The sequence below is a fragment of the Duganella sp. GW822-FHT06D06 genome, from assembly GCF_058799615.1.
Genome location: NZ_JBXALQ010000010.1, coordinates 1 through 115343 on the forward strand (window position 1 = coordinate 1; position 115343 = coordinate 115343).

The 115343-nt window shown below is 66.1% G+C and carries 90 protein-coding genes (1 of these 90 running past the window's edge); 43 read left to right on the plus strand and 47 right to left on the minus strand.

Annotated elements, in window-relative coordinates; translation table 11 throughout:
* Both AC1RMD_RS18760 and pdxR read right to left on the minus strand, forming a co-directional pair.
* A partial coding sequence (locus AC1RMD_RS18760) for an amino acid adenylation domain-containing protein (RefSeq protein WP_492928203.1) occupies positions 1-4784 on the minus strand: 4784 nt, incomplete at its 3' end.
* A 251-nt stretch (positions 4785-5035) separates the two neighbouring features.
* Positions 5036-6520 carry a MocR-like pyridoxine biosynthesis transcription factor PdxR gene (gene pdxR / locus AC1RMD_RS18765; protein WP_492928205.1) on the minus strand — a complete coding sequence of 495 codons (1485 nt, stop codon included), beginning with the start codon at positions 6518-6520 and terminating at the stop codon, positions 5036-5038.
* Between the two features lie 118 nt (positions 6521-6638).
* On the opposite strand from pdxR, the gene gabT reads away from it, so the two are divergent.
* Together gabT and AC1RMD_RS18775 are read left to right on the plus strand one after the other, a co-directional pair.
* Entirely contained in the window at positions 6639-7907 is a 1269-nt protein-coding gene (gene gabT, locus AC1RMD_RS18770) for a 4-aminobutyrate--2-oxoglutarate transaminase (protein ID WP_492928207.1), read from the plus strand.
* A 10-nt stretch (positions 7908-7917) separates the two neighbouring features.
* Positions 7918-9375, plus strand: coding sequence for an NAD-dependent succinate-semialdehyde dehydrogenase (locus AC1RMD_RS18775; RefSeq protein ID WP_492928209.1), 1458 nt, complete (start codon positions 7918-7920; stop codon positions 9373-9375).
* On the opposite strand, the gene AC1RMD_RS18780 is transcribed toward AC1RMD_RS18775, so the two are convergent.
* Positions 9372-10298: a LysR family transcriptional regulator gene (locus tag AC1RMD_RS18780; RefSeq protein ID WP_492928210.1), complete on the minus strand. Its 927-nt coding sequence runs from the start codon at positions 10296-10298 to the stop codon at positions 9372-9374. The two genes, AC1RMD_RS18775 and AC1RMD_RS18780, sit on opposite strands and share 4 nt — an antisense overlap.
* Positions 10299-10393: 95 nt before the next feature.
* Between AC1RMD_RS18780 and aptA the strand changes: the two genes are divergently transcribed.
* The 18 genes from aptA (at position 10394) to AC1RMD_RS18870 (ending at position 34680) form a co-directional block, all read left to right on the plus strand.
* Positions 10394-11725 carry an omega-aminotransferase AptA gene (aptA, locus tag AC1RMD_RS18785; protein ID WP_492928212.1) on the plus strand — a complete coding sequence of 444 codons (1332 nt, stop codon included), beginning with the start codon at positions 10394-10396 and terminating at the stop codon, positions 11723-11725.
* 25 nt (positions 11726-11750) lie between these two features.
* Positions 11751-13259, plus strand: coding sequence for a CoA-acylating methylmalonate-semialdehyde dehydrogenase (locus AC1RMD_RS18790; RefSeq protein WP_492928214.1), 1509 nt, complete (start codon positions 11751-11753; stop codon positions 13257-13259).
* Positions 13260-13322: 63 nt separating this feature from the next.
* Positions 13323-13685 (plus strand): hypothetical protein, encoded by a 363-nt coding sequence (locus AC1RMD_RS18795; protein ID WP_492928216.1) that lies wholly within the window; start codon positions 13323-13325, stop codon positions 13683-13685.
* A gap of 225 nt (positions 13686-13910) precedes the next feature.
* A complete protein-coding gene (locus AC1RMD_RS18800) occupies positions 13911-15116 on the plus strand; it encodes a saccharopine dehydrogenase family protein (RefSeq protein WP_492928218.1) in 1206 nt (401 codons plus the stop codon).
* A gap of 17 nt (positions 15117-15133) precedes the next feature.
* Positions 15134-16627 (plus strand): aldehyde dehydrogenase family protein, encoded by a 1494-nt coding sequence (locus tag AC1RMD_RS18805; protein ID WP_492928517.1) that lies wholly within the window; start codon positions 15134-15136, stop codon positions 16625-16627.
* 95 nt (positions 16628-16722) lie between these two features.
* Positions 16723-18117 (plus strand): DUF1329 domain-containing protein, encoded by a 1395-nt coding sequence (locus AC1RMD_RS18810; protein WP_492928220.1) that lies wholly within the window; start codon positions 16723-16725, stop codon positions 18115-18117.
* Positions 18118-18144: 27 nt separating this feature from the next.
* Positions 18145-19773 (plus strand): DUF1302 domain-containing protein, encoded by a 1629-nt coding sequence (locus AC1RMD_RS18815; RefSeq protein WP_492928222.1) that lies wholly within the window; start codon positions 18145-18147, stop codon positions 19771-19773.
* A 13-nt stretch (positions 19774-19786) separates the two neighbouring features.
* Positions 19787-22204: an efflux RND transporter permease subunit gene (locus AC1RMD_RS18820; protein WP_492928223.1), complete on the plus strand. Its 2418-nt coding sequence runs from the start codon at positions 19787-19789 to the stop codon at positions 22202-22204.
* A 15-nt stretch (positions 22205-22219) separates the two neighbouring features.
* Positions 22220-23209 carry a WD40/YVTN/BNR-like repeat-containing protein gene (locus AC1RMD_RS18825; protein ID WP_492928225.1) on the plus strand — a complete coding sequence of 330 codons (990 nt, stop codon included), beginning with the start codon at positions 22220-22222 and terminating at the stop codon, positions 23207-23209.
* A gap of 25 nt (positions 23210-23234) precedes the next feature.
* On the plus strand, positions 23235-24671 hold the full coding sequence (locus AC1RMD_RS18830; RefSeq protein WP_492928226.1) for an amidase: 1437 nt from the start codon (positions 23235-23237) through the stop codon (positions 24669-24671).
* Between the two features lies 1 nt (position 24672).
* Positions 24673-26016, plus strand: a complete 1344-nt coding sequence (locus AC1RMD_RS18835) for an APC family permease (protein WP_492928228.1) — start codon at positions 24673-24675, stop codon at positions 26014-26016.
* An 18-nt stretch (positions 26017-26034) separates the two neighbouring features.
* Positions 26035-27591, plus strand: coding sequence for a flavin monoamine oxidase family protein (locus AC1RMD_RS18840; protein WP_492928229.1), 1557 nt, complete (start codon positions 26035-26037; stop codon positions 27589-27591).
* A 21-nt stretch (positions 27592-27612) separates the two neighbouring features.
* Positions 27613-29145: an aldehyde dehydrogenase family protein gene (locus AC1RMD_RS18845; protein WP_492928230.1), complete on the plus strand. Its 1533-nt coding sequence runs from the start codon at positions 27613-27615 to the stop codon at positions 29143-29145.
* Positions 29146-29159: 14 nt separating this feature from the next.
* A complete protein-coding gene (locus AC1RMD_RS18850; protein ID WP_492928232.1) occupies positions 29160-30596 on the plus strand; it encodes an amidase in 1437 nt (478 codons plus the stop codon).
* 55 nt (positions 30597-30651) lie between these two features.
* Positions 30652-31377, plus strand: coding sequence for a TetR/AcrR family transcriptional regulator (locus tag AC1RMD_RS18855; RefSeq protein ID WP_492928233.1), 726 nt, complete (start codon positions 30652-30654; stop codon positions 31375-31377).
* Positions 31378-31477: 100 nt separating this feature from the next.
* Positions 31478-32824 carry a glutamine synthetase family protein gene (locus AC1RMD_RS18860; protein ID WP_492928235.1) on the plus strand — a complete coding sequence of 449 codons (1347 nt, stop codon included), beginning with the start codon at positions 31478-31480 and terminating at the stop codon, positions 32822-32824.
* Positions 32821-34110 carry an NAD(P)/FAD-dependent oxidoreductase gene (locus AC1RMD_RS18865; protein WP_492928236.1) on the plus strand — a complete coding sequence of 430 codons (1290 nt, stop codon included), beginning with the start codon at positions 32821-32823 and terminating at the stop codon, positions 34108-34110. The genes AC1RMD_RS18860 and AC1RMD_RS18865 overlap by 4 nt, the downstream gene beginning before the upstream one ends.
* Positions 34111-34224: 114 nt before the next feature.
* Positions 34225-34680, plus strand: coding sequence for a cache domain-containing protein (locus tag AC1RMD_RS18870; RefSeq protein WP_492928238.1), 456 nt, complete (start codon positions 34225-34227; stop codon positions 34678-34680).
* A gap of 2 nt (positions 34681-34682) precedes the next feature.
* Here AC1RMD_RS18870 and AC1RMD_RS18875 read toward each other — a convergent pair whose 3' ends face one another.
* The 3 genes from AC1RMD_RS18875 to AC1RMD_RS18885 are packed head-to-tail and all read right to left on the minus strand — an operon-like array spanning position 34683 to position 38886.
* Positions 34683-36548: a feruloyl-CoA synthase gene (locus AC1RMD_RS18875; RefSeq protein ID WP_492928240.1), complete on the minus strand. Its 1866-nt coding sequence runs from the start codon at positions 36546-36548 to the stop codon at positions 34683-34685.
* 14 nt (positions 36549-36562) lie between these two features.
* On the minus strand, positions 36563-38017 hold the full coding sequence (locus AC1RMD_RS18880) for an aldehyde dehydrogenase (protein WP_492928242.1): 1455 nt from the start codon (positions 38015-38017) through the stop codon (positions 36563-36565).
* A 35-nt stretch (positions 38018-38052) separates the two neighbouring features.
* Positions 38053-38886: a p-hydroxycinnamoyl CoA hydratase/lyase gene (locus AC1RMD_RS18885; protein WP_020702875.1), complete on the minus strand. Its 834-nt coding sequence runs from the start codon at positions 38884-38886 to the stop codon at positions 38053-38055.
* A gap of 119 nt (positions 38887-39005) precedes the next feature.
* On the opposite strand from AC1RMD_RS18885, the gene AC1RMD_RS18890 reads away from it, so the two are divergent.
* A complete protein-coding gene (locus tag AC1RMD_RS18890; protein ID WP_492928243.1) occupies positions 39006-39461 on the plus strand; it encodes a MarR family winged helix-turn-helix transcriptional regulator in 456 nt (151 codons plus the stop codon).
* On the opposite strand, the gene AC1RMD_RS18895 is transcribed toward AC1RMD_RS18890, so the two are convergent.
* The 9 genes from AC1RMD_RS18895 to AC1RMD_RS18935 all read right to left on the minus strand — a co-directional run bounded on the left by AC1RMD_RS18895 (position 39438) and on the right by AC1RMD_RS18935 (position 53238).
* The gene (locus tag AC1RMD_RS18895) at positions 39438-40721 is read right to left on the minus strand and encodes a thiolase family protein (RefSeq protein WP_492928244.1); all 1284 of its coding nucleotides are present in this window, start codon (positions 40719-40721) and stop codon (positions 39438-39440) included. The two genes, AC1RMD_RS18890 and AC1RMD_RS18895, sit on opposite strands and share 24 nt — an antisense overlap.
* Positions 40718-42610 carry a carboxylesterase/lipase family protein gene (locus AC1RMD_RS18900; protein WP_492928246.1) on the minus strand — a complete coding sequence of 631 codons (1893 nt, stop codon included), beginning with the start codon at positions 42608-42610 and terminating at the stop codon, positions 40718-40720. The genes AC1RMD_RS18895 and AC1RMD_RS18900 overlap by 4 nt, the downstream gene beginning before the upstream one ends.
* Entirely contained in the window at positions 42603-44237 is a 1635-nt protein-coding gene (locus tag AC1RMD_RS18905) for a methyl-accepting chemotaxis protein (protein WP_492928248.1), read from the minus strand. The genes AC1RMD_RS18900 and AC1RMD_RS18905 overlap by 8 nt, the downstream gene beginning before the upstream one ends.
* Before the next feature lie 4 nt (positions 44238-44241).
* Positions 44242-46671 (minus strand): efflux RND transporter permease subunit, encoded by a 2430-nt coding sequence (locus tag AC1RMD_RS18910; RefSeq protein ID WP_492928249.1) that lies wholly within the window; start codon positions 46669-46671, stop codon positions 44242-44244.
* Between the two features lie 36 nt (positions 46672-46707).
* Positions 46708-47823: a WD40/YVTN/BNR-like repeat-containing protein gene (locus tag AC1RMD_RS18915; protein ID WP_492928251.1), complete on the minus strand. Its 1116-nt coding sequence runs from the start codon at positions 47821-47823 to the stop codon at positions 46708-46710.
* Between the two features lie 15 nt (positions 47824-47838).
* Positions 47839-49197 (minus strand): DUF1329 domain-containing protein, encoded by a 1359-nt coding sequence (locus AC1RMD_RS18920; protein WP_492928253.1) that lies wholly within the window; start codon positions 49195-49197, stop codon positions 47839-47841.
* A 13-nt stretch (positions 49198-49210) separates the two neighbouring features.
* On the minus strand, positions 49211-50914 hold the full coding sequence (locus tag AC1RMD_RS18925) for a DUF1302 domain-containing protein (RefSeq protein WP_492928254.1): 1704 nt from the start codon (positions 50912-50914) through the stop codon (positions 49211-49213).
* Between the two features lie 62 nt (positions 50915-50976).
* Entirely contained in the window at positions 50977-51744 is a 768-nt protein-coding gene (locus AC1RMD_RS18930) for a coniferyl-alcohol dehydrogenase (RefSeq protein WP_492928255.1), read from the minus strand.
* A 24-nt stretch (positions 51745-51768) separates the two neighbouring features.
* Positions 51769-53238 carry a benzaldehyde dehydrogenase gene (locus AC1RMD_RS18935; protein WP_492928257.1) on the minus strand — a complete coding sequence of 490 codons (1470 nt, stop codon included), beginning with the start codon at positions 53236-53238 and terminating at the stop codon, positions 51769-51771.
* Positions 53239-53528: 290 nt separating this feature from the next.
* On the opposite strand from AC1RMD_RS18935, the gene AC1RMD_RS18940 reads away from it, so the two are divergent.
* Positions 53529-55346, plus strand: a complete 1818-nt coding sequence (locus tag AC1RMD_RS18940) for a sigma 54-interacting transcriptional regulator (RefSeq protein ID WP_492928259.1) — start codon at positions 53529-53531, stop codon at positions 55344-55346.
* 7 nt (positions 55347-55353) lie between these two features.
* Here the strand turns inward: AC1RMD_RS18940 and AC1RMD_RS18945 are convergent, their stop codons facing one another.
* Positions 55354-55845 carry a MarR family winged helix-turn-helix transcriptional regulator gene (locus AC1RMD_RS18945; protein ID WP_492928261.1) on the minus strand — a complete coding sequence of 164 codons (492 nt, stop codon included), beginning with the start codon at positions 55843-55845 and terminating at the stop codon, positions 55354-55356.
* A gap of 128 nt (positions 55846-55973) precedes the next feature.
* On the opposite strand from AC1RMD_RS18945, the gene AC1RMD_RS18950 reads away from it, so the two are divergent.
* Complete coding sequence (locus AC1RMD_RS18950) at positions 55974-57134, plus strand: ABC transporter substrate-binding protein (protein WP_492928263.1); 1161 nt, start codon at positions 55974-55976, stop codon at positions 57132-57134.
* Positions 57135-57145: 11 nt separating this feature from the next.
* The gene (locus AC1RMD_RS18955; protein WP_492928265.1) at positions 57146-58873 is read left to right on the plus strand and encodes a tannase/feruloyl esterase family alpha/beta hydrolase; all 1728 of its coding nucleotides are present in this window, start codon (positions 57146-57148) and stop codon (positions 58871-58873) included.
* Between the two features lie 26 nt (positions 58874-58899).
* On the opposite strand, the gene AC1RMD_RS18960 is transcribed toward AC1RMD_RS18955, so the two are convergent.
* Positions 58900-60075 carry an ABC transporter substrate-binding protein gene (locus tag AC1RMD_RS18960; protein WP_492928266.1) on the minus strand — a complete coding sequence of 392 codons (1176 nt, stop codon included), beginning with the start codon at positions 60073-60075 and terminating at the stop codon, positions 58900-58902.
* A gap of 207 nt (positions 60076-60282) precedes the next feature.
* On the opposite strand from AC1RMD_RS18960, the gene AC1RMD_RS18965 reads away from it, so the two are divergent.
* Positions 60283-61374, plus strand: a complete 1092-nt coding sequence (locus AC1RMD_RS18965) for a porin (protein WP_492928268.1) — start codon at positions 60283-60285, stop codon at positions 61372-61374.
* 99 nt (positions 61375-61473) lie between these two features.
* On the opposite strand, the gene AC1RMD_RS18970 is transcribed toward AC1RMD_RS18965, so the two are convergent.
* Positions 61474-62313: an IclR family transcriptional regulator domain-containing protein gene (locus AC1RMD_RS18970; protein ID WP_492928269.1), complete on the minus strand. Its 840-nt coding sequence runs from the start codon at positions 62311-62313 to the stop codon at positions 61474-61476.
* Between the two features lie 135 nt (positions 62314-62448).
* Here AC1RMD_RS18970 and AC1RMD_RS18975 point away from each other — a divergent pair, with 135 nt between their 5' ends.
* From AC1RMD_RS18975 to AC1RMD_RS19005, 7 genes are all read left to right on the plus strand, one after another.
* Positions 62449-63114 carry a 3-oxoacid CoA-transferase subunit A gene (locus tag AC1RMD_RS18975; RefSeq protein ID WP_492928271.1) on the plus strand — a complete coding sequence of 222 codons (666 nt, stop codon included), beginning with the start codon at positions 62449-62451 and terminating at the stop codon, positions 63112-63114.
* A complete protein-coding gene (locus AC1RMD_RS18980; protein ID WP_492928272.1) occupies positions 63111-63755 on the plus strand; it encodes a CoA transferase subunit B in 645 nt (214 codons plus the stop codon). Before AC1RMD_RS18975 ends, AC1RMD_RS18980 begins: the two co-directional genes overlap by 4 nt.
* A gap of 11 nt (positions 63756-63766) precedes the next feature.
* The gene (pcaF, locus tag AC1RMD_RS18985) at positions 63767-64969 is read left to right on the plus strand and encodes a 3-oxoadipyl-CoA thiolase (protein WP_492928274.1); all 1203 of its coding nucleotides are present in this window, start codon (positions 63767-63769) and stop codon (positions 64967-64969) included.
* A 69-nt stretch (positions 64970-65038) separates the two neighbouring features.
* Positions 65039-65905 carry a branched-chain amino acid ABC transporter permease gene (locus AC1RMD_RS18990; RefSeq protein WP_492928276.1) on the plus strand — a complete coding sequence of 289 codons (867 nt, stop codon included), beginning with the start codon at positions 65039-65041 and terminating at the stop codon, positions 65903-65905.
* A gap of 59 nt (positions 65906-65964) precedes the next feature.
* Positions 65965-66936 (plus strand): branched-chain amino acid ABC transporter permease, encoded by a 972-nt coding sequence (locus AC1RMD_RS18995; protein ID WP_492928519.1) that lies wholly within the window; start codon positions 65965-65967, stop codon positions 66934-66936.
* Positions 66933-67691: an ABC transporter ATP-binding protein gene (locus tag AC1RMD_RS19000; RefSeq protein WP_492928278.1), complete on the plus strand. Its 759-nt coding sequence runs from the start codon at positions 66933-66935 to the stop codon at positions 67689-67691. The genes AC1RMD_RS18995 and AC1RMD_RS19000 overlap by 4 nt, the downstream gene beginning before the upstream one ends.
* Entirely contained in the window at positions 67684-68385 is a 702-nt protein-coding gene (locus tag AC1RMD_RS19005; RefSeq protein ID WP_492928280.1) for an ABC transporter ATP-binding protein, read from the plus strand. Before AC1RMD_RS19000 ends, AC1RMD_RS19005 begins: the two co-directional genes overlap by 8 nt.
* 6 nt (positions 68386-68391) lie before the next feature.
* Here the strand turns inward: AC1RMD_RS19005 and AC1RMD_RS19010 are convergent, their stop codons facing one another.
* Entirely contained in the window at positions 68392-68853 is a 462-nt protein-coding gene (locus tag AC1RMD_RS19010; RefSeq protein WP_492928281.1) for a cache domain-containing protein, read from the minus strand.
* A gap of 44 nt (positions 68854-68897) precedes the next feature.
* Positions 68898-69392 carry a MarR family winged helix-turn-helix transcriptional regulator gene (locus AC1RMD_RS19015; protein ID WP_492928283.1) on the minus strand — a complete coding sequence of 165 codons (495 nt, stop codon included), beginning with the start codon at positions 69390-69392 and terminating at the stop codon, positions 68898-68900.
* A gap of 140 nt (positions 69393-69532) precedes the next feature.
* Here AC1RMD_RS19015 and AC1RMD_RS19020 point away from each other — a divergent pair, with 140 nt between their 5' ends.
* From AC1RMD_RS19020 to AC1RMD_RS19030, 3 genes are read left to right on the plus strand one after another with little or no spacing between them, the layout of a single operon-like run.
* A complete protein-coding gene (locus AC1RMD_RS19020) occupies positions 69533-70564 on the plus strand; it encodes an aromatic ring-hydroxylating dioxygenase subunit alpha (RefSeq protein ID WP_492928285.1) in 1032 nt (343 codons plus the stop codon).
* Positions 70561-71526 carry a PDR/VanB family oxidoreductase gene (locus tag AC1RMD_RS19025; RefSeq protein WP_492928287.1) on the plus strand — a complete coding sequence of 322 codons (966 nt, stop codon included), beginning with the start codon at positions 70561-70563 and terminating at the stop codon, positions 71524-71526. The genes AC1RMD_RS19020 and AC1RMD_RS19025 overlap by 4 nt, the downstream gene beginning before the upstream one ends.
* Positions 71527-71552: 26 nt before the next feature.
* A complete protein-coding gene (locus tag AC1RMD_RS19030; protein ID WP_492928289.1) occupies positions 71553-72740 on the plus strand; it encodes an ABC transporter substrate-binding protein in 1188 nt (395 codons plus the stop codon).
* 8 nt (positions 72741-72748) lie between these two features.
* On the opposite strand, the gene pcaCD is transcribed toward AC1RMD_RS19030, so the two are convergent.
* From pcaCD to pcaH, 4 genes are read right to left on the minus strand one after another with little or no spacing between them, the layout of a single operon-like run.
* Complete coding sequence (gene pcaCD / locus AC1RMD_RS19035) at positions 72749-74011, minus strand: bifunctional 4-carboxymuconolactone decarboxylase/3-oxoadipate enol-lactonase PcaCD (RefSeq protein ID WP_492928291.1); 1263 nt, start codon at positions 74009-74011, stop codon at positions 72749-72751.
* A complete protein-coding gene (gene pcaB, locus AC1RMD_RS19040) occupies positions 74008-75411 on the minus strand; it encodes a 3-carboxy-cis,cis-muconate cycloisomerase (RefSeq protein WP_492928293.1) in 1404 nt (467 codons plus the stop codon). Before pcaB ends, pcaCD begins: the two co-directional genes overlap by 4 nt.
* Before the next feature lie 18 nt (positions 75412-75429).
* Positions 75430-75951, minus strand: coding sequence for a peptidase associated/transthyretin-like domain-containing protein (locus tag AC1RMD_RS19045; protein WP_492928294.1), 522 nt, complete (start codon positions 75949-75951; stop codon positions 75430-75432).
* Positions 75952-75964: 13 nt separating this feature from the next.
* Positions 75965-76657: a protocatechuate 3,4-dioxygenase subunit beta gene (gene pcaH / locus AC1RMD_RS19050; RefSeq protein WP_492928296.1), complete on the minus strand. Its 693-nt coding sequence runs from the start codon at positions 76655-76657 to the stop codon at positions 75965-75967.
* Positions 76658-76799: 142 nt separating this feature from the next.
* On the opposite strand from pcaH, the gene AC1RMD_RS19055 reads away from it, so the two are divergent.
* Positions 76800-77573: an IclR family transcriptional regulator domain-containing protein gene (locus AC1RMD_RS19055; RefSeq protein WP_492928299.1), complete on the plus strand. Its 774-nt coding sequence runs from the start codon at positions 76800-76802 to the stop codon at positions 77571-77573.
* A gap of 15 nt (positions 77574-77588) precedes the next feature.
* On the opposite strand, the gene AC1RMD_RS19060 is transcribed toward AC1RMD_RS19055, so the two are convergent.
* Positions 77589-78470, minus strand: coding sequence for a helix-turn-helix domain-containing protein (locus AC1RMD_RS19060; RefSeq protein WP_492928301.1), 882 nt, complete (start codon positions 78468-78470; stop codon positions 77589-77591).
* Between the two features lie 125 nt (positions 78471-78595).
* Between AC1RMD_RS19060 and AC1RMD_RS19065 the strand changes: the two genes are divergently transcribed.
* Positions 78596-79762, plus strand: coding sequence for a 4-hydroxybenzoate 3-monooxygenase (locus AC1RMD_RS19065; protein WP_492928302.1), 1167 nt, complete (start codon positions 78596-78598; stop codon positions 79760-79762).
* Between the two features lie 216 nt (positions 79763-79978).
* Entirely contained in the window at positions 79979-80158 is a 180-nt protein-coding gene (locus AC1RMD_RS19070; protein WP_492928304.1) for a hypothetical protein, read from the plus strand.
* Between the two features lie 31 nt (positions 80159-80189).
* Here the strand turns inward: AC1RMD_RS19070 and AC1RMD_RS19075 are convergent, their stop codons facing one another.
* From AC1RMD_RS19075 to AC1RMD_RS19090, 4 genes are all read right to left on the minus strand, one after another.
* Positions 80190-80864 carry a Crp/Fnr family transcriptional regulator gene (locus AC1RMD_RS19075; protein WP_492928306.1) on the minus strand — a complete coding sequence of 225 codons (675 nt, stop codon included), beginning with the start codon at positions 80862-80864 and terminating at the stop codon, positions 80190-80192.
* Between the two features lie 86 nt (positions 80865-80950).
* A complete protein-coding gene (locus tag AC1RMD_RS19080; protein ID WP_492928308.1) occupies positions 80951-81712 on the minus strand; it encodes a helix-turn-helix domain-containing protein in 762 nt (253 codons plus the stop codon).
* A gap of 168 nt (positions 81713-81880) precedes the next feature.
* Positions 81881-82762, minus strand: a complete 882-nt coding sequence (locus tag AC1RMD_RS19085) for a PEP-CTERM sorting domain-containing protein (protein WP_492928310.1) — start codon at positions 82760-82762, stop codon at positions 81881-81883.
* Between the two features lie 220 nt (positions 82763-82982).
* Positions 82983-83696, minus strand: coding sequence for a Crp/Fnr family transcriptional regulator (locus AC1RMD_RS19090; protein ID WP_492928312.1), 714 nt, complete (start codon positions 83694-83696; stop codon positions 82983-82985).
* A gap of 493 nt (positions 83697-84189) precedes the next feature.
* Between AC1RMD_RS19090 and AC1RMD_RS19095 the strand changes: the two genes are divergently transcribed.
* Positions 84190-84372 (plus strand): PEPxxWA-CTERM sorting domain-containing protein, encoded by a 183-nt coding sequence (locus AC1RMD_RS19095; RefSeq protein ID WP_492928314.1) that lies wholly within the window; start codon positions 84190-84192, stop codon positions 84370-84372.
* Here AC1RMD_RS19095 and AC1RMD_RS19100 read toward each other — a convergent pair.
* On the minus strand, positions 84369-87530 hold the full coding sequence (locus AC1RMD_RS19100) for a bifunctional diguanylate cyclase/phosphodiesterase (protein ID WP_492928316.1): 3162 nt from the start codon (positions 87528-87530) through the stop codon (positions 84369-84371). The genes AC1RMD_RS19095 and AC1RMD_RS19100 overlap by 4 nt on opposite strands.
* 242 nt (positions 87531-87772) lie before the next feature.
* Positions 87773-88882, minus strand: a complete 1110-nt coding sequence (locus tag AC1RMD_RS19105; protein ID WP_492928318.1) for an acyl-CoA dehydrogenase family protein — start codon at positions 88880-88882, stop codon at positions 87773-87775.
* A gap of 155 nt (positions 88883-89037) precedes the next feature.
* Here AC1RMD_RS19105 and AC1RMD_RS19110 point away from each other — a divergent pair, with 155 nt between their 5' ends.
* A complete protein-coding gene (locus AC1RMD_RS19110) occupies positions 89038-89967 on the plus strand; it encodes a Gfo/Idh/MocA family protein (RefSeq protein WP_492928320.1) in 930 nt (309 codons plus the stop codon).
* A 6-nt stretch (positions 89968-89973) separates the two neighbouring features.
* Here AC1RMD_RS19110 and AC1RMD_RS19115 read toward each other — a convergent pair whose 3' ends face one another.
* The 5 genes from AC1RMD_RS19115 to AC1RMD_RS19135 all read right to left on the minus strand — a co-directional run bounded on the left by AC1RMD_RS19115 (position 89974) and on the right by AC1RMD_RS19135 (position 97974).
* Complete coding sequence (locus tag AC1RMD_RS19115; RefSeq protein ID WP_492928322.1) at positions 89974-91113, minus strand: ABC transporter permease; 1140 nt, start codon at positions 91111-91113, stop codon at positions 89974-89976.
* A 2-nt stretch (positions 91114-91115) separates the two neighbouring features.
* Positions 91116-93857 carry a ribosome-associated ATPase/putative transporter RbbA gene (rbbA, locus tag AC1RMD_RS19120; RefSeq protein ID WP_492928324.1) on the minus strand — a complete coding sequence of 914 codons (2742 nt, stop codon included), beginning with the start codon at positions 93855-93857 and terminating at the stop codon, positions 91116-91118.
* Positions 93854-94927, minus strand: coding sequence for an HlyD family secretion protein (locus AC1RMD_RS19125; protein WP_492928326.1), 1074 nt, complete (start codon positions 94925-94927; stop codon positions 93854-93856). Before AC1RMD_RS19125 ends, rbbA begins: the two co-directional genes overlap by 4 nt.
* On the minus strand, positions 94924-96423 hold the full coding sequence (locus AC1RMD_RS19130; protein WP_492928328.1) for an efflux transporter outer membrane subunit: 1500 nt from the start codon (positions 96421-96423) through the stop codon (positions 94924-94926). Before AC1RMD_RS19130 ends, AC1RMD_RS19125 begins: the two co-directional genes overlap by 4 nt.
* 147 nt (positions 96424-96570) lie before the next feature.
* Positions 96571-97974: a bifunctional enoyl-CoA hydratase/phosphate acetyltransferase gene (locus AC1RMD_RS19135; RefSeq protein ID WP_492928330.1), complete on the minus strand. Its 1404-nt coding sequence runs from the start codon at positions 97972-97974 to the stop codon at positions 96571-96573.
* Positions 97975-98102: 128 nt separating this feature from the next.
* On the opposite strand from AC1RMD_RS19135, the gene AC1RMD_RS19140 reads away from it, so the two are divergent.
* Entirely contained in the window at positions 98103-99860 is a 1758-nt protein-coding gene (locus tag AC1RMD_RS19140) for a PHA/PHB synthase family protein (protein WP_492928332.1), read from the plus strand.
* A 13-nt stretch (positions 99861-99873) separates the two neighbouring features.
* On the opposite strand, the gene AC1RMD_RS19145 is transcribed toward AC1RMD_RS19140, so the two are convergent.
* The 5 genes from AC1RMD_RS19145 to AC1RMD_RS19165 form a co-directional block, all read right to left on the minus strand.
* The gene (locus AC1RMD_RS19145) at positions 99874-100719 is read right to left on the minus strand and encodes a universal stress protein (protein WP_492928334.1); all 846 of its coding nucleotides are present in this window, start codon (positions 100717-100719) and stop codon (positions 99874-99876) included.
* A 9-nt stretch (positions 100720-100728) separates the two neighbouring features.
* Positions 100729-101571: a universal stress protein gene (locus AC1RMD_RS19150; protein WP_492928335.1), complete on the minus strand. Its 843-nt coding sequence runs from the start codon at positions 101569-101571 to the stop codon at positions 100729-100731.
* 94 nt (positions 101572-101665) lie between these two features.
* Positions 101666-103057: an efflux transporter outer membrane subunit gene (locus AC1RMD_RS19155; RefSeq protein ID WP_492928337.1), complete on the minus strand. Its 1392-nt coding sequence runs from the start codon at positions 103055-103057 to the stop codon at positions 101666-101668.
* Positions 103054-106188 carry a multidrug efflux RND transporter permease subunit gene (locus AC1RMD_RS19160; RefSeq protein ID WP_492928338.1) on the minus strand — a complete coding sequence of 1045 codons (3135 nt, stop codon included), beginning with the start codon at positions 106186-106188 and terminating at the stop codon, positions 103054-103056. Before AC1RMD_RS19160 ends, AC1RMD_RS19155 begins: the two co-directional genes overlap by 4 nt.
* A gap of 18 nt (positions 106189-106206) precedes the next feature.
* Positions 106207-107370, minus strand: a complete 1164-nt coding sequence (locus AC1RMD_RS19165; RefSeq protein WP_492928341.1) for an efflux RND transporter periplasmic adaptor subunit — start codon at positions 107368-107370, stop codon at positions 106207-106209.
* 130 nt (positions 107371-107500) lie between these two features.
* Between AC1RMD_RS19165 and AC1RMD_RS19170 the strand changes: the two genes are divergently transcribed.
* Positions 107501-108214: a response regulator gene (locus AC1RMD_RS19170; protein ID WP_492928343.1), complete on the plus strand. Its 714-nt coding sequence runs from the start codon at positions 107501-107503 to the stop codon at positions 108212-108214.
* Positions 108214-109296: an ATP-binding protein gene (locus AC1RMD_RS19175; protein WP_492928521.1), complete on the plus strand. Its 1083-nt coding sequence runs from the start codon at positions 108214-108216 to the stop codon at positions 109294-109296. The genes AC1RMD_RS19170 and AC1RMD_RS19175 overlap by 1 nt, the downstream gene beginning before the upstream one ends.
* Positions 109297-109302: 6 nt before the next feature.
* Here AC1RMD_RS19175 and AC1RMD_RS19180 read toward each other — a convergent pair whose 3' ends face one another.
* From AC1RMD_RS19180 to AC1RMD_RS19205, 6 genes are all read right to left on the minus strand, one after another.
* Positions 109303-109695, minus strand: coding sequence for a nuclear transport factor 2 family protein (locus AC1RMD_RS19180; RefSeq protein WP_492928345.1), 393 nt, complete (start codon positions 109693-109695; stop codon positions 109303-109305).
* A gap of 71 nt (positions 109696-109766) precedes the next feature.
* On the minus strand, positions 109767-110408 hold the full coding sequence (locus AC1RMD_RS19185; protein ID WP_492928346.1) for a PEP-CTERM sorting domain-containing protein: 642 nt from the start codon (positions 110406-110408) through the stop codon (positions 109767-109769).
* A 98-nt stretch (positions 110409-110506) separates the two neighbouring features.
* Positions 110507-112228, minus strand: a complete 1722-nt coding sequence (locus AC1RMD_RS19190; RefSeq protein WP_492928348.1) for a diguanylate cyclase domain-containing protein — start codon at positions 112226-112228, stop codon at positions 110507-110509.
* A gap of 3 nt (positions 112229-112231) precedes the next feature.
* A complete protein-coding gene (locus tag AC1RMD_RS19195) occupies positions 112232-113491 on the minus strand; it encodes an ABC transporter substrate-binding protein (protein WP_492928349.1) in 1260 nt (419 codons plus the stop codon).
* Positions 113492-113734: 243 nt separating this feature from the next.
* Entirely contained in the window at positions 113735-114838 is a 1104-nt protein-coding gene (locus tag AC1RMD_RS19200; RefSeq protein ID WP_492928351.1) for a GNAT family N-acetyltransferase, read from the minus strand.
* 61 nt (positions 114839-114899) lie between these two features.
* A protein-coding gene (locus tag AC1RMD_RS19205; protein WP_492928353.1) for a cation:proton antiporter crosses the window boundary here: on the minus strand, positions 114900-115343 show its final stretch. Its footprint extends 858 nt past the window's final position; 444 of the gene's 1302 nt are visible here — the last part of the coding sequence; its start codon lies off the right edge, out of view; it ends in the stop codon at positions 114900-114902.

Genomic DNA, 115343 nt, shown 5'->3' on the forward strand with positions numbered 1-115343 from the left:
TTGAGGATGGCCAGCAGGCCGACCACCATCTCGAAGCTGCGCTCGACGCAAAGGGCCACGCGCGTATCCGGCGCCACACCCTGGGCATTGAGGTGGTGGGCGAGCTGGTTGGCGCGGCGGTTCAACTCGCCGTAGCTCAGCCGCTGGTCGTCGAACACCAAGGCCAGCGCGTCAGGCTGGCGCGCGGCCTGGGCTTCGAACAACTGATGCACCAGCAAGTCCCGCGGGTAATCGGTCGCGGTGTGGTTGAAGTCCACCAGCAGTTGTGCGCGTTCGTCGGCCGGCAGTACGTCCAGCGTCGCCACCGGCAACGTGGCATCGTGTTCCAACGCGTCCACCAGCGCCGTAACCGCGCATTGCAGATAGCTTGCCATGCGCGCCGCATCGAGGTCGCCGGCACACTGGGCGGTGATGGCAAAGTCCTCGCCCAGGTCGTCCACCGAGACGGTGATCGGGTAATTGGTGCGCTCTTCGCCATCGAGCAAGGTAACACCATCGAGTCCGTTCAGATTGCCGGACGCCGATGCCGGCCGCGAGTGGCGGAAGTTGAGCAGCGTGGTGAACAAGGGCGCGGGGGCCTGCACGCCGCTGCAGCGTTGGGCCAACGCTAGCGGGGCGTGTTCATGCTCCAGCAGCTCGGCGAGCCGGCGGCTGGTTTCGGCGAGCGCCTGCCCGACACTGAGCTGGTCGAGCGGCAGGCGCAGCGGCAGCGTGTTGATGAACAGGCCGAGCATGCGGTCGGCGGCGTCGCTGCCTTGCAGGCGCCCAAACAGCAGGGTGCCGAACACGACATCGTCGCGGCCGCAACAGGCCGCCAGCACGCGCGCCCAGGCCAGATGGAATAGCGTCGCGGCGGTGGTGCCGTGGCGGTGCGCGTTCTGGCGGATGCGCCGCGACAGTGTCGGCGCCAGCGCCAAACGGCTTTCATGCACATTGGCGCCGCTGCCATGGGTGTCGAGCACGTCAAACGGTGCACACGGCTCATGGACATCCCCCAACTGGCTGCGGAAGTAGGTTTCATGCACGGCTTGCGGCGTGGCTGACAGCTGCGCAATGAAATGACGATAGGGCTGGACTGTCGGTAACTCCCCGCTCCGGTCTTGCAATATCAGTCCGATTTCATCAAGCAGCAGTTCCTGTGTGATGTGGTCGCATACCAGGTGGTGGTGGACCAATACCATCTGCCAGGCATCCGAGTGCGGATCGCTGGTGATGAACGACCCGATCAGCGGCGCTTGCTTCAGGTCGAAACGCAGGCTGCGCGGATCGGCCAGCGCTCCTTCGTAAACGGGCAATGGCGCAGAGCGTTGCACCAGCTGTATCGGCTGCTCCAGGCCTTGCCAATGAAAGGCGGTGCGCAGGATGTCGTGGCGATCGATGACGTTCTGCAAGGCCGCCAGGAAACGGTCCAGAAGGTCGCGGCTCTCGAAGCGCAAGCTGGCGTCGACCAGATAGGCGTCGCCGGAGGTCGTCAAAAGATGATGGAACAGTATGCCTTGCTGCAGCGGTGCGAGCGGATAGATATCCTGGATATTGGGGGCACCACCGGTCGTGCCGGCAACAATGACATCAATCTCCGCCTGGGATAGCGACACCAGCGGCAGCAGTTCGGGCGAGATATGCTGATGCACTTGCTGCAGCGGGTTGGCCGGGATCTCGACCGCCGTAGCCGTGCTCGATTCGATCGCCGCCGCCAGCGCCGACAGCGTCGGGTTGGTGAAGAGGGATTTCACGTCGGCCGACAGTTCCTTTTGCCGCAGACGGTCGATCATGCTGATGATGAGCAGCGAGTGGCCGCCCAGTTCGAAGAAGTGGTCATGGCGGCCGACCTGTTCGATACCCAGCAGCTCCTGCCAGATGGCGGCGATCGCCGTCTCGGTTTGACCTTGCGGCGCCTCGTAAGCTCGGGCCACCAGCGCGGTGCGGTCCGGCGCGGGCAGGGCTTTTCGATCAAGCTTGCCGTTCGGATTGAGCGGGAAGGTGTCCAGCGTGACGAAGGCGGCCGGCACCATGTAGTCGGGCAGGCTGGCGGCTAGTGCTGCGCGCAGGTCGGCGGTGGATGGCGCGGCGCCTTCGTGGGCGACCAGGTAGGCCACCAGGCGTTTGTCGCCCGGCTGGTCTTCGCGCGCGACCACCAGCGCCTCGCGCACGCCGTCGCAGGCGGCCAACCGGGCTTCGATCTCGCCCAGTTCGATGCGGAAGCCGCGGAGCTTGACCTGGAAGTCGTTGCGGCCCAGGTATTCGAGCTTGCCGTCGGCCAGCCAGCGGCCCAGGTCGCCCGTCCTGTACATGCGGGCCTCGGCTTCGCCGCCGAACGGATCGGACAGGAAGCGCTCGGCGGTGAGGTCAGGGCGGTTCAGGTAGCCGCGCGCGACGCCGGCGCCGCCGATGTAGATCTCGCCGGCCACGCCGATCGGGACTGGTTGGCGTTGAGGATCGAGGATGTAGATCCGCGCATTGGCAATCGGGCTGCCAATTGGCAAATCATGATTCGGTAACGCATGATTGTGGCGGCAGCTCCAAGTAGTTGCATTGACTGTCGCTTCGGTCGGACCATAGGTGTTGATCCACGTAACGTCGTGTGTTGCGGGTTTGCTGAACCAATGGGCAAGTTGCCTCAGCTCAGCCTTTTCTCCACCTGCAAGGACCAGGCGTAACGCGGCATTGGGCACGGCTTTTCCGAGATGGATCTGCGCTGCCCACAAGTGCCAGAATGCAGTCGGCAAGTCGGCCATGGTGACGGCATGGCGCTCCATGAAGGCGATGAACCCGGCGTCAGGCACGGTAATGTGCGAAGGGCGCAAGATCAGGCGCGCGCCGACCGACAGGGTCGGGAAAATTTCAGCGATTGAATTATCAAAGCCAAACGAGGCAAACTGGAGTACCTTGTCTTCCGAAGTGAGCCGGCACAACTGCGCGTGGTGCTGCACCAGGTTGCGGACATTGCGATGCTCGACCATTACACCCTTGGGCGCGCCGGTCGATCCCGATGTGTACAGCACATAGGCCAAAGTGCGTTCCATTGCCGCGCGTGGCGCTGGATTTTCCTGGCTGTGCGTGTCAGTGGCGAACCGCTTCAGTTCCGTTGGCTGATCCAGGAGCATCGACTTGATATTGACTGAAACGAAGCGCTGCGCCAGCGCGGATTGGGTCAGCAGCATGACCGGGGCGCTGTCCTCCAGCATATAGGCCAGACGGTCTTGCGGATAGGCTGGATCGAGCGGCACATAGGCACCGCCGGACTTGAGGATGGCCAGCAGGCCGACCACCATGTCGAAACCGCGTTCGACGCAAATGGCCACGCGCGCATCGGGCGTTACGCCCTGGGCGATCAGATAATGGGCCAGTTGGTTGGCGCGACGGTTCAACTCGCCGTAGCTCAGTTGCTGGTCGTCGAACACCAGGGCCGGCGCATCGGGCTGGCGCGCTGCCTGGGCTTCGAACATCTGGTGCACCAGCAGGTCCTGCGGGTAGTCGGTGCTGGTGGCGTTGAAGTCGATGAGCAACCTGGCGCGCTCGGTTGCGGACAATATGGTATGTCGGTCGAGCGCCTCGTCCGGGCGGGCGAGCAACTGTGGCAGCAAGGTCACGATACGTTCGCCGATCAACGCCGCCTCGGCAAGATCGAAATAGCCGAGGTTGAAGTCGAGCTGCACCACTGGCGCCAGCGAAGAACCCGCTTCCCATACACTCAGCATCAGTGGAAGTTGCTCATGGCGATGCGAACACGAGACCAGCTCGCCGGCGCCGTCGCCGAAGCGGATGTCAGCGGTAAATGGCTGGTAATTGAAGCCAACTTGATAGCCCGGTCCGTCGCTGCAGGGCAAACCGAGTTCGCGCATATGTTGCACCAGCGGGATGCGCTGGTAGCGCATGCTGCGCTTCTGCTCCGATGTCTGTTCCCTGACCAGATCGCTAAATGACATGTCGGGGCGTAGCGCGATACGCAGGGCGGTGACATCGGCGTAGGCGCCCAGTGCCTGCTTTGCCGCATGGTTGGTGCGATTGTGGGTCGGCAAGGCCAGCAGCAGGTCGGACTGCCCATAGGCCTTGGCGATATAGGTCAGGTACGCGGCGCAGTAGATGCTGGCGGGGCTGACGCCTCGTTCAGCCGCATAGGCAAGAACGTCGCGATGGCAGGCGCTCGCCAGCCGGCTCGACCATTGCGCGCTACGCGGCGTCGCCCGACCTGGCAGGAAGCGCTCTGGCACATTGGACAAGCGCTCGGCCCAATAGGCCTGTTCGAGCCCGGCCTTGCCGGCGTCGATGTCCATCCCGCTCAATTGCAATTCTTGGGGCGCCGCCGGCGCCGCATCCGTGGCCGCATAATATTCGGCCAGCCGCCGGGTCCAGTTCCCAAATCCCCAACCATCCAGGCAGATGTGGTGGACCATGCCGACCGCCCAGTATTCGCCATCGCCCAGATACAACAGCTTCGCGCGGTATAGCTCGCTGTCGATGAACGGCATCGCCTCCTCAAACATCGCATTGATCAACTGGTGGGCCGTCGCCTGCGGATCGGGTTGACCGCTTAAATCGGTGATTGGCACAAACGTGGTGCGCACCTCGCTGACCGACTGCTCCAGCCGGCTGGCGGAAATGCGCGTGCCGAACATATCGTGCGAGCGGAACACCTGCGCGTGCGCCGCCTGCAGCCTGGCCGGATCGACGCCTTTAAGCCGCATGTAGCCACCCGTGTTGTAAATGGGCGAGGACGGCGCCTTCATCTGGTTTAAATAGATTTCTACTTGAACTGGCGAGAGGGGACGTGTCACCATGGGCATGGTTGTTCCTTTAGCGTTGAAGAGGAAAATAGTCGGATCAGAATTGCGACGGCGGAGCTACACCGGACTTAGAGAAATAACGCCTACGGCGGTCGTCTAATGAGTAGCTGCCTGCTTAATAATTAGATAATTATACTGTAGAAAATTGTCTAAAAAATAAACTTGGCAAGTTCTCATTGAAATTATCTTCTTGCCGGGAGCCGTGAGTACGCGCCCGCCGCTGTCTCGATGCGATGACCTTGCGTAGGCGTTCAAAGATGAGCGCGTATCGCCCGCGCCAGCTGCGCGAATGCCGGCGCGATCTGGGCCGATTCCACGCAGGCATAGCCCAGCACCAGTCCCGACTGGCTGCGCGCCTGCTGATGGTAGTAGCCCGACAGCGGCCGCACCGCGATGCCCATCTGCTGCGCCGTGTGCGCGACCGCGCGGTCGTCGCATCCCGGCGGCAGGTAAAGGGTCAGGTGCAGGCCGGCATCGGCGCCGGCCGCGTACACCTGTTCCGGCGCGAACTCGGCGGCGATGGCTCGCTGCAAGATCTCCAACCGGCTGCCATACAGCAGACGCATGCGGCGGATGTGGGCGTTGAAGTGCCCACGCTCGATGAACGCCGCCATGGTCGCCTGTAGCGGCGCGTGGCCGGACCGGTACACCTCTTCCATGCCGGTCACGAAGGCCGGCGCCAGCGCTTCCGGCAGCACCAGGTAGCCCAGCCTCAGGCCGGGAAACATGGTCTTGCTGAAGGTGCCCATGTACAGCACGCGTTCCCCTCGGTCCATGCCCTGCAGCGAAGCGAGCGGCCGGCCGCCGTAGCGAAACTCGCTGTCGTAGTCGTCCTCGATGATCCAGCAGCCGTGGAGCTGCGCATATTCCAGCAGCATGCGGCGGCGCGACAAACTCATCACCGTCCCCAACGGATACTGGTGCGACGGCGTCACGAAGATGAAGCGCGGCGGCCGCGCCAGCTGGAGCGGCTTCGGGCAGAGGCCTTCCTGGTCCAGCCCCACCGGCCGGATCTCCACGCCCGCCGCCGCCAGCATGTTGCGCGCGCCCCAGTAGCAGGGATCCTCCACCCACGCCGCGTCGCCCGGATCGCTGAGCAGGCGCATGCACAGGTCGATCGACTGGTGGATGCCGCCGGTGATGACGATCTGCTCCGGCGTGCAGTCCACCGAACGCGACACCTTCAGGTAATTGGCCAGCGCCTCGCGCAACGGCTGGTAGCCGCCGCCATGGCCGTAGGTCAGGCTGGCGACCGGCGGATTGCGCCAGATGCGCGATTGCAGCGCGTTCCAGGTCTTGTGCGGAAACTGCGTCACGTCCGGCACGCCGGGCACGAAGGCGCCCCATTGCTGCTGGGAGGCGCCGGCATGGGCCACCAGCTTGCGGCCGCGCCGCGACAGCGCGCTGTGCGCGTTGGCCGCCACGGGCTTGCGGCGCGCACTGGCCGCCGGCGCGCCGTCGAGCATCGGCACGGTGTCGGTCACGTAGGTGCCGCCGCTGCCGCGCGTCTCCAGATAGCCTTCGGCTAGCAGCTGCTCGTAGCCATACAGGACGGTGTTGCGCGAGAGGCCCAGCTGGAGCGCCAGGTCGCGGCTCGACGGCAGGCGTGTATCGGCCGGCAGCACGCGGTCGAGGATGAGCTGGCGCAGCAGCTGGTAGATCCGCTGATTGCGGGGCTGGCCGGGAGCTTTGTCGAGATGGAGCAGCAGGTAGTCGGAGACGGTGAAGGTGCGCATGGCCCAGTATAGCTTGGGCGGAATCTTGGTACCATCTAAAAATCGGAATTGGCACTATCAACTGGTGCCAAAGCGCGCGACCATGGAGACCTCTTAACTCGTCATGGCAGGAAGCAGCATGGATACCAATCGCGATTGGCAGCAGCGCAAAAACCAGAGCACGCCGCGCGGCGTGGGCGTAATGTGCGATTTCTACGCGGAGCGGGCGTTGAATGCGGAGCTGTGGGATATCGAAGGCCGCCGCTATATCGACTTCGGCGCCGGCATCGCGGTGCTCAACACGGGCCACAGCCACCCGCGCATATTGGCCGCCGTCAGCGAGCAGTTGCAGCGCTTCAGCCATACCGCCTATCAGATCGTGCCTTACGCGTCCTACGTTGCGTTGGCCGAGAAGATCAACCAGATCACGCCGGGCGACCACGCCAAGAAGACGGCCTTCTTCAGCACCGGCGCCGAGGCGGTCGAGAACGCGATCAAGATCGCCCGTTCCGCCACCGGCCGCGCCGGCGTGATCGCCTTCAGCGGCGGCTTCCATGGCCGCACCATGATGGGCATGGCGCTGACCGGCAAGGTCGAACCCTACAAGACCGGCTTCGGCCCGTTCCCGGCCGAGGTGTTCCACGCGCCGTTCCCCAATGCGCTGCACGGCGTCACGGTGGAGCAGTCGCTGGCCGCGTTGAACACGCTGTTCAAGGCCGACATCGAACCGAAGCGGGTGGCCGCCATCATCATCGAGCCGGTACAGGGCGAGGGCGGCTTCTACGTCGCACCGCCCGAATTCATGCGGGCCTTGCGCACGCTGTGCGACAGCCACGGCATCCTGCTGATCGCCGACGAGATCCAGACCGGCTTCGCCCGCACCGGCAAGATGTTCGCGATGGACCACTACGACGTGTTGCCGGACCTGATGACGATGGCCAAGAGCCTGGCCGGCGGCTTGCCGCTGTCGGCGGTGTGCGGCCGTGCGGAGATCATGGACTCGCCGGGACCGGGCGGCCTGGGTGGCACCTACGGCGGCAATCCGCTGGCGGTGGCGGCGGCGCACGCGGTGCTGGACGTGATCGAAGAAGAGCGGCTGTGCGAACGCGCGGTGACGGTGGCGCAGCGCCTGCGCAGCCGGTTGGAGGCGGCGCGCGCCGATGTCCCGGAGATCGCCGAGGTGCGCGGCATCGGCGCCATGCTGGCGGTGGAGTTCCGCGATCCGCAGACCGGCGCGCCGAATGCAGCCTTCACCAAAAAGGTCCAGGCGCACGCGATGAGCAAGGGCTTGCTGCTGCTGACCTGCGGCGGCTACGGCCAGGTGATACGCTTTCTGTGCCCACTGACGATAGGCGACGCGGTGCTGGACGAAGCGCTCGACATCCTCGACGCAGCCCTGCGCGCATAAGGAGAAACGAATGAAACCGACGTTAAAAGATCCATCCCTGTTGCGCCAGCAGGCATACATCGACGGCGAGTGGAGCGCTGCCGATGGCGGCGCCACGCTGGACGTGAGCAATCCCGCCACCGGCGAGCTGCTTGGCACCGTGCCGCTGATGGGCGCCGCCGAGACACGCCGCGCCATCGCTGCCGCCAACACGGCCTGGCCGGCCTGGCGCAAGAAGTCCGCCAAGGAACGCGCCGCCATCCTGCGCAAGTGGAATGACCTGATCCTGGATAACGCCGAAGACCTGGCGCAGCTGATGACGGCCGAACAAGGCAAGCCGCTGGCCGAGTCGCGCGGCGAGGTGGCGTACGGCGCCTCCTTCATCGAATGGTTCGGCGAGGAGGCCAAGCGCGTCGCCGGCGAAACCCTGGCCTCTCCATGGACGGACCGCCGCTTGCTGGTGACCAAGGAGCCGATCGGCGTGTGCGCCGCCATCACGCCATGGAACTTCCCGATCGCGATGATCACCCGCAAAGTCGGCCCGGCACTGGCCGCCGGTTGCACGATGGTGCTCAAGCCGGCGGAAGCGACGCCATTCTCCGCGCTGGCACTGGCCCTGCTGGCCGAACGCGCAGGCGTACCGGCCGGCGTATTCAGTGTGGTGACGGGCACGCCGAAAGAAATCGGCGGCGAGATGACATCCAACCCCACCGTGCGCAAGCTGACCTTCACCGGCTCGACGGCGGTGGGCCGTCTGCTGATGGAGCAGAGCGCCAAGACCATCAAGAAGTTGTCGCTGGAACTGGGTGGCAACGCGCCGTTCATCGTGTTCGACGACGCCGACCTGGATGCGGCGGTGGAGGGCGCGCTGGCCTCCAAGTACCGCAACGCCGGCCAGACCTGCGTCTGCGCCAACCGCATCTACGTGCAGGACGCGGTGTACGAGCAGTTCGCCGAAAAGCTGGTGGCAGGCGTGGCCAGGCTCAAGGTCGGCAACGGCGCGGACGAGGGCGTCACTCAAGGCCCGCTGATCGACGAGAAGGCGGTACAGAAGGTCGAACAGCACGTGGCCGACGCGCTGGCCAAGGGCGGCCGGCTGCTGGCCGGCGGCAAGCGGCACGCGCTGGGGCAGAGCTTCTTCCAGCCGACCGTGATCGCCGACGTCACCAGCGACATGATCGTCGCTACTGAAGAAACCTTTGGCCCGCTGGCGCCGCTGTTCCGCTTCAAGACCGACGAGGAAGTCATCACGCTGGCCAACGACACCGAGTTCGGCCTGGCCAGCTACTTCTACTCGCGCGACATTGGCCGCATCTGGCGCGTGGCGGAAGGGCTGGAGAGCGGCATGGTTGGCGTCAACACCGGGCTGATCTCCAACGAGATCGCACCGTTCGGCGGCGTCAAGCAATCGGGCCTGGGGCGCGAGGGATCGCACCACGGAATCGATGACTATCTGGTGATGAAGTACGTCTGCCTGGGCGGACTCTAACGAGCGTGCGCATCCAGCAGGCATTGCTGGAACGCGAGCGCAACCCGCGACGGACGGGGCGAACCGCGCAATATCGCGACGAAATCGCACTCGTAGCGAAATAGTTCTGGATGCACGGCGCGCATCTTGCCGTCCGCAACAAAGCCCCGCGCATAATGGTCCGGCAAGAACCCCAGGTACTTGCCGGACAAGATCAGCGTGGCGATCGACTCCTGGTCGAAACCCGTGGCCTTGCGCGGCAGCCGCACCTGCTGGCTGATCTCCATATTCGGCGAGTGATAGCCCAGTCCCGCGAACTGATAGCTGCGGATGCCTTGCCAATCCAATCCCACGTCGGCCCGCGCAAACAGCGGGTGATCCGCGCCGCAGTGCAGCAGCATGGTCTCGCCGAACAGCGTGTCGTAGCTCAGGCTTTCCGAACTGCGGTGGGCCGGAATAATCCCCACCTGGAACTGGCCGTCGATGACGCCACGTTCAATCATGTTGATCGTCGCCACGTGGAAGTTCAACGCCACATCCGGCGCCAGCTCGGCAAACAATGCAATCGCCTCGCTGATCTTGCAGGCCGGATTGCTGGCCGTCTTGTCGAACACCGCCACATGCAGCTGGCCGCCCATGCGGCGATGGATGTCGTCCACGCTGGCGCGAAAGACGTCGGCAGAGGCCAGCAGCCGCTGGGTCTCTTCGTAGATGCGTTCGCCCTCGGCGGTCAGCGCAAAGCCGGCCCGGCCACGGCTGCACAGGCGCAGTTTCAGCCGCTCTTCCAGATCCTTCACATGCCGGCTGACTGTGGAGATGCCGATGTTGAGCTCCAGCCCGGCCGCAGCCATGCCGCCGCAATCGGCCACGCTTTTAAACACTTGCAGCAAGCGAAAATCCATGTCGCTCAGCTGTCCCAGCACCGCCTTGGTCTTTGGTTGCATAAAACGCTAACTAAGCATTGATAGGTTGATAAATATGGAAGTGAAATCTTACCCTAAAATCGACGCCATCAACGCTTTTTTAACAGGAGACGAACATGAAGCAAGGCGACACCCGCACCGACGCCGCTTGGCTGGAGGCACACTGGATGCCGTTCTCCGGCAACCGCAATTTCAAGGCCGATCCGCGCATCATCGTCGGCGCGCAAGGCAGCTACTACACCGACGCCGACGGCCGACGCATCTTCGACGGCCTGTCGGGATTGTGGTGCAGCGGCCTCGGTCACGGCCACCCGAAAATCACCGAAGCCGTCAGCCGCCAGATGGCGACGTTGGACTACGCGCCGGCCTTCCAGTTCGGCCACCCGCAATCGTTCGCGCTGGCCAATCGCCTGAAAGAGCTGACGCCGGACGGACTCGATTACGTCTTCTTCACCGGCTCCGGCTCGGAAGCGGCAGACACCTCGCTGAAGATGGCGCGCGCCTACTGGCGCGCCAAGGGGCAGGCCAGCAAGACCGTGCTGATCGGCCGCGAGAAGGGCTATCACGGCGTGAATTTCGGCGGCATTTCCGTCGGCGGCATCGCCGGCAACCGCAAGATGTTCGGCCAGGGCATCCAGGCCGACCACCTGCCGCACACCCAGCTGAAGCAGAACGCCTTCTCGCGCGGCATGCCCGAGCATGGCATCGAGCTGGCGGACGAACTGCTTGACCTGATCGCGCTGCACGACGCATCGAATATCGCCGCCGTCATCGTCGAGCCGTTCTCCGGTTCGGCCGGTGTGGTTATCCCGCCGCAAGGCTACTTGCAGCGCTTGCGCGAGATCTGCACGGCCCACAACATCCTGCTGATCTTCGATGAAGTCATTACCGGCTTCGGCCGGATCGGCGCCTACACGGCCGCGCAAGCGTTCGGCGTCACGCCGGACATCATGAACCTGGCCAAGCAAGTGACCAATGGCGCCCAGCCGCTCGGCGCCGTGCTGGCCTCGAAGGAGATCTACGACACCTTCATGGCCAACGGCGGCCCGGAATACATGGTCGAATTCGCGCACGGCTACACCTACTCGGCGCATCCGGTCGCCTGCGCGGCGGGTCTGGCGGCGCTGGATGTGCTGGTCGGCGAACAGATGATCGAACGGGTGCAAGGGCTGGCGCCGCATTTCGAAAACGCCGTGCACAGCCTCAAGGGCAGCAAGCACGTCACCGACATCCGCAACATCGGCCTGGCCGCCGGCCTGACCATCGCCGCGCTGCCGGGAGAACCGGCGCGCCGGCCTTACGAGATCGCCATGAAGTGCTGGCGCAAGGGCTTCTACGTGCGCTACGGCGGCGACACCATCCAACTGGCGCCGCCGTTCATTTCCACTCCCGCCGAGATCGACAGCCTGGTCTCCGCACTGGGCGAAGCCATCCATGAAACCGCTTGACGCAACCAACACAGGAATACCGCATATGGAATCGAACAACCTCATCGGCCACTTGATCGACGGCCAGGACGTCTACGGCACCGGCCGTTCGCAATACGTCTACAACCCGGCCACCGGCGCGGCGGAAAAGCGCGTGCTGCTGGCCGACCGCCAGACCGTCGAAGCCGCCATCGCATCGGCCCAGGCCGCATTTCCCGCCTGGCGCAACACGCCGCCGCTGAAACGCGCGCGTGTCATGAGCAATCTGAAGCAGCTGCTGGAACAGCACGCCGACGAAATCTGCCAGCTCATCACAGCCGAACACGGCAAAGTACTTAGCGACGCAATGGGCGAGCTGCAGCGTGGCATCGAGAACATCGAATACGCCAGCTACGCGCCGGAGTTGCTGAAGGGCGAGCACAGCAAGAACGCCGGTCCGTCCATCGATTCCTGGAGCGAGATGCAGCCGCTGGGCGTGGTGGCCGGCATCACGCCGTTCAACTTCCCGGCGATGGTGCCGTTGTGGATGTGGCCGCTGGCCATCGCTTGCGGCAACACCTTCGTGCTCAAGCCGTCGGAACGCGATCCGTCGTCCACCTTGCTGATCGCCCGCCTGGCGCTGGAGGCGGGCTTGCCGCCGGGCGTGCTCAACGTCGTCAACGGCGACAAGGAGGCGGTCGATGCGCTGTTGCTGGATACTCGCGTACAGGCGATCAGCTTCGTCGGCTCGACCCCGATCGCCCAATACATCTACGCCACCGGCACCGCGCAAGGCAAGCGCATGCAGGCGCTCGGCGGCGCCAAGAATCACGCCGTCGTGATGCCTGATGCCGACATACCCCAGGCGGTCAGCGCCTTGATGGGCGCGGCCTACGGTTCGTGCGGCGAGCGTTGCATGGCGATCCCGCTGCTGGTGGCGGTGGGCGACGCCACGGCCGACGCCCTGATCGCCGGCCTGCGCACCGAGATCGGCAAGATGCGGGTCGGCCCCGGTGACGATGCACGCAGCGACATGGGGCCACTGGTCACGCGCCAGCATTACGACAAGGTGCGCGCCTATGTGGCGAATGGCGTGGCCGAAGGCGCGACGCTGCTGGTAGACGGCCGCGAGATCGAACTGCCCAAGGGTTACGAGGACGGCTACTACCTTGGCCCGTGTCTGTTCGACCACGTGACGTCGAACATGCGCATCTACCAGGAAGAGATTTTCGGCCCGGTGCTGGGCGTGGTGCGGGTCACCTCGCTGCAGGCGGCGATGGACCTGATCGACGCGCATGAATACGGCAACGGCACCTGCATCTTCACCCGCGACGGCGAGGCGGCTCGCTACTTCAGCGACGGCATCCAGGTCGGCATGGTGGGCGTCAACGTGCCGTTGCCGGTGCCGGTGGCCTATCACTCCTTCGGCGGCTGGAAGCGTTCGCTGTTCGGCGATCTTGGCGCGTATGGCCCGGACGGCGTGCGCTTCTACACCCGGCGCAAAACGATCACGCAGCGCTGGCCTTCCGCCGGTTTGCGTGAAGCGGCAGTGTTCAGCTTCCCGTCGAACCAGTAAGGAGCTGAACTCGCGCCCGAGCGGCAGGTCTAATTGATCTCGACAATCCACATTGGAGACATCATGAAGAACCCTGCTGGCAAGCTTGTCCTCCTGGCCTTCATAGGCGCTGTGGCTGTGCACGAGGCAGGCGCCGTTGCGCTGTACTGGACCAAGACGCCCGTCAAGAGCGGCTCGGTTAAAACCTGCCTGGGATTCGCGTCCGACGCCATGCGTGGCGCTCGCCTGCAGGGCATACGGGAATCGAACATGGAGGTGGCCGGTTCTCGTGGCAAAGCCTATGTTGCCATCACCTGTGTCAACACGGCGCCACGTGCGACGGCTGTCGTCATGGTAGCGGGCAACGAATTGGGAGAAACGCGTCAGCTCAGCGAGGAGCTGTCGAAGAAAATCGCCGGCATCATCAAGTTCGACGACTCGCAATAATCCTCGGGTCGGCATACCGCTTAATCGCCCCTCGCCACTCCTCCCGGAGTGAGCGGGGTGTTCGCGTTCGCGTGTTCGCATGGCAGCCGCAGCTGTCGTAAAAAAGCGAATAAAAGATCAGTTTTTACAAAAGTATTTGCGGACTTGATCCGCTTTTCAGGTACTATTTTTCAAAAGCCGACTAATTGTTCGGTTTATGATGCAAACGATAAAGGAGCACTACCAATGGCAAAGAAGGCAATCATCTCCATCCTGGGCGGCGGCGGCATGATGGGGCAGGGCATCATCCGTGACCTGCTGTCCGACCGCAGCATTGTCGAGATCGGCGAAGTACGGGTATTCGACAGCGACCGCAGCCGCATGACGGCTTTGCGCGACGAACTGGGCGACGCTCGCCTGACCTTGCACGACCTGGATGTGGCCGACCCGACCGCATTGGCGGGTGCGCTGGCCGGTTCCGATATTTGCGTCAACTCCGTACCGACGCTGGCCGGGCACCAGATGGCGATCTTCGAAGCCGCGCTCGGCGCCCGCGTCGACTACGTGGACCTGGGCGGCCTGGGCACTTACACCGTCAAGCAGCTGCAATGGCAGCAGCGTTTCCGTGACGCCGGCGTGGTGGCGGTGCTGGGCGTGGGCGCCGATCCCGGCATGTCGAACGTGATCTGCCGCGCCGTGGCCGACGAGCTGGACGAGATCGACAGCATCAACCTGTACTGGGCCGCGACCCTGACCGGCGACGAGAATCCGATACTGGTGCCGCCGTACAGCGTGTCGACCGTGCTGGCCGAGTATGCCCATCCGTGCCTGCAGTTCCTCGACGGCCGCCACGTCGAATGCGCGCCGCAGACCGGCGTCGAAACCATCGACCTGCCGGCGCCGTGGGGACGTTGCGAGTTCATGTACTCGATCCACTCCGAGCAGCTGACCGTGCCGCTGGCCGACGGCATCCGCGAAAAGGGCATCAAGGAATTCACCTGGAAGCTGCACCTGCCGAATCGCGAGCACGAGGCGTGGGTCGGCCTGGTCAAGGCCGGTTTCGGCGACTTCGACCGCACGGTGGACATCAACGGCGTGGCCGTGCGTCCGCTCGACGTGCTCAACGCCGTCATCCAGCGCAACATCGCCGAGAACCAGGAGCGCATTCCTCAGCAGAAGAGTCACGAGATCCACTTCGCCATCGGCCGTGGCCGCGTGGGCGGCAAGCCCGCGACGGCGCGCTGCCAGGTCATCGTTCGTCCCAACGCCATGTACGAAGGCTATGTGGACGCGGCCACGTCGATGAACGCGTCAATCGCGGTGCAGCTGATGTTGAGCGAGCAGCGCCGTCCCGGTGTGTATGCGCCGGAAGCCTACTTCAACGCGGTCAGCTATTTCCGTGAAGCGGAGAAGCGCGAGTTCGACATCACCATGACGCGCGACATCGGCTGAGGGGACGGAGAGCAATGATGCGCAACCTGCTTTATATCGACGGCGCCCCGGTCGAGCCTGCACGCGGCGGCTTCCTGGAGGTGATCGATCCGGCCACCGGCGATTGCTTCGCGCTGGCCGCCGCCGCGACCGTGGCCGATGTCGATGCCGCCGTTGCCGCCGCCCGTCGCGCCTTCGACCATGGCCCGTGGCCGCGCATGGCGGCCGCCGAACGTGCCGCCGTGCTGCGGCTGGTGGCCGGCGCCATCCGCACCGATCTGGAAGAACTGGCCGTGCTGGAAATGCGCGACAACGGCAAGCCGTTGAAGGAGGCGCGCGGCGACATCGCCGACGCCGCCTACTGCTTCGACTACTACGCCGACATGGCCGAGCAAGTCGAGGCCGAAGGCGAAGCCACCCACGATGTCGGCGACGACCGCTTCCATTGCCGGGTACGCAAGGAGCCGCTCGGCGTGGTGGGCGCCATCACGCCGTGGAATTTCCCGCTGCTGATGGCGGCGTGGAAGGTGGCGCCGGCGCTGGCGGCCGGTTGTTGCGTGGTGCTCAAGCCGTCCGAATTGTGCCCGCTGACTTGCGGCGCCTTGGCGCATTACCTGCACGAGGCCGGCCTGCCGGCGGGCGCATTCAACCTGCTGACGGGGACCGGACCGGAAGCTGGCGTCCCGCTGAGCATGCACGCCGGCGTCGACAAGCTGGCCTTCACCGGCTCGCAGGCGACCGGCACGCGGGTGATGCAGGCGGCGGCGCCCGCCATCCGCAACGTCAGCCTGGAGCTGGGCGGCAAATCGCCGTTCATCGTGTTTGCCGACTGCGATCTCGACAAGGCGGTCGAGTGGATACAGTTCGGCGTGTTCTGGAACCAGGGGCAGATCTGTTCCGCCACTTCGCGCCTGCTGGTGGAACGGCCGGTGTACGAGGCTTTGCTGGCGCGGCTGGTCGCAGCGGCGCAGCGCATCCTGATCGGTCCCGGCGATCTCGACGGCGTGCAGATGGGGCCCATCGTGTCGGACGTTCAGCGGCGCCGGGTACTGGAAGGTATCGAGCGCGGCCGGGCCGAAGGTGCGCGGCTGGTCAGCGGCGGTTGCAGTCCGCCGCAACTGATGCGTGGCTATTTCGTGCAACCGACCATCTTTGCCGACGTCCCGCTCGACAGCTGGATCTGGCGCGAAGAAGTGTTCGGGCCGGTGTTGTGCGTGCGGCCGTTCGACACCGAAGCCGAAGCGCTTGCCGTCGCCAACGACAGCCGCTTCGGCCTGGCCGGGGCGGTGATGTCGGCCGACCTGGAACGGTGCGAACGGGTGGCGAAAGAACTGCGCGCAGGAGTGGTGTGGATCAACTGCTCGCAGCCCACCTTTACCCAGTTGCCGTGGGGTGGCTACAAAGCCTCCGGCATCGGCCGCGAGCTGGGGCGGCACGGGTACGAGGCCTACCTGGAGGTGAAGCAGATCACCCGCTTCGACTCCAACGCCGACTGGAACTGGTACCAGCCGGCGGCAGTGGAAAGCAAATAGTCCAATTTACAACGCTGTACAAAAAACGTGTAGAAAACTGAATATTTATTCGGTTATAGTCTGCACATAAAAATAATCATATCGGAGACAAGAAGATGGCTAAGCAAACACCTTACGGCGTCATGCGCCGCTTGATACTGGGCGGCATGTGGCTGGCCGGCGCCAGCGGCGCGGCAATGGCGGCCGACGCGACCCAGCTCGGCACCACGTTGACCCCGCTGGGCGCGGAAATGGCAGGCAGCAAGGACGGCCGCATCCCGGCCTGGAAAAACGAAGTCCAGTCCACCGACGGCTGGGCCTGGGGCAAGTCGCGCAAGGAGTTCTGGAAGTACAAGAACGACGCTTCCCAGTACACCATCAACGCCGCCAACATGGCCCAGCACGCCGATGTGCTGACGCCGGGCCAGATGGCGCTGCTGAAACAGAATCCCGGCTTCCAGATGGACGTCTACCCAACCCGCCGCAGCTGCGGCGCACCGGACTTCGTCGCCGACAACACCCGCAAGAATGCCACCACCGCCAAGATGGGCGCCGACGGCTGGAGCCTGAAGACCGCCGTCGTGCCAGGCATTCCATTCCCGCTGCCGACCACCGGCGCGCAAGCCATGATGAACATGAAGCTGCGCTATCGCGGCGTCGGCGTCGAGTACCAGAGCGGCTACACCATGGTGTCGCCACGCCGTGGCAGCGAAGACTGGATCACGGCCGGCTACGAGCAGAACTACTTTTTCCCGACCGGGAAGAAGGGCTCGTTCAACCTGAGCGAGGTCGGCAACGTCGAGTACTACACCTACTTCACCTACAAGTCGCCGGCCGCGCTGGCTGGCCAGGCGCTGGCAGCCAACATCCTGTTTGACAGTTCGAGCAACGAAACCTTCTACTATTTCCCGGGACAGCGCCGCGTGCGCCGCCTGCCGGCCTATGCCTACGATGCGCCGCAGATCGGTTTCGAGAACCAGTACCTGCTGGACGAAACCGCCATGTTCACCGGCACGCTGGACCGCTTCGACTGGAAGATCGTCGGCAAGAAGGAAGTGCTGGTGCCGTACAACACGTTTGGCGCGTATGACTTCAAGGCCAAGATCTCGGACGTGGTCGGCCGCAACGCGTTGGTCGCCAGCGCCCGCCGCTATGAGCTGCACCGCGTGTGGGTGGTGGAAGCGACGGTGAAGCAGGGCGCGCGCCACGTGTCGCCCAAGCGTACCTACTACCTCGATGAAGACAGCTGGAATGCAGTATTGGCCGAGGACTACGACGTCCAGGGCGCACTGTGGAAGGTTCGTGAAGGCTACCTGGTACCGGTCTACGAGACGGGAACCTGCGATGTGCTGGCCTTCAGCCAGTACAACCTGCCGGAAGGCCGCTACGTTTTCGACTTCACCACCGTCGGCGCTGGTACCGACGTCAAGTGGCTGACGGAAAGCCGTGGCGAACGCACCAAAGCGTCCTTCTTCACCTCAGAAAACCTGCGCGCCATCAGCGACCGCTGATCCGTCCACCACATTCCGGAGTCTTCAATGAACAAGCCATTTATCATGGCCTGCGCGATCGGCACGTCCATCGCCAGCCAGGGCGCGCGCGCCGAAACCTTTAGCAACGAGTACGTCAAGGGCAGTTTCGATTCCACCATCAGCATCGGCACCGGCATCCGCGCCCGTGGTCCGAATCCTACGCTGATCAGCGCCGGCAACACCGGTGGGCCGGAAGGCCAACTGTCGCCCACCAGCGGCCTCGGCGACCAGGGCGACCTGAACTACGGCAAGGGCGATGCCTTCACCACCTACCTGAAGGGCTCGCACGAACTGCTGCTCAGCTTCCCACAAGGGATCACCGCGATGGGCCGGGTCAGCTGGCTGCGCGACTTCACGTCCACCCACACCACCGGCTGGACCAGCGTCGGCACGCCGCCCGGCCTGGACGGCAACCTGACCGAGGACGCCCGTAAGGACCTGCGCTTCAAGGCCCGCGTGCTGGATCTGTGGATCAGCAAGCGCTTCGATCTCGACGGCCACATGCTGCGCATCCGTGCCGGTAACCAGGTGATCAGCTGGGGCGAAAGCCTGTTCATCCCCGGCGGCATCAACGTCACCAACGCGGTCGACCTGATGCGTTTGTCGCAGCCGGGCACGCAATTGAAGGAAGCCATCCTGCCGGCGCCCATCGTCAGCGCGGCCGCAGGGCTGGGCAATGGTTTCAACGCCGAAGCCTATGTGCAGCTGGGCTGGAACGCCAACTACATGCCGCCAACCGGCAGCTACTGGTCGACCTACAACGGCATCGGCGCCGGTCACGACGACTACTTCCTGCAAGAGACCAAGGCCCGGAACGGCGGCCAGTGGGGCTTGTCGCTGCGCTACCAGCCGCCGGGCACGCAGCTGAACCTGGGCGCCTACGCCATCAACTACCACGACAAGTCGCCGTCGTTCACCTTCAACAACCCGAACGGCGCGCTGGGCTGGGTGTACGGCGAAGACCGCAAGCTGTACGGCATGTCGGCCAACTTCCCGGTCGGTAACTGGGCGGTCGGCGCCGAGTTCTCCTACCGTCCGAAGGACGCCGTGACGATCAACTCGGCCACCACCGGTTGCGCCTCGCAAGGCGGCAAATGCTGGGTCGACACCACCCGCACGCAGGCGGCCGTCACCGGCATGTTCAGCCTGACGCCGGACACCGCGTCAACCCTGCTGGGCCTGTTGCATGCCGATTCCGGCAACTTCATGGCGGAAGCCGTGGCGATCCGCTTCCCAGACATGCAAACCCAGTACGGCGACGACCTGGTGTCGGCCGGCGGCTGGGGCTGGGGCCAGGAGTACTCGGCAGCAGGCACGCCGCGCCAGGTCGGCACGCGCAACTCGTCGGGCGTGAACTTCGACTTCAGCTGGGTGTATGACGGCACGCTGATCCCCGGCTGGCAGGTGGTGCCGGAGGTGTACTACTTCCGCGCGCTCAGCGGCCGCACGCCCAACGGCGCGGCGACGTTCATGAAGGGGGCGCAATCGGTCAACTTCACGGTCAGCTTCATCCAGAACCCGGCCAACTGGCAGGCCTCCATCAATTACGCCCGCTTCATGGGCGGCAAGACGGTGTTCGACCAGCCTTACCGCGACCGCAGTTTCGTCGGCCTGACCCTTTCGCGCAACTTCTGACCGGACCGTAACAATGACATTTTCCCCCGCCCGTTTATTGGCGCGTTTTGAAACGGTCTGCTTCACGCGGCGCAACTGGTTGATGGTTGCGCTGCTGGGGTTGACCGTGCTCATGGGCTGCCTGGGTTGGCGCTTGCGGATGGAGGCCGGCTTCGAGAAACAGATGCCGACCGACCATCCGTATGTCGAGACCTTCCATACCTACCGCGACGATGTGATGGGCGCCAACCGCCTCAACATCGTGGTGCGGGCGCGCACCGGCACCATCTGGAGCGCCGCCGGCCTCAAGCGGCTGTACGAGGTCACCCAGGCCGTCACCTTCCTGCCGAATGTGGAGCGGCTCGGCGTGCAATCGCTGTGGACGCCCAACACCTTCGTCAACGAAATCACCGAGGAAGGCTTCCGCGCCGATCCGCTGATCGACGGCAGCATCACCCCGGACCGGCTGGACGCGGCCGCCATCGCCGGCATCCAGGCGGCGGCGGTGCAGGGCGGCTTCGTCGGCACGCTGGTGTCGCGTGGCCAGGACAGCGCCATGATCAGCGCCGAACTGCTGGAGACCGACAAGGACGGCCACAAGCTGGACTACGTCGCCTACAACGACATCCTGGAGCAGCTGCGCCAGCGCTTCGAGGACCAGGACTTCAGCATCGAGATCATCGGCTTCGCCAAGCAGGTGGGCGAGATCGCCGATTCGGCCAAGTCGGTGCTGCGCTTCTTCGGCCTGGCCTTGTTGTTGACGGCCGGCGCAGTGTACTGGTATTGCCGCTCGGTGCGGTTCACGCTGCTGCCGATAGTTTGTTCGCTCAGTTCGCTGGTGTGGCAGTTCGGCGCGCTGCAGCTGCTGGGTTTCGGCCTGGATCCGCTGGCGGTGCTGGTGCCGTTCCTGGTGTTTGCCATCGGCGTCTCGCACGGCGTGCAGCAGATCAACTACATCGTGCGCGAAGTCTCGCTCGGCAAGAGCTGCATGGACGCTTGCCGCGCCAGCTTCTCCGGCTTGCTGATACCGGGCACGCTGGCGCTCGCCACCGCCTTCGTTTCCTTCGTCACGCTGCTGATGATCCCGATCCCGATGGTGCGCGAACTGGCGATCGCCGCTTCGCTGGGCGTGGGGTTCAAGATCGTCACCAACCTGGTGATGCTGCCGGTGGCGGCCTCGTACTGCCGCATCGACCAGTCGTATGCCGACGCGGCGATGGTGCTGCGTGAAAAGCGGGCCGGCTGGCTGCGTGTGCTGGCCCGCGTGGCCAAGCCGCGCAACGCGGCGATCTGCCTGGCCGTGGTGGGAGCCATCTTCAGCCTGGCTGTCTGGCAAAGCCAGGGCCGGGTGGTCGGCACGGTGGAGCCGGGCGCACCGGAACTGCGGCCGGACGCCCGCTTCAACCGCGATGCCGTTTCCATCGCCAGCAACTATGACACCGGCCTCGACTGGCTGACCGTCATCTTTGAAGCGAAGGTCATCGCCGGCGCGGCTGGCGGTGCGGCGGGCCAGGCGGACGGGCAGGGCGTGGGCTTCTGCGGCAATTCCAACATCGGCTTGTTCCAGGATCGCTTTACCTGGGCCATGCAGCCGGTGCCGGGCGTGTTGTCGATCGCCTCGTTCTCGGACCAGATGAAGCAGTACAACCGTGGCTACAACGAAGGCAATCCGAAGATGGAGGCGATTCCGCTGGACTCCGCCAACTTCGCGGGGCTGGCCACTGAAATCGCCCGCACTCGCGGCACCATGCGCAAGGATTGCAGCATGACGGCGGTGCACCTGTACCTGACCGACCACAAGGCCGTCACCATCAATCGCGTGATCGCCGCCGTCGAAGCGTTTTCCGCCAGCCAATCGGCGCCCGGGATCACGATCCGTCTTGCTTCCGGCAATGCCGGCGTGCTGGCTGCGGTCAATCAGACGCTGGAGCACAGCGAGCTGCCGATGATGTTGTGGGTGTATGCCGCCATCGTGCTGCTGGTGCTGGTCACCTACCGCGACGTGCGGGCGGTGCTGGCCTGCTGCCTGCCGCTGACGGTGGGCACCTTCATCGGCTACTGGTTCATGAAGGAGCTCAACATCGGCCTGACAGTGGCGACGCTGCCGGTGATGGTGCTGGCGGTCGGCATCGGCGTCGACTATGCGTTCTACATCTACAACCGCTTGCAGATGCACCTGGCGAACGGATTGCCGATTGTGAAGGCGGTCGAACAGGCCATCCTGGAAGTGGGCACGGCGACCATCTTCACCGCCGTCACGCTGGCCGTGGGTGTGGCGACCTGGTCCTTCTCGGCCCTGAAATTCCAGGCCGACATGGGCAAGCTGTTAGCCTTCATGTTTATGGTCAACATGATCATGGCCATGACCGCGCTGCCGGCCTTTGCCGTGTGGCTGGAACGTTTATTTCCACGCAAGACTCCGGCCCGCGCGCCGGGTCTGCTCCAGCATTGAACCGACGGGGGAGCCATGAACCGTAACTTGAAACACATATTGGCCGGACTGCTGGGCGCCGCCGCGCTGCTGCCGCTCGCCTGCGGCGCCGAACCGTCCGCCTGGCCCGTGGGCTTGCGTGCAGCCGCCAACGTGGCCCATGCGGCCCAGGCCAGCATGCTGGCCACCGCCTGGGCAGGCAAGCGCATCGTCGCGGTTGGCGCGCATGGCGTGGTGCTGCTGTCGGACGACCAGGGCAAGCAATGGCGCCAGGCCGCCAAGGTGCCGCTGGACGTCACGCTGACCTCCGTGTCCTTCGCCAACGAACATGAAGGCTGGGCGGTCGGCCATGCCGGCGTGGTGCTGCATACCAGCAACGGCGGCGAGGAATGGTCGGTGCAGCGCAGCCAGCCTGAGCAGGACCGTCCGCTGTTCGCCGTGCATTTCTTCGATGCCCAGCACGGCGTCGCGGTCGGCTTGTGGTCGCTGGTGTTGACCACCACCGACGGCGGCCGCCACTGGAGCACCCGCGAACTTGAAGCGCCACCCGGCGCCCGCCGCGCCGACCTCAACTTGCTGGGCCTGTTCGCCGGCCAGGGCGGGACGCTGTATGCCTCCGCCGAAAAAGGCTATGTGCTGCACTCGGCCGACCAGGGCCTCAGCTGGAATTACCTGGCCACCGGCTACAAGGGCTCGTTCTGGGCCGGCACCGTGTTGCGGGACGGCGGCCTGCTGGTCGGCGGTCTGCGCGGCGCGCTGTACCGCAGCGGCGACGCCGGCCAGAGCTGGACCCGCATCGCCACCGGCAGCACCGCCTCGATCACCAGCGTGGTGCGCACCGGCAGCGGACACGACGTGCTGGCGGTGGGCCAGGACGGCCTGGTCCTGCGCAGCGCCGACGACGGCGCCAGCGTGCAGGTCAGCTACCGGACCGATCGCCTGCCTTTGTCGGCCGCCTTGCCGCTGGCCGGCAACGCCCCACCCATGATGTCCGCCCGCGGCCCGGCCCCGGCGGACCACAAATAGATCGACCATACAAGGACACACGAACATGACCATGCTGCATAAATCCGACGAACTCTGCTATCTGCCCGCTACCGAGGCCTTGCAGCTGTTCCGCTCGCGCGACCTGTCGCCGGTGGAACTGCTGGATGCCTGCCTGGCCCGCGCCGACCGGCTAGAACCAGTGCTGAACACCTTCAGCGCCCAGCGCCGCCAAGAAGCCAAGGCCGCCGCGCGCGACGCCGAGCAGGCTTACGCCGGCCGTGGCGCCATGCCGCGTCCGCTGGAAGGCATCCCGGTGTCGCTGAAGAACGAACACACGCTGGTCGGCTGGGTCACGACCAAGGGCTCGTGGCTGCAAGGGAACACCCCGGACACGGTCAACGCCCCGGTCAGCCAGCGCCTGCTCGACGCCGGCGCGGTGATCCACGCCCAGACCAACGTGCCGGAGTTCTACATGGCCGGCTTCACCCGCTCGGTGCGCCACGGCGTGACGCGCAACCCGTGGAATCCCGAGATGACGCCCGGCGGCTCCAGCGGCGGCAGCGGCGCCGCGCTGGCGGCCGGCCTGACGGCGCTGGCGTCCGGCTCGGACATCGGCGGTTCGATCCGCATCCCCGCCAGCTACTGCGGCGTGGTCGGCCTCAAGCCCAGCTACGGCCGCGTGCCGGTCTCGCCGATCGGCTACGCGCTGCATCCGATGAACCACATCGGCCCGATGGCGCGCACCGTGGCCGATTGCGCGCTGATGTTCAATATCATGAACGGGCCGCACGTACGCGACCCGGCCACCATCAGCCCCAAGCTGGAGGTGCAGTTGGACTTCCTGCCGGTGAAGGGCTTGCGCATCGCGCTGTCCTACGACCTGGACTTCTGCAAGGTCCACGCCGATGTACGCCAGTCGATGGACCAGGTGGTGCAGACGCTGCGCGCGCAGGGCGCCATCGTCGAGCAGGTCACGCTGGGCTGGGACAGCAGCGCCGCCGACGCGCTGGAACACCGTCTGGGCTACGAGACCGGCCGCGCGTTCGCCGTCCGCATCCTGGAGCAGGAGCTGGAGACCAGCGACTACATCCGCCACTTCGCCGCCGCCGGCCTGTGCATGACGGGCGAGCAGTACCTGGCCGCCGACGTCACCACCGGCCGCATGTACGACTCGCTGGCCGAGGTGATGAGCCGCTACGACGCGCTGATCTGCCCGACCATGGGCGCCATCGGCGGCCTGGCCGAAGGCGAGCGCGACAGCATGGCGGTGCTGCGCAACGACGCGCTGACCTTCCCGTTCAACCTGCTGAGCCGGCACCCGGTGCTGAGCGTGCCGTCGGGCATCGCCAGCAACGGCATCCCCACCGGCGTGCAGGTGGTCGGCCGCACCTTCGACGAGACCACCGTGTTCCGCATCGGCGCGGCGGTGGAGGCGGGCGTGTGGCAAGGCAAGCGTCCCGATCCGGCCATGACGGCCCGCCATCCACTTGGAGCAAGCTGATATGTCCGACGCCACTCCGAATGGCAAGCTGAAGCGCGCGCTCAGCTACAGCGACCTGGTGTTCTACGGCCTGGCCTACACCGCGCCGGTGGCGCCGCTGACGATGGCCGGCTTTGTCTGGACCGTGTCCGGCGGCCTGCCGATGCTGGCCTATGTGCTGGGCGCGCTGTGCGTGTACTTCACCGCCAGCAGTTACGCGGTGATGACCTCGGCCATGCCCAGCGCCGGTTCGGTGTACGGCTTCGCCAGCCAGACCATGGGCCGCTTCGCCGGCTTCATCGCCGGCTGGATGATCTTGCTGGACTACCTGCTGGTGCCGGCCTTCACCTACGCCCTGTGCGCGGTGAGCCTGGAGGAACTGTTGCCGCACGGCGACCGCGCCACCTGGATCGTGGCGACGGTGGTGGCGACGTTTGCGGTGAACTGGTTCGGCATCAGCGTCACCTCGCGCGTCAGCTTCCTGTCGGTGGTGCTGCAACTGGTGGCGGTGCTGGTCATCGTGGGAATGTGTTTGTTCGCGCTGTTCGGCGGCCACGGCAGCGGGGCGCTGACGCTGGCGCCGCTTTTCGACGCCGGCAAGTTCCACGGCGCCAGCGTGCTGGCAGCCACCTCGATCTGCGTGATGTCCTACCTGGGCTTCGACGCCGTCTCGACCTTGGCCGAGGAAGTCAAGGATGGCAACACCCGCGTGGTCGGCAAGGCCATCATGACCAACCTGGCCATCACCAGCTGCATCTTCGTGCTGACCTCGTGGGTGGTGGGCAACCTGCTGGTGGGCTTCCCGGTGCAGGATCCGGCCACGGTGATCTACGAACTGCTGGCTTCCATCGGCGGCCCAAAGGCTTCGCTGGCGCTGGCGTGGTTCCTGATCCTGGTGGTCGGCGTGCCGAACGTGCTGCCGATGCAGGTGGGCGTGGCGCGGGTGCTGTTCGCCATGGGCCGCGACCGCAGCCTGCCGTCGGTGCTGGCCAAGGTGCATCACCGGCACGGCAACCCCTACGTCGCGATGATCGTGTCGACCACCATCTCGCTGGGCATTGCCCTGCTGATGCGCAACAACATCAGCGACCTGGCGATCTTCATCAGCGTTGGCGCGCTGGTCGGCTTCCTGTTCGTGCACCTGTCGGTGCTGACGCATTTCGGCCGGCTTGGCGGACGGCGCTGGTGGGCGCATGTGATCGTGCCGCTGTGCGGGCTGTCCGCCGTGCTGATTATCCTCATCAACCTGAACGCCACGGCGCTGACCGTGGGTGGCTGCTGGTTCGCGGCCGGTTTGGGTTACTGGCTGTTTTCGCGACGCAGCCAGGGCGTCCCCAGCGACGTATTCCAGCAGACCAACCCATAACTATCAGAAAGAGACAACATGGCACATTCTCCTTTGAAGCGTATCCTGGCCTCCGTCATGGAGGTGGCGCGCCTGCGCCAGCGGCATGGTTTGTCGAGTGAAGCGGCGCTGGCCTTGCTGCGCGAGCGGCGCGCGCTGCTCAAGCTGTCGGCGGTCGGCTCGGCGGCCATGCTGGCCAGCGGCCCGCTGATGGCGGCAAGCCGCATCCGCCGCGAGCGCGGCGATGTACGCGTGGTCATCGTCGGCGCCGGCCTGGGCGGCCTGGCCTGTGCCTACGACTTGAAGAAGGCGGGCATCTGCGCCAGCGTGTATGAAGCGTCGGACCATCTGGGCGGACGTTGCTCGTCCAACACCACCAGCTTCCCGGGCCAGGTGGCGGAAAACGGCGGCGAGTTGATCGACACCGGCCACCTTGAACTGCGCCTGCTGGCCGCCGAACTGGGCCTGACACTCGATGACCTGAACGCCTACGACGAAGCGCAGGGCGGCGAGCTCACCTTCTGGATCGACGGTTCGCGCTACACCTGGGACGAGCAAGTGGTCGACTTCGAGGCCTTCGTCGGGCAGATCGACGCCGACAACAGGGCGGCGCCGTGGCCGCAGACCTACGACAACCACAGTGTGCGCGGGGCCGAACTGGACAACATGTCGGTCACGGACTACATCAGCGCCTACGTACCCGGCGGCCTCGATTCGCGGCAAGGCAAGCTGTTGAAGTTGCTGATGGACGCTTCGTCCGGCATCGCCGCGACCGAGACCAGCGCGCTGGACCTGGTGGGCTTTTTCGCCGCCAGGGGGTCGGACGAACGCTTCCACATCCGTGGCGGCAACGACCAGCTGGTCAGCCGCATGGCGGCCACGCTGAACAGCGGGCAGATCATCAAGAACCACGCGCTGACCCGCATCGTCAAGAACGTCAACGACAGCTACAGCCTGACCTTCAAGAACGGCGCCAACACGGTCCAGGTGCAGGCCGACCACGTGGTGCTGGCCTTGCCGTTCTCCATCTTGCAAAGCGCCGTGGACTACAGCGGCGCCGGCTTCGATGCGCGCAAGGTCGACACCATCCGCAACTTCCGCATGGGCATGCACTCGAAGTTCCAGATGCAGTTTGAACGCCGCATTTGGCGCGAGCAGGGCTACACCGGCCTGAGCGACAACGACACCGGCTACCAGATCAGCTGGGAAGTCACGCGCGCCCAACCCGGCACGGCCGGCATCCTGACCTGCTTCTCGGGCGACGCGGTGGCGGTGGCGATGAACGACAAGCCGATCAACCTCAAGGCGGTCGACATGTTGGACGGCCTGAACCTGACCTTCCCCGGCATCAAGCCCTTGTGGAACGGTCGCGTGGTGCTGAACTATTGGCCCGGCTACCAATGGACCAAGGGCGCGTACACCGCGCATCCGAAGGGCAGCTACACCACATGGTACGGCTATGCCGGCGTGCGGCAGGGCAATTGCCATTTCGCCGGCGAACACGCATCGGTGCAGCACTCCGGCTTCCTGAACGGCGCGGTGGAAACCGGCCAGCGTTGCGCCAAGGTCATCGCCCGCGCAGTGCAGGGACACTAAACTTTATCAATTGGAACCAAGATGCACGTGAATTTTTCCTGTTTCACCCCGCTGCGCGCGCAGGTCTACCTGGATGGCGGCTATGTCGTGCCGTTGACTGGCGATACCAGGCAGGCCGTCAACCCGGCCACGCTGGCGACTGTGGGGAGCTACCCGGTGTGCGCGGAGGCCGATGTCGAACGGGCGGTGGCTTCGGCCAACCGCGCGCAACAGCTGTGGAAGCAGACCGACACGGCCAGCCGCGCCGCGCTGCTGCACGCCATCGCCCACGCGCTGGAAAACGCCCCCATCCGCAGCGAGGTCGCCAAGCTGATCTGTCGCGAAATGGGCAAGCCTTACCCGGATGCCTACGGCGAGCTGGCGATCTGCGCCTCGGTGTTCCGCTACTACGCCGAAATGGCGCGCGACGACGGCGGCAAGGTGGCCGGCAGCAACCAGGCCGGCTCGTTCCAGCACATGCGCTACGAGCCTTACGGCGTCAGCGTGCACATCCTGCCGTTCAACTATCCGATCCTGCTGCTGTGCTGGACCGTGGCCGCCTCGCTGGCCGCCGGCAACGCCTGCATCATCAAGCCGGCCGAGGCGACCGCGCTGTGCACGCTGCGTTTCATGGAATACTTCGCCGCCTTGCCGCCCGGCCTGGTGGCCTGCCTGCCCGGCGACGCCCGCACCGCGCAATTGCTGATCCAATCGCCTGGCACGCACGCGGTGGCCTTCACCGGCAGCGTGGCGGCGGCGCGCGCGGTCGGCGTGGCCTGCGCCGAGCGCATGAAGCCTTGCGTGCTGGAAGCGGGCGGCAGCGATCCGATGATCATCTCGCGCCACGCGCCGCTGGAAGTGGCGGCGGCCGGTTGCGTCAACTCCGCCTTCCTGCTGAGCGGGCAGGTGTGCACCTCGTCCGAACGCTTCTTCGTGGTCGACCAGATCCACGACGATTTCGTCGCCGAGTTCGCGCGCCGCACGGTGCAGCTGCGCGTCGGCGACGGCATGGGCATGGCGGAGATCGGCCCGCTGGTCAGCCAGGCCGCGCGCGACAAGGTGGCGCGGCTGGTGCAACAGGCGGTGGAGCAGGGCGCCACGATCGTCTGCGGCGGCCGCATACCGCCGGACTGTCCGCCCGGGTGGTTCTACGAGCCGACCATCCTCACCGGCGTTACGCCGCAGATGGCCATCATGCGCGAAGAGTGCTTCGGCCCGGTGGCGGCGATTTGCCGCGTGGCCGATTTCGACGAGGCGCTGCGGCTGGCCAACGATTCCGAATTCGGCCTGGGCGCCTCGGTCTTCACCACCGACCTGGCCGAGGCCATGGAAGCGGCCAACCGGCTGGAGTCGGGCATGGTCTGGATCAACAACCCGCTGATCGACAACGACGCGCTGCCTTTCAGCGGCAGCAAGATGTCCGGCCTGGGCTGCGAGCTGGGCCGGCAGGGACTGGACGCCTTCCGCCGCAGCAAGATGGTCATCATCGATCACCAGCCGCGCATCCACGACTGGTGGCTGCCTCGCCCTGACGCAGCGTTTTACCCGGCCCAAGCGGCCGCAACCGACGAATAAAGACTGGAAATTTCATGCAACACGCAAACTATCTGCCCGCCACCGAACTGCTGGCGCAATTCCGCACCGGAACGCTGGACCCGGCTGACTACCTGGAAACGCTGATCGAAGCCGCTCATCGCCAACAAGCGACGGTGAACTGCGCCGCCAGCCTGCACTTGGACGCGGCCCGCGCAATGGCGCTGGAAGCCCGTCGCCGCTATGCCGAAGGCACGGCTCGTCCGCTGGAAGGCGTGCCGGTGATCATCAAGGAAGAGACCAGCGTCAAGGGCTGGCCGCGTCCGCTGGCCTCGCTGGTCTACCGCGACAAGATCGCCACCGAGAACCATCCCATCGTCGACAAGCTGCTGGAGGCGGGCGCGATCCCGTACTTCCAGGCCACCAATCCCGAGTTCTGCGTGCTGGGTCATACCTGGAGCAAGCTGTACGGCGTGACCGGCAATCCGTGGGCGACCGCGTATTCCTGCGGCGGTTCCAGTGGCGGCTCCGGCGCGGCGCTGGCGGCCGGCGTGGCGCCGTTGGCGACCGGCAGCGACATGGCTGGCTCGATCCGCCTGCCGGCCTCGCTGTGCGGCGTGTACGGCTACAAGCCGCCGTTCGGCCGCCTGGCCTGCGCGCCTGGCGACGAATACATGGCGCAGGCCGTCGAAGGGCCGATGACGCGCACCTTCGACGACCTGGTGCTGATGCAAAACGTGCTGGGCGGCCCGCATCCGAACTCCTACACCACGCTGCCGTTCACGCCGCTGCCGACCGAGTACGGCGACCTGCACGGCATGCGCATCGCCTACAGTCCGGCGTTCGGCCATCCGGCGCTGGCGGACGATATCCGCCGCAATATGATGACGGCGCTGGACGGCCTGCGCGAGCGCGGCGCCGTGATCGAGGAAGTGGCGCTGAACTGGGACCTGGAAGAAATCAACGATGTCTTGCTGGAGGGCTTACGCGCGCTGTTCGTGGACGAGTTCATGCGCGACATCCCGCACGCCGAGGTGCACAAGCTGAACAGCTACACCGCCGATCTGTACGAAAAGGCCGGCGGACCGCGCGCCTCGATCATGCCGAGCGCCGCGCTGGGCCAGCGCTTGCAGCGCGAGATGCAGGAGAAGGTCTGGGGCAAGGGCTACACGGCCTTTATCTGCGCCTCGATGCTGACCACCGACCTGGCCGCCGACCAGGATCCGGTGGCCGAGCCCATGCTCGACATCAACGGCCAGCAGATCGACGCCTACCTGGGCTGGTGCCTGACGCCGCCGTTCAACCTGCTCAACCGCTATCCGGTGATGGCGGTGCCGACCGGCCTGTCCGAACTCGGTGTGCCGACCGGCATGCAGATCGTCGCCAACGCCTACGACGACGAGACGGTGTTCCGGGTCGGCGCCAACCACGCGCGGGCCGGCACGTCGAAACTGTTCATCGAACGCTTTCCCACCATGGGCCCGGCAGCTTGAACTGCTGTGGCATAATCGGCGCTCTGCGCCGCTCTTCGAACAGTCACTGAAACGTATGCAAAAAAAAGAATCCCTCGCCCAGGTAGAGCCGGCCAGCGCCAAGGCCGCCGTCAAGCCTGCCGCCAAGCGGCGCGTGCCGCAACAGGAGCGCGGCATCAAGACGATCGAGGTCATCCTCAAGGCGGCCGGACAGGAAATCGCGCGCGGCGGCCTCGGCAAGCTCACCACCAAGCGCATCGCCGAAGCGGCGGGTCTGTCGGTGGGCGGCCTGTACGAATACTTCCCCAACAAGGAAGCGGTCGTGCACGCGCTCGCCAGCCAGTGGTTGCAACAGGTCAAGGACGCGGTGGCCGCCATCCATCCGTCCAAGACCGGTTGCACCGATCTGATCCGTTATCTCGGCATGGTCTATGCCGCCGTCAAGCCGCTGTACCAGCAGGTGCCGGGTGTGAGCGAGCTGATCACTCTGCTGTCCTCGGTGCCGGCGCTGAAGGCGCTGGAGCATGAGATCGACCTGCAGGTGAAAGCCTTGCTGACCGACGCCATCCAGTTCCTGGTGCCGTATGTCGACAAGGACCACTGCGGCGTCATGGCGCGCACCATGACCATCCTGGACCACCATCTGCTGATCGAATCGATCATGCGCGATCCGGCGCACGCCGAGTTGTTCGAGAGCCACCGCCTGATCTGCCATCACGCATTGGCCAGCCACATGATGCTGTTGAACGAACAGGGGCGCCTGGCCAAGCCACGCCCTGAAGCGCCGCCCGACGTCACCTAAGTTCTCCCGGCCCCCATCTCCCGTCCCATCCTTCCACCGGCGTTCGCGCCGGTGGCGTGCGCCTGCGCGTCCGCAGGACCAACCGCATCGAGAGCACTTCATGAACCCGACTTTTTCCAAAGACTCGCTGGCAGGCCAGCCCTATGCCCGTTTCCTCGTCACCGATATCGACGGCGTCAGCCGCGGCAAGCACCTGTCCGGCGAAAAGATCGCCAGCATGCTGGACGGCGGCGGCACCATCGCCAGCGCCGTGTTCGGCTGGGATATCCAGGACCAGCTGTACCAGCAGGTCAGCTTCACCGGTTTTCATACCGGCTTTCCCGACATCGGCCTGGTGCTGGATCCCGCCACCGCGCGCCAGCTGCCATGGGACGACAACTGCTGGCTGATCCTCGGCGAGCACACCCGCGCCGACGGCACGCCGCTGCCGATCTGCCCGCGCCAGGTGTTGAAGCGCGTGCTGGCCAAGGCCGACGCGCTCGGCTATTCGGCCCAGGTGGGTGCCGAGTTCGAATGGTTCGTGCTGGACGAGACCGAAGCGTCGGTACGCGCCAAGGGCTACCGCGACCTGCAAACCGCCACCCACGGCATGACCAACTACTCGCCGTTCCGCCTCGGCGCACGGCAAGCCTTCGTGCGCGAACTGTTCACCAGCCTGAACGCCATCGACGTTCCGCTGGAAGCGCTGCACACCGAGGCCGGTCCCGGCAACTTCGAAGCGGCGATCCGCTACGGCGACGCCCTCAAGACCGCCGACCGCGCGGTGCTGTTCAAGGAATCGGTGCGCGAGATCGGTCGCCGCCACGGCCTGCTGAACACCTTCATGGCCAAGTATTCGACCGACTACGCCGGTTGCGGCCAGCACCTGCACCAGAGCCTGTGGCGGGATGGCCGCAACTGCTTCCACGATGAACGCGGCGAGCACGGCATGAGCGACACCATGCGCCACTTCATCGCCGGCCAGTTGCATTGCCTGCCGCACCTGCTGCCGATGCTGGCGCCGTTCATCAACAGCTACAAGCGGCTGGTGGACCATCACCTGGCGCCGGTCAAGCCGACCTGGGCGGTCGATAACCGCAACGCCGCGCTGCGCGTGATCCCCGGCGGCAGCCACAGCATGCGGCTGGAAACCCGCACCGCCGGCGCCGACGCCAATCCTTACCTGGCGATCGCCGCCGCGCTGGCTGCCGGACTGTACGGCATCGAGCACAAGCTGGCGCTGGAACTGCCGCCTGTGACCGGCGCCAACAGCGGCGCCGAGCAGGTCGAGCGCCTGCCGCGCACGCTGGCCGAGGCCACCGCCGCGATGGAGCGCTCGCCGCTGGCGCGCGAGCTGATGGGCGAGGAATTCGTGCGCCATTTCGTCCAGACCCGGCAATGGGAAGTGGCACAGTTCAACCAGAGCGTCACGGACTGGGAGCTGCAACGCTACCTGGAGCTCGCATGAGTACCGAACGCATCCATTCCTACTACAACGCCACCGCCAACAGCACGGCGCGCTATCCGAAGCTGGAAGGCGAGGTGCGGGTCGATGTCGCCGTCATCGGCGGCGGCTTCACCGGCCTGGCCACGGCGCTGGAGCTGGCGGAGCAGGGCAAGCGGGTCGCGCTGGTCGAGGCGCACCGCATCGGCTGGGGCCAGTCCGGCCGCAATGGCGGGCAGGTCACGGGCAGCCTGTCGGGCGACGGCGCCATCCTGCGGCAGCTGACGCGCCGGGCCGGGGCCGAGGTGGCCGAGGACTTCATCTGGAAGCTGCGCTGGCGCGGGCAGGACATCATCCGCAAGCGCATCGCCAGGTACGGCATCGAGTGCGACCTTAAACATGGCCACTTTCATGCCGCCTACAAGCCTGGCGACATGCATGCGATGTGCGCGACCTACGAAGAGCTGGTCCGGCGCGACTTGGGCGACATGGTGGAACTGGTCGAGGCGCGCGACATGGGCCGCTTCCTGGCCACGCCCTTGTACCACGGCGGCATCTACAACCAGCGCAACCTGCACCTGCATCCGCTGAACCTGTGCCTGGGCGAGGCGCGCGCGCTGGCCGGCCTGGGCGGGCTGATCTTCGAGCAGTCGCCGGTGTTGGAGATCATCCACGGCGCCACGCCGTCACTGCGGCTCGAAGGAGGACGCATCGTCGCCGACCAGATCCTGCTGGCGGGTGATGTCAGCCACAGGCTGGAGCGGCGCCGGCTGGGCGGCATGATCTTTCCGGCGGCGGGCGGCATCGTCGCCACCGCGCCGCTGGGCGATCTGGCGCGGCAGATCAATCCGCAGGACGTGGCGGTGTACGACAGCCGCTTCGTGCTGGACTACTACCGCACCACGGCCGACGGCCGGCTGCTGTTCGGCGGCGGCGCCAACTACTCGGGCAAGGCCTCGCGCGACATCGCGGCCGAACTGCGGCCGTGCATCGAGCGCACCTTCCCGCAGCTGCGCGGGGTGGAGATCGACTACCAGTGGAGCTGCGACATGGGCATCGTGATCAACCGGATTCCACAGTTGGGCAAGTTGGCGCACAATGTGTGGTACGCGCAAGGGTATTCGGGACATGGGCTGGCCACCTCGCACATCGTGGGCGAGGTCATGGCCAAGGCCATCGGCGGTACGATGGACCAGTTCGACGTGTTCCAGAGTTTCAGTCACGTGCGGGCGCCGGTCGGCGATTGGCTGGGGCGGCACATGCTGGCGCTGGGGATGTGGTACTTCCTGATGTTGGAACGGCTACGTTAGGCCGTCGCCAATAAGGGAAATCACGTAGCGGGGGAGCAGCCGGCCCCTTGCATAGAACTGATATAGTTCCTTGCCGCCATTGCAGCGGCGATCTACTACTTTCGGAGACACAAAATGAAAAATACCATCCTGTCCGTATTGCTGGCCGCAACCGCGTTGACCTCCTTGCCGGCGCTGGCCGCCGACACGTCCGCCGCCGCCGTGGCGATGGTGGACAAGGGCGCCAGTTACCTGCAAAAGAATGGCAAAGACGCCCTGATCAAGGAAGTCAACAGCAAGAACCCCGAGTTCATCAACGAGAGCACCTACCTGACCGTGCGGGCGATGGACGGCACCCAGCTGGCGCATCCGACCAACCCCAAGCTGGTCGGCAAGAACATGGTGGTGCTGCCGGATGCGGACGGCAAGCTGTTCCGCAAGGAAATCATCGAAACGGCCAAGGCCAAGGGCAAGGGCTGGGTCGACTACCGCTACAACAACCCGGCCAACGGCGAAATCGAGAAGAAATCGACCTACTTCGTCAAGCAGGGCGATATCATCCTGGAAGCCGGTATCTACAAAGGCAAGTAAGTTCAGGCGGCGGTCAACACCGCCGCACTGGCGCCTTCATACATTGTCGTCACCAGCGCCGCGCGCCGTTCCAGCACCAGGCGCTGGTTGATCGATCCCTTGTCGGTCTGCTCGCCGGCCGTCACCGATGGCGCTTCCTCCAGCAGCAGCATGCGTTCGACGCGGGACGCCGATCCGGTCGCCACGGCGTTCAGTTGCACCAGCAGTTGCTGGAAGTGGCTGCGCACCGGGGCGCTGGACAGGACTGCTGCGGCGTCCGCGTCGGCGCCCAGTCCGGACAATAACTGGCACTGGTCCAGGCGTGGGAACACCAGCAAACCTATGCTGTCGCGATCGATGCCGGCCACCACCACGTCCTGGATGTAGGGCGCGCCGGCGCTGATGACACGCGCCCGCAACGGTCCGACGCTGACGAAGGTGCCGCTGCTGAGTTTAAAGTCCTCGGCGATGCGGCCGTCGAACATCAAGCCCAGTTCCGGCCGCGCCGGATCGACGAAGCGCACCGCGTCGCCGCTGCGGTAGTAGCCTTCCTCGTCGAAGGCGTCGGCGGTGGCCTGCGGCGCGCGCCAATAACCCGGCATGACGTGCGGTCCGCGGAAGCGCGCCTCGTACTTGCCTTCCACCTGCACCAGCTTGACCTCGCAGGCCGGCGCCGGCAGGCCGACGTAACCGGCCATCATCACCGGGCCGGTGGTGAAGGTGCAGGAAGGCGCCGTCTCCGTCATGCCCAGGCCGGCCATGATGCGGATCCGCTGGCCGCAGCGCTTTTCGCTGACGCGCTCCAGTGCATCCCACGCGGCCTGCGAAAGGCCGGCGCCGGCAAAGAAGAACAGCTCCATCTGCGAGAAGAAATGACGGCACAGCTCCGGGTCGTCGTCCAGCGCTGCGGTCAGCAGCTCCCAGCCCTTGGGCACATTGAAGAACACCGTCGGCGCGATCTCCTTCAGGTTGCGCACCGTGACGGCGAAATCGCGCGCGGTCGGTTTGCCGTCGTCGATGTAGTAGCTGCCGCCGTTATACAGCGCGATGCCGACGTTATGGCTGCCGCCGAAGGTGTGGCTCCACGGCAGCCAGTCCAGCAGCACCGGCGGCTTGTCGCCGAAGGCAGGGAAGCTTTGCAACAGCATCTGCTGGTTGGCGCACAACATGCGCTGGGTGGTGACCACCGCCTTGGGCAGCTTGGTCGATCCCGACGTGAACAGGAATTTGGCGATGGTGTGCGGACCGATGGCGGCGTTGGCCGCGTCCACAGTGCTCGGAATGGTGGCCAGCAGCTGCGCCAGCGGTGTGCTGGCGCGGCCGGCGTCCCCGTGGTCGACCACGATCTCGACGTCGACCGGCACCGCCGCCGCCAACGCCGTTGCACAGGCGCCGCCGTCGGTGGCGTAGATCATGCCGGGCGTCAGGTGGCGCACGAAGTGGGACAGCTTGGTGTGGTCGGTGGTGGCGCCGGAAGCGGCCGGCGAGACCGGGCAATACGGTATGCCGGCGTACAGCGCGCCCAGCGCCAGCTGCAGGTGCTGCAGGTCGTTACCGGACAAGATCATCAGCGGACGTTCTGCAGACAGGCCCCGGTCCAGCAAGGCCTGGCCGACGGCACGGGCCTGCTCCAGCATCTGCCGGTAGCTGAGGTGCTGCCAGGCGCCGTCGGCGCCGCGCCGCGCGGCCAGCGTGCGGTCGGGATGGCGCTCGGCGCCGCGCACCAGGCAATCGGTGATGCGGTCGGGATAGGCGCCCAGCGCTTCCTCCGACGCCAGCCGCCATGCGCCTTGGGCGTCGGACTCGATCCGCACCGGTGCGCCGCCGACGCGCACCGGGCGATAACGCGACAGGTCCAGCGTGGCGGTGGTGGAGGGGAGCTGCGTCATCGCGTGCTCCTCCATCAGACCGGGTAGTGGCGGTGGCCGCTCTGGATTGTGATCCAGCGCAGGTCGGTGAACTCGGCGATGCCGGCCTTGCCGCCGAAGCGCCCGTAGCCGCTGGCCTTGACGCCGCCGAACGGCATCTGCGCTTCATCGGCCACGGTGGAGCTGTTGATGTGGCAGATGCCCGATTCGATGCGGCGCGCCAGCGCCAGTGCGCGCGAAACGTCGCGGCTGAAGACGGCGGCGGACAAGCCGTATTCGCTGGCGTTGGCCTCGGCCAGCGCCGCTTCGTCGCCATCGACGCGGATGATGCCGACGATGGGACCGAACGACTCTTCCTGGTACACCATCATGGCCGGCGTGATGTGGTCGATGATGGCCGGTTGCAGCAGGTTGCCGTCGCTGGCGGCGCTGCCGCAGACGATGCGCGCACCCTTGGCCTGGGCGTCGGCGATCATGGCGGCGACGCGGCTGGCGGCCGAGGCATCGACCATGCCGCCCAATACCGCGCCTTCCTGGCCCGGTTTGCCGGCGGGCAGGCCAGCGGTCTTGATGCGCAGTTTTTCGACGAAGGCGTCGGCGATCTTGTTGTCGACGATGATGCGGTCGGTCGACATGCAGATCTGGCCCTGGTTGAAGAAGGAGCCGAAGGCGGCCGCCTGCACCGCCTCATCGAGGTCGGCATCGTCCAGCACCAGCAGCGGGTTCTTGCCGCCCAATTCCAGCACCACCGGCTTCAGATGCTGCGCGGCCTGCTGGGCGATGATGCGTCCCACCTTGGTTGAGCCGGTGAAGTTGATGCGCTTGACGGCGGGATTGGCGATCAGGCGCGCCACCACGGCGGCGGCATCCTGCGGCGCGTTGCTGATGACGTTGACCACGCCGGCCGGGAAGCCGGCATCCTCGAATACCTTGCCGATCAGGCGATGCACGGCGGGGCACACTTCGGACGACTTGAGCACCACCGTATTGCCGCAAGCCAGAGGCGTGGCGATGGCGCGCGTGCCCAGGATCACCGGCGCGTTCCACGGCGCGATGCCCAGCACCACGCCGCAAGCCTGGCGCATGCCCATCGCCATCAGGCCCGGTACGTCGGAGGGGATTACTTCGCCGGCGATCTGGGTGGTCAACGAAGCCGCTTCGCGCAGCATGGAGGCCGCCAGCATCACGTTGAAGCCGTACCAACCGGCCACGCCGCCCGCTTCGGCCACGCCGGCCGCGATGAACTCGGGTGCGCGGGCTTGCAGGCAGTCGGCCGCCTTGAGCAGCAGCCGGCGACGCTCGCCCGGCGCGGTGGCGGACCAGCCGGGGAAGGCCGCCTGCGCGGCGGCGACGGCGGCGTCGGCATCGTCCAGCGTGGCGGCGGCGGCGACCGAGGCGGTGTCGCCGGTGGCCGGGTTGAGGCGCTGGTAAGTGGCGCCGGTAGACGAGGCCTGGTCCAGGCCTCCGATCAGCAAACGGGCTTCAAGCATGGCGTATCTCCTGTGTTGTTGGCGTGGTGGGCGTCTTATGCGCGCTTGTAGGTTTGCAGGCCTGGTTTGATGGTCTTATCGTCCAGGAACTGCTTGAGGCCCTGGGCGCGGCCTTTTTCCGGGTCGCGGTAGTTGGACTGGTCGACTTTGGCGTACAGGTAGTCTTCACTTTGCTCCCAGGTCAGTTCGCGGCAACGTTTGAAGCCATGCTTGGCGATGCGCAGCACGGTCGGCGCCTTGGCCAGCAGCTTTTCCGCCAGTTCGATGGTCGCTTCGCGCAGCTGCGCCAGCGGCACGCTCTTGTTCACCAGGCCCATGGCGGCTGCTTCCTTGCCGGTGAAGGTGTCGCCGGTCATGATGTAGTGTAGCGCCTGACGGTGGCCCATGGTGTCGGCGACCGCTTTGCTGACCAGGTTACCCGGCGGGATGCCCCAGTTGATCTCCGACAGGCCGTACACCGCTTCGTCGGCGGAGATGGCCAGGTCGCAGGCGACCAGCGGCGAGAAGGCGCCGCCGAAGCACCAGCCGTTGACCATGGCGATGGTCGGCTTGCTGTACATGCGCAGCAGCTTCCATTGCCACTGCGAGCAGTCGCGGCGCAGCTTCTCCTGGAAGATCTCCGGCTTGCCGTCGTTTTCGCGGAAGTACTCCTTCAGGTCCATGCCGGCGGTCCAGCTGTCGCCGGCGCCGGTCAGCACCAGCACTTCGGCTTCCGGATCCAGCTCCAGGGTTTCCAGCACGTCGATCATTTCGCGGTTCAGCGTCGGGCTCATGGCGTTGCGCTTTTCCGGACGGTTCAGGATCACCCAGGCGATGCCGCCGGTGATCTCGACTTTTACGGTACTCCAGCGGTTGTTGTATTGGCTCATCTCGGACTCACTTTATGTTAGGTTGATATCAGGTTGCCTGATACGTGACTTATAATATATGCTGCTTGGGCTGTAATGCAAGCGCTTTTCGAACGCTTTCTTTTGAATTCTGGATCACCATGAAAAAAACACCTTCCGCCGCGCACGACAAGCCCACCGGCATCGCCTACCTGATCGGCCGCATCGACCATGTGCTGAGCCGACGCCTGCGCGACAGCCTCGGTTTGCTGGGCATGACGGCGGCCCAGTACACGGCGCTGTCGGTGCTTGACACCCAGCAGCAGCTGTCGAACGCGCAGCTGGCCGAACGTTCGATGATCTCGCCGCAATCGGCCAACGAGATGGTCAAGGCGATGGAGGCGCGCGGCTGGGTGGTGCGCCAGGCCGACGCCAATCATGGCCGCATCATCCATCTGCGCCTCAGCGCCGAAGGCAGCGCCTTGCTGCGCCAGGGCGATGCGGCGGTGGCGGAGCTGGAGCGCGCGATGCTGGCCGAGCTGGACGCGGACCAGCGCGGCGAACTGCATGCGCAACTGCGCGTGCTGCTGCGCTCACTGAGCGCCATCGTGCTGTAACTGCCGCCAGCGCGGGTTCTCCAGCAGCAGGGCAATGCCCTGGCCGCCGCCGACGCAGGCCGCCGCCACGCCGTAGCGTTGGCGCCGCAGGTCGAGCGCGCGCGCCAGCGTGATGGTCAGGCGCACGCCGGTCGCCGCCAGCGGATGGCCCAACGCGATCGCGCCACCGTGGATGTTGAGGCGGTCCCGGTCCAGCTTCAGTTCACGCTCCACGGCGATGATCTGCGCGCCTTGCGCTTCATTGATTTCAAACAGGCCGATTTGCTGCGTGTTCAACCCGCAGCGGTCGAGCAGCAGGCGGATCGCCGGCGCGGGGCCGATGCCCATGACTTCGGGCGGCACGCCGACCACCGCCGCCGCGACGATGCGGGCCTGCGGCCGATGTCCGCCGTGCATGGCGTAGGCGCCGGAAGCGACGATGGCGGCCGCCGCGCCGTCGGCCAGCGCGCAGCTGTTGCCGCCGGTCTGCACGCCGTGCGGATACAGCGGGCGCAAGGTGGCCAGCACCGACGGCGGCGAAATGCGCGGATGGGTGTCCTGCGCCAGCTCCGTCATCGGACCGGATAGCCGGATGCGGCGGTCGGCATAGTCGTCCAGCGTGAAGACTTCGTTGCCGACGGCGACGATCTCGCCGGCGTGGAAGCCGGCGGCCCTGGCGTCGAGCGCGCGGGCGTGCGACTGCGCGGCGAATTTGTCGACGTCGGCGCGGGTGATGCCGTAGCGGCGCGCCAGGTTCTCGGCGGTCTGCGGCATCGTGATCCCGGGCGCGGGATCGGTCAGCGCCTCCCACAGGAAATCCTCGAAGCCGACCGGCGCGCCCAGTTTGAAACCGCTGCGGTGGTTGAAGGCGGCGATCGGATTGCGCGTCATCGACTCGGTGCCGACCACCAGCACGGCGTCGGCGTAGCCCAACGCGATCTGGTCGCCGGCCTGGCGGAATAATTCGAAACCGGTGCCGCAGATGCGTTGCACGTTCAACGCCGGCACCGTCAGCGGCACGCCGGCGTACAGGCCGATATGTCGTGGCAGCATGTACTGGTAACAGTCGCCCGGCGCCATGCTGCCGCTGATGACCGAGCCGATGTCGGCGGGCGGCACGCCGCTGCGCTTGAGGACCGCGCGCGCCGCCTTGATGCCGAGGTCCGTCGGCGAGACCTGGCTGAAGGCGCCGCAGTAGTCGGCCAACGGCGTGCGCAGGCCGTCGATCAGCCACAGGTCGTCGTAGCTGTGGAAGAAGTCCTGGTTGGCGGTCCTGCTCATGGCCAGTAGCTGGGGCGCAGCTGCCCGGTTGGACCGGCGTAGCCGTGGGCGAGGGCGAAGGCCTCCAGCGCATGCGGCGCTTCGTAGCCGCCGAAGATCGACCACAGGAACATGCGGCCGTAAAGTTCGCAGCGCTCGCGTGGATCGCCGTGCAGCGCGGGGTCGCGTGCCAGCTGCGCCTTCAGGGTGGCCAGGCTGTTCTCGTGGGCCACCATGCGGGTGCCGCCGTCGGCGCTGGTGTCGAACACCATCAGGCGCGCGGCGCTGGCGTCGCCGCTCCAGCGCCACCATTCCGGCAGCGTGCCGTTCGGACCGCTGCCAGGTTCGCCGTGGCGGGCAAAGTGCGTCCAGTAGCCGGCCATGGCGTCGGAGACTTCCTTGCGGCCGGGCAGGTTGGCGGCGGTGAAGGAGCGGAAGGGATCGAACTCGCCATCGAGGTCGCGCAGGACGAAGGCCACATCCAGCACGTGCGCTGCACCCAGCAGAACGCGCGGCGCGATCAAGGGAACGGCGGGCTGTTCGTCCCAGTCGAAGCGGTAGGTCCACACGTCGCGGTGGCCCGAGGCCACCATGGCGCTGGCCGGTTCCAGCGCGCCGGCGGCCTGCCACAGGGCGGACATATAGGCTGCGTGGCGCTGGTAGCGGGCGCGGTTGCGCATCAGCGGAATGCGGCCGAACAGCATGCGCACGTAATCGGGATTGTTGGACATGAACAGCTTGTATTCGTCGCGGTTGGTGCCGATGATGACCGGCACCGCGTTGTAGCGGCTGCGATCGGCGAACACCTCGGCCAGCGGCATGGCAGGTAGCACGTGGCCGTCCTGTAGCACGCAGGGTGCGTCGTAGAAGCTGAGCGCTCCCGGCGTGATCGGCGCCAGCAGCGCCGCTTCCGGCAGGCCATGTACATAGGCGGCGATGTCGGCGGCCGGCATGGACGCGATCAGCGCCTTGGCCGCGTCGCGGTCGGCGGCGCGGCCGTCGCGCTGCAACCACTGGCACAGCAACTCGCGCGAGCTGAGGGCGTGGCCGGGACTGGCGTCGTCCGTATAGTTGCGGGCTTGCGCCGGCGTGTAGCTGACCGCCAGCGGAGATTGCAGGATGGCGCGGTGGAAAAGGCCTTTGGCCAGTGGGCTGGCCAGCAGCGTGTAGGCATTCAGCCCACCGGCCGATTCGCCGAACACCGTGACGTTATCGGGATCGCCGCCGAAAGCCGCTATGTGCTGGCGCACCCATTGCAGCGCCGCGATCAGGTCCAGCGTGCCGAAGTTGCCGGAGCGGTCGACGGGACTGTCGTCGTCTTGCGCCAGCTCGTCGAGGCTGAACCAGCCGAGGATGCCGAGCCGGTAGTTGGCCGATACCACGAGTACCTGGTCCTGGCCGGCCAGGTTGCGCAGGGTGGTGTAGGTGGCGGCGGTGCCGGCCGTGTTGGCGCCGCCGTGGATCCAGAACATCACCGGCAATCCGGCAGTCCGCGCTTCGTCGGCTGCTAGCTGTGGCGCGAACACGTTCAGTGTCAGGCAGTCTTCCGAGCCGGCCAACTGGCCCCATTGGTCGGGCGGCAGTTCCAGTGTGGCGCCGGCCAGTTGCAGCGCGGGCCGGCCGCAGACCAGCGCTTCGCGCACGCCCGACCAGGGCTGCGGTGGACGCGGGGCCTTCCAGCGCAGCGGGCCGACCGGCGGCTGTGCATACGGCAGGCCAAGCCAGGCGTGGGTACGGTGGCGATCGGCGCGGCCCACCACGTGGCCCAGCGCGGTGTGGCGCAGCGAATCGGCGGCGGGCATCGCGGTCGCGGCGGGGCCGGCCGCGATGGTGACGGATTTCCGGCGGAGGCGCCAGAGCAGGGCGCCCAGCGCCAAGGCGCCGGCGGCATAGAGCAGGATGTCAGGCATGATCGAATTCCTCTTTGAGCGAGATTGCGGGATGTGGCGGGGGCGGGGCGGCATGGCCAACGCCGTCGTCGAGTTTGAAGGCATGCACCAGCCGTGCCAGTTCGGCCGCCTGCTGGCGCATGCCGGCGGTGGCTCCGGTGGCCTGTTCGACCAGCTCGGCATTCTGCTGTGTCACCAGCTCCATCGCCTGCAAGGCGGCGCCGGCCTGTTCGATGCCGGCCTGCTGCTGGACGCTGGCGGCGGCGATGCGGTCGATGATGACGCTGACCTGCTGCACGCTGTCGACCACTTCGTTCATGGTGGCGCCGGCGCGGGCCACCAGCCGGTTGCCGGCTTCGACCTGCGTCACCGAATGGCCGATCAGGGTGCGGATCTCGCGCGCGGCGGTGGCGGAGCGTTGCGCCAGGTTGCGCACTTCGCCGGCGACGACGGCAAAGCCGCGTCCCTGTTCGCCGGCGCGCGCCGCCTCGACGGCAGCGTTCAGGGCCAGGATATTGGTCTGGAACGCGATGCCGTCGATGACGCCGATGATTTCGCCGATGCGGTGGGCCGAACCGGTGATGGAGTCCATCGTCAGGATCACTTCGGCCGCCACCTTGCCGCCGTCGCGCGCCACTGCGCTGGCGTTTGCGGCCAGTTCGGTGGCCTGGCGCGCGTGGCCGGCGTTGTTGCGCACTGCGTCGGCCAGTTGCGCCACGCAGCCCGCAGTGGCGCGCAGCGATTTGCGCTGGCTGTTGCTGCGGTCCGTCAGGTCCTGGTGGCCGCCGGCGATTTCGCTGGCCGCGCCGGCGATATGGTCGGCGCCGCGTCGCACCTGGCCGACCATCGAGGCCAGTCCGGTGCGCATGGTGTGCATCGCGAACAGCAGGCTGGAAGCGTCGCCGCCGCGCAGGCTGACATTCCCCGCCAGGTCGCCGGCGGCGGTGCGGCCGGCGATCTTGACCGCGTAGGCCGGCTCGCCGCCCAGCTGTTCGAGGATGCCGCGCGTCAGGCGCCAGCACAGCAGGCCGCCCAGCAGCAGGGCCATGACGCCCAGCGCCAGTATCCAGGTGCGCGCGCCGGCGTCGGACGAACGGCCCTGCGCGGCGGCCAGTTCGCTTTGGCGGGTCTCCAGTGCGACCAGCTGTTCCAGGGCCGCCATCCAGCGGGTCTGGACCGGCAGCAGGCGCTCGACCAGCACGGTGTAGATCTGGTCCGATTCGCTGCGCATCGCCAGATCCATCGCTTGCGCGATCGGCGCCTGGGCCGCCGCGTTCTGCTTGCCGATCTGCGCCAGCAAGGCGGTTTCCTCGGCTGTCGCGGCATCGGCCAGCAGCTCGCGCAGACGCTTTTCGGCATTGGCGTAGCGTTTGGCCTGGTCCTGCATCCGTTCCGCTTCCGGCTGCAGGTAGGACAGGGAACCGATCAGCGCCATGTTACGCAGTGCGATCATGCGTTCGTAGACGGTGTCGCGCATCTGGGTGGCGAGCCGCGTCTTGACGTTGCCGACCAGGGTGATCTGGTCGGTACGCTGCTGCATCTGGTGCATGTGGACCAGGCCGAGCGCCACGACGGCGACCAGCAGCGCCAGGACCAGGCCGAAACCGAGGCGCAGGCGCGCGCCTATGCTCACGTCGGAGGTAGCCATGGCGTCAGTGGATCCCGGCCACGGCGCGTTCCGGCGCCTGCGTTGCCTCATTCTGTTGCGCGGGCTTGGGCGGCATCAGGAAGTAGGCCAGCGCCGGCACCAGCACCAGTGCGCCCACCATATTCCACAGGAACATGAAGGCCAGCAGGATGCCCATGTCGGCCTGGAATTTGATCGGCGAGAACAGCCACGTGGCGACCGCCACGGCCAGCGTCACGCCGGTCAGGATCACCACCCGGCCGGTGAAGCGCAGCGCGTGCAGGTAGGCGTCGGACAGGCTGGCGCCGGCGCGCATGCGGGTCAGCATCACGCTCAACACATACAGCGCGTAGTCCACGCCGATGCCGACGCCGAGTGCGATCACCGGCAGCGTGGCGACCTTGACGCCCATGCCCAGCGCCACCATCAGCACTTCGCACAGGATGGAGGTGAGCACCAGCGGCAGGATGGCCACCAGCACCGCGCGCCAACTGCGGAAGGTGGCGTAGCACAGCAAGATCACCGCGCCATAGACCCAGAACAGCATGTCGTGCATGGCCTGCTTGACGACGATGTTGGTGGCGGCCTCGATGCCGGCGCTGCCGGCGGCCAGCTGGAACTGCACCTCCGGCGTGTTGTGGGCGGCGGCGAAGGTTTCGACCGCGTCAACCACGCGGGTCAGCGTGGCGGCCTTGTGGTCCTTCAGGTAGACGAACAGCGACAGCAGCGAGCAGCTCTGGTTGAACAGTTCGCGCGGGGCCCTGGTCTGCACCGCGCCGAGCGCGCCGGCATTGGGGATCAGGTCATACCATTTGAAGTTGCCCTCGTTGTAGCCGGTGGTGGCCAGCTTGCTCAACGCCGCCATCGAGTTGGTCGAATCGACGCCGGGCAGCTGCTCCAGCTGCCACGCCAGCTTGTCCACGCTGGCCAGCGTGGCGTAGCGGGTGCACTGGTCGGGCGCGGTCTTGATCATCACCACCAGGATGTCGGAGCTGGCCGCGTAGTTGGCGACCATGAAGCCGTTGTCGCGGTTGTAGCGCGAATCGGCACGCAGTTCCGGCGCGCCGGGATCGAGGTCGCCCACCTTCAGGTTAAGGCTGTACAGGTATCCCAGGCCGCCCAGCAGCACACTGGTGGCAACCGTGAAGGCGGCCCAGCGGCGCTGGGTGAAGCGGTCGAGGAAGGTCCACAGCCAGGGCTGGGCCGCGCCATCGACGCTGTCGGCTTGCAGGCTGCGCGCGGCGGCCTTGGCACTGACGCCGGTATACGACAGCAGCACCGGCAGCAGCACCAGGTTGGTGAAGATCAGCACCGCCACGCCGATGCTGGCGATGACGGCGAGGTCCTGGATCACCTTGATCTGGATGCTGACCAGCACCGCGAAGCCGACCGCGTCGCACAGCAACGCGGTGAGGCCGGCGGCGAACAGGCGGCGGAAGGTGTAGCGCGCCGCCACCACGCGGTGCGTGCCGCGGCCCACGTCCTGCATGATGCCGTTCATCTTCTGCGCGCCGTGGCTCATGCCGATGGCGAACACCAGGAAGGGCACCAGCACGGAATACGGATCGAGTTCGTAGTGCAGCGCGGCCAGCAGGCCGCATTGCCACAGCACCGCCACCAGCGAACACATGACCACCAGCGTGGTGCTGCGCCAGCAGCGCGTGTACCAGAACAGCACCGCGCCGGCGATGGCGATCGCCAGCAGGAAGAACATCAGCACCTGTTGCAGGCCTTCGATCAGGTCGCCGACGATCTTGGCGAAGCCGGTGATGTGGATACGCACGCCTTCCTTCTGGTATTTGGCGCGGATCTGCTCCAGCCGTTCCGACATGGCGCCGTAGTCGAGCGCCTGGCCGTTCTGCGGGTTCTGCTCCAGCAGCGGCACGAAGACGATGCTGGATTTGAAGTCGGCCGCCACCAGCTGGCCGATTTCGCCGGAACGCGCCACGTTGGCGCGCAGCTGCGCCAGGGTGGCGGTCGAACCGTCGTAGCCGTCAGGGATGACGGTGCCGCCATCCAGGCCTTCCTCGGTGACGGCGGCCCAGCGGGTGCTGGGCGTCCACAACGATTTCATGAAGGGTCGGTCCACGCCCGGCAGCAGGAACACTTCGTCGTTCAGGCGTTGCAGGGTGTCGAGGTAGGCGCGGTCGTAGATGGTGCCGCCGGTCGCTTCGACGGCGATGCGCACCGAGTTGCCCAGCCCATTCAGGTCGGCCTTGTTGGCCAGGTAGTTGACCACGTAGGGATGGGCGCTGGGGATCATCTTCTCGAAGCTGGCATTGAGCTTGATGTGCGTGGCCTGGTAGCCCAGCACAATGGTCGCCAGCAGGCAAAGCAGGATGACCAGCGGCCGGTAGTTGAACAGCGCGCGCTCCCCCAGGTTGCCGGAGCTGGTGTCGAAGTCCTGTAGCCGTCGTACCACCGGCTGTTGTTCCAAATCTTGATCTGTGTGCATGATGTTCCAGCCATGTTCGTGTGAAGGGGACGGGCGCTAGCGCGGCGATGCCGGCACGGCTACCCGGCGCAGGCCGCGCAGGCCAGCCACCACCAGCGCGCCGTCGCGGGCTTGCGCCACGGCGGCCAGCGGCAATGCGGGCGGCAGCGCGGCGCCGCTCTGCGCGGCGAAGCTGCGGCCCTGGTCGCGGCTGAGCAGCACGTCGCCGCCCTGGCTGACCAACACCAGCGTACCGTCGGCCAGTTCGGCGCCGCCGGCCAGCGACGCCTGGACGCCGGTATCGACCTTGCTCCAGCTGGCGCCCCGGTCGCCGGACCAGTAGGCATTGCCGCGCAAGCCGTAGGCGACCAGTGCGCCGCCGCGCGCGGCCAACAGGCCGAAGTAGCTGCCCTTGTAAGGGCTGGCGAGGGCGCTGAAGCTGGCCCCCTGGTCGGTGGAACGCAGCAGCAGGCCCTGTTCTCCGGCCAGATAGAGCGCGTCGCCCGCGCCGCGCATGCCGTATAGGTGCAGGCCCTTGGGATTAGCGACATGCTGCTGCCACGGTTGCCAGGTGGCGCCGCCGTCGTCGGTCTTGAACAGCAGGTTGTAGGCGCCCAGCACGTAGCCGTTGCGGGCGTTGGCGAAGTGCAGGTCGAGGAAGGGTTTGTCCGGGCCGTCCGCCACCAGATGCCGGGCGTCGGCCAGGGCGCGTTCCCGGTCCTGGGGCGTGACCTCGGCGGCCGCCTTGAGCACCAGCGCGGCAGCCTGGATGCCGTCCAGCTGCTTGCTCCAGGTGGCGCCGCCGTCGGCGCTGTGCAGCACCACGCCTTGGTGGCCGACCGCCCATCCTTGCCGGGCGTCGATGAACTGCAAGGCTGTCAGGCTGACGCCGAGCGGCACGCTGGCCTGGCGCCAGGAGACGCCGGCATCATCCGAATACAGGATGGTGCCGCGCTCGCCGGCCGCCACCAGCCGCTGGCCGGCGGCGGCGATGGCCAGCATGGCCGCGTTCAAGGCCTTGGGCGTGACCAGCGCCGGCTGCGTCAACGCCGCCGGAACGACCGCCGCACCGACGGCGCCTTCGGCCCATGCCTCCGGAGCCAGCGTGCAGGATGCGGCGAACAACGCCGCCAGCGCCGCGCGGCGGGCCGCGAGTGGATTCAACTTGTTCATCGGGCGCCCCTTCACTTAGCGCGAGCCCTGGTTGGCCAGTTCCTCGGGGCCGAAATAGCTGGCCGGCAGTCGGGGAATGGTCTTGTACTGGGTCGCCAGGTCGTTGGAGGCCTCGTTCAGCAGGTAGGCGCCGGTCTGCACGTTGTAGGTGCCCCACATGACGTTGCCCACCACCGCCGGCAGGTCCGGCGCCAGCAGCGTCAGCGTGTAGTTGCCGCGCCAGATCTGGCCTTGCGCGTCGTATCCGTCGACCAGGATGATCTGCCAGGTGTCTTCGTCCAGGTAGTAGCGGCGCTTGGTGACTACGTGGCGCTTGCCGGGGATCAGGTTCGCTTCCACTTCCCACACGCGGTGCAGTTCCCAGCGCACCAGGTCGGGATTGAGGAACTGCGGGCCAACCAGGTCGGTGATCTTGGCCGAGGCGGCGCGGTTGTTGTTATAGGGGATGTACATTTCCTTCTTGCCGACCAGCTTGAGCTCATGGTGATCGATAGGACCGAACAGCATGAACGCTTCGTCGAACAGGCCGATGCCGGAAGTGACCGAGTCCGGCGTGTCGTAGGACACCGACGGTGCGCGCCGCACGCGGCGCTGGCCCACCAGGTACTGCCAGATCGCGCGCGGCTGCGCCTCGCTGATGCCGTCGTGGACCAGGATCCCTTCGCCGGCCTTGGAGGCTGGCGCGCGCGTGATCAGGCGGCCGAACTGGAAGATGCCGTCGAATTTTTCCAGGCTGCCGTCCTTGAAGTAGTACGGCCGCATGATGGTCTGTTCGGCCTCGGTGGCGGTGGCGCGCTTGCCGTCCGGCGTGACAATGGTGGTTCGCAGCGGGAATACGGTGGTTTCGCCGGTCCAGGCCAGGCGGTGGTTCATCATGGCCTCGTAGCCGGTCTTCGGAATCGGGAACGGGATGCCGCCGAACGCGCCCTCCACGCCGAAGCCGCCGTCGATGGACTTGGCGCGGGTGGCGTTCTTGAAGGTGTTCTCGTACACCCAGGCTGGCGCGCCGCCGGTGCGATGGGTCGGATAGACGTCGATCCGGTAGGTCGGATATTTTTTCAGCAGCGCCACGGTGGCCGCCGACAGCTTGGCCGCGTACTGGTCGACGTTCTTGCCGGTGATGGCCAGCGTCGGCTTCTCTGCGGCGAAGGGATCGGCGCGGAAGTCGCCAGGCTTGAAGCCGGCCGGCACCTTGGCGTAGGCGCCGTCCCAGGCCGGAATGGTGGCGTCCTTGTTGCCGGCCTTTTCGGCGCCCAGCGGGGTCAAAGTGGAGTGCAGCTTGGCCGCTTCGTCGGCGGTAACGGCGGCGCCGGCGTGCGGCAGGGCGAAGGCCAGCATCAACGCGGCGGCAGTGAGGGTCAGGGTCGTCTTCATTGTAGTTTTGTCCTTAGAATGCGCGTTTGATGTTGAAGGAGATGTAATCGCGGTCCGCCAGCGACTGGGCGTAGCTCAGGATGGGCGTGTTGGTGGCCGGATTATTTTTGAGGAAGGTGCCTGCCGCGCCGAGGAAGCGCACATAGCTGATGCCGAACTTCCAGTCCTGGTGGTAGGTGGCGTTGACGCCGATATTGAAGTCGCCGCCGTGCGAGCTGCCGCCGTTGAAGTTGAACACGGCGCGCGAGCGGCCGTCGATGTTGTAGCCGACGCCGATCGGGATCGACAGGTCGAGCCCATTGATCACCTGGTAGTAGGCCGGCTCGAAGATCATGCGCGCGGAAGTGGCGTCGCGCGTGGTGTTCGGATCGAGCGAGCCTTGCCAGGTGACGCTGGTGGCGCGGTTCCACGCCAATTCGCCCAGCAGCGAAGCGCCCTGGAAGAACGGATTGGTCGGCATCACATAGATCGCCGACAGGTTGACGTGCGCCGTATTGCCGACCGCGTAGGCAGGATTGCCGCTGTTATCGGCGAACACGCCGGTGCCGGCGCGCGACAGGAAGTTCGGAGTCGGGTCGCTGACCAGCGGCGTGTTGCGGCGTACCGAGACCTCGGCCGCAACGTTCGCGCCCAGCAGCACGGTGCTGGCGCTGGCTCCGAAGGTGTGGATGCCTTCCGCATACACGGCCTGCACGGTGGACGGCGCGCCGGGCGGGAAGCCGGGCTTGAAGCCCAGGTAGAAGTAGGGCGTCTTGTCGTGGTAGCGGGCCGCGTAGAAGCCGTATTCGACATCCGAGCCGGCCGGCGAGAACTTGATCTGCATGCCGCCCTGGCCGGAGTTCTTGGCCTTCATGTCGGCGACCGTGTAGAAGGCCGGCGCGCCGCTGTTGGTCGGCGCCACCAGGAAGGCGCTGCTGCCGGCGCCGGCGGCGTCGTAGGAACTGAGGTAGCTGCCGACGCCAGGGATCTGGGTCGGGCGCCATTCGAACTGGTAGTAGCCGCCGATCGACACATTGGGCAGCACCTGCAACTGGCCCGAGACTTGGTTGACCGGCCGCAGGATCTCCTTGAACTGCGCGCCAGGTACGCTGAGCAGCTTGACCAGGTCCACCGGTCCCTGCGCGTTGGCGATGCCGTTGGCGCCGAAGAACAGGCTTTCGCCGTATTGCAGCGTGTGGCGGCCGACGCGCACGGTGCCCGGCAGCTCGCCCAATGAGCCCTTGGCGAAGACGAAGGCGTCCAGCAGTTCGGCGTTGCGGCCGTGGAGCAGGCGGGTGCCTTCGGCGAAGGTGTTGCCGGCCTTGCCGGCCAGCGTGACGGCGTTGCTGGAGACGGAAGCGTTGTCGTTGCTGCCGGTGTAGGAGCTGTCATACCAGGCGGCGGCGCTGACGCGCATGCCGAGGTTGCGGGTGCCGACGTCCAACTCGGACAGCCAGTCGACGCGGCTGGAGACGATGCCCTTGCGGCGGAAGTTCTGGTTGCCGTCGTCGAGGTTATAGCCGGTGAAGTCGCCGGCGCCGGACGATGGATAGCCGCCCGCCAGCAGGCGCGCTTCGACGTCCTTGAGGCGGTAGGCGCTGCTGTATTTGAAGGTGTTGTTCCAGCTGATCTTGAGCTCGGGATTGTCGGTCTCGAACTCGAAGGCGTGGGCGGCCGGCATGGCGGCCGCCACGGCCAATGCCAACAGGGTTGGACTCAGGCGTTTGTTCGCTTGCATTGTCAGTCTCCTAGTTATAGTTTTAGTTGGCCGCTAACGCGCGGCCGGGCGGATGGCAGGCATCAGATAAAGGTCGAAGCCAATCCTCCGTCGATGGGCAGGTTGACGCCGCTGATCCAGCGCGACTCGTCGCTGCACAGGAAGCTAATGACGGCGGCCACTTCGTCGGCGTAGGCCGGGCGCTTCATGCGATGGGCGTCGCGCTGCACGCGCTCTTCGCCCAGCATGGACACGAAGTCCCCCAGGATCGGCGTGAAGACGGGGCCGGGCGCGACGCTGTTCATGCGCACCGAATGCTGCAGGAACCATTTCTGCGATTGGACGTAGGTCCAGACGATCAGCGCCTCCTTGAAGTACTGGTAGCAGGTGTCGGCCGGCACCGGATGCGCATCCAGCCAGGCCTGGCCTTCGGTGTAGCCACGGACGGCGGCCAGTTGCTTGTGCAGGGCCAGCCGCTCCGGCCATTCCGCGCCCAGGATGGAGGCGACGTTGACGATGGAGCCGCCGGCCGGCATGCGCGGCAGCACAGCTTCGGTCAGGCGGCGCAGGCCGAGGTAGTTGACCCGGGCCAGCAGCGCCGGATCGGCGGTGCCGGGCACACCGGCGATATTGCACAGCGCGTCCACGCGCTGCGGCAGCTGGGCGACGGCGGCGTCGATGCTGGCGGGCTGGCCCAGGTCGACGGAGACGAAACCGTCCAGCGTCAGGCCGGGCTCGGTGCGGTCCATGCCGATCACGGTGGCGCCTTCGAAGCGCGCCAGGCGCGCCACTTCGGCGCCGATGCCCGATGCGGCGCCGGTGACGACGATGGTCTTGTTACGTAACTTCATGTGGTCTCCTTGCTTGTGTAGTCGTTAGAAGGGATAGCGCGGCGCTTCGGTCTTCACAGTCAGCCACTGCCATTGGGTGAACTCGTCCCAGTCGGAACTGCCGCCGTGGCGGCCGCCGTTGCCTGACGTGCCGCCACCGCCGAACGGGGCGTGTGCTTCGGCCACCACGGTCTGGTCGTTGATATGGACGTGCCCGGCCGGTACGCGGTCGACGATGAACATGGCGCGCGCCAGCGTCGGCGTGATCACGCCCAGCGCCAGGCAGCCGGTGGTGGCGGAGGCCAGCGCGATGGCTTCCTGGTCGGTGTCGAACACGGTGACCGAGGCCACGGGGCCGAACAGCTCCTCCTCGAAGCTGCGCATGCCGGGGCGTACGCCGGTCAACACGGTAGGCTGGTAGTACTGGTTTTCATAGGTGCCGCCGGCCAGCAGCGTGGCGCCGGCGGCCACGGTGTCCTGCACGATGGCGTGCACGCGCTGCACCTGGCGCGCATTGATCAACGGCCCAAGCGCGACCTTGCCGCTCATCGGATCGCCCACCGGAAGATGTTTGGCCTTGGCCACCAGACGTTCGATGACGGCGTCGGCGATGCCGCGCTGGAGCAGGATGCGGCCGGAGGCCATGCAGATCTGGCCCTGGTGCAGGTAGGCGCCCCAAGCTACGGCGGCGGCGGCGAGATCGGGATCGGCGTCGTCGAGGATGATCAGCGAGTTCTTGCCGCCCAGTTCCAGCGACATCTTCTTCAGGTTGCGGCCCGCCAGTTCGCCGACGCTGCGGCCCACCGCGGTCGAGCCGGTGAAGGCGATCATGGCAATGTCTGGATGGCCGCACATCGCCTGTCCCGCTTCGGCGGCGCCGGGCAGCACGTGCAGCACGCCTTTGGGCAGGCCGGCCGCTTCGAACACGCGGGCGATCAGCACGCCGCCGCTGACCGGCGTTTGCAGGTCAGGCTTGTGGACCACGGCGTTGCCGGTGGCGAGCGCCGGCGCGATCGAGCGGATCGACAGGATCAGCGGGAAGTTGAACGGTGAGATCACGCCGATCACGCCGTGCGGCACGCGCCGCGCGATGCTCATCTCGCCGCTGGCGGAGGCCAGCAGTTGGCCTTTGGGCTGGGTGAGCATCGCGGCCGCTTCCAGCAGGTGGGCGCCGGCTTCGCGCAGTTCGTGATCGGCCTTGGCGCGGATCGCGCCGGTCTCGCGCATGATCCATGTCGCCAGCTCGTCGAGGTGTTCGACGATGACGGCTGCGGCGCGGCGGAAGATGGCGGCGCGCTCCTTGTAGTCGCTGGCAGCCCACGCGGCCTGCGCGGCGCGTGCTTGCGTGGCGGCGCGCGCCACGTCGTCGGCGTTGGCCAGGCCGACGCGGCCCAGCTGTTCGCCCGTCGCCGGTTCGTTGAAGGTGTGGCAGCCGCCTTGAGCGGCGATCCAGTCGCCGTTGAAGATGAGGCCCTGCCAGGTCGTTGGGTGCAAAAGCGCATTCGCGTTGGTCATGCTGTCTCCTTTTGATGATGGGTGGGTGGGGAAGTCAGCCTGCTAGCACGCTAGTTGCATGAAGGTCTGCTTGCCGCTCTTGCCTTAGCTATTACAAGTTATGTGCCAGCTCTTTGTGAGTAGTGCTTATTGCGGCGCACCATGTGGCGGCTACGCTGGGCGCCGGCGCTGCATTCGCCGGCCCGCCGCAGCGCAGCGCAACAAAAAGAAGATGAGCCGGCGATTGATGAAATGATCAAATGGGAGAACTGCCGATGTATGATTTGGTGAACGATGACGAAAGTAGAGACATGAGCAAACCCCCTCGCGTGTCGCTGGCGGAGATGTCCCGCGTTGGCAAGGTGCTGACGCAGGGCGACAGCCAGCACCTGAAAGCCGGTGCGGCGCCTACGCTGGACGACTTGACGCAAAGCCTGCACTTCTCGCCTGGCGATGGCCGCATCTGGCTCAATGGCCAGCGCATGCAGCTGCTGCATATCTCGTCGTTGGGAGCGATGCGGCGCGAACTGCTGGAGAGCATAGGTCCTGAGCGCACGCGCGGCCTGCTGACGCGGGTAGGCTATTCGGCCGGCGCGCGCGATGCGCAGCTGCTGCGCGAACGCTGGCCCGACGCCGAACCCGGCTCGCTGTTCGCGGCCGGGCCGCGCATGCATTCGCTGGAAGGCGCGGTCAAGGTCGAGCCGCTGCATTTTGAATTCGACTTCGAACGCGGCACCTACCACGGCGAATTCCTGTGGCACCACTCCAGCGAGGCCGAGGTGCACACCGCCGATTTCGGCGTCGGCACCGAGCCGGCGTGCTGGATGCAGACCGGCTACGCCATCGGCTACACCAGCGCGATGATCGGACGGCTGACCATCTACCGCGAAGTCGAGTGCACGGCGATGGGCCACAAGCACTGCCGCCTGATCGGCAAGCCGGCCGACGAATGGGACGATGTGGAGGAAGACCTGCGCTTCCTGAACGCGGAATCGTTCGTCAGCACCACCGCATACGGCGGACCGGGGCAGCACCAGCAGGCGGCGGTGCTGCCGGGCGATGACGGAAGCCCGTACGGCGACAAGGAAATGGTCGGCGTGTCGTCGGCCTTCAACGCGGCCTGCCATATGCTCAAGCGCGTGGCGCCGACCGTCGCCACGGTGCTGTTCACCGGTGAGTCCGGCGTCGGCAAGGAGCTGTTCGCCTACATGCTGCACCAGATCGGCGCCCGCAAGGAGCAGCCTTTCGTGGCGGTCAACTGCGCGGCGATTCCCGAGACGCTGATCGAGTCCGAACTGTTTGGCGTGGAGCGCGGCGCCTTCACCGGCGCCAGCCAGTCGCGGCCCGGCCGCTTCGAACGTGCATCCGGCGGCACGCTGTTCCTCGACGAGATAGGCACGCTAAGCCTGGTGGCGCAGGGCAAGCTGCTGCGCGCGCTGCAGGAGGGCGAGATCGAACGGGTAGGGGGCGTGCGCAGCGTGAAGGTGGATGTGCGGCTGGTGGCGGCCACCAACGTCGATCTGCGCGAGGAGATCCGCCAGGGCCGCTTCCGTGAAGACCTGTTCTTCCGCCTGAATGTGTTCCCGATCCGCCTGCCGCCGCTGCGCGACCGGCGCGACGACATCCCGCTGTTGATGGGTTACTTCATGCGACACTACGGCCACAAGCACCAGCGGCGCGTGACCGGCTTCACGGCGCGCGCGGTCGATGCGCTGCTCAACTACGACTTCCCCGGGAATATACGAGAGCTGCAAAACCTGGTGGAGCGCGGCGTGATCTACGCCGACGAGGATGGCCCCATCGATTTGCCGCACCTGTTCACCAGCGGCGAGGAATCGCGGACCTCGTATTTTTCGCTGGCCCAGACCGGACGCCTGACCAGCCATGAAACAGCCTCACCCCCGGCCGCGCCGCCGGCGGCACCGGCCGGTTCGCTGCTCGACGTGCTGCCCGAGATGCTGCGGCAGGCGTCGGAACAGGAGCAGGACTGGTCGCTGGACAATCTGGAAAGCACGCTGATACTGGCGGCGGTGAAGCGGGCCGACGGCAACCTGTCGGCGGCGGCGCGCACGCTGGGCCTGACGCGGCCGCAGCTGTCCTACCGGATGAAGAAGCTCCAGCAGGGTTGAAGGCCCGTCACTCCAGGTAGATCTTCTGCAGCAGCTTGACCAGCTGCGCGCGCTCGGCGTCGGTCAGCGCGGAGGTCGCATCCACTTCCAGCTCGCTGGCGGTCTTTTCCGCCTTGGCGCACATGCTCAGGCCTGCGGCCGTCAGCGCCAGCGTCTGCGAGCGCCGGTCCAGCGGACTACGCTGGCGCAGCAGCAGCCCGCGCTCCTGTAGCTTGTCGAGCAGGATGGCGAGGTTGGGCGGCGACACGTTCACCGCAGCCGACAGCCGTTTCTGGTTGATGTTGGGATTCGCTTTCAGCAGGCTCAATACACTGAAATCCACCGGCCGCAGCTCGTACTTCGCCATCCGCTTTTCAAACAACGGCAGGATGTTGATGTAGGCACGGCGGCAGTTATAGCCCACCAAGCCCAGGAGCATGCTCTGGTCCAGCGGCTGCTCGGCCGCCTCCTGGACGGCATCGATTAATGTTGGTTTCTTTTTTTTGGGCTGCATGGTCATGCTCCGATTCTAGCAAAGAAGCGCCGCCCCGGCCATCCTGCTGCTTGCAAAGTCGCGAAAATGCGTATAGTCTATAATCATTATAAAACATAACTAATTATTCCAACACCAACCATCGAGGAGACACGATGAAGCGCTACGCACCTATTGCCGTACTTTCCACCATACTGTTTGCGGGCCACGCCATGGCCGAGGAACCCATCCGCATCGGCGTCATTGCCGCGCTCACGGGACCGTTCGCCAACACCGGCAAGCCGTTCGAGGACGGCATCAAGACCTATATGCTGCAATATGGCGACCAGGTGGCCGGCAGGAAGATCGAGATCATCTATCGCGACGACGGCGGCACCAATGTCGACCAGTCCAAGCGGGCGGCCCAGGAGCTGATCACGCGTGAAAAGGTCAGCTTCCTGATCGGCTTCTCGCTGACGCCGAGCGCGATGGCGGTGGCGCCCATCGCCACCCAGGCGAAGATGCCGATGATCGTGATGAACGCGGTCACCAACGGCATCACCTCCAAGTCGCCGTACATGCTGCGCACCAGCATGACGATGCACCAGATGACCGGCCCGTTCGGCACCTGGACGGCGAAGAACAAGATCGGCAAGGTCTACACCCTGGTCAGCGACTACAGCACCGGGCTGGATGCGGAGGCGCGCTTCACCAAGGAGTTCAACGCCGGCGGCGGCAAGGTGGTGGGCTCGGCGCGGGCGCCGCTGGCCAATCCTGATTATTCCCCATTCATCCAGCGCATCAAGGATGAAAAGCCGGACGCGCTGTTCTTCTTCGCGCCGGGCGTGGAGGATGGCATCGGCCTGCTGAAAGCCTTCAGCGACAAGGGCCTGGACAAGGCTGGCATCAAGTTCCTCGGAGTCGGCGACATGACCAGCGAAACACCAACGCTGGAGGCGCTGGGCGACCGCGCGCTGGGTGCGGTAACGGTGCTGAACTACGCGCCCACGCTGGACAACGACGCCAACAAAGCCTTCCTGAAATCCTATGCGCAGGCCAATCCGGGCCGTCCGCCCGCCACCTTCGTCACGGTGGCTGCCTACGACACCATGGGCATGATCTACGAGACCGTCCGCAAACTGGGCGGCGCCGTCAACGGCGACAAGGCGATGCAGGTGCTGGCCGGGATGAAGCGAGACAGTCCGCGTGGGCCGATCAGCATCGACCCGGCCACCCGCGACATCGTGCAGAACATGTACATCCGCGAAGTGAAGAAGGTCAACGGCAAGCTGGTGAACGAACCGATCGCCGTACTGCGCGACGTCAGTCCCAACTAAGGAGATTCCTCATGATGAACGAACGACGTGCCTTGAACGGCACGCCGCTGGCGGCGCTTTGCCTGTCGGCGGTGGCCCTGAGTGCCTGCGGCGGAGATGGCGGCACGGTTCCCAACGCCTCGGTGGCGTTGCCGCAGTTGGCTGTGGCTGGCGGCGCCAAGCTGGCCGCCTGCGCGGATTTGGCCGGCAAGATCGCCTATCCCAATACGACGATTGCCAGCGCGGCCTCGGTGGCTGCGGGTGTGCTGACGATTTCCGGCAAACCGGTGCCGGCACATTGCCTGGTAAAGGGATCGATGTACCAGCGGGTTGGTCCGGTGGATGGGCAAAACTACGCGATCGGTTTCGAGATGCGCCTGCCGGTGGACTGGAATGGGCGCTTCTTCTACCAGGCCAATGGTGGCCTGGATGGCTCGGTGCTCACGGCGATCGGGGAAGTCGGCGGCGGCGGGCCGTTGGACAGCGCATTGAACCAGGGCTTTGCGGTGATCAGTTCCGATGCGGGCCACGGGGCGGCGACGCCTTTGTTTGGCCTCGATCCGCAGGCGCGCCTGGACTATGGCTACCAGGCTTCGGCCAAGCTGGCGCCGATGGCCAAGAGCGTGATCCAGACCGCTTACGGAAAAGGGCCGGATCGATCCTATTTCGGCGGCTGCTCCAACGGCGGCCGGCACACGATGGTGGCGGCGTCCCGTTACGGCGAACAGTTCGACGGCTACCTGGTTGGCAATCCCGGCTTCCGCTTGCCGTTGGCGGCGATCGCCAACATCGCCGGCGGCCAATCTTACGCGGCACTGGCAACCAAGCCGGGCGACTTGTCGACCGGGTTTACCTTGGCCGAACGCGCTCTGGTATCAAACGCGGTATTGGACAAGTGCGATGCGCTCGATGGCGTCAAAGACGGCATGGTGCAGGACACCGGCGCCTGCCAGGCAGCCTTCAGCATGGAGCGCGACGTGCCGTCCTGCGGCGCGCAAGGCCGCGACGGCACCTGTCTCAGCACCGCGCAGAAGACGACGATCGGGCAGCTGTTCACCGGCGCGGTCACCAGCACCAAGAGCAAGTTCTATTCGAGCTTCCCATACGACGCGGGCCTGGGGACCGGCAACTGGGGGTTCTGGAAGTTCTTCAGTCCTCTGCAACTGGACTCCGGCGCGGTGGCGATGATCTGGAGGGTGCCGCCGGTGAATCCCGCGACCTTCAACGGCGCCAGCTTCGCGCTGGGCGCCAATATCGACACGCTGCTGGCGCAGGTCGCGGCGACGGACGCCACCTACACGGAAAGCGCGATGTCCTTCATGCTGCCGCCGCACCTGACGGACTACAGCACCATAAAGAACCGTGGCGCCAAGATGATGCTATACCACGGCACCAGCGACCCGATCTTCTCCAGCGACGACACCACGGCGTGGTACGACAATCTGCGCGCCGCGAACGGCGGCGACGCCTCCAGCTTTGCACGCTTCTTCCGGGTGCCGGGTATGAACCATTGTTCCGGCGGTCCGTCCACCGATCAATTCGACATGTTGACGCCCTTGGTGAACTGGGTGGAGAAGGGACAGGCGCCGGAACGCGTGCTGGCCAGCGCGCGTGGACCGGGCAACTCCGGCGGCGTCAATGCCGACGTGCCGGCGTCGTGGTCGGCGACGCGCACCCGGCCGCTGTGCCCCTATCCGCAAGTGGCCAAGTACAACGGCAGCGGCAGTATCGAAGATGCGGCCAACTTCAGCTGCAAATAGGGGAGCAGAAGAGCAGATCCGGCGGCTTACTTGCCTGGGTCTTTCTGGCTGGTGAACTGGTCGAATTCGACGTTATAGAATTCGCTGCCGACCTTTTCGACCTTGCGCACGTAGACCGTCTGCACGATGTCGCGGGTTTGCGGATCGATGCTGATCGGTCCGCGCGGGCTGTTGAGCTGCATGGTCTTCAGGATGGCCATCGCCTGGTCGCCGTCGATCTTGCCGTTCAACTTGCGCGTCACTTCGTAGATCGCCGCCATGCCGTCATACGCCGCCACGGCCATGAAGTTCGGACGTCCCGCGCCCGGATTGGCCGCCGCAAAACTCTTCAGGAAAGCGGCGTTCTCCGGCGACTTGTGCGCGGCCGAATAGTGGAAGGTGGTGATCACGCCCAGCGTGGCGTCGCCCATGGCCGGCAGCACGTGGTCGTCGGTCAGGTCGCCGGTGGCGATCACCTTGATGCCCGCTGCGGCAAGGCCGCGCTCGCGGTAGCCCTTCATGAAGGCGATGCCTTGCTCGCCGGCCGGAACGAAGATGAACACCGCGTCCGGCTTGGCGTCCTTGATGCGCTGGATGTAGGGCGCGAATTCCGGATTGCGCAGCGGGACGCGGATCGCTTCCGTCACTGTGCCACCGCCTTTGACCAGTTCATTCTTGAACGCCGTTTCGGCGTCGATGCCGGGGCCGTAGTCCGCCACCAGCGTCACCACCTTCTTGATGCTGTTCTTGGCCGCCCATGTCGCCATCGGCGCGGAGATCTGTGGCAGCGTCATCGAAAAGCGCGCGATGTAGTTGGATTTTGTGGTGATGACGGACGTGGCGGCGTTCATGATGATCATCGGCTTCTTCGCCTGCTCGGCGATGGGCGCCACGGCCAGCGCTTCCGGCGTCAGGCCGAAGCCGGCCAGGAAGTCGACCTTGTCGCGCACCACCAGCTCCTGCGCCAGACGCTTGGCGATTTCGGGCGAGGGGCCGGTGGTGTCCTTGTAGATGATCTCGATCTTCTTGCCGGCCACCGTGGCGCCGTTCTGCGCCATCCAGGCCTTGATGCCGCCCTCCATCTGCTTGCCGTAGTCGGCGAAGGGGCCGGAGAAGGCGGCGATCACGCCGACCTTGATGGTGTCCTGGGCCTGCGCCAACGGCATTGCCGACCATGCGGTGGCGGCGAGTGTCGCGATTGATACAAATTTTTTCAACGTCATGTTGGTCTCCTGTGCGTTTCTGTTTTCTCTATGAAGAATGGCTAGTCGCGGCAATCGGCGGCGGCGGCGGGCTTCAATTTTGCCACGCGGCGGTGATTGACAGCGCATCGCTTCCTGCATAGTATCCAATCTATGTGCGATTAACAACCTATTGTTCGCTAATCGCACATCTTAAAACAACGTAGTCAATAACAACAGGAGACTGGAATGAAGAACGCAATCCGATGCGCTGCGGCGCTGCTGGCTGGGGTCAGCGCATCCGGCGCCATGGCGCAAAGCAGTGTCACGGTGTACGGCCTTGTCGATACAGGCCTGGTTTATACGACCAACGCCAATGCCGCCGGCGCCAGCATCACCAAGATGCCGTCGCTGACCGGTTCCTTCCCTTCGCGCCTGGGCTTCCGCGGCAGCGAGGACCTGGGCGACGGCTTGCAGGCCGTGTTCACGCTGGAGATGGGACTGTCGATGGACACCGGCGCCATGGGCCAGGGCAACCGCCTGTTCGGTCGCCAGGCCTCGGTGGGATTGAAGGGCGCATTTGGCACGGTAACGTTGGGCCGCCAGGTCAACATGACTTATCTCGCCTCGATGAAGGGCGACGTGCTTGGACCTAACTTGTTCGCGATCGGCAGCATCGATGCCTATCTGCCGAACGCGCGCAGCGACAACGCCATCGGCTACCTGGGCAACTTCAATAACTTCGTGGTCGGCGCCACCTACAGCACCGGACGTGATTCGTCGGCTGCCGGTGGACCAGCCGCCACCGGCTGCCCTGGCGAAGTGGCGGGCAATTCCAAGGCCTGCCGCCAGATCACCGGCATGGTCGGCTACGAGACCCCGGAATATGGCCTGAACACCTCCTACGACATCTTGTACGGTAACGTCGGCGCGGGCGGTGGCCTGACCAGCAGCGACAATAGCGACAAGCGCATCACCGTCAATGGCTATGCCAAGGTGGGCGTGGCCAAGATCGGCGGCGGCATCGTCGACCGCACCACGCGCGCGGTCACCGGCGTGACCGAATCGGATCTGTACTTCCTGGGTGTGAGCTATCCGGTCACGCCGCTGTCGACGCTGGATGTGCAGGTGGCGCGCCGCGATACCAAGAACAGCAGCTCGGACGTAAATATGGTGGTGGCCCGCGTGACCTACCACCTGTCGAAGCGCACCGCCGTGTATGGAGCGCTGGGCCGCATGAAGAACTCCGGCGCATCGGCAGTGGCGTTGGACGCCGGCGGCACCGTGGGCGCGGGCCTGACGCAGAGCGGCGTCATGACCGGCCTGCGCCACAGTTTCTAAAGAAGACGTTTCAAAATGAGCGTGGCTAGGCGCGGCGCCGAAGACAGTGCGCTAGCACGGCAAGGCGGCGCAACGACGCCACGGTCATTTTGAACGGCTTCAGGGTAGGAGTATCGAGAGTTCCTGGGCTCCGCGCAGTAACACGGGCAGGAACTCTTTTTCCAGCTGCTTGACGCTGACGCGCGAGGCTTGCGCGCCCACGTTCAGCGCCGCCAGCACCGTGCCGGATGCGCCGCGCACCGGCACCGCGATCGAGCGCAATCCCAATTCCAGTTCCTCGTCGTTGATGGCGTAGCCGGCCTGGCGCACGCCGGCCAGGATCTCGCGCAGGCGCTTCTGGTTGACCACCGTGTTTTCCGTCATCGGCCGCAGCGCGGTGCGGGCCAGGTACTGGTCCAGTTCCGCCGGCGGCAGGTGCGCCAGCATCACGCGGCCCAGCGAGGTGCAGTAGGCGGGCAGGCGGCTGCCGGTGTTGAGCGCCACCGACATCACGCGGGAAGTGGCGGCGCGCGCCACGTAGAGTACTTCGTCGTCGTCCAGCACCGCCAGCGAGCTCGATTCGTTCAGCGTACGGCTGATGTTGTTCAGGTAGGGCTGGGCCGACACCGTCAGCGGCGTAGAAGACAGGTAGGAATACCCCAGCGTCAGCACCTTGGGGCGCAGCGAAAAATTGTTGAGCTCCGCGTCCACATAACCCAGCTCACGCAGCGTGTGCAGGCAGCGCCGCACGGCGGCGCGCGGAATGCCGGTCTTCTGGCTGATGTTGGCGATGGTCTGCGGCTTGCGCGAATCGCTGAAGGCGCGCACCACGGCCAGGCCGCGCGCGAGCGAAGTCATGAAACTGGGATCGGTCAGGGCGTCGATCTGTTCGGAGATGCTTGGTTCGCGCTCCGGCTCAGCCTCGGCGACGCTGGTTTTGGGTTTGGTGGTCTTGGACATGGCGTGATTTTAATGCAGTAGGCAAGTTCGATAGGTGTTTTTTTGTTGACCGTGGCGCGATTACGTTGCTACACTGAGTGTGCGGTAATCAATCATTAGTTCGATTATCGCACACTGAACTTAAAGGGCAGTCATATGATCGACAAAACATTTGCATCACTGGAGAGCGCCGTGGCTGACATCCACGACGGCGCGACGGTCATGATCGGCGGCTTCGGCAACGCCGGCATGCCGTCCGCGCTGATCGACGCGTTGATCGCGCAGGGCGCGCGCGACCTCACCATCGTCAACAACAACGCCGGCAACGGCGAAACGGGACTGGCCGCGCTGCTCAAGGCCAAGCGGGTGCGCAAGATCATCTGCTCCTTCCCACGCCAGGCCGACTCCCATCATTTCGACGCGCTATACCGCGCCGGCGAGATCGAGCTGGAATTGACCCCGCAAGGCAACCTGGCCGAACGCATTCGCGCCGCCGGCGCCGGCATCGGCGGCTTCTTCTCGCCGACCGGCTACGGCACGCTGCTGGCCGAGGGTAAGGAGACGCGCCTGATCGACGGCCGCCACTATGTGCTGGAATCGCCGATCCATGCGGACTTCGCGTTGATCAAGGCGCTGCGCGGCGACCGCTGGGGCAACCTGGTGTACCGCAAGACGGCGCGCAACTTCGGCCCGATCATGGCGATGGCGGCCAAGACCACCATCGCCCAGGTGCGGCAGGTGGTGGCGCTGGGCGAGCTCGATCCGGAAGCGATCATCACCCCCGGCATCTTTGTCCAGCGCGTAGTGAAGGAGGCGGCATGACCAACAAATACACCCGCGACCAGATGGCGGCTCGCGTGGCACAGGATATTCCCGAAGGCGCTTACGTCAATCTCGGCATCGGCCTGCCGACCAAGGTGGCAGATCATCTGCCGGCCGAGCGTGAAGTGTTCCTGCACAGCGAGAACGGCCTGCTGGGCATGGGCCCGGCGCCGGCTCCCGGTGAGGAGGATGAGGACCTGATCAACGCCGGCAAGCAGCCGGTGACGCTGTTGACGGGCGGCGCCTACTTCCATCACGGCGATTCCTTCGCCATGATGCGCGGTGGTCACCTGGATGTATGCGTGCTGGGCGCCTTCCAGGTGGCGGCCAACGGCGACCTGGCCAACTGGCACACCGGCGCGCCGGACGCGATACCGGCTGTCGGCGGCGCGATGGATCTGGCGATCGGCGCCAAGCAGGTGTTCGTCATGATGGAACACCAGACCAAGACCGGCGAAAGCAAAATCGTCAGCCAGTGCAGCTATCCGCTGACGGGCGTGGCCTGCGTCAACCGCATCTACACCGACCTGGCCGTGCTGGACGTGACGCCGGCCGGCCTGGCGGTGCGCGAGATGGCGCCGGGTTTGAGTTTTGAAGAGCTGCAAGCCGCCACCGGCGCGCCTTTGCTGCCGCTGAAATAAGAGGAGACAATATGAACGAAGCATATATCTGCGACGCGGTGCGCACTCCGATCGGTCGCTACGGCGGTGCGCTGAAGGACGTGCGCGCCGACGACCTGGGCGCCGTGCCGCTGCGGGAACTGATGCGCCGCAATCCCGACGTGCAGTGGGATCAGGTGGATGACGTGATCTACGGCTGCGCCAACCAGGCCGGCGAAGACAATCGCAACGTGGCGCGCATGTCGGCGCTGCTGGCCGGACTGCCGCAGGAGGTGCCGGGTTCCACCGTCAACCGCCTGTGCGGCTCCGGCATGGACGCCATCGGCACGGCGGCGCGGGCGATCCAGGCGGGCGACGCCTGCCTGATGATCGCCGGCGGCGTGGAGTCGATGACGCGCGCGCCTTTCGTCATGGGCAAGCCGGATGCAGCGTTCTCGCGCAACGCGTCGTTGCAGGACACGACGATGGGGTGGCGTTTCATCAACAAGGCGCTGAAGGAAGCCTACGGCGTCGAGACCATGCCGGAGACGGCGGAGAATGTCGCCCAGGATTATGGCGTCAGCCGTGCCGACCAGGATGCGTTTGCGCTGGCAAGCCAGAACAAGACCGCCATCGCCATCGCCGAAGGCATCTTCGCGCGCGAGATCGTGCCGGTGTCGCTGCCGCAGCGGAAAGGCGATCCTCTGGTGTTCGCGCAGGACGAGCATCCGCGCGCCACCACCATCGAGGCGCTGGCCAAGCTGAAAGGCGTGGTGCGGCCCGAGGGCGGCGTCACCGCCGGCAATGCTTCCGGCATCAACGACGGCGCCTGCGCGCTGCTGATCGCCAGCGGCGATGCGGCCAAGCGACACGGCCTGAAACCGCTGGCGCGCATCGTCGGCATGGCGACGGCCGGCGTGGCACCGCGCGTGATGGGCATAGGCCCGGTGCCGGCGGTGCAGAAGCTGCTGCGCCAGACCGGCCTGGCGCTGGAACAGATGGACGTCATCGAACTGAATGAAGCCTTCGCCGCACAGGGGCTGGCCGTGCTGCGCCAGCTCGGCCTGCGGGACGACGATGCGCGCGTCAATCCCAACGGCGGCGCCATCGCGCTGGGCCATCCGCTGGGCATGAGCGGCGCGCGCCTGGTCACCACCGCGACCTATCAGTTGCATCGCAGCGGCGGCCGCTATGCGCTGTGCACCATGTGCATAGGCGTGGGGCAGGGCATTGCGATGATTATCGAAAGAGTGTGATTCAATGTGGTTTGTAGAGTAGTAGTGGAGACAAAAAATGTATAAAACAATTCAAACGAGGAGGCGGATATGCTAGCCAATTTCGCCGGTGTGCTGTTTGACGGCATTGCCTACGGCAGCTTGCTGTTCCTCATCAGCGTCGGCCTGTCGGTCACGATGGGGATGATGAACTTCATAAACCTGGCCCATGGCGCCTTTGCCATGTTGGGCGGCTACGTCAGCGTGACGGTGCTGTCGCGGCTCGGCGTGCCGTTCCTGGCCTCGCTGCCGCTGGCCTTCCTGGCCTCCGCCGCGGCCGGGCTGGTGCTGGAGCGGCTGCTGTACCGTCGTCTTTACCAGGCCAGCCATCTGGACCAGGTGCTGTTCTCGATCGGCCTGACCTTCATGTCGGTGGCCGGTGCGACCTGGCTGTTTGGCCCGTCGCAGCAGCCGGTCACGCTGCCGGACTGGCTACGCGGGCAGGTATCGCTGCTGGGACTGGAGGTCGGCGCCTATCGCCTGTTCCTGATCGGCGTGGTGGTACTGGTCACGCTGGCGTTGGGACTGCTGATCGAACGCACCCGTTTCGGCGCGCAGATCCGCGCCTCGGTGGACAATCAAACGGCGTCCGCCGGCTTGGGCATTAATGTCGGCCTGGTGTTCAGCCTGACCTTTGCATTGGGCTCCGGCCTGGCCGGCCTGGGCGGAGGCCTGGGCATCGACGTGCTGGGCCTGGATCCGACCTTCCCGATCAAGTACATGGTCTACTTCCTGCTGGTGGTCGCCGTGGGCGGCGCCGGCACCATCAAGGGGCCGCTGCTGGCGGCGCTGATACTGGGCGTGTTCGACGTGGCGGGAAAATACTACGTGCCGCAGATTGGCGCCTTCGTCATCTATGGCCTGATGGTGGTGCTGCTGATCCTGTTCCCCGCAGGCCTGATCAGGAGGAAAGCATGAACGCCTTCGCCGACGCTGAAGTCAAACCGGCGCCCGTCGCCGTCAACAAGGTGCAGAGCATGAGCCTACCCCGTTTGCCCGACGACCGCTGGTCGCCGCTGGAAATCGCCTTCTGGCTGCTGCCGGTGGCCGCGTATTTCGCCTTCCCCGGCTATCTGGTCCTGATCAGCCAGATCATGATCATCGGCCTGTTCGCGCTGTCGCTGGACCTGATGCTGGGCTATGCCGGCATCGTCTCGCTGGGTCATGCCGCCTTCTTCGGCCTGGGCGCCTACACGGCCGGGCTGCTGTCGGTGCACGGCTGGAGCGAGCCGTTTAGCGGCCTGCTGGCCGGCGCCGTGGTGGCTGGCCTGTTCGGATTCGTCATGTCCTTCCTGGTGGTGCGCGGCCAGGACTTGACGCGACTGATGGTTACGCTGGGCATAGGTTTGATGCTGTTCGAGGCGGCCAACAAGGCCTCCTTCCTCACGGGCGGCGTCGATGGCTTGTCCGGCATGATGGTCGGTAAATTGTTCGGCGCCTTCGAGTTCGACTTGAACGGCAACGTAGCCTACTGCTACAGCTTCGCCGTGCTGTTCATCGTGTTCGTGGTGCTGCGCCGGGTGGTGAAGTCGCCGTTCGGTTTGAGTCTGGTCGGCATCCGCGAGGGCGTGCGCCGCATGCCTGCGCTGGGCGTGGACGTCAACCGTCGCCTGGTGGCCGTGTTTACCTTGGCCGCCACGGTGGCCGGCCTGGCGGGCGCTCTGCTGGCGCAGACCACGCAGTTCGTCGGGCTGGATTCGTTGGGCTTCCCACGTTCGGCCGAGTTGTTGATCATGCTGGTGCTGGGCGGGACGGGCCGTTTGTACGGCGCGCTGGTCGGCGCCGCCGTGTTCATGGTGGCCCAGGATTACATCGCCGGCCTGAATCCGGCTTACTGGCAGTTTTATATCGGCCTGCTGCTGATGGTGATCGTGCTGTTCGCGCGCGGCGGCATCCTGGGCGGGCTGGAAAAAGTGGCGTCGCGTTTCAAACGGAAGGAGCAGGCATGAGCCAGGACATTACACTGCGCACCGAAGGCTTGACCAAGCGTTGGGGCCCTTTCGTCGCCAACAGCGATGTGAGCCTGACCTTCGAACCCGGCGCGCGCCACGCGCTGATCGGCCCCAATGGCGCCGGCAAGACCACCTTCATCAACCTGCTGACGGGTGGCTTCATGCCCAGCAGCGGCAAGGTCTACCTGGGCGGCGAGGACATCACGCATTTGCCGCAGCACCAGCGGGTACGGCGCGGCATGACGCGCACCTTCCAGCTCAACACCCTGTTCGCCGGCATGACGGTGCTGGAATCGGTGGCGCTGGCGATCTGCGAGCGGCGCGGCCTGCAATCGGTCTGGTACAAGACGGTGGCAAAGCATGCGGACGTGATCGACGAGGCGATGGCCTTGCTGGCCACGCTCAAGCTCACCGACCAGGCCAACAGCGTCACGCGCAGCATGGCTTACGGTAAGCAGCGACTGGTGGAAATCGCACTGGCGCTGGCCACCAAGCCGCGCATCCTGCTGCTGGACGAACCGGCCGCCGGCATCCCGCAAGCGGAGAGCAAGGAGCTGTTCGAGGTGCTGACGCAGCTGCCGCGCGACGTCACGGTGCTGTTCATCGAACACGATATGGGACTGGTGTTCCGCTTCGCCGACCGCATCACGGTGCTGGTCGGCGGCAAAGTGCTGACCGAGGGTACGCCGGCGGAGATCGCTGCCGACCCGCGCGTCAAGGAAGTCTATCTGGGGGAGGCCGAACATGGCTGAATTACTGGCGCTCGATAAAGTCACCGCCGGCTATGGCGAGTCTATCGTGCTGGAAGACGTATCGTTCACGCTGAACGAAGGCGACAGCCTGGCGCTGTTGGGCCGCAACGGCGTCGGCAAAACCAGCCTGCTGGTGACGCTGATGGGATTAACGCGGTTGCACGGCGGCTGCATCCGCTGGGCCGGCAGCGACATCGGGCGCATGCCCACGCACCGGCGCTCGCGCGCGGGCCTGGGATGGGTGCCGCAGGAAAGGCATATGTTCCCTTCGCTGACGGTGGAGGAGCATCTGACGGTGGTGGCGCGACCCGGCCCCTGGAACCTGCAAAAGGTCTACGAGATCTTCCCGCGCCTGCACGAGCGCCGCGCCAACATGGGCAACCAGTTGTCGGGCGGCGAGCAGCAGATGGTGGCGATTGCGCGCGCGCTGATGACCAATCCGCGCATCCTGCTGCTGGACGAACCGATGGAAGGCCTGGCGCCCATCATCGTGCAGGAGCTGGTGCGGGTGATACGCCGGCTGGTGAAGGAGGAGGGCATGTCGGTGATCGTGGTCGAGCAGCATGCGCGGTTGGCGTTGTCGTTGACGCAGCGCGCCATTGTGCTGGATCGCGGCCGCATCGTGCACGACTCGGACAGCGCCAGCCTGTTGGCCGACGGCGACAAGCTGGATCGCCTGGTCGCCGTGGCCTGACGTGTTTTATTTAGGCTTGTAGATGCCGGCGCCGACGGTGTATTTATCCTCGGCCTGGCGAATATACGAGGCCTTGTCTTCCAGCGCCTTGGTGACGGGATTGACCCAGACGTAATCGACCCACCCGGGTTTCTTCGACTGGGCGATATCCCGCATCTCCTGCACGAACTTCTTGCCGTTGGCGTCCTTCAGCTGCGACATGTCCTTGCCGTTCATCTTGGGCGTGGTGGCGTGGCAGACCATCATCATCTGTGCGTCCTGCACGAACACGTACAGGTCGCCCTGCATAAAGCCGCCCTTCGGATCGGCGAAGTCCTTGCACGCCTGTTCTATCCCTTTTTTCTGGATGTTCGCGACGGCCTTGTCGACCAGGGCGATGGCGTCGGCCTTGGTGGCGTTTTGCGCGAGGACGGGCAGGGCAGGCATAAGCAGCATGGCGGTCAGGCCGGCGATGGCATAGCGTTTCATTGGGTCTCCAGTTTTGATGATCGTGGCATTCAAGTGTGCCGCTATCAGCTTACCTCGCGCACGATTGCTGCGCCATCCGTGAGCGGTGCGCGGCTTTGCTCGTTGTTTTCCCGCACAAGCTTGGTCAGCAGCGCCATGAATTGCAGCTGTTCTGTGCTGGACAAGGGCGCGAGCAAACGGCGTCGCAAACGCTGGGATGCGGGTATCAGTTCGCTCAGCAGTTCTTCGCCTGCGCCGGTGATGGTGAGGGAGCGCTGGCGGCGATTGGTCGGGATCACGGTCCGTGTCAGCAGTCCCTTTTCCTCCAGCCGCGCGCAGACGGTGGCGCCGGTCGAGGTGTCGATGCCGCTGATGGCCGACAGCGATACCTGGTCGATGCCGGCGTGGCTTTCCAGGTTGCGCAGCATCGCGTACTGCACGGGGGTCAGCTCTTCGCCCATCTCATCGTAAAAAATCGACACCGAGATCTGTTGCGCGCGGCGCAGCAAGTGGCCGGGGTGTTCGTACAGGTTGATCAATTTGCTCTCTGTGTCTGGCATTGCATGGCCTCTGCGGTAGTCGCCGTTGCGGTGCAACGTAAAAAGAATTTGGTGGGGGCGTTTACTTTGCCGATTTACGGTCTATACTTTACAACATTCAGTGCACTGAATATGAGTCGAAAATCGAACAAGGAGACAAGATGTACCCAAAAAATACCTGGTACGTGGCCTGCACGCCGGATGAAATCGACGCCAAGCCGCTGGGGCGGCAGATTTGCGGCGAAAAGATCGTGTTTTATCGCGGCGCGGAGGGCAAGGTGGCTGCGGTGGAGGATTTTTGCCCGCACCGCGGCGCGCCACTATCGCTGGGCTTCGTCCGCGACGGCCAACTGGTATGCGGCTACCACGGCCTGGAGATGGGCTGCGACGGCAAGGTGATCAGCATGCCGGGCCAGCGCGTGCGCGGCTTCCCTTGCATCCGCAGCTATCCGGTGGAGGAGCGCTACGGCTTTATCTGGGTCTGGACCGGCGATCGCGAACTGGCCGATCCGGCGTTGATCCATCATCTGGAGTGGGCCGACAATCCTGCCTGGGCCTACGGCGGCGGCCTGTATCACATCAACTGCGAATACCGGCTGATGATCGACAACCTGATGGACCTGACGCACGAGACCTATGTGCACGCGTCGAGCATCGGCCAGAAGGAGATCGACGAAGCGCCGGTCAGCACGCGGGTTGAAGGCGAGGAGGTGATCACCAGCCGCTACATGGAGAACATCATGGCGCCGCCGTTCTGGCGCGCGGCCTTGCGCGGCAACGGCCTGGCCGACGACGTGCCGGTGGATCGCTGGCAGATCTGCCGCTTCACGGCGCCCAGCCATGTAATGATCGAAGTCGGCGTGGCGCACGCGGGCAAGGGCGGCTACGACGCCGCGCCGGAGCACAAGGCTTCCAGCATCGTCGTCGATTTCATTACGCCGGAAAGCGAAACCTCGCACTGGTACTTCTGGGGCATGGCGCGCAACTTCAAGCCGGACGACAAGGAACTGACCGACACCATACGTAGCGGCCAGGGCAAGATCTTCGGGGAAGACCGGGAGATGCTGGAGCTACAGCAGGCCAACATCCTGCGCCATCCCGACCGCAAGCTGCTGATGCTGAATATCGACGCCGGCGGCGTGCAGTCGCGCCGCGTGCTGGATCAGTGGCTGGAGAAGGAGCAGCGCGCATGAGTACCGGATTGCTGCAAGTGCGGGTAGAGCGCCGCCATGTGGAGGCTGAGGATATCTGCAGCTATGAACTGGTCAGCGCGGACGGCGCGCCGCTGCCGCCTTTCACGGCGGGCGCCCACATCGACGTTCACGTTGGCGCTGGCCTGGTGCGGCAGTACTCGCTGTGCAATCCGCCACGGGAACAGCACCGCTATCTGATCGGCGTGCTGCGCGATCCATCGTCGCGTGGCGGCTCAAAGGCCATGCACGAGGAGGTGCTGGCCGGCGCTACGCTCAGCATCAGCGCGCCGAAGAATCACTTCCCGCTGGCTGACGCGGAGCGTAGCCTGCTGCTGGCGGGCGGCATCGGCGTCACCCCCATTTTGGCGATGGCGGAAGCTCTGTCGGCTCGCGGCGCTGCGTTTGAGATGCACTACTGCGCTCGTTCGCCCGAACGCACCGCGTTCCGCCAGCGCATCGCCGCTGCGCCGTTTGCGCCGCAGGTGCACTTCCACTACGACAGCGGCGACGCCGCGCAGAAGCTGGACCTGCCCGCGCTGCTTGCGCAACTGGACCGCAAGACCCACATCTACCTGTGCGGCCCGGCTGGGTTCATCGACTACGTCAAGGCCACCGTCAAGGCGCAGCACTGGCCGCCGGAGCAGCTGCATCTCGAATATTTCGGCGCCTCCGCCACGCCGGCCGCCGGCGGCGACCTGCCGTTCGAGGTGAAGCTGGCCTCCAGCGGCAAGGTTTACGCCATCCCCGCCGACAGCACCGTGCTGCGGGTGCTGACCGATGCCGGAGTGTTCATACCCGCCTCGTGCGAGCAGGGCGTATGCGGCACCTGCCTGACGCGCGTGCTGGACGGCGTGCCGGACCACCGCGACCTGTACCTGGACGAATCGGAACAAGCCGCCAATAACCAGTTCACCCCTTGTTGTTCACGTTCCAAAACCGGCACGCTGCTGCTGGATCTATAGATAAACATAAAAACGAAGGAGACACCATGCCAGGCCATATCAATTCCCAACGCCGCCAGTTGTTGCTGGGCGCCGCCGCCTTGTCGGCGGGCGTTCTGCCCAACGTCGCCGCGGCCGCCGCCGAGCCGCTGAAAGTCGGTTTGATCGTGCCGATGTCCGGCCCGTTCGCATCCACCGGCCGCCAGATCGAGGCGGCGGTAAAACTGTACATGCGGCAGAACGGCGCCAGCGTGGCCGGCCGCCAGATCGAGATCATCCTCAAGGACGACGGCGGCGTGGCCCCGGACGTGACCAAGCGGCTGGCGCAGGAACTGGTCTCGCGCGACAAGGTGCAGGTGCTGGCCGGCTTCGGCCTGACACCGCTGGCCTTCGCCGCCGCGCCGGTCGCCACCCAGGCCAAGGTGCCGATGATCGTGATGGCCGCCGCCGCGTCGGCGGTGCCGCAACGCTCTCCGTATATCGTGCGCACCGGCTTCACGCTGGCGCAGGTCACGGCGCCGATGGCGCAATGGGCGGCAAAGAACAAGATCAAAAGCGCGGTGACGCTGGTCAGCGACTACGGCCCGGGGCTGGATGCGGAAAAGGTGTTCGTCAAAGGTTTGCTTGAAGGCGGCGGCAAGGTGGTCGACAGCCTGCGCGCGCCGCTGCGCAACCCGGACTATGCGCCGTTCCTGGCGCGGGTGCGGGACTTGAAGCCGGATGCGCTGTTCGTGTTTGTGCCGTCGGGCGAAGGCGCGGCGGTGCTCAAGCAGTTCACAGAACGCGGCCTGGCCGCCGCCGGCATACGGCTGATCTGCACCGGCGATGTGCTGGACGACGACCTGATGGCCAGCATCGGCCCGGCCGCGGCAGGTGTGGTCAGCAGCCATCACTATTCGGCTGCCCATCCGTCGGCCGAGAACAAGGCGTATGTGGAAGCCTTCGGCAAGGCCAACCCGGGCATGCGGCCCAACTTCCATTCGGTCGGCGCCTACGACGGCATGCACCTGCTGTACCAGGCGCTCAGGCAGACCAACGGCGACAGCGACGGCGACAAGCTGCTGGCGGCGATGAAGGGCATGGCCTGGACCAGCGTGCGCGGCCCGGTCAGCATCGATGCCGTCAGCCGCGACATCGTGCAGACCGTGTACATCCGCAAGGCCGAAGCCAGCGCCGGCTCGTTCTACAACATCGAGTTCGACCAGGCCGACAAGGTGCGCGACCCGGGCGTGTAGCGCAGGAACTACAAGCCGGCGATGAAGCCGGCGACGGCCGACGCGAACAGCGCCGGCTGTTCGACCGCGCCCAGGTGCGACGCGCTGGGCAGTACGGCCAGCGTGGCGCCCTGGATGGCTTGTTGTAGCGTTTCCGACATGCCGATCGGCGTACCCTGGTCCAGCTCACCGGCGATGACCAGCGTCGGTACGGTGATGGCGCCCAGTCGCTCCGTGGTGTCGATCGTGCCGACCGCGTTGCAGCAGCCGATGTAGCCAGTGATGTCCGTGCTGAGCAACCGGCGGCGGAAGCGCGCCACCGTAGCGGCATGGTCGGCGCGGAAGGCGTCGTGGAAGTAGCGGCCCATCACCGCGTCGGCAATCGCCGCGATGCCTTGTTCGCGCACGGTGACGATGCGCTGCTGCCAGGCTTCGCGCGCGGCTTCGGGATAGCGGGACGTCGTATTGCCCAGCACCAGGGCGCGTACCAGCGATGGATGGCGCAGGGCCAGCTCCTGGCCCACCATGCCGCCCATCGACAGACCCACCCACACCACCGGCCCGGTATCGAGTTCGCGCAGCAGCGCTGCGGCGTCGTCGGCCAGGTCGGCCATGCTGTACAGGCCTTGCGGTGCTGCCGAGTCGCCGTGGCCGCGATGGTCGTAGGCGATCACGCGGCAGTCGGCGGCCAGCTGATTGGCCAGGCCGTCCCACATCGTCAGGTCGCAGCCCAGGGCGTGGCTCAGCACCACCGTGTGGCGCGGAGCCTTGCCGTTGCGGGGCTCGCGCACCGTGTAGTGCAGCGCAGGTTGGCCGGCGCTGCGGCCCTCGCGGCCAACCCCGGGATGGCTCGCCGCGGCCGGCGCCATTGGCTCCAGCGTGTAGCCGATCTCCGGCCCGACTTCGCGCAGGATCGCCATCGCATGGACGAAGGCGGTGTTGGCGGCCGGGACGCCGGCGTAGATCGCCGACTGCATCAGTACTTCCTTCAGTTCATCCGGCGACAAGCGGTTGGCCGCATCGCCCACCAGTGCGGCGCGGGTGTGCAGCTCGAATTCCTCCCAGCGGCCCAGCGCGATGGTGGTGGCGAGGACCATTGCCCGGCGCGTCTTCTGCTCCAGGCCGGGCCGGCCCCAGATGTCGTTCCACGCAAAGCGCGTGATCATGTTCTGGAACTCGCCGTTAAAGCTATTGGCGTTGGCGAGGGACTTGTCCACCCAGGCGTCGCCGAGGATGGCGCGGCGGTTGTTCAGTCCACGCTCGAAATCGTGGTCGATGGGATCGAAGCTCATGCGGATGTCCTGTGATGGAATGGGGTGGAGTTCAGTGCGGCGATATCCTTGCGCAGCGCTTGCAGCTGCTGCAGCGCCAGGCGCTGGGCCGGTCCGGCGGCGGTGGCCGGATCGAATAGCGAAGCCAGCGCGGCCGGGTCGACCTGCTGGCGTAGCTGCTCGTCGGCCTGCACCGCGTCGGCCAGCACCTCGGCCAGATTGCGTCCGCTGGACAGCGCCTCGGCGCTCATTTCTTCCAACAGGCTGTGGGCCGCCGGACGGCCGATGGCGGCCGCCAGCCAGGCCGATGCCGCTTCGGCAAACACCAAACCCTGCAAGGCGTCGATATTGCGCAGCATGCGCGCCGGATCGACTTGCAGGCCGGCGAAGGCGTCGTTCAGCGCCTGCAATGCGCCGTGCGCGCTGAGGAACAGGCCCGGCCATTCGGCGAGTTCGGCCTGCCAGTTTCCCAGGCCTCGTTCGTGCTGCTGTCCCATGCTGGCCAGCAGCGCTGCGGCGTGCTGCGGCGCGCGCGTGGCGGCGGCCAGTGCGATCATGGCCGATACCGGATTGCGCTTGTGCGGCATGGCGGATGAACCGCCACGGCCATTGCCGGACGGCTCGGCCAGTTCCGCGATTTCGCCTTGCGCCATCAGGCTGATGTCGGTGGCGATCTTGCCCATGCTGCCGGTCAGCACCGCCACTTCCAATCCGAGCCGCACCCACTCGTCACGTTGCGTGTGCCAGGCAGCATCTGCCAGCTTCAGGCCAAGATCAGTGGCCACCAGCGCCGCCACGGCAGCGCCTTGCTCGCCCATCACCGCCAGCGTGCCGACCGCGCCGCCCAGTTGCAGCTGCAACGCGCGCGCGGCGCACTCGCGCAAACGCGCGCGGGCCCGCACCAGCGGCGCCAGCCAGCCGGCGATCTTGAAACCGAGGCTGCTCACCTGTGCCGGTTGCATCAGCGTGCGGGCCAGCACCGGCGTTGCCGCATGCTGGTCCGCCAGTTGCAGCAGGCGTCCGGTCAGGTCGTGCAGGCCGTCGTCCAGCAGTTGCAGTGCGTCGCGCGTGGCCAGCACCATGGCGGTGTCGATCACATCCTGGCTGGTGCTGCCCCAATGGACGCGCGCGGCCGCCTCGGCGTCGTACAGCGCCACGGTGCGCGTCAGTTCACGCACCAGCGGAATGGCCAGGCTGCCGGCGCGCCGGCCGGCGCTGACGATGGCCGGGATGTCGTACAGCTGCGCGTTGCAGACGCCGGCGATGGCGCGCGCCGATTCCGGCGGCAGCATGCCTTGCTGGGCCTGGGCTTGCGCCAAGGCCTGCTCGAAACGCAGCATGGCCTGCACGATCGCGGCGTCGTCGAAGACGGCGATCATGTCCGGCGTGGTGAGAAAACTGTCGAAGATGGATACGCTCAAGAGAACTCCGCTGGCAGGTCAGACATAGTCGAAGAATACGGTCTCTTTTTCGGACTGCATCCAGATGTCCCAATGATAGACCCCCGGCGCGGTCTTGCGGGCGATCAGCGTGGGGCGGCGCGCGGCCGGCACCTGCTGCAATATCGCCGACGAGGCCAGGCCGCTGTCGTCGTCCAGGAACACGGCGGTGAACTGGTGCTTGACCAGACCGCGCGCGAACACGGTGATGAAGGTGGCCGGCGCGCCGCTGGCCGGCGCCGCGCATTGCGACAGCCGCAGGCTGAATTCTCCCTGCTCGCCGCTGGGCACGCGCCGGAAGCCGGGCAGCGCCTGCGCCGCTTCCGCGCCGGCGGCTTCCGGCTGCCAGGCTTCGATCTGGGCGTCGTTGATCGGCGTGCCGGCGCCGTCGTAGATGATGCCGCTGATGATGATAGTGGCGGCCGTGGTTTCCAGCTGGCCGGCGGCGCTGGCGTCGACCGCCCACTGCCAGGCTGCATGCGAGAACGGTCCGATGGTTTGTGAGGTGGTGATGTGGCTCATGCGCTTAGCTCCTTTAAAGGCCCATGGGCGTGGCGTCGCGGCCGCGCAGAACGATATCGAATTCATAGCCCAGCATCTTGTCGCTGTCGGTGTGCTCCAGGCTGTAGCGGGAGATCAGGCGCTGGCGCGCGGCCGGGTCCTGGATGCTCTGGAAAATCGGATCGTAGTCGAACAGCGGATCGCTGGGGAAGTACATCTGCGTGACCAGGCGTTGCGCATACACGTTGCCGAACAAGGAGAAGTGGATGTGCGCAGGGCGCCAGGCCTTGTCGTGATTGCCCCACGGGTAGGGGCCGGGCTTGATGGTGACGAAGCGGTAGCGGCCATCGTCGTCGGTCATCATCTTGCCGATGCCGTAGAAATTCGGATCGAGCGGCGCGTCGTGCTGGTCCTTCTTGTGCCAGTAGCGGCCGGCCGAATTGCACTGCCAGACCTCCAGCAGCGAGTTGCGTACCGGTTTTCCATCCTCGTCGACCACGCGGCCGGTGACGACGATCTTCTCGCCCAGCGGCGCGCCGTGGCCGTGCGCCGTCAGGTCCATGTCGTTCGGCAGCAGGATGCGCGGCGACGCGGTCACATTGTCCTGCACCGGCTGGTCGGCGCGGATGCGCAGTAGCGGCTGGGTGGGGCCGCGCTTCAGCGTGGACTTGTAGGGCGGGTAGATCAGTTCCGGGTAGACGCCGGACGGGATGGCATCGAAATTCAAGGCTGGCCTCCTGATGGTTGTTGTGTTGTGTGGAGACCATGGTAGGGAAGGCGGCGCCGCATCACAATACTGGCAAGGCAGGCGATATTCGCTATGCGCACATTTTGTGCGATACTCGCACAAATCACTCAATTTCTTCCTTATGACTGCTGAAGACAACGTCCCAGCCCAGCGCGACCTGGTGGCGGGCCTGGAAAAAGGCCTGCTGGTGATCGCCGCTTTCGACCAGGAGCGCAGCCGCTTGAGCATCGCCGAAGTGGCCGAGCGCACCGGCCTGACGCGGGCGGCGGCGCGCCGCTACCTGATCACACTCACGCACCTGGGCTATATGCGGCATGAGAACAAGCTGTTCGCGCTGACGCCCATGGTGCTGCGGCTCGGGCAGTCCTACCTGCATTCGGCGCGCCTGCCGCGCATCGTGCAGCCCTTGTTGTACCGGCTGGCCTACGCGCTGGGCGAGGCGGCGTCGGTCGGCGTGCTCGATCACGATCAGCTGGTGTGCGTGGCCGCCGTCAGCGCCGGGCAACTGGTGTCGGTCACGCTGCAACCGGGCACCCGTGTGCCGGCCTACTGCACCGCCAATGGCCGGGTGCTGCTGGCGCACCTGCCGCAGCCGCAGATCGACGCCTTCCTCGAACGCGCGCAGCCGGAGCGCATCACCGAGCACACCATCGTCGGCAAGGAGCGCCTGGCGTTGGAGATCGCCCGCGCCCGCGCACAAGGCTACGCGCTGGTGGACCAGGAGCTGGAACTGGGCTTGCGCACCATCGCCGTGCCGTTGAAGAATTTCCGCGGCGAGGTGGTGGCGGCGATGAACATCAGCGTCCACGCCGGCCGCATGCCGCGCGAGCAGATGGTGGAGCGCTGCCTGCCGGCGCTGATCAAGATACAGGTCGAACTGAACGCCTTGCTGTAGGCGGGCCTGCGCGCTTCAGCCGCCCCGGAAGGCCTTCGGCGTCAGGCCCATGCGCTTCTTGAACAGGCGGCTGAAGTAGGCCGGATCCTGGAATCCCAGCTCGTAGGCGATGCTGGCGATGCTGGCGGGCAGATAGGTCAGCTTGCGGCAGGCTTCCAGCATCAGCCGGTCCTGGGTGATGTCGAACGCCGATTTTCCGGACAGCTTGAGGCACAGGCGATTTAGCCGCGTCGGCGTGGCCCGCAGCGCTTCGGCGTACTGGCCGACCTGCCATTGCTCCTTGTAGCGCCGTTCCACCTCGGCGCGAAAGCGGCTGAACAATTCAAAATCGCTGCGGCCCGACTGGTCGGCCAGGCGACGCTCCGCATGCAGGCGCACCAGCAGCAGCAAGGCGCTGCGCGCCAACCACTCCAACATCAGATTATGCCCATACTGTGGCCAGGCCGCTTCCGTCAACAGGTTTTGCAGCAGCGATTCCAGGCGCGCGTGCAGCTCCGGCTGACCGGACAGGTCGATCGCCAACGGTTCCACAAACAGCGAGGAATACAGGTCGCCGTGGCCCGCATACATCACGTTCTGGTCCACCGTCAGCACATAGCCGTGCGCCTCTGCCGAGAAGTCGAAGCCGTGCACCACCGACGGATGGAGTGTGATGACGGTCGGCGCGCGGCACTCCCAAACAGCGCCGTCGACGCTGGCGCGGACCTCGCCGCCATAGAGGAAAAGTACCTGAAACAGTCCGCTATGCGTGTGCTTGTCGATATGCCAATGGTGCACCCGGCTGCGGGTTTCGATCAGTTCGATGTGCACGAATTCGGCGTTTTCTCCCCGTGCCTGCTCGCCATACAGGCCAAACTGCGGGACGTCGGGTAGTGCTGGTCGGGCGGTGCAGGGCATGGAGGGGCGTGCCGTCTAAAAGAGTGGAGTGTCGAAATAGTACAAGTTTTAGGAAGTTTCATCCATTTTTTTTGCAGGGCCCCGGAGCTACGATGGCGGCACACTAACACTATAACGGAGACATCATGCGTACCCAGGTAGCCATCATCGGCGCCGGCCCAGCGGGCTTGCTGCTATCCCATCTGCTGCATTTGAACGGTATTGAATCGATCGTATTGGAATCGCGCACCCAGGCCGAGATCGAGGCCACCATCCGCGCCGGCGTGCTGGAACAAGGCACGATGGATATTCTCACCAATGCCGGCGTCGGCGCCCGTATGCAGGCCGAAGGTGCGCTGCACCACGGCATAGAACTGGCGTTCGGCGGCCGGCGCCACCGGATCGACCTGACCGAATTGACGGGCAAGGCAATCACCGTCTACCCGCAGCATGAAGTGATCAAGGACCTGGTGGCGGCGCGGCTGGCGGCGCAGGGGCAGTTGCTGTTCGAGGTCAGCAGCGTAGAACTGCAGGGCGTCGACACCGCCACGCCGTCGGTCGGCTTCATCCATCGCGGCGAGGCGGCGCGCATCGACGCCGATTTCGTCATCGGCTGCGATGGCTATCACGGCGTGACGCGGCCGGCGATGCCGGGGCAAGGGCGGCAGGATTTCAAACGCGACTACGGCTTCGGATGGTTTGGCGTGCTGGTGGAATCGGCGCCATCGTCGGACGAGCTGATTTATGCGCGCCATGAGCGTGGCTTCGCGCTGGTCAGCACCCGTACGCCAACCGTGCAGCGGCTGTACTTCCAGTGCGACCCGGCCGACCACATCGACAACTGGTCGGACGACCGCATCTGGGCCGAACTGCACGCGCGGCTGGAGAACAACGATGGCTGGCGCGTCAACGAAGGCCGCATCTTCCAGAAAAATATCATCGGCATGCGCAGCTTTGTATCGACGCCGATGCAGTCGGGCCGCCTGTTCCTGGCGGGCGACGCGGCGCACATCGTGCCGCCGACCGGCGCCAAGGGCATGAACCTGGCCGTCTCGGACGTGGCGCTGCTGGCGCAGGGACTGGAGCAGTTCTACCGCCAGGGCAGCGAGGAGCGGCTGCAAGGCTACACGGATGCGGCGTTGAAGCGCGTCTGGCGTGCCGAATACTTCTCGTGGTGGATGACCAGTCTTCTGCACACCTTCGCCGACGCCACGCCGTTCCAGCGCGAGGTGCAGCGCGCCGAACTGGAATGCGTGGTGAGTTCCCGGGCGATGGCGACGGCGCTGGCGGAGAACTACGTCGGCGCGTTCTGACACACGGCGCCCCATGTGCTCGCCGATTGACTTTCGACATGGAACTTTCATGTCGGTGCGCCCAAGCTGTAGTTAGCGCGGGGCCACGACCCCGACGGCTTTTCTAACGAAAATCTGACAGCGGGAGTCGAGCATGAGTCGGACAGGCTATGGCGCATGGGGGCGGTTGGTGGCGGTCCGGGTAATGGCTGCGTTTGTTTTTTCGGGGCGTCGGGTATGCCGTCGGCGATGGCGGACGATGCGCTAGTACAGTCTCGCCTGGGCTATGAGGGCGTTGCCCCGGCGGCGATGGCGCTGGAGAAAGAGCCAAACGCGTCAGTTGTGCTGCTGTTGCTGCTAAGCTTGGTGATGCTGGGCGGCACCGGAGCGCAGCCGAAACCGGAAGCGTTTTATTGAATTGTCGAGATGGGGCGATGCGTATCAGGATTCAGTGTGGGTTCCGCGACGCGATCGCGCGCAGGCCAGCGGCATCGGTGATCGTCAGTTGGTGGTGCTGCAATGCCAGGTAACCCCGCCGCTGGAAGCGGCTCAGCGTGCGGCTAACGGTGGTGTCGGCCAGACCCAGGTAGGCGCCTATGTCGGCACGGGACATATGTAGTTCCAGCACCTGCCCATGGCGCTCGACGTCGGCTCGCTTCGACGGCAAGGCCAGCAGGAAGCCGCTCAGTTTCTGGTCGGCCCGGTTCGCCAGCAGCAGCGTGGTGGTTTGGGCGAGGGTTAGTTGCTTGCTCAGCAGTTCGTGCAGTTGCAGCGCCAGCGCTTCGCAGTGCTGCGCCGCCTCGACCAGGCGCATATGTGAAAACTCGCATACCACCACATCGCTCAGCGCCATCGCGCTGTTGCGATAATAGGTCAGTCCTATCGTATCGAGGCCGAGGAAATCGCCGGCGAACTGGAAGCCGGTGATGTGCTGCTCGCCTTCAGAGGTAAGCTGGTAGCTCTTGAACTGGCCGCTCTGGATTGCGTACAGGCGGTGGTTTACCGCTTCGTTGGTTCGGTGCAGGTGCTCGCCGCGCCGCAGCTGGACGCGCTGCGTGACCAAGCGGTTGACCAGGCCGGCGCCGGCGTCTGGCATGTCGCGCGGCAGGCAGCTGGAGCGCACGGCGCACCGCAGGCAGGAGGTGGTGGGACAAGCTGTAGCTGACGTCCGGGGCGGGAGCTTTGCAATGCATGTCATGGTAGCGGCTTTCACGGCGCGGCACGAGCGCCGCCACGGTCTTGCAACCAGCCGGGTTGCCCGGTCCCCATGGCCAGCTGCCGCAAGGCCCCGGCGTCCAGCAGAGCGACCTCGCGGTCGTCGACTTCCAGCAGTCCTGCGTCCCGGAATTGGGTCAGCGCCCGGCTCAGGCATTCCGGCGTCAACGCCAGGAAATTGGCGATGTCCTGGCGTGGCATGATCAGCCGAAAGCGTTGTGACGAAAAGCCACGTCGACCATGGCGCCAGGATAAGTCCAGCAGAAAGGCGGCCAGCCTTTGCCCGGCGCCGCTGTTGCGCAGTTGATGGGCGGCGCATTGTTCATGAGCAATTTGCTTGCTCAGTATGGTATGGAACAGCAGGATTCTGGGCCGCAGGTCACTGCAGCGGATTTCGCAGACCTCGCTGTTTTCCAGCGCGACTGCGCTGCCGTTGTGCTGCGCTTGCCCGATTGAGTCCAGCCCCAGCAAATCGCCGCTCATCAGGAAGGCGCTGATCTTTGACTGTCCGGATACGCTGGGCAGCGTGTATTTGATGGTACCGTAGCGTACGGCGTAGAAAAGGTCGCCGACCGCGGCGCCGGCCTGGAACAGCTCGGTGTCGCGGGGCACCCTGACGCGGCGCGTGGGGAGTTGCATCAGATGGTCGTCGAGACCGCTGCGGGCCGGGATGCAGACCTGCGCAGCCCTGCATGTGGCGCAATGGGCCGCGCTGTCACCCTGGCGGTGCCGACTGGGAATGGATACGATGTTCATCTTGCCCCCTGAATGTAGCCGCAGCCACACCGCCATGCCGGGTGCGGACCACGAGGTCGTTGGACGCTTGCATGCTTGCCGGCGCCGGCGACTTGTCCGGTGCGGGCAGGAATGGGCTGGAGAAGGTACGACGGGGGCGTGGTCGTACCGGTGGGCCGAACTGCTGGATCAGGCGGCTTGCGTGGCGCGCCGACGGGCCAAGACACCCAGCATACCCAGACCAGCGAGCATCATGGCATAGGTCTCCGGTTCCGGCACCGCCGTCACGGCATAGTCGAAGCCCACGGTTTTTTCCTGGCCTGGCGCGAAATTGCCAAGCTGATAGCCCAGATTGATCGTGTTGTCGCCATTGCCGTCATTGACCACCGAGCCAGCCAGCCCGTAGGGATCGGTGCTCCAGCTGCCGGTGATGCTGGCCGTGGTGGCCACCCAGCCGGTGGTGTTGTTCATGCTAAGGGTGTAGCCGGTGTGCAAGCCAGTGGCGCTGACGCTGGCGTTGGTGCCCTGGCCCGAGATGGTGTTCTGGGTCCAGGGTTGGCCGTACACATGGGAGTCCTGGTCCGGGTCGACGCCGGCGGCGTACACCACATTGTTGAGCTGGGTGCCCGACACGTTCTGGAACGTGATGGTGGAGTGGATGGCGGTCGACGCCTGGCCGTAGCTGATGACTTGCTGGAACGCCAGGCCGCTGTAGCTACCGTTCATGGTAAGCACGAACGGCGAACCGGCCGCACCGCTCAGGTCCAAGGTGGTGGTGCCGAAGGGGTTGGTCGCGCTGCCGCCGCCGGCAGTGGCCCAGTTACCGTTGACGCCGATGGAGTAGAAGGCGAACGGGATGCCTGGACTGAGGAAGTCGATCGGCGAGGAGAAATTGCCGCTGCCCGTGGGATCGAACTTGAGTCCGGTCATGGTGCCGAAATCGATCAGCGAGCCGCCGGTGTTGATCCCCAGTTGCAGATATTGCCCCTGGACGGTGACGTCGGCCCAGGCGGGCATGCCGCAGGTCAGCAAGACGGCGGAAGCGATGGCGGTACGTAATGTGTTTTTCATTTTCTTATCCCTGGTAATTGCAAGACAGTCGGTGCAGGCGGCGCTACGGAAGCGCGCATTCTGCCGGGGTATCGAATCGGGCGGGGCCAACCGTTGGTGGCGTCCGCCTTCGTCGATAAGTCACTATATGGGTTTGTTGTTCATCTGCCATTGCGAAGAGTGACTTCGATCATGCACGGCACAAATAGTTCTGATCTCGCATCATTTTGCATCAGTCCGGCTAGCCGGCCCGGCCATGCGCGGGCCTGGCTGGCGGCCTGGGCGCGCAGGCGCGCAGGCCGGCGCGGTTGGTGATGGTCAGTTGCCGGCTGCGCAAGCTCAGGTAGCCCAGCTCCTGAAACCGGCTCAGCGCACGGCTGACGGTGGCGGCGGCCAGCCCAAGATAGTCTGCGATATCGCCACGGGTCATGGACAATTCCAGCAAATCACCGTCTTCGCCACGCCGAACGTTGGCGGCCGCCAACAGGAACAGGAAGCCGGCCACTTTCTGCTCGGCATTGCCGTCGGATAGCTGCAAGCCGGCCGACAACTCCGTGGCCAATTCGGTCAATAGCAGCCGGCCCAAGTATGGTGCCAGCGCCGCATCGCGCAGCGCCGCCCCGACCAGCTGCGCGTGGGAGAACTCGCACAGCACCGCGTCGCTGAGCGCCACCACGCTGTTGCGATGCAGTTGCAAACCTATGCTTTCCAGCCCCAGGAAGTGGCCGCCGAAGCGGAATCCGGTCACGGTCTGTTCGCCCTCGGCGGACAGCTGGTAGACCTTGAACTGGCCGCTCTGGATCGCGTACAGACGCTGCTCCACCGGATCGTTGGCCTGGTACGGATGCTCGCCGCGCAGCAGCTGGTGGCGCTGGCGCACCAGCCGGTTGACTGCGGCGCAGCCGGCATCGTCCATGTCGTGCGGCAGGCACAGGTGGCGCACCTTGCAGTTCATGCAAGACTTGCCAGTGAAATCAATGGCATGCAGCGGATTGATACTGGCGATGTCTGGCTTCATAGGTGGCATGGTCATATTGAGTCACATCAATCATAGGATGGAAGAATCGGGTCTGAATATGATCCATGTCAAAGTCTTGCTAAGCGGATTGGAAAGTCCGCTTGTCGCACCACAGTCTGCCTGGCGACCGCGGCAAATATTTCTTTTCTCTCAAGTTGATCGACAACAGGCACCCGGGCTGATTTCGCGGACTCCAGCTTGGTTCTTACGATATAGCCTTGGGCGGCGCCCGCGGCGCCGATCCGGTCTACGACATCATCACCAACAATGGCCAGTACGGCTTTGGCTAAAGCGGGCGCGCCGAGGCTAGCAGCACCCGCCTGCGCACGGCGCTCACCACCAGCATGGTCGACAATGGCGCGCCGATCCGAATACCAACTGGGACTTCGGCAACAACGGTGGCGGCTTTACGCCGCCGCGCTTAGTGTCTATGGCGGGAACAGCGCTCAAGCCCGAGCCGCGCTGGGATCACTACCGCTTCACCCTGAGCAGCGACGCCAACGGCGCCCGGCTGGATCTGGTGGCCTTGCATCCGGTGCCTGAACCGGCCACCTACGCCATGCTGCTCGGCGGCTTTGCGTTGGTTGGCGCCTCACTGCGGCGTCGCAGCTAGGCGGCAGGCGGCGCTGCGACCAAGGCCCTGAATGCCGCTTCGGGGACCGCCTCGCTGAACAGGAAACCCTGGAAAGCGTTGCAATGATTGGCCGCCAGGAAGGCATGCTGTTCATCTGTCTCCACGCCCTCGGCGACGATTGTCAGCCCCAACGTGTGGCCCAGCACCACGATGACGCAGGCGATGGCCGCGTCGTTGGCATCGACCAGCACGTCGCGCGAAAAGCTGCGGTCGATCTTCAACTGGTCCAGCGGCAGGCGCTTGAGGTAGGACAGCGAGGAATAGCCGACGCCGAAATCGTCCAGGGCGAAACCGATGCCGCTGCGCTTGAGTGTACTCATCTTGTCGGCCACGCTGGCAAAGTCGTCCAGCAACAGGTTCTCGGTCAACTCCAGTTTCAGGCGGCGCGGATCGGCGCCGGTCTGCGCCAGGGCGGCGTCGACCTGGGCGACAAAGCCGGGCTGGCGGAACTGCCGGGGACTGACATTGACCGCCAGTGTCAGCTCGCGCATGGCCGGATCTTGTTCCCAGGCCTTGAGTTGGGCGCAAGCGGTGTGCAACACCCATTGTCCCAGCGGCAGGATGATGCCGGTGCTTTCGGCCAGGGCGATGAACTGGTCGGGGGGCACCAGTCCGTGGCGCGGATGGTGCCAGCGCAGCAGGGCTTCGGCGCCGATGACGCGCCCCGTTGAATCGACCTGGGCCTGGTAGTACAGCTCAAACTCATCCTGATGCAAGGCCTGTTGCAGGTCGTGTTCCATCTCGGCGCGGGCGTTGGCCGCCTGCTGCATCTGTGGCTCGAAGAAGCGCAGCATGTTGCGACCGCCGGCCTTGGCCTGGTACATCGCCAGGTCGGCGTGCTGCAGCGCTTCCTCGATCGTGATCTGGTGGTCGGCGATCATCGCCACGCCGATGCTGGGGGTGCAGTGGTAGGGGCGGTCGTCCAGCTGGTAGGGGCGGTTCAACGCGGCCAGCACGCCGTCGCCGATCGCTTGCGCCTTGCGCGCCGCCTCGTCCAGGTCTTCGCTCAAGCCTTCGAGCATGACGACGAATTCGTCGCCGCCAAGGCGGGCGACGGTGTCGACGTTGCGGACGCAGGTCGGCAGCCGTTGCGCCACCTGGCACAGCAGCAGGTCGCCCTGGTCGTGGCCGAGCGTGTCGTTGAGCAGCTTGAAATTGTCGAGGTCGATGAACATCAGCGCGCCGACCAGTTTGCTTCGCGCGGAGCTGTCGAGGGCGCGCCGCAAGCGGTCGAACAGCAGGCGGCGGTTGGGTAGCTTGGTCAGCGGATCGTAGAAGGCGAGCTGACGGATTTCCTCCTCCGCCTGCTTGCGGGCGCTGATATCGCTCTGGGTGCAGACATAGTGGCCGATGCTGCCCTGGGCGTCGCGGATGGCGCTGATGATGGTCCAGGTCGGATAGATGTCGCCGTTCTTGCGGCGGTCCCAGCATTCGCCCTGCCAGGAGCCGCGGTGGAGGATGCTGTCCCACATGGCGGCATAGAAGGCCGCATCGTGCCGCCCGGATTTGAGGACGCGCGGCGTGCGGCCGAGTATCTCGGCTTCGCTGTAGCCGGTGCTGGCAGTGAAGGCGGAGTTGATGCGCAGGATGGTCGACTGGGCGTCGGTGATCATCATCGGCTCCTGCGACTCGAAGGCGACCGCCGCAATGTGCAGCTGCTCGGCCGCGTGCAGGCGTTCCGTGATGTCCAGCGAAATGCTCAGCAAATGGCTGGGACGGCCGGCGGCGTCCAGCAAGACCAGTTTCTTGGTGTGCAGATAGCGTGTTTGTCCACTTGCGTCCAGCACGGCTTCCTCGGCGATGTCGAGGATCTGGCGCGAGGCGATCACGTCGCGGTCGGACTGCAACTTCGCCGCGCCGTCGGCGCCGGGGTAGAGGTCGAGGTCGGTCTGGCCGATGACGGCGCTGCCTGGCCTGCCATAGAGCTGCTCGCCGGCCCGATTGAAGATTTCGTAATGCAGGGTGACGGCGTGCTTAACGACGATGATGGCCGGCATGTGGTCGAGCATGGAGGCGAGCAGCTGGCGCGATTGCCGCAAATCGTCGGTGCGGTCCTGCACCCGCTGTTCCAGCTCGATGTTGACTTGGCGTATCCTGGTGGCCGCTTCGATGCGTTCGGCATCGCTGTGTCGCTGGCGCGCCGCCGCTTCGCTCAACGCGGTGGCGACCTGTTCGGCCTCGCACAGGCGGATCTGGTGTGGCGGCAGTTCGGCGCCGTTGCCTAGCGCAGTTGACAGCTCCACCAATTGCGCCATGGCCTGTTGGATGTGTTTGCTGGCGCGCCCTGCCAGGGCGACGCCTACCGCCAGCAGCAGGGCGCTGCCGGCCAATTCGAATGCAAATGCCCGCCACAGTTGTTGATCCACACCGGCGCTGGGGATGTTTACGCTGACGGCCCAGCCACTCGCCGGCGAACGGGCAAAGACCGTATAGACGGGGATGCCTTCCAGCGACGTGGTCCGCACGTGAGACTGCAGCTCGGGTGCGCCAGGTTGGCGCGGGTCCGGTTGCGCCTTCCGGCCGACGTAGCGCGCCGCCAGATGGCTGCGCGCCACAACGGTGCCGTCGCGGTCGATAATCGACACCAGCCAATCCGCCGGCAGCTTGCGGCCGGCGATCAACGTGGCGAACTCGCCGGCGGCCAGGCCGACGTCGAGAAAATAGCGCAGTTTGCCCTCGATCAGCACCGGCAGGCAAAGACTCATGATCCAGGTCCCGGTGACGGCGCCGGTATAGAGCTCGGATATTTGCATGCGGCCGCTCGCGGCTACGCGCTTCAGCAACTTCGGATTGCCATGTCTGGGCAGCGCTGTGCCGAACGGTCGTAAGGTATTGACCAGTTGTTGTCCATGCAGGTCGGTCAGGACGAAATTGGTCGCCGCGCTGTAGCGCGTGGCCGCCGCGCCTTGGGCGTGGAAAGTTGCCAGATCACCGTTCCGTAGCGCGGGCGAGGCCGCCAGCGTGGCGGCGATGGCGCCGAACGATTTGAATTCGCTGTCTATATTCAGCAACAAGTCGTGCGTGGTCTGTAGCGTGTAGGCATTGCTTTGCGCCCGGCTGGCGTCAAATGCCTGCAGCGACCCGCCCAGACCGATCAAAAACGCCGGCAAGACCAGGGCCGCGACGATGAACAGCAAGATATTCCGTACACTGTGGATGCGATACATGGAAGTCCGGGGGCGGGTCGTACTGTTGGGGGGCGGAATTGCTCTACTTCAAGCATTATGCTGAGGTCTACTAGCAATTTTTATGACGACGATCAAATTGCCGGTTGAAAGTTGAGCCAGGCCCGGCGCGGCGGGCTCCGGGCGCATCGCAGGGGCGGATGGCTGGCCAGGGCGACGTTAATCCTGTCGGTAGGGTGTCCCAGCCGCCGGAATCAAGGCAGCAGCAGCGAGTGCTGGGTGGCGGTGTGGAAGTCGCGCCAGACGCGGTTGATGGTGCTGTCCTCGTGGGCGGCGTACAGGCCGCAATACGGATACAGTTCGTCGACCGCCGCGCGCGAAGCGGCCACCAGCGCCAGTGAGCTGGCCTGCACCGCCTCCATATCGTCCGCAGTGAGCGGCGTGCCGGTTTCCACCAGCGTCCAGCTGCGATCCAGCACGTCGTAGAAACGCTCGCGGGCGGCGGCATGGGTTTGCTCCTTGTCGCGCAGCAACGCGGCGACTTCGGGGACCTCCAGCAGCGGCAGGTTCTTGAGGGCGTGCCGGCGGCGGCTTATGCAGGGCCGCGCCAACCGCATGAAATGGCTCGCCATGCCGGCCACATTGGCGGCCAGCGTAACGAAGGCCAGCGAATAAAACGGGAAACGATACAACGGACCATCGGCCGTGGCGGTGGCGGGACTGATCGTGAAGCCGTGATCCTTGCTCACCCATGCACCGTCGATGCGGTAGCTGTGCGAGGCGCTTGCGCGCATGCCGATACTGCCCCAGGATGGCACGATCTGCACCTGCTCCGCCGGCACCAGGAAGGCGCGGATGCGCGGCGCGCCTTGTTCGTCCAGCAGCGGCTGGCCGTCGGCGCGCAGGATCGCGTTCAAGGTGAAATGGGTGGCGATCGGCGCGCCGCTGGCGTAGTCCCAGCGGCCGGTGATGCGGAACCCTGCGGCTTCCCCATCGCCATCCTGGTCGGCGTAGCCGGTCGGCGCGCCGCTGCCGCCCAGGCACACACGCTTGCCGCCGATGATGTCGCGCGCCAGCGCCTGCGGCAGGAAACCGGCGAACCATCCCGCCCCCGCGCACAGCGTGAGCACCCAGCCCATGCTGCCGTCGACGGCGGCCACCGCTTCCTCCAGTCGCACCGCTTGCGGCAAAGGCAGCTCGGCGCCGCCGCTGGCGCGCGGCGCCAGCATCTTGAGCCAGCCGCGCCGGTGCAGCAAGGCTTGCTGGATCGGATGCAGGAAGCGGGCGGTATCGGCCATGGCCGCATAGCGTTCGATGCGGCGGGCGTCGCGCGCGCGGAGGGGAGAGACGGCGGTCAGGGGCATGCGGGATCTTGGGTCGGTAGCAAACCCCGGCATTTTCGCATCATTGGGCGCTCCCATGCCATTTCGGTATGTTTGCGGCGATAAAAATGATTGGTTAAGCTGGCATCGTTCGTCGTAGCATGGTGGCGAACAAGCCCCAATTTTATGAAAGACAGATGATGTCAGCAATCAAACTCGCGATCGTAGGCGTCGGCAAGATCGTCCACGACCAGCACCTGCCCGCCATCGCGGCCAACGCCGATTTCCAGCTGGTGGCCTCGGCCAGCCGGCATAACACCGTCGACGGCCTGCCGGGGTTCAAGTCCATCGAGGAGATGCTGGCGGCCGTGCCCGGGATCGACGCCGTGTCGTTGTGCATGCCGCCGCAGTACCGCTACCAGGCCGCCCGCGTGGCGCTGGCCGCCGGCAAGCACGTATTCCTGGAGAAGCCGCCGGGTGCGACCCTGTCCGAAGTGGCCGACCTGGAGGCGCTGGCCGCCGCCAAGGGCCTGACCCTGTTCACCAGCTGGCACTCGCGCTACGCGCCGGCGGTGCAGCCGGCCAAGGCCTACCTGGCCGCGCACGCGCCAACCGCGATGCAGGTCATCTGGAAGGAAGACGTGCGCCAGTGGCACCCGAACCAGGAATGGATCTGGCAGGCCGGCGGCCTGGGCGTGTTCGATCCCGGCATCAACGCGCTGTCCATCGTCACCGAGATCCTGCCGTCGCTGATTTTCCTGAACCGCGCCACGCTGGAATTCCCTGACAACCGCGACGCCCCCATCGCCGCCGAACTGCACTTCCAGGATGGCGCCGGGATGCCGGTGCACGCCGTCTTCGACTGGCGCCAGACCGGCAAGCAAAGTTGGGACATCGTCGTGCTAACGTCGGATGGCGAGCTTAAACTGAGCGACGGCGGCGCGCGCCTGTGGGTGCACGGCGTCGAACAGCCGCTCGACAAGGAAGCCGAGTACCCGTCGCTGTACCGCCGCTTCGCCAGCCTGGTCAAGGAAGGCCGCTCGGACGTCGATGTGGCGCCGCTGCGCCATGTGGCAGACGCCTTCATGCTCGGTCAACGCAAAGTGGTCGACGCCTTCCACGACTGACGCCGCTCAGGCCATCTGCCCGATGGTCTTGCGGAAGCGCCGCAGCGACAGCGCAAACAGCACCGCGCCGATCGCCACCAGCGCCAGCATCTGCGGCCAGATCACGCTCAGGCCTGCGCCGCGGTACAGGATGGCCTGCGCGGCCGCCACAAAGTGGGTGGTCGGCGCCGCCAGCATGATGTCCTGCACCAGCACCGGCATGCTTTCGCGCGGCGTCGAGCCGCCCGACAGCATTTGCAGCGGCAGCAGCACCAGCACCAGCAGCATGCCAAATTGCGGCATGCTGCGCGCCAGCGTGGCGAGGAAGATCCCCATCGACGTGGTGGCGAACAGGTGCAGCGCCGTCACCAGCACGAACAATGCGATCGAGCCGGTGATCGGCACGTGCAGCGCCCCCTGCACGATGAACACCAGCGACGCCAACGCCGCCAGCACCACCACCGTTCCCATCGACCACACCTTGGCCAGCATGATTTCCATCGGCGTCACCGGCATCACCAGCAGGTGCTCGATGGTGCCGTGTTCGCGTTCGCGTATCAGCGCGGCGCCGGTCAGGATGATGGACAGCATGGTGACGTTGTTGATGATCTCCATCAGCGATCCAAACCACGACTGCTCCAGGTTGGGATTGAAGCGCATGCGCAGGTCTAGCGCGACCGGCGGCGCCGCCGCAGCCTGCTGGCGGCGCAGGAAATCGCCCACTTCGGCGCCGACGATCTGCTGGATGTAGCCGTTGCCGGTAAAGGCCTGGCTCATGCGCGTGGCGTCGATGTTGAGCTGTATCGTCGGCGCCCGGCCGGCCAGCGTGTCGCGCTGGTAGTCGGGCGGGATGGCCAGCACGAAGGTGTAGTTGCCGCTGTCCAGGCCAGCGTCGGCCTGGTCGGCGGTCACCAGCGACGGCGTGCGGAAGTGCGGCGGATAGAAGCCGGCCGCGATCCGCGCCGACAAGGGCGAACCATCCAGGTCGACGATGGCGATGGCGGCGTTGTTCAGGCTTTCCGGCATCGCGGTGGCCGCCACGTAAATCGACAGCGTGAAGGTGTAGACGATCAGCACCAGCATGGCCGGATCGCGCAGCAGGCTCCACAGCTCCTTGATGCCGAGCCGGTAGATGTGCGCCGCGCGCGTGTGGAGAGGTATGCGCATGTCTATCGCTCCTGTTTGTCGAGCAGCAGCGCCGACAAGGTGAGGATCACCGGCACCGCCAGCAGCAGCGGCCACAATGAGCCGCCCAGCTCAGCCAGCCCAAGCGCCTTGTTGAACACGCCCCGGCTGATGGTCAGGAAATAGGTGGCCGGGTAGATGCGGCCGATCAGCGCGCCGATGCCGCTCAGGCCGGACACCGGATTGAGCAGGCCGGCGAACTGTACGCAGGGGATGATGGTGCCTATCATGGTCACGAACAGCGCGGCGATCTGGCTGCGGGTGAAGGTCGAGACCAGCAGTCCAAGGCCGGTGGCGCAGATCACGTACACCAGCGCGGCCAAGGTCAGCGCCAGCAGGCTGCCTTTGACCGGCACGCCGAACACGGTGGCCGCCAGCACGGTCAGCAGCGCGAAGTTCAGCATGCCCAGCGCGACGTAGGGCACCTGCTTGCCGAGCAAGAATTCCAGCCGCGTCACCGGCGTAACGTACAAGTTGAGAATGGAGCCCAGCTCCTTCTCGCGCACCACCGACAGCGCGCTGAGCATCGCCGGGATCATCATCAGCAGCATCGGGATCACGGCCGGGATCATGGCGGGCAGGCTCTTGACGTCGGGGTTGTAGCGATAGCGCGTCTCCAGCGTGCCTGCGCCGGCCAGCTTCATGCCCAGCCGGTGCTGCGCCAGGTCGGCCAGCCAGCCCATATGCATCGCTTGCACGTAGCCGCGCGTGGTTTCGGCCCGCATCGGCATGGCGCCGTCGACCCAGGCGCCGACCGTCACCGGGGCGCCGCGTTGCAGGTCGCGGCCGAAGCCGGGCGGGATCTCGATCGCCAGCGCCAGTTCGCCGCTGCGCATGCGGCGATCCAGGTCGTCGTAGTCGGCCAGCGGCGCGCGTTCGATGAAGTAGCGCGAACCGGACAGGTTGAGCGCATAGTTTTGACTCAGGCCGCTCTGGTCGCGGTCCAGCACCGCGTAGGACAGGTTCTCGACGTCCATGTTGATGCCGTAGCCGATGATGAACATCAGGATCGCCGTGCCGAGTAACGCAAGCGTGGCGCGCACCGGATCGCGGCGCAGTTCCAGCGTTTCGCGCAGCGTGTAGCTGTAGGCGCGTTGCAGGCTGCGGCGCCAGCCGGCGCGCGGCGCGGCGGCCACCGCCGGCGGCGCCGGCGTTGGCGCTTTGGCCGGCGCCGCCGCATCGCCGGCCGCTTCTTCCAGATACGAGATGAAGGCCTGCTCCAGCGTGGCGACGCCGCGCAAGGCCGGCAGTTCCGCCGGCGCGGCGCTCACCAGCACGCGGCCCGCGTGCATCAGCGAGATGCGGTCGCAGCGTTCGGCCTCGTTCATGAAGTGGGTCGAGATGAAGATGGTGACCTGGTCGTTGCGCGCCAGGTCTATCATCAGGCGCCAGAACAGGTCGCGCGCCACCGGATCGACGCCGGACGTCGGTTCGTCGAGGATCAGCAGTTCCGGCTTGTGCACCATCGCCACCGCCAGCGACAGCCGCTGGCGCACGCCTAGCGGCAGCTGTTCGGGCAGCGTGGCCAGCGCGCCGGCCAGGCCGAAGCGCTGCGCCATGTCGGCCACGCGGCCGGCTATCTCGGCTTCGGGCACGCTGAACATGCGCGCGTGCAGCACCAGGTTCTGTTCCACCGTCAGCTCGCCGTACAGCGAGAACGCCTGCGACATGTAGCCGACGCGGCGGCGCGTTGCCATGTCGCCGGCATCGACCGCGCGGCCGAACAGCAGGGCGCTGCCCTCGGTGGCCGGCAGCAGCCCGGTCAGCATTTTCATCGTGGTCGACTTGCCGCAGCCGTTGGAGCCGAGGAAGCCGAAGATTTCGCCACGGCGAATGCGGAAGTCCACATGGTCGACCGCAGTAAAGTCGCCGAACACCATCGTCAGGCCCTGCGCTTCGATGGCGATGCTGTCGCTGCCCTCGGCCGGCTGGAACGGCGGCACCGTCACCGCCTGGTGGTCGCCGCGCTTCCCGGCCGGCAGCAGCGCGATGAAGGCTTGCTCCAGCGTCGTCGTGGCGGTGCGGGTGCGCAGTTCCTGCGGCGTGCCGGTGGCCAGCACCTGGCCGTCGTCCATCGCCACCAGCCAGTCGAAGCGGTCGGCTTCCTCCATGTAGGCGGTGGCCACCACCACGCTCATGCTGGGGCGCTGGCTGCGGATGTGGGCGATCAAGTCCCAGAACTGCGCGCGCGACAGCGGATCGACGCCGGTGGTCGGTTCGTCCAGGATCAGCAGGTCGGGGTCGTGGATCAGCGCGCAGCACAGGCCCAGCTTCTGCTTCATGCCGCCGGACAGCTTGCCGGCCGGCCGTTGCAGGAACGGCGCCAGGCCGGTGCTGGCGGTCAGCTGGTCGATGCGACGGCGACGGCTGGCGGCGTCGTGGCCGAACAGGCGACCGAAGAATTGCAGGTTTTCCTCCACCGACAAGGTGGGATACAGGTTGCGCCCCAGCCCCTGCGGCATGTAGGCGATGCGCGGGCAGACGGCGTCGCGGTGGCGCTTGCTGCGCATGTCGCCGCCCAGCACCGTCACGCTGCCTTGCTGCACCGCGCGGGCGCCGGCCACCAGCGACAGCAGGCTGGATTTGCCGACGCCGTCCGGGCCGATCAGGCCTATCATGCAGCCGGCCGGCAGTTCCAGGTCGATGGCGCGCAGCGCGCGGGTGTCGCCGTATTGCAGTGCCACGCCGCGCAGACCGGCGAAGCCGGCCGCGACGCCGTCGCTCATCGCGGCACCTTGATTTCCAGGTTGGCCGGCCACGGCGTGTTGGCGTCAAGCTGCACCCAGGCGACGCCGGGCAGGCCGGTCTTGACCAGCTTCACGTGCTTTTGCAGCAGCGCCGGATCGATCTGGGCCTTGACGCGGAACATCAGCTTCTGGCGTTCGCTGGCCGTTTCCACGGTCTTGGGCGTGAACTGCGCGGTGCTGGCGACGAAGGATACGCGCGCCGGCAGCACGTACTGCGGCGCGGCATCCAGCACCACCCGCACCGGCGCGCCCAGCGCCAGCTTGCCGGCCGCTTGTTCGGGCACGAAGAAGGTCATGTAGACGTCGGCCAGGTCGACCAGGTTGAGCACTTTGCCGCCGCCGCCCAGCACTTCGCCGGGCTGCGCGATGCGGTACTGCACACGGCCGGCGCGCGGCGCCGTCAATGCGCTGTCGGCCAGGTCGACGTCGATGCGGTTGACCGTGGCCTGGGCCGCCGTCACCGAGGCGCGGGCGCCGCCGGCCTGGGTGCGCGCGGCGTCGATGGCGCTGCGCGCCGCTTCGGCCTGCGCCTTGGCGGCGCGGATCACGGCGCTGGTGGAACGCACGCGGCTGCGGTCGTCGTCCAGTTCCTGTTCCGACGAGGCGCCTTCCAGCACCAGGGTTTCGGAGCGCTTGAGACGGCGCTGGGCCGCATCGAGTTCGCTTTCGCGTTGCACCACCAGTGCCTGCGCGGCCTGGAAGTCGCTCTGGCGCACGGCGATCATGGCGTCGGCGCTGGCGACGGTGGTTTGGGCCTGCGCCTGGCGCGCCACCGCTTCGTCGCGCTGGGATTGCAGCGAGGTCGCCTGCATGTGGGCCAGCACCTGGCCGGCGCTCACGAAGTCGCCTTCGTTGACGGCGATGTCCTGCAGCCGTCCCGGCAGCTTGGCGGCGACGTCGATCTCGGTGGCTTCGATGCGGCCGTTGCCGCTGGCGAATTCCGGGCCGGGGCCGGAGGGATGCATGCGCTGCCAGGCGTAGGCGGCACCGGCCAGCAGGGCCAGGGCGACGGCGGCGGCGCCGAGTTTGCGTGTCAGGTTGGGAGTCATAGGCGGGGGCGGGGCAGTTGGTTGGAGGCGGCCAGCGGCGGGGCGGCGACGACCGGGTCGCCGCCGAGGGCGCTGTACAGGGCGATGCCGGCGCCCAGCAAGGCGCGGCGCAGCTGGATCAGTTGTTGTTCGGCGCTGAGCAGGTCGCGCTGGGCGTCGAGCACGTCGAGGAAGGCGGCGGCGCCGTTGTCGTAACGCAGCTGCGACAGGCGGGCGCGTTCGCGCTGCACCTGCAAGGCGCGTTCGGCGATGGCCACTTGGCGGCCCAGCCAGGCCTGGGCCGACAGCGCGTCGGCGACGTCGCGGAAGGCGCCCTGGATGGTTTTTTCGTAGCTGGCGATGGCGCTGTCGCGGCGCGCTTCGGTCAGGCTCAGGTTGTGGCGCCGGCGCTCGCCGTCGAACAGCGGCAGCGTGATGCTGGGGGCGAGGCTCCACGAGCGGCTGCCGCCGGCGAACAGGCCACTCAGTTCGGCGCTGGCGCTGCCCAGCGCGGCGGTCAGGCTCACTTGCGGGAAGAAGGCGGCGCGCGCCGCGCCGATGCTGGCGTTGGCCGACCTCAGCTGGTGCTCGGCGGCGACGATGTCGGCGCGCCGCTCCAGCAGCGCGGATGGCAGGCCGGGGGGCAGCGCGGGCAGTGTGTCGGCCAACGCGCCCCCCAAACCGGCGGCCGGGTCTGCGGCCGTGGCGTCCAGCGGCGCCAACGCGCTGGCGCTGCCGACCAGCAGTTGCAGCGCATGGCGTTTGCGTTCGCGTTCCTGTTCCAGCTGGCTGGTGAGCGCCTGCGCTTGCAGCAGCAGGGTTTCCACCTGCGTCAGGTTCAGGCGCGAGGTGGAACCGACCGCCACCCGGCGCGAGTAGATGCGGTAACTTTCCTGCCGGGTGGCCAAGGTGCGCCGCGCCAGCGCGATGCGCTGGTCGATTTCGCGCACGTCGAAATAGCCCTCGGCCACGTGGGTGATCAGGGACATGGTGATGGCGCGGCGGGCGGCGTCGCTGGCCAGGTAGTCTTGCAGGGCGGCGTCGCGCAGGCTGGCCAGGCGGCCCCACAGGTCGATCTCCCAGGCGCTCACGCCCAGCCCGGCCTGGTACTGGCTGGTGATCATTTCGCGCCGGGTCAGGCTGAGATCGGCCGGCACTTGCTGGCGCTGGCCGCTGGCCTGGGCCGCCAGCAGCGGCAGGCGCGCGGCGCGTTCGATGCCGTAGGCGGCGCGCGCTTGTTCAACGCGCAGGGCGGCGATGCGCAGGTCGCGGTTCTGCGCCAGCGCCTCGACGATCAACGCCTGCAGCGCCGGCGCGGAAAAATAGGCGCGCCACTCGGGCAGCGCGGCGGCGGACGGGGCGGTCATTGCGGACGCGGCGTAATCGGCCGCCACCGGCAGCGGCGGCCGGGCATACTGCGGCGCCATCGAGCCGCAAGCCGGCAACAGCAGCGACGCGGCGAGCGCGGCCGCTGTCACGGCGGTGCGCGGCCAGGCGAACGGCGCAGGCTGGAACATAGTGAAACTCCTTGAGAAGTGCGGGGTGATGCCGACAGTCAAGCGGCGATCGCAGTGTACGGCGACAGTCAAGCGCGTGTAATTGATGTAGATCAAAAATCAACAAATGGACGGTGGCAGGCGGGGTCCACCGTCCGTGGGCGGTCCTTACGGCCGCTGTTGCCGATAACGATGGGCCAGTATCAGCGCCAGCGCCGCCGAGGCGGTGCGGGCGGCGGCGTCGTCGGCGCGGCTGGTCAGGGCAATCGGGACGGCCGCGCCCAGCACCACGCCGCAGACGGCGGCGCCGGCCAGGTATTCCAGCTGCTTGGCCAACAGGTTGCCGGCTTCGAGATCGGGCGCGATCAGGATGTCGGCGTGGCCGGCGACCGCCGAGACGATGCCCTTGGCGCGCGCGGCCACCGGCGAAATGGCGTTGTCGAAGGCCAGCGGGCCGTCCAGCAGCGCGCCGCTGATCTGGCCCCGCTCGGCCATCTTGCACAGGGCCGCCGCGTCCAGCGTGGAGGGGATTTTCGGCGTCACCGTCTCCACCGCCGACAGGATGGCGACCTTGGGTTCGGCCATGCCCAGCGCGTGCGCCAGTTTGATGGCGTTCTGCACGATGTCGACCTTGTGTTCCAGCGTGGGCTGGATGTTGAGCGCGCCGTCCGAGATCAGCAGCACCTTGTCGTACAGCGGCACTTCGACCCGGAACACGTGCGACAGCCGGCGCGCAGTGCGCAGCCCCGGCGTCGCCAGCACGGCGGAGATCAGCTCGTCCGTGTGCAGGCTGCCCTTCATCAGCATCTCCACTTCGCCGGCGGCGGCCATGGCGGCGCCGTGCGCGGCGGCCGCATGGCTGTGCGGCACGTCGACCAGTTCGACGCCGTCGAGCGACAGCGAGGCGCCATCGGCCAGCGTCCGCAGGCGCGCCAGCGGCGCGACCAGCACCGGCACGATCAGGCCATGCCTGGCGGCGTCCAGGGCGCCGCGCAGCGAGGCTTCGTCGCAGGGATGGACCACGGCGCAGCGCACCGGCGTCAGTGGCGCCGCGGCCGCCATCAGGCTGGCATAATCGGCGTGCACCTGGGACAGACTCAGCGGCGGCATGTGGACGCGCGGGCGACGTACTTTTTCGCTCGGCGCGATCACCGTGGCGACGCCGGTCAGCACCACGGCGCCGGTCTGGTTCTTGATCTCGCAATCGAGCAGCACATGCTTCTTGACCGACTCCTTGGCCGTCACCGTGGCGGTGATGCGCAGCTCGTCGCCGATGCGCACCGGCTTGAGGAACTGCAACGTCTGCGCCAGGTAGATCGTGCCGGGACCGGGCAGGCAGGTGCCCAGCAGGCGCGAAATCAGCGCCGCGCCCCACATGCCGTGCGCGATCACGCCGTGGAACAGCGTGTGGCCGGCGTACTCCGGATCGACATGGGCCGGATTGACGTCGCCGGAAACGGCGGCAAAGGCGGAGATATCGTCCTTGCCCAGCGTGCGGCTCAGTCGCGCGCACTGGCCTACCTGCAACTCGTCGAAAGTGATGTTTTCAATAATGTCGTCGGATTCGTTCATGGTGGTCGGCTCTGGTTGGCGATGCAGGGCAGTCTAGAGAGCGCACACGGGGAAGTATTTGATCCAGATCAAATACTTCCGGGACGCCCCCCAACCATAATCGGTGCATCGTCAAATCAGGAGGGCATGTGAAGACTGCACAGTTGAAAGTTGTTCCGGGCGTAGCGACGCCCGCGCCGGCGCCGGAATCCAAGGCACCCGGCAATTCGCTCGACCTGTACTTGCAAAGCCAGATGGCGCGGATGACCGGCGGCGTGTCGCCGATCGCGATGTCGCTGGCGTTCCAGGACTGGTGGCAGCACCTGGCGGTGTCGCCGGGCAAGCGCAGCGAGCTGGCGGCGCAATGTCTGGGAGCGTGGGCCGCGATGGCCAAGCCGCTTGCCAGCGACGACAAGCGCTTTGATAACGCCGCCTGGCATCAGTGGCCGTTTTCGCAGTACGTGAACAGCTTTAAACAAGCCGAACAGTTTTGGGGCCAGGCCACCAGTGGTGTGCGCGGGGTGTCGCCGCACCATGCGGACGTGGTGGCCTTCACCGCCCGCCAGCTGCTGGACATGTACTCGCCGTCGAACTACCTGTGGACCAATCCGGAGGTGCTGCGGGCGGCGGCGGCCAGCGGCGGGCGCAGCCTGATCGACGGCGCGCTCAACTGGCGCCGCGACCTGTGCCGCCGCCTGGCGCCGCCCGACATGGCGGTGCCGGAGCCGACCGGCCCCAGCTATGTGCCGGGGCAGGATGTGGCGGTGACGCCGGGCCAGGTCATCTACAGCAACGAATTGATCGAGCTGATCCAGTACTCGCCGCAGACCGAAAAGGTGTACCGCGAACCGGTGCTGATCGTGCCGTCGTGGATCATGAAGTACTACATCCTCGACCTGTCGCCGCACAATTCGCTGGTGCGCTACCTGGTGCAGCAGGGCCACACGGTGTTGATGCTGTCGTGGCGCAATCCCGACCAGCACGACCGCAACATGGGCATGGACGATTACCTGGAGCACGGCGTGTTCGCCGCGCTGGAGCAGGCCGACCAGTTGGGCGGCGGCGCGCCGGTGCACGCGGTGGGCTATTGCCTGGGCGGCACCTTGCTGGCGATCGCCGCCGCCGCCATCGATTCGGGCGACCGCGGCAAGTGCGGCAAGCTGGCCTCCATCTCGCTGCTGGCGGCGCAGACCGATTTCAGCGAGCCCGGCGAACTGGGCCTGTTCATCGACGATAGCGAACTGGCATTCCTGGACGCGCTGATGTGGGACCAGGGCTACCTGGACGGCGACCAGATGGCCGCATCCTTCCAGCTGCTGCATGCGCGCGACCTGGTATGGTCGCGCATGATGCGCGAGTACCTGATGGGCGAGCGCAGCGCGCCGAACGACTTGATGTCCTGGAACGCCGACAGCACGCGGCTGCCGTTCCGCATGCACAGCGAATATTTGCACGGACTGTTCCTGCGCAACGACCTGGCCGAGGGCCGCTATACGGCGCAGGGCAAGCCGGTCGCCTTGTCCGACATCCGCACGCCGATGTTTGTGGTCGGCACCGAGCGCGATCACGTGTCGCCGTGGCGTTCGGTGTACAAGATCCACCTGCTGAGCGGCGCGCCCATCGACTTCGTGCTGGCGTCCGGCGGCCACAACGCCGGCATCGTTTCCGAGCCCGGCCACGTCAACCGCAGCTACCGCAGTCATCCCGCCAGCACCCAGGCGCAGGCGGCGGGCTACAGCAGTCCGGACGAGTGGTTGAACAGCGCCGAGCGCACCGACGGTTCCTGGTGGCCGCATTGGCAGCAATGGCTGGTGCGCCATGCCAGCCGGGAGCGCGTGGCGCCGCCGGCGATGGGCCTGGGCCGGGTGTTGGGTCCGGCGCCAGGCAACTTCGTGCTACAGCATTGAGGCAGGGCTGGTCTCAGTGCGAGATCAGCACCGGCAGCGTCATCTCGCGCAATATGCTGCGGGTGGCGCCGCCCAGCAGGGTTTCATGCAGGCGGTGGTGGCCGTAGCCGCCCATCACCAACAGGTCGCAACCCCGTTCGGCCGCGGCGCATAGCAGGGCCGAACCGATCTCCACCGTCGTAAACTCGCGCATCACGTCCACCTGCACGCCGTGACGCGCCAGGAATAGCGCCATGTCGGCGCCCGCTTCGGTGCCATGGCGGGCCGGGTCGCGGTCCGCGTTGAGCACCAACAATGTGATGCGTTCGGCCAGGTGCAGCAAGGGCAGGGCGTCGCTGAAGGCGCGCGCCGCTTGCGCGCTGCCATCCCAGGCCAGCAGCGGATGGCGGAACGCCGCCTGCGTACCGGCGGCCCTGGCCTCGGTCGGCGCCAGCAGCAGCGGGCGGCCGCTTTGCAGCAGCAGTTCCGGCGGCAGCGGACGGCCGACGCCGAACTGGACGTCGTCAGGGTCGGTCTGGCTCAGCACCAGCAGATCGGCATAGCGGGCATGCAGCAGCAGGCCGCTTTCGGCGTCGTCCTCGTACAGGCTGCTGGACCACAGCTTCACGCCGGCAGCGGCCACATTGCGTTCGAAGTTGGCCAGGGCGGCGGCGGCCTGGTGGCGCAGATGGTCCAGCACATGCGGCGGCAGCGGCCAGGCGCCCAGACTGTCGTTCCATTCCGCATAGCGCGAGATGCCGGTCAGCGCGACCCCGGTCAGGTGGGCGCCGGTGGCCAGCGCGACCTTGGCGGCCAGCGCGTAGCGGCCAACCGCATGCGGCGACTGGTCGCAATGCACGGCGATGGTTTTATAGCTCATGGCCGCTCCTCAATGCGACATCAGCACGGGCAGCGTCATCGATTCCAGCAGCGTGCGGGTGACGCCGCCCAGCACGGTTTCGCGCCAGCGCTGGTGGCCGTAGGCGCCCATCACCAGCAGGTCGGCGCCCAGATCGGCCGACAGCGACAACAGCGCTTCCCCGATGTTCATGGCATGCGGTTTCGGCTGCTGCAAGACTTCAACCTCGACGCCGTGGCGCGCCAGGAACAGCGCGATATCGGTGCCAGGTTCGGCGCCATGCACGCCGTACTGATGCTCGGCATCGAACACCACCAGTGTGACGCGGGCGCTGCGGCGCAGCAGCGGCAGCGCGTCGGTGACGGCGCGGGTGGCGGAGCGGCTGCCGTCCCAGGCCACCAGCGCATGGCGGTCGATGTGCGGATAGGTGCCGGCATACGGCACCACCAGCACCGGCCGGCTGCCGTGCAGCGCCAGATAGGCCGCCAGGCCGGGGCCCATCAGCACCCCTTCTTCGCCCGGCTCGCATTGGCTGAGCACCACCAGGTCGGCATAGCGCGCCTGGAGCACCAGGCCGTCCGTGGCGTCGTCATCGCTGATGCGGCGTTCGTAGCGTACCTCGGCCGCGCGGGCCTGGGCTTCGAAGCGCACCAGCGCCTGTTCGGCGGTGCTGATCATTTCATCGAGCTGTTCTTGCGGCACCATGCCGCCATACATCATGGCGCTGTTGCGGTAGAACTCGCCCGAGACGCCGGTGGTGGCCGCGCCGATCAGATGCGCTTCCTGCTGGCCTGCCAGGCGCGCGGCCAAAGCGATGCGTTCCGGGGCGTGGGCCGAGCTGTCGACGTGGACGAGTATGGTTTTGTAGGACATGACGTTCTCCAGGACAAGTGAAAAGTCCAGCCTAACAAGCGTCCCCCGAAAAATATATGATCTGAATCAAAATCACCTCATTGCGCCAGTGCTGCTACTCGCCGCGCAGGCCGCCGCCCAGCGCCTTGTACAGCGCCACGGCGTTGCCGAACTCGTTGCGCCGCAGTTCCAGCAGGGTTTGCTGGCTGGCATACAGCAGCCGCTGCGCGTCCAGCAGCTCCAGGCGGCTGTCCTGGCCGGCGTCGTAGCGCAGCCGGGACAAGACCAGGCGCCGCTCGGCGCTGCCGACCACGCGGGTCTGCGCTTCGATCTGGCGGCCGTAGGTGGCGCGCCCGGCCAGTCCATCCGCCACTTCGCGGAAGCCGGTCTGCACGGCTTTTTCGTACTCCAGCACGGCGGCGGACTTGCGCAACTCGGCCAGCCGCAGTTCCGAGCGCAGCTTGCCGTGGTTAAACAGCGGCTGCGTGATCTGCGGCGCGAACGACCAGGTCCGCTGGCCGCTGCCGAACATGCCGGACAGCGACGGGCTTGCAAAGCCGAGGCTGGCCGTCAGCGAGATCTGCGGGAAGAACGCGGCCTTGGCCGCGCCGATGTCGGCGTTGGCGGCCACCAGTCCCTGTTCGGCCTGGCGGATGTCGGGACGGCGGGTCAACAGCTCGGATGGCAGGCCGGCCGGCAATTGCACCAGCACCGGCTGCCGGTCCAGCGCGACGCCGCCCGGCAGAGCGGCCGGCGCGTGGACGCCGGTCAGCAGGTCCAGCGCATTGCCGGCCTGCGCCACGGCGCGCAGGCGCGCTTCGCGGTCCGCCTGCGCGCTGGCGACCTGGCCTTCCGCTTCGGCGACGTCGAGGCCGCTGCGCTGGCGGGCGGCCTTCAGCTGCTGGGCCAGTTCCAGCGAGCGCTGCCAGTCGGCCAGCGTGCGCTCGGTCAGTTGCAGCTGTTCCTCGGCCAGGCGCTGGGCGAAGTAGGCGTCCGCCACCGCGCCGACCAGCGCGATCTGCGCGGCACGCCGGCTCTCGTCGCTGGCGACATAGCGCGCGAACGCCGCCTCGGACAGCGCGGCCACGCGGCCGAACAAGTCCAGCTCGAACGCGCTGATGCCGATCCCGGCCGACTTCTGGCTGTCCACCGAGGCGGCGGCCGCGCCGTTGGCGGCGCTGCGCTGCTTGACCAGGCCGGCGTTGGCGTTCACCGTCGGCAGGCGGGCGCTGTCCTGGAGGTCGAACTGGGCGCGCACGGACTGCACGTTGAGCAGGGCCAGGCGCAGGTCGCGGTTGTTCTTCAGCGCCAGGTCGATCAGGGCTTGCAGGCGCGGATCGCCGAACATCGATCGCCAGCCAAGATCGGCGCCGCTGGCGCCGGCGCCGGCGGCAGCGCCAAAACTGGCGGGCACCGGCGCTGCGGGTGTTTCTAAAACCGGCGTCAGCGAACAGCCGCCCAGCAGCAGCGCCAGGGCCAGCGCGGCCGGGATGTGGGATTTACTCATGCCGCTTCCTTCTCTGCGATGCCCGCTTCCGGCTGGCGCCTGGCGCCGAACCGTTCAACGAGACCTAGTACAAACACATAAAACACCGGCACGAAGAAGATCGCCAGGATGGTCGCGGTGACCATGCCGCCGAACACGCCGGTGCCGATCGCGTGCTGGGTCTCCGAGCTGGCGCCGCCGGCCAGCATCAGCGGCAGCACACCCAGCGCGAAGGCCAGCGACGTCATCAGGATGGGGCGCAAGCGCAGGCGCGCCGCTTCGATGGCCGATTCCATCAGGCCTTTGCCGTCCTGGTGCATCTGCTTGGCGAACTCGATGATCAGGATCGCGTTCTTGGCGGACAGGCCGATCACGGTGATCATGCCGACCTTGAAGAACACGTCGTTCGGCAAGCCGCGTATCAGCACGGCGGCCACGCAGCCGAGCAGGCCCAGCGGGACCACCAGCATCACCGACAGCGGTATCGACCAGCTCTCGTACAGCGCCGCCAGCACCAGGAACACCACCAGCATCGACAGCGCCATCAGCATCGGCGCCTGCGCGGCGGACTGCTTCTCCTGCAGCGAGCTGGCGGTCCATTCAAGCGCGTAACCGGGCGGCAGCTGTTTGGCCAGGCGCTCCATCTCAGCCATCGCCTCGCCGCTGGACGCGCCGGGCGCGGCGCTGCCGCTGATGCTGGCCGCCGGATAGCCCTGGTAGCGCACCATTTGCAGCGGCGTGTCGCGCCACTGCGGCGTGACCACTTCGCTCAGGCGCACCATGCCGCCGGCCGCATTGCGCACGTGCAGACGCAGCACGTCGTCCAGCTGCATGCGGGCGCCGGCGTCGGCCTGGATGATCACCTGCTGCATGCGGCCGTGGTTGGGGAAGTCGTTCACGTACTGCGAGCCCATCGCGGCCGACAGCGTTTCGCTGATGCTGGTGAAGGCCACGCCCAATGCTTCCGCCTTCTGGCGGTCGACGTCGAGCTGGATGCTGGCGCCATCCGGCAAGCCTTCGGGATAGACGCCCTCGACCAGCTTGCTGCGCGAGGCCAGTTCCAGCAGCTGGTGCTGCGCTGCCTTCAGCGCGGCGGCGCCCTGGTTGGCGCGGTCCTGCAGGCGCAGCGAGAAGCCGGACGAGTTGCCGAGATCGTCGATGGCCGGCGGCATCACGCTCATCACCTGGCCCTCGTTGGTCTGCGACATGGCGGCCTGCGCCAGTTCCACCTCCTGCTGCACGGTGGCGCCGTTGCGCTGGTCCCAGTCCTTCAGCATGGTGAAGGCGATGGCCGCGTTCGGTCCGCTGCCGGTGAAGCTCCAACCGAGTATCGACTGGTTGTTGCTGATGCCGTTGCGCGTCACCAGGTGATCCTCGAATTTCTTGACGATGTCGAGCGTGCGTTCGGTGCTGGCGTCGGACGGCAGCTGGATCGAGGTGATGAAATAGCCCTGGTCCTCTTCCGGCAGGAAGGACGCCGGCAGCAGCCGGAAGCCGAAGGCCAGCAGGCCGACCAGCACGGCGAACACCAGCATCACGCGCCCGGAGCGCTTGACGATGCGCGCCACGCCGCTTTCATAGCGGCTGTTCATGCGGTCGAACTTGCGGTTGAACCAGCCGAAGAAGCCGGTCTTCTCCTGATGCAGCGGATCGACCGGCTTGAGCAGGGTGGCGCACAGGGCCGGCGTCAGCGTCAGCGCCAGGAAGGCGGAGAACAGGATCGAGACCGCCATCGACAGCGTGAACTGGCGATAGATGGCGCCCACCGAGCCGCTGGCCAGCGCCATCGGGATGAACACCGCCGTCAGCACCAGCGTGATGCCGATGACGGCGCCGGTGATCTCGCGCATCGCCTTCGAGGTGGCGGCCTTGGGCGACAAGCCTTCGGTGGCCATCAGGCGCTCGACGTTCTCGACCACCACGATGGCGTCGTCGACGATGATGCCGATCGCCAGCACCATGCCGAACATGGTCAGCACGTTGACCGAGAACCCCAGCAACAGCATGATGGCAAAGGTGCCCAGCAGCGCGATCGGCGCGACGATGGCCGGGATCAGCGTGTAGCGTATCTTTTGCAGGAACAGGTACATGACCAGGAACACCAGCAGCATCGCTTCGAGCAGCGTATGCACCACTTTCTCGATGGAGATCTTGACGAACGGCGCGGTATCGAACGGCACCGAGTAGCTGATGCCGGCCGGCAGGGTCTTGCTCAGTTCATGCATGCGCTCGCGCACGGCCTGCGCCGTCTTGACCGCGTTGGCGCCGGGCGACAGCTGCACGGCGGCGCCGGTGGCGGCGCGGCCGTTCTCGCGCGTGGCGCTGGCGTAGTTCTGCGCGCCCAGCTCGACGCGGGCGACGTCGCTCATGACGACCTTGGAGCCGTCCAGATTGGCGCGCAGCACGATGGCGGCGAACTGTTCCGGCGTTTGCAACTGGCCTTGCACGGTCAGCGGGATCGACACGCGCTGGCCGGGCAGGGTGGGCGTATCGCCGATGCGGCCCGGTGCGATCTGGGCGTTCTGCTGGGCCACGGCCGTGCTCAGGTCGCCCATGGTCAGCTTGTAGGAAACCAGCTTGTTGGGATCGACCCAGATGCGCATGGCTTTCTCGGCGCCGAACAGCTGCACCCGGCCGACGCCGGGAATGCGGCGCAGTTCCTCGACCACGTTGCGCGCCATGTAGTCGCTCAGGTCGATCTCGTCGTACTTGCCGTTGCTGGCGCTCAGGCCGACGATCATCAGGAAGCCGGAACCGGCCGATTCGACCGACAGGCCGTTCTGGCGCACCGCCTGCGGCAGGCGCGGCTCGACCGACTTGAGGCGGTTTTGCACGTCCACCTGGGCCAGCTCCGGATTGGTGCCAGGCTTGAAGGTGGCGGTGATCTGCGCCGAACCGGAAGTGTCGGCCGACGATTCGAAGTACAGCAGGTTCTTGACGCTGGAGAGTTCGCGTTCGATCAGGCTGACCACCGCGTCGTTCATGGTCTGCGGCGTGGCGCCGGGATAGCTGGCGCTGATGCTGACGCTGGGCGGCGCCACCGACGGATAGCGCTCAACCGGCAATTGCGGGATGGCGATCAGTCCGAACAGGACGATGAAGATGGCGATCACCCAGCCAAAAACAGGGCGGTCGATGAAAAATTGAGGCATGACTTGTTCCTTGCAGTATTAGCGCTGCGCCGGCGCGCCGGCCATGGCGGCGACGGCGGTGCTGGCAGCTTCGCGTTGCCACGGCGTGAGCTCCAGTTTGGTGTCGGGCCGGATGCGGTCCAGGCCTTCGACCGCGATTTTCTCGCCGGCCTTCAGCCCCTGGGTGATGAGGTAGTTGTGGCCGACCATGCCGCCCAGCTTGACGTCGCGCAGCACGGCCTTGTTGCCCGCCCCTACCACCCAGACGCGGCTGGCGCCGGCGTGCAGCACGGCTTGCTGCGGCACCAGGATGCCGTCGGCGTCGGCCATGCGCGCGATGCGGGCGCGCACGAACATGCCGGGCAGCAGTTGGCGGTCGCGGTTGTCGACCAGGATGCGCAACACCATGTCGCCGGTGCCGGTATCGACGTTGATGCCGGAGAACAGGATGCGCGCGTCCAGGCCGTAGTTATTGCCGCTGCCGTCCAGGATGGTGGCCTTGGGCGGATGGGCGGCGTCGCCGCGCAGCGTGCGCAGCATGGAGGCCGGCTGGCGTACATCCACGTACACCTGGTCGATCTGCTGGACGCGGGCCATCGGCGTGGCGTCGGTTTGCGCCACCAGTGCGCCTTCGGTCACCAGCTCCTCGCCGATGCGGCCGGAGATCGGTGCCGTGACGGTCGCGTAGCCGAGATCGAGGCGGCGGCGCGCCAGCGTGGCCTTGGCCTGCGCCACTTCGGCCTGGGCCTGGTCGCGCTGCGATACGGCGTCGTCATAGGTTTGCTGGCTGATGGCGTCGGCCTGCACCAGCGGGCGGATGCGCTCGGCCTGGATCCTGGCGCGCACCAGCGCCGCTTCGGCGCGTTGCAGCGCGGCGGCGGCGGTGTCGGCGTCGGCCTGGAAGGGTGCGGTGTGGATCTGGAACAGCGGCGCGCCGGCCTTCACTTCGGCGCCTTGCTCGAACAGGCGGCGCTGGACGATGCCGCCCACCTGGGGCCGGATCTCCGCCGTGCGGAAGGCGGTGACGCGGCCGGGCAGGTCCTCGGCCAGTTCCACCGGGCCGGCGGCGACGGTCAGCGTGGAGACTTTCGGCGCCGGCGGCGCCTCGTCGGGCGGCGCTTGGCGGCAGGCGGCCAGGGTCAACAGGGTCAGCCCGGACAGCAGCGCCGGCAAGGCCTTGAGTGAAATCTTCGTGATGTGCATAGCTAGTCGTCCAAAGTGTTTTCCCTCCGTGAGGGAATGCAGGACTAGCAACTTTAAACGCCCAACGTGACCTATCTATTGAGGAAATATGGAGATATGATGGAGATCGTTACTTTTTTTCAATTTATTCATGTCTAGTTCTCCCGGAACCCCGTTGGTGTTGATCGCCGAGGACGAAGCCGAAATTGCCCAAATCCTGCAAGCCTACCTGGCGCGCGACGGCCTGCGCACCGTGCACGCGGCCGACGGCCGCATCGCGCTCGACCTGCATTTGTCGCTGAAGCCCGACCTGGTGCTGCTGGACGTGCAGATGCCGCGCGTCGATGGCTGGAAGGTGCTGTCCGAACTGCGCCAGCGCGGCGACACGCCGGTGATCATGCTGACCGCGCACGACCAGGATATCGACAAGCTGATGGGCCTGCGCATCGGCGCCGACGATTACGTGGTCAAGCCCTTCAACCCGGCCGAAGTGGCCGCGCGCGTGGGCGCCGTGCTGCGCCGCGCCGCCGCGCGCAACGTCGGACCGGTCGCCGGCGTGCTGCGTTGCGGGCCGCTGGAGATCGACCTTGAAACCTATCAGGCCAGCGCCGAGGTGAACGGCCAGCGCACGCCGCTGAACCTGACGCTGACCGAGTTCCGCCTGCTGACCCACATGGCGCGCGCACCCAAGCGGGTGTTCACGCGGGCCGAGCTGCTGCTTGCCTGTCTGCCCGAAGGCAACGCGCTGGAGCGCACGGTGGATAGCCACGTCAGCAAGCTGCGCAAGAAGCTGGAAGACAGCGGCCTGACCGGCGTGCTGACCAGCCTGCGCGGCGTCGGCTACCGGCTGGAGGATGCGGAATGATGCGCGGCCCCGGCCTGAACCGGCAGATCACGCTGGCGATGCTGGCCGTGTCGCTGGGGATGACCCTGGTCGTCCTGCTGGGCTCCTACGTGTTCTACGCGCTGGTGATCGAGTACAACCCGGAGCTGCTCTCCGGCCCCTCCGACATGATCCCCACCAGCACCGAATGGATCTGGATGGCATCCGTCACGATGGTCGCGCTGGTGTTCGCGATCTGGGCGTCGGCGCGTTTGGCCAGGCGCATCCTGGCGCCGTTGAATTCGGTGGCCGACAGCGTGCGCCGCGTCGCGCATGGCGACCTGGCCGCGCGCGCGGTGGCGGGCGACCGTTCGCTGGGCGAGACCGCCTTGCTGGTCGACGACTTCAACGCCATGGCGGAACGCCTGCAGCGCATGGAGCGCGAGATGGTCACCTGGAACGCCGCCATCGCGCACGAGCTGCGCACGCCGGTGACGATACTGCGCGGCCGCTTGCAAGGCTTGGCCGAGGGCGTGTTCCAGCCGGACGAAAAACAGTTCCGCGGCTTGCTGCACCAGGTGGAAGGCCTGTCGCGCCTGATCGACGACTTGCGCATGTTGAGCATGTTCGACAGCGGCCACCTGAAGCTGGAACTGGCCGATTGCGACCTTGCCGGCGCCATCCGCGACGTTGTGCATCTGCTGGCGCCGCAGATGGAGGCGGCCGGCTACCAGCTGGCGCTGGACCTGGCGGAAGGGCGCATCTGCTGCGACGCCGCGCGCATGCGGCAGATCCTGCTGGCCCTGCTGGACAACGCGGGACGCTATGCCGACCCCGGCGTGATCCGCATCCGCACGCGGGTGCTGGGCGCGCTGTATCTGCTGCAGGTGGAAGATGCCGGTCCCGGCATCGATGAGGAACTGGAAGGCAAGCTGTTCCTGGCCTTCCACCGGGGCGATCATGCGCGCGCCGGCGCGGTGGGCGGCAGCGGGCTGGGCCTGGCGGTGGTGCGCGCGATTGCCGAGGCACACGGCGGCGTCGCCGCCTACCGGCGCGGCGACATGGGCGGCTCGATGTTCGAGATCGCGTGGCCGATGCCGATGCCAGGCCCCGCCGTCAGTTGACGTGCTTCAGGTGGCTTGGCCGTGGAAGGCCTTGTTGGCGATCTTCCAGCCTTGCTCCGTCTTGAGCAGCACGAAGTAATCGACGAAGGTCGTGGCGCCGTGCACCAGCGTGATGCGGGCGCAGGCGGCGTTGCCGTGCACTTCGATCCAGTCGGCGGTGCGGCGGCGTTGCGCCTCGTCGGCGGCCGGCGTGCCCTTGAAACGTTCGCAATACAGCTCCAGCGGCCACGACGTGAACACGCCTTCGCGCATCGATTCGATGTGCGCGCTCGGCAGGAAGGCCTTGCGCATGAAGTCGGCGTTATCCTGGGCATGGCCCCGGAAATAGTTTTGTATCGGTTCCAGCACCGCCAGTTGTTCGGCGTTGAAGCGCGGTTCGGACGTTTGAGCGTTATCCATAGGAGTCTCCTGATTGAAAGCGCATCCTACGTGACGCCGGCGCGGCTGTGACTGGGCCGCGCCGATAGCATCTATACTCCGGCGGCCATATCGGCGCCGGCGGCGCGCGCGCGGCGGCGGGCAACCATGCCCAGCAGGCCCAGGCCGGCGGCCAGCATGCCGTAGGTGGCCGGCTCCGGCACGGCGCTGACCTTGATGTTGGCGTCCGGCGCGAAGTCGGCCAGGCGGCCCAGGCCGGAAACGCGGGTGTCGATCGACCATACGGTCCAGGTGTAGTCCTTGAAGGCAAAGCCCTTGGACGGCAGCAGCGCGGCCGATACGGTGGAGTAGATCTCATTGCCGACGATGTGGGTGCTCAAGACGTTGGCGCCGGCGTTGCCGGTGCCGTCGGCGCGCAGCGTCACGACCGAGTTGAAGGTTACGCCCGGCAGTCCGACCGAGGTAAACGGCGCGTTGGTCGAGCCGCCCGCATCCAGTCCGAACACATAGGCGGCGCCGGCCACGCCGGCGATCGGGCCGGCGGCGGTGGTGCGGAACACGAATTCGTTGGTGGCGGCGTTGTAGCCGACATCGGCCGACAGCACGTCGAACGCGCCGCCGTGGCTGCCGGTGTAGCCCGCGAGGAAGTCGCCGGCCGGGTCGGTCACGGCGTGGGCGTTGGCGGCAGCGGCGATGGCGGCGATGGTGATGGCCTTCAGTAGCAGTTTTTTCATGTTAGTGGTCCAGATAGGGTTGGAGGGGGCTCGCTCGAGGCCAGCCAACCGTATATTCCCGACAACAAGAAAAAGGTTTCAAATATTATAAAAAACTCCTACCGCCGGTCCAGCACCACCTGGTTGCGGCCCTGTTTCTTGGCCAGGTACAGGGCCTGGTCGGCCGCGCGGATAAAGGCCTCGGCGCTAGATGCGGATCCGGGTGGCAATACCGCCACGCCGATGCTGACGGCGATATGGCCGATCGGCGAGCGTTCATGCGGCAGTTGCATCTGTTCCAGCGTGGCGCGTATCGATTCGGCCAGGGCCAGCGCCGTGGGCTCATCGGTGTCGGCCGCCAGCATGACGAATTCCTCGCCACCGTAGCGGGCCGCCAGGTCGCTGGCGCGGCGCGCGTGGTTGGCCAGCATCGTCGTCACCTGGCACAGGCAGGCGTCGCCCGCCTGGTGGCCGTAGTGGTCGTTGTAGGCTTTGAAGTAGTCGACATCGATCATCAGGAGCGCCAGCGGCTGGGCGGCGCGTTGCAGCGTGGCCGATAGTTCCGCGGCCAGTACTTCGTCGAAGCGGCGGCGGTTAGCGATGCCGGTCAGGCCGTCTGTCATGCTCAGCGCCGACAGCTTGAAGTTGGCCTGCTCCAGGTCGCGCGTGCGTTCGGCCACGCGCTGCTCCAGCTGTTCGTGCGACTGGGCGATGTTGGCCGCCATCTCGTTGAACTTTTGCGCCAACAGCGCGATCTCGTCCTTGCCTTCGTCATGCATGCGCAGCGCGTAGTTGCCCGGCTTGGTTTCGCGCATGATGCCGGCCAGCTTCTCCAGCGGCGAGGAGATGCTGCGGGCAATGCCAAAGCCCATCAGCAGCGCGCAAAGAAAGGAGATCACGCCGATCAGCACGATGTCGTCGCGCACCGTCTGGGCCTCGGCCAGCAGCAAGTCGTTCGGCAGCGTGCTAACCACGTACCAGTTGGTGCGCGGTACCGGCGTGTACACCGCCAGGTAGCCGGACGCCCGCGTGGCGCCAGCCGCGATCGCGCTGTAGGCCAGGTGGCCGGTGGTTTCGCCGTTCTGGCTGGCTGCGGCGATCTGTTTCAGCAACGCCGGCGCGACCGTACTGCCGGCGCCTTCGTTGCTCTGGATCAGGCGGCGACCGGCGCGCAGGTCGAGGATGAAGATCTCGCTGCCGGCGCCGAGGTTGACGTTGTCGAAAATGGTGGAGAAGCGGGTCGAGCGCATGCCGAGGAACAAGCTGCCCGCCAGCTGGTTGTCGCTCTTGAAGTAGATCTGGCGCGCCATGGCGATGCTTTGCTGGCCGTCCCACAAATCCAGCGTGCCCCAGTAGGGACGCCCTTTGCGCGATGCGGCGGCGCGGCTGAAGTCGCCGACGCCCTGGCCGAGCTGGGCGAACACCTGCGGGTCGAGTACCTGGTGGTCCGGCGTCAGGAAGTACTTCTGGTCGAAGTCCTGGAACGAGCCATAGTTGGCCAGCAGGATGCGGGTCAGGTCGGCGCGCGCGCGGCCCTGCTCGGCCGGGCGGTCGCCGGCGTAGCGCGCCAGCGCCGCTTGCACCGGGTCCGACAACACCAGCGCTTCGCTGCCGGCCTCGATGTCGGCCATGCGCAATTGCAGGTTCTTGGCGACCTGCTTGACGATCTCGGTGGCGAACAGGCGGCTCTTTTGCTGGATCGCCTTGCTCGATTCGGCCCAGGAAATATAGCCGGTCACCAGCAGCGGCAGCAGCGAGATCAGGATCAGGGCGGCGAACAGGCGGTGGCGGATGGCGATCTGGCGCAGCAGGCCGGCGGGTTGGTAGCGTCGCGACAGCATGGCTCAGTCCTTGCGGCCCGCTGCGGACTCGCTGCGCACCGAGGCATCCAGTTGGTGGGCGGCCTGGCGCGGCGTGATCTTGCCGGACAAGACGTCCTGCAGCAAGGGGTGCAAGGTCTCGATGCTGTTGGCCGGCAGGAAGGCGTAGTAGGGCGGCACCGCATTGGCGTGACGGCTCACTTGCCGCATATAGGCGTCCAGTTGCGGATCGGTCAGCAGTTGGCCGTCGACGCGCTTCATCGACGAGATATTGCGGCGGGCATTTTGCTGGATCGGATAGCCGGCGTTGGCCATAAACTCCAGCAACTGCATGGCCGCCGCGCGGTTGCGCGTATTGCAGACGGCGATGCCGGTCTCGCTGCCGATCACCGGCACCACGGTCTTGCCGGGCGCGTTCCATGGCGGAATGAACACGCCGGCATCGACCGTCTTGCCGCCCAGCAGGCGACCGGCGGCCCAACTGCCTTCGAAGGCCATGGCCGCCTTGCCTTCCGCGAACAGGCGTATGCCCTGGTCGTAGGAGGTGTTCATATAGCCGCGCTGCACGTAGCCGCGCGCGGCCAGCAACTTGATCTTGGCGAAGATGTCGGCGGTATCGGCGGTGTCGAGGTCCAGCTGGCCGCTGGCCAGTTGCCGGCGCCAGTCCGGCTTGCCCGCCGCGACATTGTTGGCAAAGCCGTGGCTGAACGGTCCGTTGCCCAGCATGTTGGGGAAGCCGCCGTCGAGGATCAGCGGCGTCAGGCCGGCTTTCTTGAGCAGCGCGCAGGCGGCCAGGAACTCGTCGAAGTTGGTCGGCAGCCGGTGGATGCCCGCTTGCCGGAACATGGCTTTGTTGTAGTAGATCAGCGTGGCCGCGACGCCGCTGGCGATGCCGAAGTGCTGGCCGTTGGCGGTGGTCCAGTCGGGCTTGAGCAGGTCCAGCATATTGCGCCACGCCGCCGTGCCGCTGACGTCGGCCAGCAGGCCTTGGGCGGCGAGGCCGGCGGCGTAGGCATTGGGATTTACCGAAATCAGATCCGGCAGCTGGTTCGAGGCGACCCGGGGTTTCAGGTTTTCCTCGACCGAGTTGCCGATCATGAACTGGACGTTGACCTGGATGTCGGGATGGGCGCGCGTGAAGGCGGCGGCGATGTGGTGCATTTCCTGCGGCCAGTCCGGCGCCCAGACCAGGGCCGTGACGACGGTCGGCGGCGCGGCCGGCAACGCGGGGGACGCGTAACTACCGTCGCCGCAGCCGGCCAGCGCCAGGGCCTGGATCAACAAGGCAGTGCATAGGGTACGTCGTTTCGACAATTGTCCGGTCGCAGTCGTGCTTGGCATGTCTGTCATGTTTCGGCCGGCGGGGCAGCGAGCATTTAGAGAGATACCATTAGATCACATGTGTTGCCATAAGGGAATCGCGCGTCGCGAAACTCCTGCTTGGCAGTCAGCAAACCGCACACATTCGGCCATCGGGAGTGGTACATGAGTATTGGGCCGGCAAGACAAGGGCCGATCTGGGAAGCGCTACTTGATGCGGCGCCGTGCCCACGCGACGGCCGAGCTAAAGCGGTGATGCAGCCAGCAGGCCGCCCGGTTTCGTATGCTCGGCCGCATCAGCAGCACATGCGCGCGTTGCACAGTGACGTTGCTCGATTGGTAGCTGTGGGCGGGGGTGCCGTAGCCGAGGTCGATGCGGACGAAGCGATGGTGGCACAGGTCCTCGACGGCCATGTGCAGTATCGTGGTTCCCACCGACAGATGATCGAGCGCGTTGTCGTGAAAGATGTTGAACAGGTGTAGCGTGTCGCTTGATCGCAAGCCGAGTATCAACGCGCAGGGGCGGCCGCCGCAGTCGATCTGGTAGCACAGCAGCATTCCGTGTTGCGCCAGCCCCTGCATTTCCTCCTCTGTCCATAGCTGCGCGCGATGCTCTGGTGTGATCAAGCTGGCCAGCGCCGCCAGCATGGACGCCAATTGCTCCGGACGTTCAATCCGATGCAAATCCAACTGCCCGCCACCGTGGTCGCGCAACTGCCGTTGCTGCCGTTTGAGGTTGTAGCGTCGTTTGGATCCGAATTGCGCCATGAATGCTTCAAAGGTCGTGGGCAAGGGAATTTGATGGCAGTCGCGCCAGTTGTTGAGCAAATGCTTGCGATAGCCACGTACGCCGCCGATATCGGCGTTTATGCATCGCCACAGCATGCTGTCAGCCGGCAATGACGTCAACGAGATGGCATGGCAGCCTGGAAAATGCTCCAGCAGAAACTCAAACAGCAAATCTAACAGCCCGGGCCGCACAGGCATCAACGGCGCGCTGCCAAGAAGGGCCACGCTTTCCACCCGCAGCGAGCCGAAGCGCAGGCGGCCCGCGGTGAAGTCAAAGTTGTGGCGCCGCAGCACCAGCGGCACCACGCCGACCACGGTTCGGCTGGCGCGTTCCAGCACCGTGAACAGCCGCGGCGGCGCGTGCCGCTTCGCCGTGCCGAGCAGATAGCCGAAGAACTCCGGGCTCTGATACACACGATCGTGACTTTCGCTCTCGGCCAGCAGTTCGCGCCAGCGCTGCAGCAGGGCGCTGTCGCCGATGCGGTCGGTGGCGTCTTCAATCAGGTAGGTATCGTTGGACATGGTCGCAAGACGATCCCACATCGCGCGCCGCCGCTTCTTGATGCAGGTCGAAGCGATGCGATCAGCGACGCCGGCGCCACACTGTGTCCATCAGGGGCTTGACACTGAAACCGTGCACCAGTATCGACAGCATGATGACAAACAGCGCGAGGCGCGTCAGCTGCGCCGCCAACTCCGGCGCCAGGCCCGCTTCGATGGCGAACATCAGGTAATAGATCGAACCGATGCCGCGCACGCCGAACCAGCCGGTCATGGCGCGCATGCGCAGGCTGGTGTCGCTGCCGACCAGGCCGGCGAACACGCTGAGCGGACGGGCGATCGCGAACAGGAACAAGGCCATCCACAAGGCATCCCACTGCATGCTTTTCAGCGACAGCATGCCGCCCAGCAGCAACACCAGCGTCAGCTCGGACAAGCGCTCAAGGTGCTCCTTGAATACCAGCGATCCGGCGCTGACGATGAGCGGCGCTGCGTGGGTCTCGCTGGTCTTGGCGGCCTCTGATTT

Bases quoted from the DNA above. Each gene is read 5' to 3' on its own strand.
- pdxR (WP_492928205.1), bottom strand. From the start codon at position 6,520: ATGCGCACCTTCACCGTCTCCGACTACCTGCTGCTCCATCTCGACAAA.
- gabT (WP_492928207.1), top strand. From the start codon at position 6,639: ATGGATACCAATCGCGATTGGCAGCAGCGCAAAAACCAGAGCACGCCG.
- AC1RMD_RS18775 (WP_492928209.1), top strand. From the start codon at position 7,918: ATGAAACCGACGTTAAAAGATCCATCCCTGTTGCGCCAGCAGGCATAC.
- AC1RMD_RS18780 (WP_492928210.1), bottom strand. From the start codon at position 10,298: ATGCAACCAAAGACCAAGGCGGTGCTGGGACAGCTGAGCGACATGGAT.
- aptA (WP_492928212.1), top strand. From the start codon at position 10,394: ATGAAGCAAGGCGACACCCGCACCGACGCCGCTTGGCTGGAGGCACAC.
- AC1RMD_RS18790 (WP_492928214.1), top strand. From the start codon at position 11,751: ATGGAATCGAACAACCTCATCGGCCACTTGATCGACGGCCAGGACGTC.
- AC1RMD_RS18795 (WP_492928216.1), top strand. From the start codon at position 13,323: ATGAAGAACCCTGCTGGCAAGCTTGTCCTCCTGGCCTTCATAGGCGCT.
- AC1RMD_RS18800 (WP_492928218.1), top strand. From the start codon at position 13,911: ATGGCAAAGAAGGCAATCATCTCCATCCTGGGCGGCGGCGGCATGATG.
- AC1RMD_RS18805 (WP_492928517.1), top strand. From the start codon at position 15,134: ATGCGCAACCTGCTTTATATCGACGGCGCCCCGGTCGAGCCTGCACGC.
- AC1RMD_RS18810 (WP_492928220.1), top strand. From the start codon at position 16,723: ATGGCTAAGCAAACACCTTACGGCGTCATGCGCCGCTTGATACTGGGC.
- AC1RMD_RS18815 (WP_492928222.1), top strand. From the start codon at position 18,145: ATGAACAAGCCATTTATCATGGCCTGCGCGATCGGCACGTCCATCGCC.
- AC1RMD_RS18820 (WP_492928223.1), top strand. From the start codon at position 19,787: ATGACATTTTCCCCCGCCCGTTTATTGGCGCGTTTTGAAACGGTCTGC.
- AC1RMD_RS18825 (WP_492928225.1), top strand. From the start codon at position 22,220: ATGAACCGTAACTTGAAACACATATTGGCCGGACTGCTGGGCGCCGCC.
- AC1RMD_RS18830 (WP_492928226.1), top strand. From the start codon at position 23,235: ATGACCATGCTGCATAAATCCGACGAACTCTGCTATCTGCCCGCTACC.
- AC1RMD_RS18835 (WP_492928228.1), top strand. From the start codon at position 24,673: ATGTCCGACGCCACTCCGAATGGCAAGCTGAAGCGCGCGCTCAGCTAC.
- AC1RMD_RS18840 (WP_492928229.1), top strand. From the start codon at position 26,035: ATGGCACATTCTCCTTTGAAGCGTATCCTGGCCTCCGTCATGGAGGTG.
- AC1RMD_RS18845 (WP_492928230.1), top strand. From the start codon at position 27,613: ATGCACGTGAATTTTTCCTGTTTCACCCCGCTGCGCGCGCAGGTCTAC.
- AC1RMD_RS18850 (WP_492928232.1), top strand. From the start codon at position 29,160: ATGCAACACGCAAACTATCTGCCCGCCACCGAACTGCTGGCGCAATTC.
- AC1RMD_RS18855 (WP_492928233.1), top strand. From the start codon at position 30,652: ATGCAAAAAAAAGAATCCCTCGCCCAGGTAGAGCCGGCCAGCGCCAAG.
- AC1RMD_RS18860 (WP_492928235.1), top strand. From the start codon at position 31,478: ATGAACCCGACTTTTTCCAAAGACTCGCTGGCAGGCCAGCCCTATGCC.
- AC1RMD_RS18865 (WP_492928236.1), top strand. From the start codon at position 32,821: ATGAGTACCGAACGCATCCATTCCTACTACAACGCCACCGCCAACAGC.
- AC1RMD_RS18870 (WP_492928238.1), top strand. From the start codon at position 34,225: ATGAAAAATACCATCCTGTCCGTATTGCTGGCCGCAACCGCGTTGACC.
- AC1RMD_RS18875 (WP_492928240.1), bottom strand. From the start codon at position 36,548: ATGACGCAGCTCCCCTCCACCACCGCCACGCTGGACCTGTCGCGTTAT.
- AC1RMD_RS18880 (WP_492928242.1), bottom strand. From the start codon at position 38,017: ATGCTTGAAGCCCGTTTGCTGATCGGAGGCCTGGACCAGGCCTCGTCT.
- AC1RMD_RS18885 (WP_020702875.1), bottom strand. From the start codon at position 38,886: ATGAGCCAATACAACAACCGCTGGAGTACCGTAAAAGTCGAGATCACC.
- AC1RMD_RS18890 (WP_492928243.1), top strand. From the start codon at position 39,006: ATGAAAAAAACACCTTCCGCCGCGCACGACAAGCCCACCGGCATCGCC.
- AC1RMD_RS18895 (WP_492928244.1), bottom strand. From the start codon at position 40,721: ATGAGCAGGACCGCCAACCAGGACTTCTTCCACAGCTACGACGACCTG.
- AC1RMD_RS18900 (WP_492928246.1), bottom strand. From the start codon at position 42,610: ATGCCTGACATCCTGCTCTATGCCGCCGGCGCCTTGGCGCTGGGCGCC.
- AC1RMD_RS18905 (WP_492928248.1), bottom strand. From the start codon at position 44,237: ATGGCTACCTCCGACGTGAGCATAGGCGCGCGCCTGCGCCTCGGTTTC.
- AC1RMD_RS18910 (WP_492928249.1), bottom strand. From the start codon at position 46,671: ATGCACACAGATCAAGATTTGGAACAACAGCCGGTGGTACGACGGCTA.
- AC1RMD_RS18915 (WP_492928251.1), bottom strand. From the start codon at position 47,823: ATGAACAAGTTGAATCCACTCGCGGCCCGCCGCGCGGCGCTGGCGGCG.
- AC1RMD_RS18920 (WP_492928253.1), bottom strand. From the start codon at position 49,197: ATGAAGACGACCCTGACCCTCACTGCCGCCGCGTTGATGCTGGCCTTC.
- AC1RMD_RS18925 (WP_492928254.1), bottom strand. From the start codon at position 50,914: ATGCAAGCGAACAAACGCCTGAGTCCAACCCTGTTGGCATTGGCCGTG.
- AC1RMD_RS18930 (WP_492928255.1), bottom strand. From the start codon at position 51,744: ATGAAGTTACGTAACAAGACCATCGTCGTCACCGGCGCCGCATCGGGC.
- AC1RMD_RS18935 (WP_492928257.1), bottom strand. From the start codon at position 53,238: ATGACCAACGCGAATGCGCTTTTGCACCCAACGACCTGGCAGGGCCTC.
- AC1RMD_RS18940 (WP_492928259.1), top strand. From the start codon at position 53,529: ATGAGCAAACCCCCTCGCGTGTCGCTGGCGGAGATGTCCCGCGTTGGC.
- AC1RMD_RS18945 (WP_492928261.1), bottom strand. From the start codon at position 55,845: ATGACCATGCAGCCCAAAAAAAAGAAACCAACATTAATCGATGCCGTC.
- AC1RMD_RS18950 (WP_492928263.1), top strand. From the start codon at position 55,974: ATGAAGCGCTACGCACCTATTGCCGTACTTTCCACCATACTGTTTGCG.
- AC1RMD_RS18955 (WP_492928265.1), top strand. From the start codon at position 57,146: ATGATGAACGAACGACGTGCCTTGAACGGCACGCCGCTGGCGGCGCTT.
- AC1RMD_RS18960 (WP_492928266.1), bottom strand. From the start codon at position 60,075: ATGACGTTGAAAAAATTTGTATCAATCGCGACACTCGCCGCCACCGCA.
- AC1RMD_RS18965 (WP_492928268.1), top strand. From the start codon at position 60,283: ATGAAGAACGCAATCCGATGCGCTGCGGCGCTGCTGGCTGGGGTCAGC.
- AC1RMD_RS18970 (WP_492928269.1), bottom strand. From the start codon at position 62,313: ATGTCCAAGACCACCAAACCCAAAACCAGCGTCGCCGAGGCTGAGCCG.
- AC1RMD_RS18975 (WP_492928271.1), top strand. From the start codon at position 62,449: ATGATCGACAAAACATTTGCATCACTGGAGAGCGCCGTGGCTGACATC.
- AC1RMD_RS18980 (WP_492928272.1), top strand. From the start codon at position 63,111: ATGACCAACAAATACACCCGCGACCAGATGGCGGCTCGCGTGGCACAG.
- pcaF (WP_492928274.1), top strand. From the start codon at position 63,767: ATGAACGAAGCATATATCTGCGACGCGGTGCGCACTCCGATCGGTCGC.
- AC1RMD_RS18990 (WP_492928276.1), top strand. From the start codon at position 65,039: ATGCTAGCCAATTTCGCCGGTGTGCTGTTTGACGGCATTGCCTACGGC.
- AC1RMD_RS18995 (WP_492928519.1), top strand. From the start codon at position 65,965: ATGAGCCTACCCCGTTTGCCCGACGACCGCTGGTCGCCGCTGGAAATC.
- AC1RMD_RS19000 (WP_492928278.1), top strand. From the start codon at position 66,933: ATGAGCCAGGACATTACACTGCGCACCGAAGGCTTGACCAAGCGTTGG.
- AC1RMD_RS19005 (WP_492928280.1), top strand. From the start codon at position 67,684: ATGGCTGAATTACTGGCGCTCGATAAAGTCACCGCCGGCTATGGCGAG.
- AC1RMD_RS19010 (WP_492928281.1), bottom strand. From the start codon at position 68,853: ATGAAACGCTATGCCATCGCCGGCCTGACCGCCATGCTGCTTATGCCT.
- AC1RMD_RS19015 (WP_492928283.1), bottom strand. From the start codon at position 69,392: ATGCCAGACACAGAGAGCAAATTGATCAACCTGTACGAACACCCCGGC.
- AC1RMD_RS19020 (WP_492928285.1), top strand. From the start codon at position 69,533: ATGTACCCAAAAAATACCTGGTACGTGGCCTGCACGCCGGATGAAATC.
- AC1RMD_RS19025 (WP_492928287.1), top strand. From the start codon at position 70,561: ATGAGTACCGGATTGCTGCAAGTGCGGGTAGAGCGCCGCCATGTGGAG.
- AC1RMD_RS19030 (WP_492928289.1), top strand. From the start codon at position 71,553: ATGCCAGGCCATATCAATTCCCAACGCCGCCAGTTGTTGCTGGGCGCC.
- pcaCD (WP_492928291.1), bottom strand. From the start codon at position 74,011: ATGAGCTTCGATCCCATCGACCACGATTTCGAGCGTGGACTGAACAAC.
- AC1RMD_RS19045 (WP_492928294.1), bottom strand. From the start codon at position 75,951: ATGAGCCACATCACCACCTCACAAACCATCGGACCGTTCTCGCATGCA.
- AC1RMD_RS19055 (WP_492928299.1), top strand. From the start codon at position 76,800: ATGACTGCTGAAGACAACGTCCCAGCCCAGCGCGACCTGGTGGCGGGC.
- AC1RMD_RS19060 (WP_492928301.1), bottom strand. From the start codon at position 78,470: ATGCCCTGCACCGCCCGACCAGCACTACCCGACGTCCCGCAGTTTGGC.
- AC1RMD_RS19065 (WP_492928302.1), top strand. From the start codon at position 78,596: ATGCGTACCCAGGTAGCCATCATCGGCGCCGGCCCAGCGGGCTTGCTG.
- AC1RMD_RS19070 (WP_492928304.1), top strand. From the start codon at position 79,979: ATGCCGTCGGCGATGGCGGACGATGCGCTAGTACAGTCTCGCCTGGGC.
- AC1RMD_RS19080 (WP_492928308.1), bottom strand. From the start codon at position 81,712: ATGAACATCGTATCCATTCCCAGTCGGCACCGCCAGGGTGACAGCGCG.
- AC1RMD_RS19085 (WP_492928310.1), bottom strand. From the start codon at position 82,762: ATGAAAAACACATTACGTACCGCCATCGCTTCCGCCGTCTTGCTGACC.
- AC1RMD_RS19090 (WP_492928312.1), bottom strand. From the start codon at position 83,696: ATGAACTGCAAGGTGCGCCACCTGTGCCTGCCGCACGACATGGACGAT.
- AC1RMD_RS19095 (WP_492928314.1), top strand. From the start codon at position 84,190: ATGGCGGGAACAGCGCTCAAGCCCGAGCCGCGCTGGGATCACTACCGC.
- AC1RMD_RS19105 (WP_492928318.1), bottom strand. From the start codon at position 88,882: ATGCCCCTGACCGCCGTCTCTCCCCTCCGCGCGCGCGACGCCCGCCGC.
- AC1RMD_RS19110 (WP_492928320.1), top strand. From the start codon at position 89,038: ATGATGTCAGCAATCAAACTCGCGATCGTAGGCGTCGGCAAGATCGTC.
- AC1RMD_RS19115 (WP_492928322.1), bottom strand. From the start codon at position 91,113: ATGCGCATACCTCTCCACACGCGCGCGGCGCACATCTACCGGCTCGGC.
- rbbA (WP_492928324.1), bottom strand. From the start codon at position 93,857: ATGAGCGACGGCGTCGCGGCCGGCTTCGCCGGTCTGCGCGGCGTGGCA.
- AC1RMD_RS19125 (WP_492928326.1), bottom strand. From the start codon at position 94,927: ATGACTCCCAACCTGACACGCAAACTCGGCGCCGCCGCCGTCGCCCTG.
- AC1RMD_RS19130 (WP_492928328.1), bottom strand. From the start codon at position 96,423: ATGTTCCAGCCTGCGCCGTTCGCCTGGCCGCGCACCGCCGTGACAGCG.
- AC1RMD_RS19135 (WP_492928330.1), bottom strand. From the start codon at position 97,974: ATGAACGAATCCGACGACATTATTGAAAACATCACTTTCGACGAGTTG.
- AC1RMD_RS19145 (WP_492928334.1), bottom strand. From the start codon at position 100,719: ATGAGCTATAAAACCATCGCCGTGCATTGCGACCAGTCGCCGCATGCG.
- AC1RMD_RS19150 (WP_492928335.1), bottom strand. From the start codon at position 101,571: ATGTCCTACAAAACCATACTCGTCCACGTCGACAGCTCGGCCCACGCC.
- AC1RMD_RS19155 (WP_492928337.1), bottom strand. From the start codon at position 103,057: ATGAGTAAATCCCACATCCCGGCCGCGCTGGCCCTGGCGCTGCTGCTG.
- AC1RMD_RS19160 (WP_492928338.1), bottom strand. From the start codon at position 106,188: ATGCCTCAATTTTTCATCGACCGCCCTGTTTTTGGCTGGGTGATCGCC.
- AC1RMD_RS19165 (WP_492928341.1), bottom strand. From the start codon at position 107,370: ATGCACATCACGAAGATTTCACTCAAGGCCTTGCCGGCGCTGCTGTCC.
- AC1RMD_RS19170 (WP_492928343.1), top strand. From the start codon at position 107,501: ATGTCTAGTTCTCCCGGAACCCCGTTGGTGTTGATCGCCGAGGACGAA.
- AC1RMD_RS19175 (WP_492928521.1), top strand. From the start codon at position 108,214: ATGCGCGGCCCCGGCCTGAACCGGCAGATCACGCTGGCGATGCTGGCC.
- AC1RMD_RS19180 (WP_492928345.1), bottom strand. From the start codon at position 109,695: ATGGATAACGCTCAAACGTCCGAACCGCGCTTCAACGCCGAACAACTG.
- AC1RMD_RS19185 (WP_492928346.1), bottom strand. From the start codon at position 110,408: ATGAAAAAACTGCTACTGAAGGCCATCACCATCGCCGCCATCGCCGCT.
- AC1RMD_RS19190 (WP_492928348.1), bottom strand. From the start codon at position 112,228: ATGCTGTCGCGACGCTACCAACCCGCCGGCCTGCTGCGCCAGATCGCC.
- AC1RMD_RS19200 (WP_492928351.1), bottom strand. From the start codon at position 114,838: ATGTCCAACGATACCTACCTGATTGAAGACGCCACCGACCGCATCGGC.